This is a genomic window from Enterobacter sp. BNK-16, assembly GCF_048684955.1.
GTDB classification, from domain to species: domain Bacteria; phylum Pseudomonadota; class Gammaproteobacteria; order Enterobacterales; family Enterobacteriaceae; genus Enterobacter; species Enterobacter bugandensis.
On record NZ_JBLQTQ010000001.1, the window covers coordinates 115,344 to 230,686 of the forward strand.

The 115,343-nt window shown below is 57.4% G+C and carries 103 protein-coding genes and 3 tRNA genes (1 of these 106 only partly in view); 36 read left to right on the plus strand and 70 right to left on the minus strand.

The window, feature by feature from the left end:
* The 3 genes from hypF to ACMGGH_RS00575 form a co-directional block, all read right to left on the minus strand.
* Window positions 1-338: the 5' end (the start) of a carbamoyltransferase HypF gene (gene hypF, locus ACMGGH_RS00565; RefSeq protein ID WP_126326384.1), read on the minus strand. It extends 1,879 nt beyond the left edge of the window; only the first 338 of its 2,217 coding nucleotides appear in the window; the start codon lies at window positions 336-338; the stop codon falls past the left edge of the window.
* Window positions 339-344: 6 nt separating this feature from the next.
* A complete protein-coding gene (hydN, locus tag ACMGGH_RS00570; RefSeq protein ID WP_008499565.1) occupies window positions 345-890 on the minus strand; it encodes an electron transport protein HydN in 546 nt (181 codons plus the stop codon).
* A gap of 133 nt (window positions 891-1,023) precedes the next feature.
* Window positions 1,024-2,037 (minus strand): LacI family DNA-binding transcriptional regulator, encoded by a 1,014-nt coding sequence (locus tag ACMGGH_RS00575; protein ID WP_032644912.1) that lies wholly within the window; start codon window positions 2,035-2,037, stop codon window positions 1,024-1,026.
* A 213-nt stretch (window positions 2,038-2,250) separates the two neighbouring features.
* Between ACMGGH_RS00575 and ascF the strand changes: the two genes are divergently transcribed.
* Together ascF and ACMGGH_RS00585 are read left to right on the plus strand one after the other, a co-directional pair.
* The gene (ascF, locus tag ACMGGH_RS00580; RefSeq protein WP_045261256.1) at window positions 2,251-3,702 is read left to right on the plus strand and encodes a PTS cellobiose/arbutin/salicin transporter subunit IIBC; all 1,452 of its coding nucleotides are present in this window, start codon (window positions 2,251-2,253) and stop codon (window positions 3,700-3,702) included.
* Between the two features lie 18 nt (window positions 3,703-3,720).
* On the plus strand, window positions 3,721-5,145 hold the full coding sequence (locus tag ACMGGH_RS00585) for a 6-phospho-beta-glucosidase (RefSeq protein WP_069732779.1): 1,425 nt from the start codon (window positions 3,721-3,723) through the stop codon (window positions 5,143-5,145).
* A 79-nt stretch (window positions 5,146-5,224) separates the two neighbouring features.
* On the opposite strand, the gene hycI is transcribed toward ACMGGH_RS00585, so the two are convergent.
* The 9 genes from hycI to hycA all read right to left on the minus strand — a co-directional run bounded on the left by hycI (window position 5,225) and on the right by hycA (window position 13,006).
* On the minus strand, window positions 5,225-5,680 hold the full coding sequence (gene hycI, locus ACMGGH_RS00590) for a hydrogenase maturation peptidase HycI (RefSeq protein ID WP_232948861.1): 456 nt from the start codon (window positions 5,678-5,680) through the stop codon (window positions 5,225-5,227).
* Window positions 5,673-6,083 (minus strand): formate hydrogenlyase maturation HycH family protein, encoded by a 411-nt coding sequence (locus tag ACMGGH_RS00595; RefSeq protein ID WP_028014209.1) that lies wholly within the window; start codon window positions 6,081-6,083, stop codon window positions 5,673-5,675. The genes hycI and ACMGGH_RS00595 overlap by 8 nt, the downstream gene beginning before the upstream one ends.
* The gene (locus ACMGGH_RS00600; RefSeq protein WP_203463683.1) at window positions 6,080-6,847 is read right to left on the minus strand and encodes an NADH-quinone oxidoreductase subunit B family protein; all 768 of its coding nucleotides are present in this window, start codon (window positions 6,845-6,847) and stop codon (window positions 6,080-6,082) included. Before ACMGGH_RS00600 ends, ACMGGH_RS00595 begins: the two co-directional genes overlap by 4 nt.
* Complete coding sequence (locus ACMGGH_RS00605; RefSeq protein WP_232948860.1) at window positions 6,847-7,389, minus strand: formate hydrogenlyase complex iron-sulfur subunit; 543 nt, start codon at window positions 7,387-7,389, stop codon at window positions 6,847-6,849. The genes ACMGGH_RS00600 and ACMGGH_RS00605 overlap by 1 nt, the downstream gene beginning before the upstream one ends.
* Window positions 7,390-7,398: 9 nt before the next feature.
* Window positions 7,399-9,108, minus strand: a complete 1,710-nt coding sequence (locus ACMGGH_RS00610) for an NADH-quinone oxidoreductase subunit C (protein ID WP_232948859.1) — start codon at window positions 9,106-9,108, stop codon at window positions 7,399-7,401.
* Window positions 9,109-9,123: 15 nt separating this feature from the next.
* Complete coding sequence (locus tag ACMGGH_RS00615) at window positions 9,124-10,047, minus strand: respiratory chain complex I subunit 1 family protein (RefSeq protein WP_041908474.1); 924 nt, start codon at window positions 10,045-10,047, stop codon at window positions 9,124-9,126.
* A 1-nt stretch (window position 10,048) separates the two neighbouring features.
* The gene (hycC, locus tag ACMGGH_RS00620) at window positions 10,049-11,863 is read right to left on the minus strand and encodes a formate hydrogenlyase subunit 3 (RefSeq protein WP_420299054.1); all 1,815 of its coding nucleotides are present in this window, start codon (window positions 11,861-11,863) and stop codon (window positions 10,049-10,051) included.
* Complete coding sequence (locus ACMGGH_RS00625) at window positions 11,860-12,468, minus strand: 4Fe-4S dicluster domain-containing protein (RefSeq protein WP_028014215.1); 609 nt, start codon at window positions 12,466-12,468, stop codon at window positions 11,860-11,862. The genes hycC and ACMGGH_RS00625 overlap by 4 nt, the downstream gene beginning before the upstream one ends.
* A 73-nt stretch (window positions 12,469-12,541) precedes the next feature.
* Window positions 12,542-13,006, minus strand: a complete 465-nt coding sequence (hycA, locus tag ACMGGH_RS00630) for a formate hydrogenlyase regulator HycA (RefSeq protein ID WP_232948857.1) — start codon at window positions 13,004-13,006, stop codon at window positions 12,542-12,544.
* A gap of 211 nt (window positions 13,007-13,217) precedes the next feature.
* On the opposite strand from hycA, the gene hypA reads away from it, so the two are divergent.
* From hypA to ACMGGH_RS00680, 10 genes are all read left to right on the plus strand, one after another.
* Window positions 13,218-13,568, plus strand: coding sequence for a hydrogenase maturation nickel metallochaperone HypA (gene hypA / locus ACMGGH_RS00635; protein ID WP_041908466.1), 351 nt, complete (start codon window positions 13,218-13,220; stop codon window positions 13,566-13,568).
* Window positions 13,569-13,571: 3 nt separating this feature from the next.
* Window positions 13,572-14,435: a hydrogenase nickel incorporation protein HypB gene (gene hypB, locus ACMGGH_RS00640; RefSeq protein WP_192978740.1), complete on the plus strand. Its 864-nt coding sequence runs from the start codon at window positions 13,572-13,574 to the stop codon at window positions 14,433-14,435.
* A complete protein-coding gene (locus ACMGGH_RS00645; RefSeq protein WP_028014219.1) occupies window positions 14,426-14,698 on the plus strand; it encodes a HypC/HybG/HupF family hydrogenase formation chaperone in 273 nt (90 codons plus the stop codon). The genes hypB and ACMGGH_RS00645 overlap by 10 nt, the downstream gene beginning before the upstream one ends.
* 3 nt (window positions 14,699-14,701) lie before the next feature.
* The gene (hypD, locus tag ACMGGH_RS00650; protein WP_232948856.1) at window positions 14,702-15,823 is read left to right on the plus strand and encodes a hydrogenase formation protein HypD; all 1,122 of its coding nucleotides are present in this window, start codon (window positions 14,702-14,704) and stop codon (window positions 15,821-15,823) included.
* On the plus strand, window positions 15,820-16,830 hold the full coding sequence (gene hypE / locus ACMGGH_RS00655) for a hydrogenase expression/formation protein HypE (protein WP_232948855.1): 1,011 nt from the start codon (window positions 15,820-15,822) through the stop codon (window positions 16,828-16,830). The genes hypD and hypE overlap by 4 nt, the downstream gene beginning before the upstream one ends.
* Before the next feature lie 63 nt (window positions 16,831-16,893).
* Entirely contained in the window at window positions 16,894-18,966 is a 2,073-nt protein-coding gene (gene flhA / locus ACMGGH_RS00660; protein WP_232948854.1) for a formate hydrogenlyase transcriptional activator FlhA, read from the plus strand.
* 151 nt (window positions 18,967-19,117) lie between these two features.
* Entirely contained in the window at window positions 19,118-20,116 is a 999-nt protein-coding gene (locus ACMGGH_RS00665) for an ABC transporter substrate-binding protein (protein WP_028014223.1), read from the plus strand.
* Window positions 20,116-21,153, plus strand: coding sequence for a FecCD family ABC transporter permease (locus ACMGGH_RS00670; RefSeq protein ID WP_232948853.1), 1,038 nt, complete (start codon window positions 20,116-20,118; stop codon window positions 21,151-21,153). Before ACMGGH_RS00665 ends, ACMGGH_RS00670 begins: the two co-directional genes overlap by 1 nt.
* Window positions 21,153-21,914 (plus strand): ABC transporter ATP-binding protein, encoded by a 762-nt coding sequence (locus ACMGGH_RS00675; RefSeq protein WP_048960092.1) that lies wholly within the window; start codon window positions 21,153-21,155, stop codon window positions 21,912-21,914. The genes ACMGGH_RS00670 and ACMGGH_RS00675 overlap by 1 nt, the downstream gene beginning before the upstream one ends.
* A 16-nt stretch (window positions 21,915-21,930) precedes the next feature.
* Entirely contained in the window at window positions 21,931-23,151 is a 1,221-nt protein-coding gene (locus ACMGGH_RS00680) for an MDR family MFS transporter (protein WP_232948852.1), read from the plus strand.
* A gap of 5 nt (window positions 23,152-23,156) precedes the next feature.
* Here the strand turns inward: ACMGGH_RS00680 and ACMGGH_RS00685 are convergent, their stop codons facing one another.
* Complete coding sequence (locus ACMGGH_RS00685) at window positions 23,157-23,501, minus strand: nitrous oxide-stimulated promoter family protein (RefSeq protein ID WP_047364429.1); 345 nt, start codon at window positions 23,499-23,501, stop codon at window positions 23,157-23,159.
* A gap of 175 nt (window positions 23,502-23,676) precedes the next feature.
* On the opposite strand from ACMGGH_RS00685, the gene ACMGGH_RS00690 reads away from it, so the two are divergent.
* Together ACMGGH_RS00690 and mutS are read left to right on the plus strand one after the other, a co-directional pair.
* Entirely contained in the window at window positions 23,677-23,907 is a 231-nt protein-coding gene (locus ACMGGH_RS00690; protein WP_041908449.1) for a SymE family type I addiction module toxin, read from the plus strand.
* A gap of 113 nt (window positions 23,908-24,020) precedes the next feature.
* Entirely contained in the window at window positions 24,021-26,582 is a 2,562-nt protein-coding gene (gene mutS, locus ACMGGH_RS00695; protein WP_045261242.1) for a DNA mismatch repair protein MutS, read from the plus strand.
* A 93-nt stretch (window positions 26,583-26,675) separates the two neighbouring features.
* Here the strand turns inward: mutS and ACMGGH_RS00700 are convergent, their stop codons facing one another.
* The 3 genes from ACMGGH_RS00700 to ACMGGH_RS00710 are packed head-to-tail and all read right to left on the minus strand — an operon-like array spanning window position 26,676 to window position 28,927.
* Complete coding sequence (locus tag ACMGGH_RS00700; RefSeq protein WP_003862116.1) at window positions 26,676-26,897, minus strand: non-oxidative hydroxyarylic acid decarboxylases subunit D; 222 nt, start codon at window positions 26,895-26,897, stop codon at window positions 26,676-26,678.
* Between the two features lie 10 nt (window positions 26,898-26,907).
* A complete protein-coding gene (locus ACMGGH_RS00705; protein ID WP_193066132.1) occupies window positions 26,908-28,335 on the minus strand; it encodes a non-oxidative hydroxyarylic acid decarboxylases subunit C in 1,428 nt (475 codons plus the stop codon).
* Window positions 28,325-28,927, minus strand: coding sequence for a non-oxidative hydroxyarylic acid decarboxylases subunit B (locus ACMGGH_RS00710; protein WP_028014231.1), 603 nt, complete (start codon window positions 28,925-28,927; stop codon window positions 28,325-28,327). The genes ACMGGH_RS00705 and ACMGGH_RS00710 overlap by 11 nt, the downstream gene beginning before the upstream one ends.
* 173 nt (window positions 28,928-29,100) lie before the next feature.
* Between ACMGGH_RS00710 and ACMGGH_RS00715 the strand changes: the two genes are divergently transcribed.
* Entirely contained in the window at window positions 29,101-29,508 is a 408-nt protein-coding gene (locus ACMGGH_RS00715; RefSeq protein WP_028014232.1) for a MarR family winged helix-turn-helix transcriptional regulator, read from the plus strand.
* Here the strand turns inward: ACMGGH_RS00715 and ACMGGH_RS00720 are convergent.
* Window positions 29,505-30,392, minus strand: coding sequence for a LysR family transcriptional regulator (locus ACMGGH_RS00720; protein WP_193050618.1), 888 nt, complete (start codon window positions 30,390-30,392; stop codon window positions 29,505-29,507). The two genes, ACMGGH_RS00715 and ACMGGH_RS00720, sit on opposite strands and share 4 nt — an antisense overlap.
* A 108-nt stretch (window positions 30,393-30,500) precedes the next feature.
* Here ACMGGH_RS00720 and ACMGGH_RS00725 point away from each other — a divergent pair, with 108 nt between their 5' ends.
* Window positions 30,501-31,703, plus strand: a complete 1,203-nt coding sequence (locus ACMGGH_RS00725) for an MFS transporter (protein WP_193050570.1) — start codon at window positions 30,501-30,503, stop codon at window positions 31,701-31,703.
* Window positions 31,700-32,077 carry a DUF4440 domain-containing protein gene (locus tag ACMGGH_RS00730; protein WP_041908440.1) on the plus strand — a complete coding sequence of 126 codons (378 nt, stop codon included), beginning with the start codon at window positions 31,700-31,702 and terminating at the stop codon, window positions 32,075-32,077. Before ACMGGH_RS00725 ends, ACMGGH_RS00730 begins: the two co-directional genes overlap by 4 nt.
* A 52-nt stretch (window positions 32,078-32,129) precedes the next feature.
* Here ACMGGH_RS00730 and rpoS read toward each other — a convergent pair whose 3' ends face one another.
* The 13 genes from rpoS to cysG all read right to left on the minus strand — a co-directional run bounded on the left by rpoS (window position 32,130) and on the right by cysG (window position 43,122).
* Window positions 32,130-33,122, minus strand: a complete 993-nt coding sequence (rpoS, locus tag ACMGGH_RS00735) for an RNA polymerase sigma factor RpoS (protein ID WP_013098493.1) — start codon at window positions 33,120-33,122, stop codon at window positions 32,130-32,132.
* A 59-nt stretch (window positions 33,123-33,181) separates the two neighbouring features.
* The gene (gene nlpD, locus ACMGGH_RS00740; protein ID WP_041908436.1) at window positions 33,182-34,306 is read right to left on the minus strand and encodes a murein hydrolase activator NlpD; all 1,125 of its coding nucleotides are present in this window, start codon (window positions 34,304-34,306) and stop codon (window positions 33,182-33,184) included.
* 116 nt (window positions 34,307-34,422) lie between these two features.
* A complete protein-coding gene (locus tag ACMGGH_RS00745) occupies window positions 34,423-35,049 on the minus strand; it encodes a protein-L-isoaspartate(D-aspartate) O-methyltransferase (RefSeq protein WP_028014237.1) in 627 nt (208 codons plus the stop codon).
* Window positions 35,043-35,804: a 5'/3'-nucleotidase SurE gene (gene surE, locus ACMGGH_RS00750; RefSeq protein WP_028014238.1), complete on the minus strand. Its 762-nt coding sequence runs from the start codon at window positions 35,802-35,804 to the stop codon at window positions 35,043-35,045. Before surE ends, ACMGGH_RS00745 begins: the two co-directional genes overlap by 7 nt.
* Window positions 35,785-36,834, minus strand: coding sequence for a tRNA pseudouridine(13) synthase TruD (gene truD, locus ACMGGH_RS00755; RefSeq protein ID WP_045261236.1), 1,050 nt, complete (start codon window positions 36,832-36,834; stop codon window positions 35,785-35,787). Before truD ends, surE begins: the two co-directional genes overlap by 20 nt.
* On the minus strand, window positions 36,831-37,310 hold the full coding sequence (ispF, locus tag ACMGGH_RS00760; RefSeq protein WP_006811766.1) for a 2-C-methyl-D-erythritol 2,4-cyclodiphosphate synthase: 480 nt from the start codon (window positions 37,308-37,310) through the stop codon (window positions 36,831-36,833). The genes truD and ispF overlap by 4 nt, the downstream gene beginning before the upstream one ends.
* The gene (ispD, locus tag ACMGGH_RS00765; protein WP_028014240.1) at window positions 37,310-38,020 is read right to left on the minus strand and encodes a 2-C-methyl-D-erythritol 4-phosphate cytidylyltransferase; all 711 of its coding nucleotides are present in this window, start codon (window positions 38,018-38,020) and stop codon (window positions 37,310-37,312) included. Before ispD ends, ispF begins: the two co-directional genes overlap by 1 nt.
* Window positions 38,021-38,039: 19 nt before the next feature.
* The gene (gene ftsB, locus ACMGGH_RS00770) at window positions 38,040-38,351 is read right to left on the minus strand and encodes a cell division protein FtsB (RefSeq protein ID WP_003862095.1); all 312 of its coding nucleotides are present in this window, start codon (window positions 38,349-38,351) and stop codon (window positions 38,040-38,042) included.
* 79 nt (window positions 38,352-38,430) lie between these two features.
* The gene (locus ACMGGH_RS00775) at window positions 38,431-38,757 is read right to left on the minus strand and encodes a DUF3561 family protein (protein ID WP_028014241.1); all 327 of its coding nucleotides are present in this window, start codon (window positions 38,755-38,757) and stop codon (window positions 38,431-38,433) included.
* A gap of 58 nt (window positions 38,758-38,815) precedes the next feature.
* The gene (cysC, locus tag ACMGGH_RS00780; RefSeq protein ID WP_028014242.1) at window positions 38,816-39,421 is read right to left on the minus strand and encodes an adenylyl-sulfate kinase; all 606 of its coding nucleotides are present in this window, start codon (window positions 39,419-39,421) and stop codon (window positions 38,816-38,818) included.
* Window positions 39,421-40,845, minus strand: coding sequence for a sulfate adenylyltransferase subunit CysN (gene cysN / locus ACMGGH_RS00785; RefSeq protein ID WP_041908431.1), 1,425 nt, complete (start codon window positions 40,843-40,845; stop codon window positions 39,421-39,423). Before cysN ends, cysC begins: the two co-directional genes overlap by 1 nt.
* A gap of 9 nt (window positions 40,846-40,854) precedes the next feature.
* Complete coding sequence (gene cysD, locus ACMGGH_RS00790) at window positions 40,855-41,763, minus strand: sulfate adenylyltransferase subunit CysD (RefSeq protein WP_008499613.1); 909 nt, start codon at window positions 41,761-41,763, stop codon at window positions 40,855-40,857.
* A gap of 9 nt (window positions 41,764-41,772) precedes the next feature.
* Complete coding sequence (gene cysG / locus ACMGGH_RS00795) at window positions 41,773-43,122, minus strand: siroheme synthase CysG (protein WP_232948886.1); 1,350 nt, start codon at window positions 43,120-43,122, stop codon at window positions 41,773-41,775.
* 246 nt (window positions 43,123-43,368) lie between these two features.
* Here cysG and ACMGGH_RS00800 point away from each other — a divergent pair, with 246 nt between their 5' ends.
* On the plus strand, window positions 43,369-44,412 hold the full coding sequence (locus ACMGGH_RS00800) for an aminopeptidase (protein ID WP_232948851.1): 1,044 nt from the start codon (window positions 43,369-43,371) through the stop codon (window positions 44,410-44,412).
* Between the two features lie 43 nt (window positions 44,413-44,455).
* Here ACMGGH_RS00800 and cysH read toward each other — a convergent pair whose 3' ends face one another.
* The 3 genes from cysH to cysJ are packed head-to-tail and all read right to left on the minus strand — an operon-like array spanning window position 44,456 to window position 48,723.
* The gene (cysH, locus tag ACMGGH_RS00805; RefSeq protein WP_008499616.1) at window positions 44,456-45,190 is read right to left on the minus strand and encodes a phosphoadenosine phosphosulfate reductase; all 735 of its coding nucleotides are present in this window, start codon (window positions 45,188-45,190) and stop codon (window positions 44,456-44,458) included.
* Window positions 45,191-45,205: 15 nt separating this feature from the next.
* The gene (gene cysI, locus ACMGGH_RS00810; protein ID WP_045261277.1) at window positions 45,206-46,918 is read right to left on the minus strand and encodes an assimilatory sulfite reductase (NADPH) hemoprotein subunit; all 1,713 of its coding nucleotides are present in this window, start codon (window positions 46,916-46,918) and stop codon (window positions 45,206-45,208) included.
* Window positions 46,918-48,723, minus strand: coding sequence for an NADPH-dependent assimilatory sulfite reductase flavoprotein subunit (gene cysJ, locus ACMGGH_RS00815; RefSeq protein WP_041908421.1), 1,806 nt, complete (start codon window positions 48,721-48,723; stop codon window positions 46,918-46,920). The genes cysI and cysJ overlap by 1 nt, the downstream gene beginning before the upstream one ends.
* 306 nt (window positions 48,724-49,029) lie before the next feature.
* Here cysJ and queD point away from each other — a divergent pair, with 306 nt between their 5' ends.
* Entirely contained in the window at window positions 49,030-49,392 is a 363-nt protein-coding gene (queD, locus tag ACMGGH_RS00820; protein ID WP_003862700.1) for a 6-carboxytetrahydropterin synthase QueD, read from the plus strand.
* 28 nt (window positions 49,393-49,420) lie between these two features.
* On the opposite strand, the gene queE is transcribed toward queD, so the two are convergent.
* Genes queE through ACMGGH_RS00835 form a run of 3 tightly spaced genes read right to left on the minus strand, consistent with a single transcriptional unit; the run spans window position 49,421 to window position 52,413 of the window.
* A complete protein-coding gene (gene queE, locus ACMGGH_RS00825) occupies window positions 49,421-50,092 on the minus strand; it encodes a 7-carboxy-7-deazaguanine synthase QueE (RefSeq protein ID WP_028014249.1) in 672 nt (223 codons plus the stop codon).
* A 54-nt stretch (window positions 50,093-50,146) separates the two neighbouring features.
* Window positions 50,147-50,854 (minus strand): N-acetylmannosamine-6-phosphate 2-epimerase, encoded by a 708-nt coding sequence (locus tag ACMGGH_RS00830; protein WP_193066134.1) that lies wholly within the window; start codon window positions 50,852-50,854, stop codon window positions 50,147-50,149.
* A complete protein-coding gene (locus ACMGGH_RS00835) occupies window positions 50,854-52,413 on the minus strand; it encodes a PTS transporter subunit EIIC (RefSeq protein ID WP_232948850.1) in 1,560 nt (519 codons plus the stop codon). The genes ACMGGH_RS00830 and ACMGGH_RS00835 overlap by 1 nt, the downstream gene beginning before the upstream one ends.
* Window positions 52,414-52,578: 165 nt before the next feature.
* Here ACMGGH_RS00835 and ACMGGH_RS00840 point away from each other — a divergent pair, with 165 nt between their 5' ends.
* Window positions 52,579-53,403: a MurR/RpiR family transcriptional regulator gene (locus ACMGGH_RS00840; RefSeq protein ID WP_028014252.1), complete on the plus strand. Its 825-nt coding sequence runs from the start codon at window positions 52,579-52,581 to the stop codon at window positions 53,401-53,403.
* Between the two features lie 357 nt (window positions 53,404-53,760).
* A complete protein-coding gene (locus ACMGGH_RS00845; protein ID WP_193066136.1) occupies window positions 53,761-54,870 on the plus strand; it encodes an SDR family oxidoreductase in 1,110 nt (369 codons plus the stop codon).
* Window positions 54,871-54,923: 53 nt separating this feature from the next.
* On the opposite strand, the gene eno is transcribed toward ACMGGH_RS00845, so the two are convergent.
* From eno to rlmD, 5 genes are all read right to left on the minus strand, one after another.
* Window positions 54,924-56,222, minus strand: coding sequence for a phosphopyruvate hydratase (eno, locus tag ACMGGH_RS00850; protein WP_006811784.1), 1,299 nt, complete (start codon window positions 56,220-56,222; stop codon window positions 54,924-54,926).
* An 81-nt stretch (window positions 56,223-56,303) separates the two neighbouring features.
* Entirely contained in the window at window positions 56,304-57,941 is a 1,638-nt protein-coding gene (gene pyrG / locus ACMGGH_RS00855; RefSeq protein WP_028014254.1) for a glutamine hydrolyzing CTP synthase, read from the minus strand.
* 223 nt (window positions 57,942-58,164) lie between these two features.
* Window positions 58,165-58,956 (minus strand): nucleoside triphosphate pyrophosphohydrolase, encoded by a 792-nt coding sequence (gene mazG / locus ACMGGH_RS00860; RefSeq protein WP_045261274.1) that lies wholly within the window; start codon window positions 58,954-58,956, stop codon window positions 58,165-58,167.
* A gap of 66 nt (window positions 58,957-59,022) precedes the next feature.
* A complete protein-coding gene (gene relA, locus ACMGGH_RS00865) occupies window positions 59,023-61,254 on the minus strand; it encodes a GTP diphosphokinase (protein WP_028014256.1) in 2,232 nt (743 codons plus the stop codon).
* Between the two features lie 51 nt (window positions 61,255-61,305).
* Window positions 61,306-62,604, minus strand: coding sequence for a 23S rRNA (uracil(1939)-C(5))-methyltransferase RlmD (gene rlmD, locus ACMGGH_RS00870; protein ID WP_232948849.1), 1,299 nt, complete (start codon window positions 62,602-62,604; stop codon window positions 61,306-61,308).
* Between the two features lie 57 nt (window positions 62,605-62,661).
* Between rlmD and barA the strand changes: the two genes are divergently transcribed.
* Window positions 62,662-65,421, plus strand: a complete 2,760-nt coding sequence (gene barA / locus ACMGGH_RS00875) for a two-component sensor histidine kinase BarA (protein WP_048998526.1) — start codon at window positions 62,662-62,664, stop codon at window positions 65,419-65,421.
* Between the two features lie 89 nt (window positions 65,422-65,510).
* Here barA and ACMGGH_RS00880 read toward each other — a convergent pair whose 3' ends face one another.
* The 8 genes from ACMGGH_RS00880 to syd form a co-directional block, all read right to left on the minus strand.
* Entirely contained in the window at window positions 65,511-66,650 is a 1,140-nt protein-coding gene (locus tag ACMGGH_RS00880; RefSeq protein ID WP_207119355.1) for a glycerate kinase, read from the minus strand.
* A 77-nt stretch (window positions 66,651-66,727) separates the two neighbouring features.
* A complete protein-coding gene (gene gudD, locus ACMGGH_RS00885) occupies window positions 66,728-68,065 on the minus strand; it encodes a glucarate dehydratase (protein WP_045261271.1) in 1,338 nt (445 codons plus the stop codon).
* Window positions 68,066-68,080: 15 nt separating this feature from the next.
* Window positions 68,081-69,421: a glucarate dehydratase family protein gene (locus ACMGGH_RS00890; RefSeq protein ID WP_232948885.1), complete on the minus strand. Its 1,341-nt coding sequence runs from the start codon at window positions 69,419-69,421 to the stop codon at window positions 68,081-68,083.
* On the minus strand, window positions 69,421-70,776 hold the full coding sequence (gene gudP, locus ACMGGH_RS00895) for a galactarate/glucarate/glycerate transporter GudP (protein ID WP_041908405.1): 1,356 nt from the start codon (window positions 70,774-70,776) through the stop codon (window positions 69,421-69,423). Before gudP ends, ACMGGH_RS00890 begins: the two co-directional genes overlap by 1 nt.
* 292 nt (window positions 70,777-71,068) lie before the next feature.
* On the minus strand, window positions 71,069-71,518 hold the full coding sequence (locus ACMGGH_RS00900) for a flavodoxin (RefSeq protein ID WP_232948848.1): 450 nt from the start codon (window positions 71,516-71,518) through the stop codon (window positions 71,069-71,071).
* A gap of 15 nt (window positions 71,519-71,533) precedes the next feature.
* Window positions 71,534-72,319: a tRNA pseudouridine(65) synthase TruC gene (gene truC / locus ACMGGH_RS00905; RefSeq protein ID WP_232948847.1), complete on the minus strand. Its 786-nt coding sequence runs from the start codon at window positions 72,317-72,319 to the stop codon at window positions 71,534-71,536.
* A complete protein-coding gene (locus ACMGGH_RS00910) occupies window positions 72,316-72,645 on the minus strand; it encodes a YqcC family protein (RefSeq protein ID WP_028014265.1) in 330 nt (109 codons plus the stop codon). Before ACMGGH_RS00910 ends, truC begins: the two co-directional genes overlap by 4 nt.
* Window positions 72,646-73,275: 630 nt before the next feature.
* Window positions 73,276-73,821, minus strand: coding sequence for a SecY-interacting protein (gene syd, locus ACMGGH_RS00915; protein ID WP_232948846.1), 546 nt, complete (start codon window positions 73,819-73,821; stop codon window positions 73,276-73,278).
* Window positions 73,822-73,890: 69 nt separating this feature from the next.
* Between syd and queF the strand changes: the two genes are divergently transcribed.
* The 5 genes from queF (at window position 73,891) to xni (ending at window position 80,323) form a co-directional block, all read left to right on the plus strand.
* Entirely contained in the window at window positions 73,891-74,733 is an 843-nt protein-coding gene (gene queF / locus ACMGGH_RS00920) for an NADPH-dependent 7-cyano-7-deazaguanine reductase QueF (protein ID WP_232948845.1), read from the plus strand.
* A gap of 114 nt (window positions 74,734-74,847) precedes the next feature.
* Window positions 74,848-76,212, plus strand: a complete 1,365-nt coding sequence (gene ppnN / locus ACMGGH_RS00925; protein ID WP_023309027.1) for a nucleotide 5'-monophosphate nucleosidase PpnN — start codon at window positions 74,848-74,850, stop codon at window positions 76,210-76,212.
* A 514-nt stretch (window positions 76,213-76,726) separates the two neighbouring features.
* On the plus strand, window positions 76,727-78,022 hold the full coding sequence (locus tag ACMGGH_RS00930) for an HAAAP family serine/threonine permease (protein WP_028014268.1): 1,296 nt from the start codon (window positions 76,727-76,729) through the stop codon (window positions 78,020-78,022).
* Window positions 78,023-78,087: 65 nt separating this feature from the next.
* Window positions 78,088-79,455 (plus strand): L-serine ammonia-lyase II, encoded by a 1,368-nt coding sequence (sdaB, locus tag ACMGGH_RS00935; RefSeq protein ID WP_028014269.1) that lies wholly within the window; start codon window positions 78,088-78,090, stop codon window positions 79,453-79,455.
* 112 nt (window positions 79,456-79,567) lie between these two features.
* Window positions 79,568-80,323, plus strand: a complete 756-nt coding sequence (xni, locus tag ACMGGH_RS00940; protein ID WP_028014270.1) for a flap endonuclease Xni — start codon at window positions 79,568-79,570, stop codon at window positions 80,321-80,323.
* 62 nt (window positions 80,324-80,385) lie between these two features.
* Here xni and rlmM read toward each other — a convergent pair whose 3' ends face one another.
* From rlmM to ACMGGH_RS00960, 4 genes are all read right to left on the minus strand, one after another.
* On the minus strand, window positions 80,386-81,486 hold the full coding sequence (gene rlmM, locus ACMGGH_RS00945) for a 23S rRNA (cytidine(2498)-2'-O)-methyltransferase RlmM (protein ID WP_028014271.1): 1,101 nt from the start codon (window positions 81,484-81,486) through the stop codon (window positions 80,386-80,388).
* A complete protein-coding gene (locus ACMGGH_RS00950) occupies window positions 81,479-81,874 on the minus strand; it encodes a DUF423 domain-containing protein (protein WP_193050590.1) in 396 nt (131 codons plus the stop codon). Before ACMGGH_RS00950 ends, rlmM begins: the two co-directional genes overlap by 8 nt.
* A gap of 39 nt (window positions 81,875-81,913) precedes the next feature.
* Window positions 81,914-82,831 (minus strand): glycine cleavage system transcriptional regulator GcvA, encoded by a 918-nt coding sequence (gene gcvA, locus ACMGGH_RS00955; protein ID WP_014885066.1) that lies wholly within the window; start codon window positions 82,829-82,831, stop codon window positions 81,914-81,916.
* A 349-nt stretch (window positions 82,832-83,180) separates the two neighbouring features.
* Window positions 83,181-83,408 carry a YgdI/YgdR family lipoprotein gene (locus ACMGGH_RS00960; RefSeq protein ID WP_008499648.1) on the minus strand — a complete coding sequence of 76 codons (228 nt, stop codon included), beginning with the start codon at window positions 83,406-83,408 and terminating at the stop codon, window positions 83,181-83,183.
* A 192-nt stretch (window positions 83,409-83,600) separates the two neighbouring features.
* On the opposite strand from ACMGGH_RS00960, the gene csdA reads away from it, so the two are divergent.
* Together csdA and csdE are read left to right on the plus strand one after the other, a co-directional pair.
* Window positions 83,601-84,806, plus strand: coding sequence for a cysteine desulfurase CsdA (gene csdA, locus ACMGGH_RS00965; protein ID WP_045629957.1), 1,206 nt, complete (start codon window positions 83,601-83,603; stop codon window positions 84,804-84,806).
* Complete coding sequence (gene csdE / locus ACMGGH_RS00970) at window positions 84,806-85,252, plus strand: cysteine desulfurase sulfur acceptor subunit CsdE (RefSeq protein ID WP_047364461.1); 447 nt, start codon at window positions 84,806-84,808, stop codon at window positions 85,250-85,252. Before csdA ends, csdE begins: the two co-directional genes overlap by 1 nt.
* On the opposite strand, the gene tcdA is transcribed toward csdE, so the two are convergent.
* Both tcdA and mltA read right to left on the minus strand, forming a co-directional pair.
* On the minus strand, window positions 85,243-86,049 hold the full coding sequence (tcdA, locus tag ACMGGH_RS00975; protein WP_006811804.1) for a tRNA cyclic N6-threonylcarbamoyladenosine(37) synthase TcdA: 807 nt from the start codon (window positions 86,047-86,049) through the stop codon (window positions 85,243-85,245). The two genes, csdE and tcdA, sit on opposite strands and share 10 nt — an antisense overlap.
* A 75-nt stretch (window positions 86,050-86,124) precedes the next feature.
* Complete coding sequence (gene mltA / locus ACMGGH_RS00980; RefSeq protein WP_232948844.1) at window positions 86,125-87,222, minus strand: murein transglycosylase A; 1,098 nt, start codon at window positions 87,220-87,222, stop codon at window positions 86,125-86,127.
* A gap of 209 nt (window positions 87,223-87,431) precedes the next feature.
* Between mltA and ACMGGH_RS00985 the strand changes: the two genes are divergently transcribed.
* From ACMGGH_RS00985 to ACMGGH_RS00995, 3 genes are all read left to right on the plus strand, one after another.
* Window positions 87,432-87,508 (plus strand) — tRNA-Met (locus tag ACMGGH_RS00985).
* Window positions 87,509-87,542: 34 nt separating this feature from the next.
* A tRNA-Met gene (locus ACMGGH_RS00990) sits at window positions 87,543-87,619 on the plus strand.
* A gap of 33 nt (window positions 87,620-87,652) precedes the next feature.
* Window positions 87,653-87,729: transfer RNA gene (locus ACMGGH_RS00995), tRNA-Met, on the plus strand.
* Between the two features lie 88 nt (window positions 87,730-87,817).
* Here the strand turns inward: ACMGGH_RS00995 and amiC are convergent.
* Window positions 87,818-89,071, minus strand: coding sequence for an N-acetylmuramoyl-L-alanine amidase AmiC (gene amiC / locus ACMGGH_RS01000; protein ID WP_014885071.1), 1,254 nt, complete (start codon window positions 89,069-89,071; stop codon window positions 87,818-87,820).
* Between the two features lie 226 nt (window positions 89,072-89,297).
* Between amiC and argA the strand changes: the two genes are divergently transcribed.
* Window positions 89,298-90,629 carry an amino-acid N-acetyltransferase gene (gene argA / locus ACMGGH_RS01005; protein ID WP_014885072.1) on the plus strand — a complete coding sequence of 444 codons (1,332 nt, stop codon included), beginning with the start codon at window positions 89,298-89,300 and terminating at the stop codon, window positions 90,627-90,629.
* A 21-nt stretch (window positions 90,630-90,650) separates the two neighbouring features.
* Here the strand turns inward: argA and recD are convergent, their stop codons facing one another.
* From recD to rppH, 12 genes are all read right to left on the minus strand, one after another.
* Complete coding sequence (gene recD / locus ACMGGH_RS01010) at window positions 90,651-92,471, minus strand: exodeoxyribonuclease V subunit alpha (RefSeq protein WP_194386638.1); 1,821 nt, start codon at window positions 92,469-92,471, stop codon at window positions 90,651-90,653.
* Window positions 92,468-96,010, minus strand: coding sequence for an exodeoxyribonuclease V subunit beta (gene recB / locus ACMGGH_RS01015; protein WP_420299055.1), 3,543 nt, complete (start codon window positions 96,008-96,010; stop codon window positions 92,468-92,470). Before recB ends, recD begins: the two co-directional genes overlap by 4 nt.
* Window positions 96,007-98,889 (minus strand): pitrilysin, encoded by a 2,883-nt coding sequence (ptrA, locus tag ACMGGH_RS01020; RefSeq protein ID WP_232948842.1) that lies wholly within the window; start codon window positions 98,887-98,889, stop codon window positions 96,007-96,009. Before ptrA ends, recB begins: the two co-directional genes overlap by 4 nt.
* Window positions 98,890-99,028: 139 nt before the next feature.
* The gene (recC, locus tag ACMGGH_RS01025; RefSeq protein WP_045260902.1) at window positions 99,029-102,403 is read right to left on the minus strand and encodes an exodeoxyribonuclease V subunit gamma; all 3,375 of its coding nucleotides are present in this window, start codon (window positions 102,401-102,403) and stop codon (window positions 99,029-99,031) included.
* 12 nt (window positions 102,404-102,415) lie between these two features.
* A complete protein-coding gene (locus tag ACMGGH_RS01030) occupies window positions 102,416-102,739 on the minus strand; it encodes a prepilin-type N-terminal cleavage/methylation domain-containing protein (protein WP_048960720.1) in 324 nt (107 codons plus the stop codon).
* Window positions 102,724-103,125 carry a DUF2509 family protein gene (locus ACMGGH_RS01035; RefSeq protein WP_048999249.1) on the minus strand — a complete coding sequence of 134 codons (402 nt, stop codon included), beginning with the start codon at window positions 103,123-103,125 and terminating at the stop codon, window positions 102,724-102,726. Before ACMGGH_RS01035 ends, ACMGGH_RS01030 begins: the two co-directional genes overlap by 16 nt.
* On the minus strand, window positions 103,122-103,682 hold the full coding sequence (locus ACMGGH_RS01040) for a prepilin peptidase-dependent protein (RefSeq protein ID WP_088204222.1): 561 nt from the start codon (window positions 103,680-103,682) through the stop codon (window positions 103,122-103,124). Before ACMGGH_RS01040 ends, ACMGGH_RS01035 begins: the two co-directional genes overlap by 4 nt.
* Entirely contained in the window at window positions 103,673-104,137 is a 465-nt protein-coding gene (locus ACMGGH_RS01045; RefSeq protein ID WP_136343734.1) for a prepilin peptidase-dependent protein, read from the minus strand. The genes ACMGGH_RS01040 and ACMGGH_RS01045 overlap by 10 nt, the downstream gene beginning before the upstream one ends.
* Window positions 104,138-104,321: 184 nt before the next feature.
* Window positions 104,322-105,116, minus strand: a complete 795-nt coding sequence (gene thyA / locus ACMGGH_RS01050) for a thymidylate synthase (RefSeq protein ID WP_047367463.1) — start codon at window positions 105,114-105,116, stop codon at window positions 104,322-104,324.
* Between the two features lie 6 nt (window positions 105,117-105,122).
* Complete coding sequence (lgt, locus tag ACMGGH_RS01055) at window positions 105,123-105,998, minus strand: prolipoprotein diacylglyceryl transferase (RefSeq protein WP_028014284.1); 876 nt, start codon at window positions 105,996-105,998, stop codon at window positions 105,123-105,125.
* 192 nt (window positions 105,999-106,190) lie between these two features.
* Window positions 106,191-108,437 carry a phosphoenolpyruvate--protein phosphotransferase gene (gene ptsP, locus ACMGGH_RS01060; protein WP_028014285.1) on the minus strand — a complete coding sequence of 749 codons (2,247 nt, stop codon included), beginning with the start codon at window positions 108,435-108,437 and terminating at the stop codon, window positions 106,191-106,193.
* 12 nt (window positions 108,438-108,449) lie between these two features.
* Complete coding sequence (gene rppH, locus ACMGGH_RS01065; protein ID WP_013098553.1) at window positions 108,450-108,980, minus strand: RNA pyrophosphohydrolase; 531 nt, start codon at window positions 108,978-108,980, stop codon at window positions 108,450-108,452.
* A 683-nt stretch (window positions 108,981-109,663) separates the two neighbouring features.
* Between rppH and mutH the strand changes: the two genes are divergently transcribed.
* The 3 genes from mutH to ACMGGH_RS01080 all read left to right on the plus strand — a co-directional run bounded on the left by mutH (window position 109,664) and on the right by ACMGGH_RS01080 (window position 111,875).
* Entirely contained in the window at window positions 109,664-110,356 is a 693-nt protein-coding gene (gene mutH / locus ACMGGH_RS01070) for a DNA mismatch repair endonuclease MutH (RefSeq protein ID WP_028014286.1), read from the plus strand.
* 128 nt (window positions 110,357-110,484) lie between these two features.
* A complete protein-coding gene (locus ACMGGH_RS01075; protein ID WP_014885085.1) occupies window positions 110,485-110,703 on the plus strand; it encodes a YgdI/YgdR family lipoprotein in 219 nt (72 codons plus the stop codon).
* A gap of 131 nt (window positions 110,704-110,834) precedes the next feature.
* The gene (locus ACMGGH_RS01080) at window positions 110,835-111,875 is read left to right on the plus strand and encodes an NADP(H)-dependent aldo-keto reductase (protein ID WP_028014287.1); all 1,041 of its coding nucleotides are present in this window, start codon (window positions 110,835-110,837) and stop codon (window positions 111,873-111,875) included.
* Between the two features lie 46 nt (window positions 111,876-111,921).
* On the opposite strand, the gene lplT is transcribed toward ACMGGH_RS01080, so the two are convergent.
* Together lplT and aas are read right to left on the minus strand one after the other, a co-directional pair.
* Window positions 111,922-113,115, minus strand: coding sequence for a lysophospholipid transporter LplT (gene lplT, locus ACMGGH_RS01085; RefSeq protein WP_041908380.1), 1,194 nt, complete (start codon window positions 113,113-113,115; stop codon window positions 111,922-111,924).
* Window positions 113,108-115,267 carry a bifunctional acyl-ACP--phospholipid O-acyltransferase/long-chain-fatty-acid--ACP ligase gene (gene aas, locus ACMGGH_RS01090; protein ID WP_232948841.1) on the minus strand — a complete coding sequence of 720 codons (2,160 nt, stop codon included), beginning with the start codon at window positions 115,265-115,267 and terminating at the stop codon, window positions 113,108-113,110. Before aas ends, lplT begins: the two co-directional genes overlap by 8 nt.
* Window positions 115,268-115,343 lie beyond the last annotated feature (76 nt).

Genomic DNA, 115,343 nt, shown 5'->3' on the forward strand with positions numbered 1-115,343 from the left:
ATTTCAGCCAGACACGCCGGGCAGGTGGCGGCATCCGGCACGATTTGCGTATCCATCGCCCCGCGATCGCTGTGGCGGATGGTAAAGTCCTCAGGCATGTCCGCCCAGGTGAACGGCTGCGTTTCAACGCGATCGATGCGCGCCAGCGGTGGGCAGTCCTGATGCAGCCTCGCGGTAAAGTCCCCCCCATTACCCGCGAGACGCACCAGGACACCCTCTCCGTCGTTGCAGACATCGCCCACAAGCTTCAGCCGGTGCGCCAGCTGCCAGACGAAGGGCCGAAACCCCACGCCCTGCACTTTGCCGCGCACCCGAAGCAGTACGCCGTTAACGCTCATCGCAGCTTAAAACAGCAGCGATGACGAGGTGTCGAACGCCGCGCGACGGCGTTTTTCTGCGCTCATCTGCTCAAGCTTGTCACGATCCACGCAGACCAGCGCGTGCGTCGGGCAGGCCTCCATACAGGCCGGGCCGGCTTCGCGGTGATAGCAAAGATCGCATTTATTGGCTTCGGCTTTCTCCGCCCGCACGCTCAGCCCCATGCCGCTGTTGCGCACCACCGGGCGGACAACCACCTCCATCGCGCCATACGGACACGCCACCACGCAGGTTTTGCAGCCGATGCAGCGCTCCTGCATCACGTGCACAAAGCCCTTCTCGCGCTTAATCGCCCCGTTCGGACAGACGTTGGCACACGGCGCATCTTCACACTGGCGACAGATGGCGGCGGTGGAAATATTCACACCTTTAATGACGTGAATGCGCGGCAGGAAGGTATCGGGAGTGAGAGAGGCGCAATCCTGCTCCGCCTGGTGGGAAACCACGCACGCCACTTCACAGGTACGGCAACCAATGCACTTGCTGGCATCGGCCATTATAAAACGGTTCATCTGCTTCTCCGGCATAACTGTTATGCGCGAAGCTATTCATAAACCGTGCCAATATTTAACACACTGATTTTTAAGGATAATAAAAACGCAGCGTTTCTGTCATCGTCATTAGTGACGATGACAGATGTCGACGTCAGCGGTGCGGGCCATCGGTAACGGAGTCGCGCAGGACAAGCTCGCCAGAAAAGGTTTGCTGATATTTGAACTCTCCGCCGTCGAGCATGAAAATCAGGCGACTGACGATCTCCTGGATCATCGCCGTCACCGGAATACGGACGCTGGAGAGCGACGGCACGATGTAGGGCGCAATCGCCACGTCGTCAAAGCCGATGACGGACACCGCGTCCGGCGTGGCGACCCCGCTGTCGTGCAGCTGCTTGATGGCGCCGATCGCCATATCGTCGTTGCTCGCCACCAGCGCGGTAAACGGTTCGCCGCGGGAGAGGAGTTGAGTGACCGCCGCCGCGCCGCTGGCCGGGTTCCACTTCCCTTCGGCGATAAGCGCGTCACGCGCTGCAATACCGTGCTGCGCCAGCGCATCCCTGTAACCGGAAAGACGCTCAACCCCGGTGGGGGAATCCAGCGAACCGGTGATAAAGGCAATCTCCCGGTGCCCTTTCGCAATCAGCTGCGACACCGCGTCCTGACACGAGGCTTTATGATCGGACCAGACGCTGTGGCTGCTGTTTTTCCGCAGGCGGCGGTTAAGCACCATAATCGGCTGCTCGCATTTCTCGACGAGCTCGTCCAGCTCTTCCACGCTCAGAAAACGCGGGTAGATAATTACCGCATCGCAGCGCATATCCAGCAGATACTGGATCGCCTCGCGCTCTTCTTCGGCGCTGTGCTTGCCGTCGGCGAGGATCAGCTGCCGCCCTTTTTCTTCCGTCATCCGCGCGGCGTTAAACAGCAGCTCGCTAAAGTAGACGCCGTGATACAGGGTGTTGGTCACTACCAGCCCAAGCGTCTGGGTGCGTTTGGTCGCCAGGTTTCGCGCCAGCAAGTTCGGGCGATAGCCGCTCTCTTCAATGGCCTGAAAAACCCGGTCTTTGGTCTCCTGGCTAACGTAGCCGTTGCCCGACAACACCCGGGAGACCGTCGCTTTCGATACGCCTGCCCGCTTCGCCACTTCCAGCATCGTGGTCATATTGTTCTTCCATCCGAAACTCATGCGGGCAGTGTACTGCACCGCGAAAAAATTGTCGCAGCGACGACGTCACGCTTTCTACACCCCACTGCGATCTTCATCACGAAAAGAAAAAATGTCCAAAAAGCGGTCTTGTTTCAACAAAAGAAACTCATGATGATTATGTGGAACCGGTTTCCTACATTTCACACAACGATAACAGGAACAGATCCGATGGCCAAAAACTACGCTGCGCTGGCAAACGACGTTATCAGCGCGCTGGGCGGCAAAGAGAACATCGTCGCCGTCACCCACTGCATGACGCGCCTGCGTTTCGTTCTGAAAGACGAAAATCTTACCGACGTTGCGCGCCTGAAAAGCATCAGCGGCGTGCTTGGCGTGGTGCGTAACGACAACCAGTGCCAGGTGATTATTGGCAACACGGTTTCACAAGCGTACCGCGAAGTAGTGAGCCTGCTGCCCGTTGACCTGCAGCCCGTGGTACCGGAAGGCCCGCAGAAGCTGACGTTACGCCGCATTGGTGCCGGGATCCTCGACGCGCTGATCGGCACCATGTCGCCGCTGATCCCGGCGATCATCGGCGGTTCGATGGTCAAGCTGCTGGCGATGATCCTCGAAATGACTGGCGTGCTGGAAAAAGGCGCGCCGACGCTCACCATTTTGACCGTCATAGGCGACGGGGCGTTCTTCTTCCTGCCGCTGATGGTGGCGGCCTCGGCGGCGGTGAAGTTTAAAACCAATATGTCGCTGGCGATTGCCATCGCGGGCGTGCTGGTGCACCCGAGCTTTATCGAACTGATGGCGAAAGCCGCGCAGGGCGAGCACGTTGAGTTCGCCTTTATTCCGGTGACGGCGGTGAAATACACCTATACCGTCATCCCGGCGCTGGTCATGACCTGGTGCCTGTCGTATATCGAACGCTGGGTGGATCGCATCACCCCGGCGGTGACCAAAAACTTCCTCAAGCCGATGCTGATCGTGCTGATTGCCGCCCCGCTCGCCATCGTGCTGATTGGCCCGCTGGGGATCTGGATCGGTAGCGCCATCTCCGCGCTGGTTTACACCATTCACGGCTACCTGGGCTGGCTCTCCGTCGCCATCATGGGCGCACTGTGGCCACTACTGGTGATGACCGGGATGCATCGCGTGTTTACGCCGACCATCATTCAGACCATTGCCGAAACGGGCAAAGAAGGAATGGTGATGCCGTCAGAAATCGGCGCCAACCTGTCGCTCGGCGGCTCGTCGCTGGCGGTGGCATGGAAAACGAAAAACCCGGAACTGCGCCAGACGGCACTGGCCGCGGCGGCCTCCGCCATCATGGCGGGGATCTCTGAACCGGCCCTGTACGGCGTAGCGGTACGCCTGAAGCGTCCGCTGATTGCGAGCCTGATCAGCGGCTTTATCTGCGGCGCGGTGGCGGGTATGGCAGGCCTTGCCAGCCACTCGATGGCGGCGCCGGGGCTGTTTACCAGCGTGCAGTTCTTCGACCCGGCCAACCCGATGACCATCGTCTGGGTGTTTGGCGTAATGGGGCTGGCCGTGGTGCTGTCATTTGTTCTGACCCTGCTGTTAGGGTTTGAGGATATCCCGGTCGAAGACGAGGCTGAAAAAGCGCGCGCCCTTCAGACCGCACCGGTACAGAACAACGCAGCAAAAGCATAAATTGAAAGCGAGGTAAGAATGTCTGTTTTTCCACAAGGATTTTTATGGGGCGGCGCGCTTGCCGCCAACCAGAGTGAAGGTGCTTACCGTGAAGGCGGCAAAGGACTGACGACGGTCGATATGATCCCCCACGGCGCGCATCGCCTGGCGGTGAAGGTCGGTCAGGAAAAGCGTTTTTCGCTGCGTGACGATGAGTTTTACCCGAGCCATGAAGCGATTGATTTTTACCATCGCTATAAAGAGGACATCGCCCTGATGGCGGAGATGGGCTTTACGGTGTTCCGCACCTCGATTGCCTGGAGCCGCCTCTACCCGAACGGCGACGAGCCGCTGCCAAATAAAGAGGGCATCGCCTTCTACCGGGCGGTGTTTGAAGAGTGTAAAAAGTACAACATTGAGCCGCTGGTAACGCTTTGCCACTTCGACGTGCCGATGCACCTGGTGACGGAGTACGGCTCCTGGCGCAACCGTAAGATGGTCGATTTCTTCGCCCGCTACGCCCGCACCTGCTTCGAGGAATTTAACGGGCTGGTGAAATACTGGCTGACCTTCAACGAAATCAACATCATGCTGCACAGCCCGTTCTCCGGCGCGGGGCTGGTGTTTGAGGAAGGTGAAAACGAGGATCAGGTGAAATACCAGGCCGCGCATCACGAGCTGGTGGCGAGCGCGCTGGCGACCAAAATCGCTCACGAGGTGAACCCGGAAAACCAGGTCGGCTGCATGCTGGCTGGCGGTAACTTCTACCCGTACTCCTGCAAGCCGGAAGACGTGTGGATGGCGCTGGAAAAAGACCGCGAGAACCTGTTCTTTATCGACGTGCAGGCGCGCGGCAGCTATCCGGCCTACTCTGCCCGCGTTTTCCGCGAAAAAGGCGTGGTGATTGTGAAAGATCCCGGCGACGACGAACTGCTGAAAAACACCGTCGACTTTGTCTCGTTCAGCTATTACGCCTCGCGCTGCGCGTCGGCGGACATGAACGCGGGCAACACCAGCGCGGCGAACATCGTGAAGTCCCTGCGTAACCCGCATATTCAGGTAAGCGAGTGGGGCTGGGGCATCGATCCGCTCGGCCTGCGTATCACCATGAACATGATGTACGACCGCTACCAGAAGCCGCTGTTCCTGGTGGAAAACGGCCTGGGAGCGAAGGACGTCATTGATGAAAACGGCGAGATCAACGACGACTACCGCATCAGCTACCTGCGCGAGCATATCCGCGCGATGGGCGATGCGATTGAGGACGGCGTGCCGCTGATGGGCTACACCACCTGGGGCTGCATCGACCTGGTGTCGGCTTCAACGGGCGAGATGAGCAAGCGCTACGGGTTTGTGTACGTTGACCGCGACGACGCCGGGAACGGCACGCTGGACCGCAAGCGCAAGAAATCGTTCTGGTGGTATAAGAAGGTGATTGCGAGTAACGGGGCGGATCTGGCGTAGCCTGTTGCCCGGTGGCGCTGCGCTTACCGGGCCTACGGTTTTGTAGGCCGGGTAAGGCGTAGCCGCCACCCGGCACTGCTCAGAGCGGAGAAAACCCTCCATCCCCAACCCACCCCGCCAGCCGCGAATACACCTCCTCCACCGCCGCCTTCACCGGCGGCGTCATCGGGTAATAAAACCCGACAATGTCCGGCTGGATCCCCAAAAACAGCACCTCGCCCACGTCGTCTTTAATCTGATCGACCAGGTAGTTCAGCGGCATATTGTGGGTGGTCATCATAAACATCTCGGCGATGTCGTCCGGGTCAATCAGGCGGATCTCGCCCGGGTTGAGCCCCATATCGGTGGCATCGACGATTAGCAGCCTTTCCGGACGCAGCTCGCGAATGGCGACCACATCGTTTTCCGGCGCGCTGCCGCCGTCAATCACCACCCAGTCGCCCTGCGGTTTTGCGGCGCACATCTCCGCCAGCAGCGGGCCCGCGCCGTCGTCGCCCATCATGCTGTTGCCGACACACAGTAAAACGTCAGTCACGTAATCTCCTCACCATCAGGTAGATGGCGCTCTCCTGATGAATATCGTGCAGCATGCCGAGCAGCGTTTTGCTCCACGCCTGCTGCGCCGGGGTTTGCCTGCCGAGCGCCGCGTCAAAGGCGTTGGCGAGCATCGTGATATGGTTGGCGTCGATAACGATCTCGCCGTACTTCGGCACGCCCTCCATCTTGCGCCGCGCGGTGCTGCCCTCCTCCAGCGTGGCGATCCACGCCAGGTATTCCGTCCACGGGCAGGTTAGTGCCGCCTCCAGACAGTCGATCACCCCGAGGTGGTGCCCAATCGCCAGGCTGTAATAGACCACCTGCTGCGCCGCATCCGGCGTGGCATCGTTCTCATCAATAAACTTACGGCTCAGCTGGCTGAACACCACCGTTTCACTCATCGGATACGCGCCTCATCCACAATGCTGTTCAGGTTTGCCACGATCTCATTGAGACGCGGATCGTTTTCCGCCTCCAGCCAGCGCGCCACCTGATGGTCGCCCTGGCTCAGCAGGCGCAGGTAATCGTCGGCAATCTGACGCCCGTAGCGGTAGCCCGCCAGCCTGCGCGCCATGCGGTCCACCTTCACGCGCAGCGGCTGGACCATGTCCGGATGCAGAATGGCCGCGGGCTGGTTGTCGATCTCGCCAGGTGCGCGGGCGTGGATCTTCTGCTCCAGCAGGCCGAGCGCCATCGCAAAGCCGTACAGCGTGGCGGCAGGCGTCGGCGGGCAGCCCGGAATATAGACATCCACCGGCACGATTTTGTCGGTGCCGCCCCAGACGCAGTAAAGATCGTGGAAGATGCCGCCGCTGTTGCCGCAGGCGCCGTAGGAGATGCAGATTTTCGGATCCGGCGCGGACTGCCAGGCGCGCAGCGCGGGCGATCGCATGGCGCGGGTCACCGCCCCGGTAAACAGCAGAATGTCCGCATGACGCGGGGACGGTACCACTTTGATGCCAAAGCGCTCGGCGTCAAACAGCGGCGACAGGGTGGCGAAGATCTCGATCTCACAGCCGTTGCAGCCGCCGCAGTCCACGCGGTAGACGTAGGCCGAGCGTTTGATTTTTTTCAGCAGCGACGCCTTCATGCTGGCGATGGACTCCTCCACCGTCAGCGGCACCGGAATGCCGTTATCGTCGCGCGGGCCGAGTAAGTTTTCCATCAGCTGGCCTCTCTCATATGGCGGGTAATATCAATGCGGTCGGACGGCAGCAGGCACTTCTGACGTTTGCACTCCGGGCAGGTTTCGAAGCTTTCGCGGTGATGCTCCGCGCGGGCGTCGCCGTTGTGCTGCAGCAGCGCGATGGCGTAGTCGATCTCTTTTTGCACGGCGAACGGACGCTTGCAGACGCGGCAATTGCACAGCGCGAAGCGCGACTGCTGGAGAAAATCCTCTTTTTTCCACACCGCTAGTTCGTACTCCTGGGAAAGTCGAATGGCGATCGTCGGGCAGACCTCCTCGCAGCGGCCGCAGAAGATGCAGCGCCCGAGGTTAAACTGCCAGGCCAGCTCGCTGGTTTTGAGGTCCGTTTCCACCGTTAAGGCGTTCGACGGGCAGGCGTTGACGCAGGCCGCGCAGCCGATGCACTGCTGCGGGTTGTGCTCCGGCTTGCCGCGAAAGTTTTTATCCACCGGGATCGGCTCCAGCGGATAGCTGCTGGTCTGCGCGCCGGTTTTGATCACTTTTTTGATAAAGGTAAACATGGCGTGTCCTTATTTCAGCGGCGAGTTCTTGCGCTCGATGCTGTAGCGCTCAAGCTCTTTGTACGGCACTACCTGGCTTTTCTTCTTGCGCACGTCCACCACCGTCATGCGGTCGGTGCAGGAGTAGCACGGATCGAGGCTGCCGATGATCAGCGGGGCGTCAGAGACCGTGTTACCGCGCAGCATATAGCGCAGGGTAGGCCAGTTGGCGTAGGTCGCCGCGCGACAGCGCCAGCGGTAGAGCTTCTGATTGTCGCCGGTCATGCTCCAGTGGATATCATCCCCTCGCGGCGCTTCGGCAAAGCCGAGGGCAAAGCGGTTTGGAATGTAGGTGAAGCCCTCCACCATCAGCGGACCGCCCGGCAGGTTGTCCAGCCCGAAGTCAATCATGTTCAGGGCGGTGTAGACCTCGTTGATACGCACCTTGAGGCGAGAAATAACGTCGCAGCCCTGTTCGCTGTGGACGGTCATCGGCAGCAGGCCGTAGCCGACGAACGGGTGATCGGCGCGGGTGTCGCGGGCGTGGCCGCTGGCGCGCACCATCGGGCCGACATTGCTGAAGTCGCGGGCAATTTCCGGATCGAGGCGACCAATCCCGACGGTGCGCTGCTCGATGTTTGGCGTGCTGAGCAGCATGTCCACCAGATCCTGCACGTCCCGGCGCATCTGCTGCGCCAGCTGGCGGGTCTTGATCATGTCGTCTTTCAGCAGGTCGCGGCGGATCCCGCCGATCAGATTCAGGCCGTAAGTTTTACGCGCCCCGGTGAGGATCTCCGCCATCTTCATCGACGCTTCGCGCACGCGGAAGAACTGCATAAACCCGGAGTCAAAGCCGACAAAGTGGCAGGCCAGGCCGAGGTTCAGCAGGTGCGAGTGCAGGCGCTCCACCTCCAGCAGAATAGCGCGGATCATCTGCGCGCGCTCCGGCACCACGATCCCCATGCCGTTCTCCACCGAGGTGGTGTAGGCGGTGCTGTGGGCGAAGCCGCAGATGCCGCACACGCGGTCAGAGAGGAACGTGACCTCGTTGTAACCCATGCGGGTTTCCGCCAGCTTCTCCATGCCGCGGTGGACGTAGAACAGGCGGTAGTCGGCGTCGATGATGTTTTCGCCGTCGACGAACAGGCGGAAGTGGCCCGGTTCGTCGGAGGTGACGTGCAGCGGGCCGATCGGCACCACGTTGTTCTTCTTGCTGCCCAGCTCGTTGATGAACTCGTAGGTTTCGCTGTCGGTGGTCGGGGCCGGACGCTGGCGGTAATCCATGCTGTCCTTGCGCAGCGGATAGAGTTCATCCGGCCAGTCGTCCGGCAGCACCAGACGACGCTCGTCCGGCAGGCCGACCGGCACCAGGCCGTACATGTCGCGCACCTCGCGCTCACCCCAGACGGCGGCAGGAACGCGCGGCGTCACGGACGGGTATTCCGGCTTATTCGGGTCGACCTCGACGCGCACGGTGAGCCAGCACTTCTCGCCCTGCTCCATCGACATCACGTAGTACACCGCGTAGTTACCGCACAGCTGGCGCTCGTCGTTGCCGAACAGCACCGACAGCCAGCCGCCCTGCTGGTAATAGATAAACTCCACCACTTCCGGCAGGTAGTTCACCTTCACGGTAATGGTGATCTGATCTTTGGTTTGCCAGGACTCCTCCAGCACCACGCCGGGGAAAGCCTGATGCAACGCGGCGAGATACTGCTGACCTTTCTTTTCTTCAGACATAAACACTCTCTTTAATCACGCCACCAGCAAGGAGACGAACGCTAAAAATGCAAAACCAAAACCGGCCCAGGTGATGCGCGAGGTTGCCGCAAAACGCAGGCGCGCCATGCTGTTTTCAAACAGGGCGATGACCAGCACGCCGACCAGCAGCTTGAGGGCGGCAACCACCACGGCCAGCAGCAGGCCGCCTGCAGAGAAGTGCGTCATCTGCCCCCACGGGAAGAAAACGCCCACAAACATCTGCAACACCACCAATTGCTTAAGGCTGATGCCCCACTTCAGCACCGCGAAGCCGTAGCCGCTGTACTCGGTGAGCGGCCCCTCCTGCAGCTCCTGCTCCGCTTCCGCGAGATCGAACGGCAGCTTGCCCATCTCAATAAACGTGGCGAACGCGCAGGCGCAGAGTGCCAGCACGAGCGGGATGGAGCGGGCCACCGGCCAGTGGTAAACGGTGTCGGTGATAAAACTGATGTGGGTCGAACCTGCAACCTGCGCGGCCACCCACAGCCCCAGCAGCAGGATCGGCTCAACCAGCACGCCGAGCATCGCCTCGCGGCTGGCGCCGATGCCGGTAAACGGGCTCCCGGTATCCAGCCCGGCAATCGCAAAGAAGAAGCGCGCGATAGCGAAGAGGTAGATGAGCGTAATCAGATCGCCGAGCACCGGCAGCGGCGAGCCTACCGTGACCACCGGCAGCGCGGTGGCGATGGTGAGCATCACGCCGACCATCACGAACGGCGTCAGGCGGAACACCCAGCCTGCGGCATCCGGCGCGACGCTCTGGCGGGAGAGCAGCTTGAAGAGATCGCGGTACTCCTGGAGCACGCCAGGCCCGCGACGGTTGTGCATTCGGGCGCGCGCCACGCGCGTGATGCCCGACAGCAGCGGCGCGGCGGCGAACAGCACCAGCGCCTGAAGAATTGCCAGTAACAGACTCATGTCAGGCTCCTCGTGAAATCACAATCACCACCAGCACCGCCAGCTCGATCAGCGCCAGCCGGCGGAACAGCACGGGCACGGCAGCACTCTGCCAGCCCGGCACCCAGCCCTGCGGGTTAAGCCACTGGCGCAGCTTCAGCACGGCGGCGAAGTTCTCCTTCACCGGCATGGCAAAACCGTGGGCGGTGATAACCATTGACGGCTCGTGTTCATAACCGCAGGCCCACGCCGCGCCGCGAGAGCGGGAGGCGAGACGGTCGCGTCTGAAGAACAGCATCAGCACGAACGGCAGGAGCGGCCCGGCGATCAGCAGCAGCGCAATCATCGGCTGGGAGACAACGGTATGCGCCGTCGCCAGCGGCAGCGGAACGGCGTGGCCCAGCAGCGGCAGCAGCCACGGCGCGGCAACCCCACCCACAATGCAGCACAGCGCCAGCGCGACCACGCTGGTGGCCATCAGTACCGGGGCGCAGCAGGCGTTTTCCGCTTCACGGGTACGCGGCGCGCCGAGGAAGGTGACGCCGTAGACCTTCGCCATGCACATCACCGCCAGCGCCCCGGTAATCGCCAGGCCCACCGCCAGCAGCGGGCCGAGCAGCCGCGCGATAAACGCGTCGCTTTGGCCGAGCGCGAAGAAGGACTGATAGATCACCCACTCCCCGGCAAAGCCGTTCAGCGGCGGCAGCGCGGCCATCGCCATCAGCCCCACCAGCATGGCGAGTGAAATCATCGGCATCTTTTTGCCAATCCCACCGAGCTTTTCGATATCGCGATGGCCGGTGCGGAACCAGACGCTGCCCGCGCCGAGGAACAGAGTGGTTTTAAACAGGCTATGGTTGGCGAGGTGATACAGACCGCCGACAAACCCGGCGGCAATCAGCGCCGGCTGGCTGAGCGCCAGCCCGGTGACGCCCGCGCCCATGCCGAGCAGGATGATGCCGATGTTTTCCAGGGTGTGATAGGCCAGCAGACGCTGGATGTTGTGCTCCATCAGGGCGTACAGTCCGCCGACAAAGGCGGTGATCATTCCCGCAATCAGCAGCGCTACCCCCCACCACAGCGGCGGCTGACCGCCCGTCAGGGTAATCGTCAAAATGCCGAACAGACCGACCTTCATTACCACCGTCGAAAACAGCGCGGCGGCGGGCGCAGAGGCATTCGCGTGCGCCTGCGGGACCCAACCGTGCAGCGGGATAATCCCGGCCAGCAGGCCAAAGCCGAGTGCGCCCAGCAGCCAGACGTCGTTCCCCAGCGGCTGACCGTTAAGCGCGGCAAAGTCCAGGGTGCCGAAACGCTGCCACACCAGCCAGCAGGCCAGCGCCAGCAGCAGCGTGCCGAGGCGTCCGAGCGCAAACCACAGCTTGCCGGAGGCGCTGCAGCCGGTCAGGAACACGCCACACAGCGCCATGATCTCCGCCATCACCACCAGCGCGCCAAGGTTGCTGGCGATAACCGTGCAGACCGCGGCGGCCATCAGCAGATTGACCAGCAGGCCGTTGGCTTTGGTCTGCTGATGACGGTGCCAGTCGATATTGAACAGGCTGATAAACAGCCCGCACAGGCCAAAGGTCACCAGCCAGATGGCGTTCAGCGGCGTAATCGCCACGGTGTGGCGAATCAGCGGCATGAGTGTTTCCACGGATTGTCCGCCGAGCAGGACGACACCGCCCGCCGCCAGCGTCATCAGGCTCCCGACTGCCCCGCCGATACCGGCTATCCAGCCGCTCAGGGTTTTATGGAAAGAGAACACCAGCGCCAGCGCGGCGGCAGCGACAAAGTACGCCACGGCGCTGTTAATCATAAATATCGCGTTCATTTCGCCCCCTCGTTAAGCGCCTGCAGAAGCGAAAGATCGCCGACGTCGGTATTAATGGTCAGCTCGCGCTTGCGCCTGCTGGTGCGGGCGATATCGCGGATGTTAACCAGGATCAGCGCTTTGGTCGGGCAGGTCCGCACGCAGGCCGGGCCCTGTTCGTCAAAGCTGCACAGGTCGCACTTCACCGCAATAGCGCGGATGCCGGGCACCCAGTCCAGCAGCGTGCTCACGCGTGCCGGAGCCGGTGGCGCAGGCGGCGCTTTCGGGGTATTGGCGTTCGCTGGGATATGCAGCGGGCGGCTGCCGGAGAATTCAATGGCACCGAACGGGCAGGCGATGCCGCACAGCTTGCAGCTCACGCACAGGCTTTCGTTCAGTTGGACCGCGCCATCGACGCGGGTGATGGCATTGACGGGACAGACGCCCGCGCACGGGGCATCTTCACAGTGGTGGCAGAGCTGCGGGGCAGACTCTTTCTCATTACGCATGACGCGCAGGCGCGGCATGGACTGCAGCCCGTGCAGGCGGTGCGTTTCCGAACACGCCGCCTCACAGGTCCGACAGCCAATACAGACCGTCGAGTCAGCAATTACAAAACGGTTCACCGGGCAATCCTCTGGTGATGGTCATTTTTGACGACGAAAAACTGTCTCATCGACACTTTTCGACATTCGGTTATCAGGCAAGATTTGCGGGGGCCTTTCCCACGACGAGCTGTTTGAGGTCGACCGGCAAGTCGTGCTCAACCGCGGCGTAGAGACCGTTGTAAACCGGCGCGATTTTCTCCAGATAGTGCTTAAGCACCTGCTGGCGATCGCGGTTGCTGACGTAGCCGTCGACCATGCCGTCGGCCATCAGCTGCGCCTGCGCAATACGTTGTTTTTCACCCTCTTTATTCTCAACGTAGTACTCGATGGTGTGGCTGTTAAAGCTGTCTGCCAGGGTCACAAAGACCGTGAAATGCCCGAACAGGACAAAGCGCATATCCCCCTGCGCCGCGCAGCTCATCGCATGATGCAGTCGGGCTTTTGACAGGGTGATCCCCTGAACCAGAGAGTTACAGTAGAGGTGCCACTGATCCTGAAGCTGCTGGTGGCGCTGCGCGATGTAATCCGCTTTTTCGCTAATTTCCCAAATAGTCATAGAAGGTATCCGGTTAATGGAGATAGCGGCTGTTAAGCAGATTCCGTGCCAGTTTTTAATTTGTTGATTTGAATGATTTTTATCAAAAAAGACACTGTCAACGCCGCCGTGTCGACGTGTCATTTCGACAGCGCTGACATCGTCACGCCGTAACGCAAATCAAGCTGGCACCCTTATTGCATTTACTGGCGCAAATCATTGAGGAGGCGTCATGCACGAAATCACCCTCTGCCAGCGGGCTCTGGAACTTATCGAACAGCAGGCTGTGCAGAACCACGCGAAGCGCGTCACCGGCGTCTGGCTGAAGGTCGGCGCCTTTTCCTGCGTCGAGAGCAGCGCCCTCACCTTCTGTTTTGAACTGGTGTGCCGCGGCACGCTGGCGGAAGGCTGCGCGCTGCATATTGAAGAGCAGCAGGCAGAGTGCTGGTGCGAGCAGTGTCAGCAGTACGTCACCCTGCTCTCATCAAAGGTTCAGCGCTGCCCGCAGTGTCAGAGCACGGGTCTTCGCATCGTGGCGGATGACGGCATGCAGATCCTGCGCCTCGAAATCGAGAAGGAGTAAGTTATGTGTAGTACCTGCGGTTGCGCCGAAGGCAACCTGTATATAGAAGGGGATGAACACCGTCCTCACTCCGCGTTTCGCTCCGCGCCCTTTTCCCCTGCCCCGCGTCCTGCGGCGGCCCTGACCGGCATCACCTTTGCGCCGCAGCGTTCCGACGCGGGCGACCTGCATTACGGCCACGGCGAAGCGGGCACCCACGCGCCGGGCATGAGCCAGCGCCAGATGCTGGAGGTGGAGATCGACGTGCTGGACAAAAATAACCAGCTTGCCGCCCGCAACCGCGCCCGCTTTGCGGCCCGTCAACAGCTGGTGCTCAACCTGGTCTCCAGCCCCGGCTCCGGTAAAACCACGCTGCTGACCGAAACGCTCAAGCGCCTGAACGAACGCGTCTCCTGCGCGGTTATCGAAGGCGATCAGCAAACCGTTAACGACGCGGCGCGCATCCGCGAAACCGGGACGCCCGCCATCCAGGTTAACACCGGCAAGGGCTGCCACCTGGATGCGCAGATGATTGCCGACGCCGCCCCTCGCCTGCCGCTGGCGGATAACGGCATCCTGTTTATCGAAAACGTCGGTAACCTGGTATGCCCGGCAAGCTTCGACCTCGGCGAACGGCATAAAGTGGCGGTGCTCTCCGTGACCGAAGGGGAGGACAAGCCGCTGAAGTACCCGCACATGTTCGCCGCCGCCTCCCTCATGCTGCTGAACAAAGTCGATCTGCTGCCGTACCTGAACTTCGACGTGGATAAGTGCCTGGCCTATGCCCGCGAGGTGAACCCGGACATTCACATCCTGCTGGTTTCCGCCACGCGCGGCGACGGCATGGACGCCTGGCTGGACTGGCTGGAGAGCGAACGATGTGCATAGGCGTACCGGGACAAATCCATTCCCTCGACGGCAATCAGGCCAAAGTGGAGGTTTGCGGGATCCTGCGCGACGTCGACCTGACGCTGGTGGGCAGCACCGATGAGACGGGCGCGTCGCGCCTCGGCCAGTGGGTGCTGGTCCACGTGGGGTTTGCGATGAGCGTGATTAACGAAGCGGAAGCCCGCGACACGCTGGACGCGCTGCAAAACATGTTTGACGTGGAGCCGGACGTGGGCGCGCTCCTGTACGGCGAGGAGCGCTAGCCTATGCGTTACGTTGATGAATACCGCGCGCCAGAACAGGTGATGCAGCTTATCGGACATCTGAAAACGCGCGCGGCGCTGCTGGACTACACGAACGAAAGGCCGCTGCGGATCATGGAGGTGTGCGGCGGGCACACGCACGCCATCTTCAAGTTTGGCCTCGACCAGCTGCTGCCGGAGAACATCGAGTTTATTCACGGCCCCGGTTGCCCGGTGTGCGTTTTGCCGATGGGGCGTATCGACAGCTGCATCGAAATTGCCGGCCAGCCCCACGTCATTTTCTGCACCTTTGGCGACGCGATGCGCGTACCGGGGAAAAACGGCTCGCTGCTGCAGGCGAAGGCGCGCGGCGCGGACGTGCGGATCGTTTACTCGCCGATGGATGCCCTGACGCTGGCAGAGGCTAACCCTGAGCGCAAGGTCGTCTTTTTCGGGCTGGGTTTTGAAACCACCATGCCCGCTACGGCCATCACGCTGCAGCAGGCGAAAGCGCGCAACGTCACTAACTTTTTCTTTTTCTGCCAGCATATTACGCTCATTCCCACGCTGCGCAGCCTGCTCGAAGAGCCAGACAACGGCATCGATGCGTTTCTGGCGCCGGGCCACGTCAGCATGGTAATTGGCACAGACGCCTACGGTTTTATCGCTGAGCAGTACAATCGTCCGTTAGTGGTGGCTGGTTTCGAACCGCTTGATCTACTGCAAGGCGTAGCCATGCTGGTTGAGCAGAAAATAGCGTCCCTGAGCGCGGTCGAAAACCAGTACCGCCGCGTGGTGCCCGATGCGGGAAATGAACGGGCACAGCAGGCGATAGCCGACGTGTTTAGCGTTGAGGGCGACAGCGAGTGGCGCGGGCTGGGGCTGATTGCGGAATCCGGCGTGCGCCTGACGCCTGCCTATCGCGAATTTGATGCCGAAGCGCACTTCCGCCCTCAGCCGCAGCAGGTGTGCGACGATCCCCGGGCCCGCTGCGGCGAGGTGCTTACCGGCAAATGCAAACCTCATCACTGCCCGCTATTTGGCAACACCTGTAACCCGCAAACCGCGTTTGGCGCGCTGATGGTCTCCTCTGAAGGGGCTTGCGCCGCGTGGTATCAGTATCGCAACCAGGAGTGTGAAGCATGAACACGGTGGAAATGGCGCACGGAAGCGGTGGACAGGCGATGCAGCAGCTGATTAACCGGCTGTTTATGGAAGCCTTTAATAACCCCTGGCTCGCCGAGCAGGAGGATCAGGCGCGCATCGCGCTCTCAACCCTCACCGCACACGGCGACCGGCTGGCGTTCTCCACCGACAGCTACGTGATTGACCCGCTATTCTTCCCGGGCGGCGATATTGGCAAGCTCGCCGTCTGCGGTACGGCCAACGACGTGGCCGTCAGCGGCGCCATTCCGCGCTACCTCTCCTGCGGATTTATCCTCGAAGAAGGATTACCGATGGAGACGCTTGCGGCAGTGGTCAACAGCATGGCGCACACCGCCCGCGAGGCGGGGATCGCTATCGTCACCGGGGATACCAAAGTGGTCCAGCGCGGCGCGGCGGATAAGCTCTTCATCAACACCGCCGGCATGGGGGCGATCCCCGCCGACGTTCACTGGGGCGCGCAACGCCTTAGCGCGGGCGACGTGCTGCTGGTGACCGGAACGCTGGGCTGCCACGGGGCAACCATCCTGAACCTGCGCGAAGGTCTGGGGCTGGACGGCGAGCTTCGCAGCGACTGCGCGGTGCTCACCCCGCTTATCCAGACGCTGCGCGACATGCCGGGCGTCAAAGCCCTGCGCGACGCCACCCGGGGCGGGGTGAATGCCGTTGTCCACGAGTTCGCCGCAAGCAGCGGGTGCGGGATTGAACTGAGTGAGCGCGACCTGCCCGTTAAGCCTGCCGTGCGGGGGCTGTGTGAGCTTTTAGGGCTTGACCCGCTAAACTTTGCCAACGAGGGCAAGCTGGCGATCGGCGTGGAACGTTCGGCGGCGGAAGCCGTACTTGAACAGCTGAGAGCGCATCCCTTAGGGAAAGACGCGGCCATCATTGGCGACGTGGTTGAGCGCAAAGGGGTGCGCCTGACCGGACTTTATGGCGTGAAGCGCACGCTGGATCTGCCGCACGCTGAGCCGTTACCCCGAATTTGCTAGAACCGCGCCATAAGCGGTCAGCAGTGAAGTCTCTTTTTTGCCAGTTTCTATTGGAAAGCAATAATGCCGTATACACCGATGAGCGATCTTGGACAGCAGGGCCTGTTTGACATCACGCGCACACTTTTACAACAGCCCGATCTCGGCGCGCTGAGCGATGCCCTGACGCGGCTGGTCAGGCAATCAGCGCTGGCGGACAGCGCGGCGATTGTGCTCTGGCATAGCGGAACGCACCGCGCGAGCTACTATTCCACGCGCGAGAATGGCAAAACGTTTGAATACGAAGACGAAACGTACCTCGCGCACGGCCCGGTGCGCCGCATTCTCTCCCGGCCTGAAGTGCTGCACTGCAATTTTGAAGAGTTTCGGATGGCATGGCCGCGGCTGGCAGAGAGCAATCTCTATCAGCCTTTCGGTCATTACGGCATGCTGCCGCTGGCGGCGGAGGGCCATATTTTTGGCGGCTGCGAGTTTATCCGCAATACCGACCAGCCCTGGAGCGAGGCGGAGTACGAGCGGTTGCATACCTTCACGCAGATTGTGGCCGTCGTCGCGGAGCAGATCCAAAGCCGCGTCACCAATAACGTCGATTACGACCTGCTGAGCCGCGAGCGCGATAACTTCCGCATTCTGGTCGCCATCACCAACGCCGTACTCTCAAGGCTCGACATGGACGAGCTGGTCAGCGAAGTCGCCAAGGAGATCCACCACTATTTCAGGATCGACGCCATCAGCATCGCGCTACGCGGGAACCGCAAAGGCAAGCTGAACATCTACTCCACCCACTATCTTGATGAGGCCAACCCGGCGCACGAGCAGAGCGAGGTGGACGAAGCGGGCACCCTTTCTGAGCGGGTATTTAAAAGCAAAGAGATCCTGCTGCTGAATCTCAGCGAGCAGGACCCGGTGGCGCCGTACGAGCGGATGCTGTTTAACACCTGGGGCAATAAAATTCAGACCCTGTGCCTGCTGCCGCTGATGTCCGGCAGCACCATGCTTGGGGTGCTCAAACTGGCGCAGTGCGATGAAGCCGTGTTTACCACCGCCAACCTGAAGCTGCTGCGCCAGATCGCCGAGCGTATTTCCATCGCGCTGGATAACGCCCTCGCCTATCAGGAGATCCACCGCCTGAAAGAGCGGCTGGTGGACGAAAACCTGGCCCTGACCGAACAGCTCAACAACGTGGACAGCGAGTTTGGCGAAATCATCGGGCGCAGCGATGCCATGTACAGCGTGCTTAAGCAGGTGGAGATGGTGGCCCAGAGCGACAGCACGGTGCTGATCCTCGGTGAAACCGGCACCGGTAAAGAGCTGATAGCCCGCGCCATTCATAACCTGAGCAACCGCAACAGCCGGCGGATGGTGAAGATGAACTGCGCGGCGATGCCCGCGGGTCTGCTGGAAAGTGACCTCTTCGGCCACGAGCGCGGCGCGTTTACCGGGGCCAGCAGCCAGCGGCTGGGCCGTTTTGAACTGGCGGATAAAAGCTCGCTGTTCCTCGACGAAGTGGGCGATATGCCGCTGGAGCTGCAGCCCAAGCTGCTGCGCGTTTTGCAGGAGCAGGAGTTTGAGCGCCTCGGCAGCAACAAGCTGATCCAGACCGACGTGCGGCTGATTGCCGCCACCAACCGCGACCTGAAAAAAATGGTCGCCGACCGCGAGTTTCGCAGCGATCTCTACTATCGTCTGAACGTCTTTCCGATCTGCCTGCCGCCGCTGCGCGAGCGACCTGAGGATATCCCGCTGCTGGTTAAAGCCTTTACCGCGAAGATTGCCCGCCGGATGGGGAGGAATATCGACAGTATTCCTGCCGAAACGCTACGTACCCTCTCGTCGATGGAGTGGCCCGGCAACGTGCGCGAGCTGGAAAACGTCATTGAGCGCGCGGTGCTGCTGACGCGCGGGAACGTGCTGCAGCTCTCTTTGCCTGAAGTCTCCCTTCAGGAAGCCCCCACGCTTTCGGCAGAAGTCGCGCAGGAAGGCGAAGATGAATATCAGCTGATATTGCGCGTGCTAAAAGAGACCAACGGCGTGGTAGCCGGACCGAAGGGCGCAGCTCAGCGGCTGGGGCTGAAACGAACTACCCTGCTCTCTCGCATGAAGCGTCTGGGAATCGATAAAGAGAGCCTGCTTTAACCGGTCATTCCGGCGCCGCTTATGGCGCCGCTTTTCGTCACCCTGCGCAATTGTCCCTCATTGACACAATATATTTTCCTCTGTATAAAATTCCGCCTTAATAATGCGTTTCATTTGCATCAAAAATAATATTAATGAAGGGTAGCGTTTCATGAAGAAGGTCATCTGCGCGTTAGGCCTGGCGATTGCGTCGGTCAGTTCTGCTCTGGCAACCACATATCCTCTGACGATTGAAAACTGTGGCTATAAAGAGACATTCACTAAAGCGCCGGAACGCGTCGTGGCCCTCGGTCAGAACACCGTGGAAATTTTGCTCCTGCTGGGGCTGGAAGATAAGGTCAAAGCCAGCGCCTTCTGGCCGACCAAAGTGCTGCCGCAACTGGCTGAGCAGAATGCAAAAATCAAAACCCTGACCGTCGAAATTCCGACTCTTGAATCCATCCTTGCGCAAAACCCCGATTTTGTTCCTGCACAGCTGCCCCTGCTGCTTGGGCCGGAAAGTAAGGTCGCAAAACGTGAAGATCTGGCTACCGTCGGCGTGAACAGCTATTTATCTCCAGGCATGTGCGCCACCAAAAAAGCGGCAGGCGATATGTACGGCAGCCGCCAGACGCTGTGGGATATGACGTACCTTTATAAAGAGATTGAAGATTTCGCGAAGATTTTCAACGTTGAAGCGCGCGGCCAGGCCGTTATCGCTGATTTCAAAAAACGTGAGGCCGACCTGCGTCAGGAATTTGGTAAAAACAAAAAAGATCTCTCGTTTGTTTTCTGGTTCTCAAGCGCCTCGCCTTCGGCAGATGCCTATGTCGGCGGGAAAAACAGCGCCTCCGGTTTTATTGCTAACGTACTGGGTGGCCATAACGCCATTACCGCTGAGACCGAATGGCCGACCGTCGGCTGGGAAAGTATTATTGCCGCGAACCCTGATGTGATTGTCGTCTCCAGTCTGGACCGCAACCGCTGGGCGCTGGATAACGCGGATGAGAAAATCAAATTCCTGAAAAGCGATCCTGCCGTGAGCCAGCTTGATGCCGTCAAAAAAGGCCATATCGTGGTGATGGACGGTCAGGCGATGAACCCGACGATTCGTACGATTTACGGTGCTGAACAGGTGGGTGAACAGCTCAGAAAACTGGGGCTGAACTGATGACGGCAGCCGTACTTCAGGCCCGCCAGGGCCTGCTCCTGACCACTTCCGCTCTGCTTGCCGTTGTCCTGCTGTTTTTAGTGATTGCTCTTGGCGTCAGCGTCGGCGAGCTGTCGATTCCGCTGTCCAACGTCTTTTACGCTATTGGTAATAAGCTGGGGCTGACCGACGTTCCGCTCAACCGCATCTATGAGAGCGTGATCTGGGACTTTCGTCTGAGCCGCGCGCTGGTGGCGGCCTGCTGCGGGGCCGGTTTAGCCATCTGCGGTGCCGTGCTGCAAAGCCTGCTGAAGAACGCGCTGGCGGAACCTTACGTGCTCGGCGTGTCGGCGGGTGCCTCAACCGGGGCGGTGTCGGTCGTCGTCCTGGGCATCGGCACCGGCGCGGTGTCGCTCTCTGCGGGCGCGTTTGCCGGGGCGTTCGCCGCCTTTGCGTTTGTCGCCTTTTTGACGAACGGCGCGCGCGGCGGCAATGAACGCACCATTCTGGCAGGCGTTGCTGCATCTCAGCTTTTCAACGCCATTACCGCCTACACCATCAGCACCTCCGCCAGCGCGCAGCAGGCGCGCGACGTGATGTTCTGGCTGCTGGGCAGCTTTAGCGGCGTGCGTTGGCCGGAATTCCAGCTGGCGCTGGTTGTCGTGCTGGCGGGCCTTGCCGTCTGCCTCTACTATTCCCGGGCGCTGGACGCCTTTACCTTTGGTGATGACGCGGCTGCCTCCTTAGGCATTGCCGTGCCCTGGGTGCGTCTTGCCCTGTTTACCACCACGGCACTGATCACCGCGACCATCGTCAGCATGGCAGGCTCAATCGGCTTTGTAGGGCTGGTGGTGCCTCACGTCATGCGCTTCCTGTTCGGGCCGCTGCACCGCACGCTGCTGATTGCCAGCGCGCTGGCGGGGGCGATCCTGATGGTGCTGGCCGATATCGCCTCGCGGATGCTGATTGCGCCGCAAAGCCTGCCCGTCGGCGTGGTCACCGCGCTGGTGGGCGTACCTTTCTTTGCCGTGATTATCTACCGCTCAAGGAATAAGTGATGAGTATCTGCGCTGAAAATATTACCTGGAAGGTAGGCAAAAAAGTTATCGTCAATGGTGTCTCGCTGAAGGTTTCACGCGGCGAAACGGTGGGTTTGCTTGGTCCTAACGGCTGCGGCAAATCGTCCCTTTTGCGTATCCTGGCAGGCCTGCGTCGCCCGGATGCGGGCAGCGTGACCCTGGACGGGCAGGACATTTCCCGCATCGCCAAAAAGCAGCTTGCCCGCCGGGTGGCGTTCGTTGAGCAGCACGGGATGACCGACGCCAACATGCGCGTGCGCGACGTGGTCAAACTTGGACGTATTCCGCACCACTCCCCTTTTTCTAACTGGAGCGCGCAGGATGACGACACCGTCACCGCGGCTCTGCAGCGTGTCGATATGCTGGACCGCAGCGAGCAGGGCTGGCTGAGCCTGTCCGGCGGCGAGCGTCAGCGGGTGCATATTGCCCGCGCGCTGGCGCAAACGCCAACCGAAATCCTGCTGGATGAACCGACCAACCACCTGGATATCCATCATCAGATGCAGCTGATGCAGTTGATCAGCCAATTACCCGTTACCAGTATCGTCGCCATCCACGATCTCAACCACGCTTCAATGTTCTGCGACTCGCTGATTGTGATGCAGAAAGGGCAAATTGTGGCGACCGGAACGCCGCAGGACATCTTATCCGAGTCATTGCTTTGGGATGTGTTCAGGGTCAAAACCAAAATTGAGATCTCGCCGTTTCATGGCAAAAAGCACATTCACTTTATCGTTTAGGGACGAGTGATCGACAATGTCCCTTCGCCCCGCCACCACGCTCTGGCCGCCCGTTTTACTGGGTAGCCAGTTTGTTTTTAACATTGGGTTTTACGCCGTCGTTCCCTTCCTGGCGATATTTCTGCGTGACGACATGCTGCTCTCCGGCGGGCTCATCGGGCTGATCCTGGGCCTGCGCACGTTCTCGCAGCAGGGGATGTTTATCGTTGGCGGTGCGCTCTCGGACCGGTTTGGCGCGAAGGTCATCATCCTCAGCGGCTGTATAGTTCGTGTTTCAGGCTATCTGCTGCTGGCCTTCGGGGGATCGCTGTGGCCGATTATTCTGGGCGCGTGTCTGACGGGCGTCGGCGGCGCGCTATTTTCTCCATCAATTGAGGCTCTGCTGGCGAAAGCGGGTACCCACAGCGAGGCGAAAGGGAAACGAAGCCGGGCGGAGTGGTTTGCGCTCTTTGCCGTCTGCGGGGAGCTCGGCGCGGTACTGGGCCCGGTTGCTGGCGCTCTGCTAACGGGGCTTGGCTTCCGCCAGGTGGCGCTGGCGGGGGCAGGCGTCTTTATCATTGCGCTAGTGGTGCTTTACTTCTGTCTGCCTGCTGCCGGGCAACGTTCACAGAAGATAAAAATAGTGCCCTGGTGGACGACGTTCCGCCAGCCGCGCTTTGTCGCCTTTATCATTGCCTACAGCTCCTGGCTGTTAAGCTATAACCAGCTCTATCTGGCGCTGCCGGTAGAGATCCAGCGCTCCGGCGGTAACGAGAAAGATCTCGGCCCGCTTTTTATGCTGGCCTCCGTTCTGATCATTACCTTACAGCTGCCGCTGGCGCGTTTCGCCCGACGCGTGGGCGCGGTGAACATTCTTCCGGTGGGCTTTTTGCTGCTTTCCGCCGCCTTTGCGAGCGTGGCAATGTTTGCAGCAACAGAACCGCCTGAGGGCTGGCTGCGGCTTCTGCCCTCGGTCTCGTTTGTCACGCTGCTGACGCTGGGGCAGATGCTGCTGGTGCCGTCGGCAAAAGATCTCATTCCGCGTTTCGCCGATGAATCCACGCTGGGCGCGCACTATGGCGCACTTGCCACCGCCGGAGGCATTGCGGTACTGGCTGGGAACTTGTTATTTGGCAGCCTGCTGGATCGCGCGCTGGTGCCTTCAACGCAGGCGATTTACCCGTGGCTTCTGCTGGCGCTCTTTCCACTCTGCAGCGCGCTGGCCCTGAACGTGATTTGCCGCCCGCTACGAAGCTGATCGGTTCACTTTTTCGGGCGATACTTCTCCGGCAGTTCCGGCACCGGACGACGGTCATCCATCAGATGGCGGACGGTCAGAATGGGGTGACGCCATAACATACGCGGGCCTGCCCAGCGCATAATCTGCTTCATCTCTTCACGTCTGGCAGGCTGGTAGCAGTGCACCGGGCATTGTTTACAGGCGGGCTTTTCTTCACCAAAAACGCACTTATCCAGGCGCTTATCAGCATACGCGTTGAGCGCCTGATAATGCCCCGCTTCCTGAGAAGCCTGTGGACACTGCTTTGCGTACAACGCGATCATTTTCGCGATGGTCTCTTTTTCACGTGATATGCGTTTACCGGTCATAGCGACTTACCAAATAATAAGATGTATCAATAATACACTTTAAAACTGTGGATTTCAGGTGTTGCATTCCGTTTTCTGAAGCCTGATTCCACTATTAACCCTGCACCTCCTGAAAATCACTGGTATTTTATACAGGCATCAGGAATGACCGTTGTCCGTATAGTCTGGAGACCCTATGAAAGAGATCGCGATCGGCAAACCCTACCGCCATTTAAAAGTGGGATATTTCAGAAAACGTCACGAGGATCGAAAAACGAAGATACCAAAGCGATACAGCGTGCATGCGGCGCTGAGCTTAAAAGGAGACTGGCTTGAAAAGGCGGGCTTTACCACCAACTCTCAGGTCAGGGTGGGCGTTGAGCATGGAAAAATCGTCATTGAGTTAATGTCTGAAGGTGCCTCGTAAAGCCGCCACATTTTTCTGCGCCGTACCTTTTTTTCATGCGACAATAGAACGAACAAACGGCCAATGAGCCGCTCAAAACGGTTTATTTTCAAAGAAATGGACATCATAACTCCATGAGCACAATCGACAATTTCGACGCACATACGCCGATGATGCAGCAGTACCTGAAGCTGAAGGCACAGCATCCGGAAATCCTGCTGTTTTACCGCATGGGCGATTTTTACGAGCTGTTTTATGACGATGCTAAACGTGCCTCGCAGTTGCTCGACATCTCGCTAACCAAACGTGGCGCATCCGCAGGCGAGCCCATCCCGATGGCCGGTATCCCGCACCACGCGGTTGAAAACTATTTGGCCAAGCTGGTGAATCAGGGTGAGTCCGTTGCCATCTGCGAACAAATCGGCGATCCGGCAACCTCGAAAGGCCCGGTTGAGCGCAAAGTTGTGCGCATCGTCACGCCAGGCACCATCAGTGATGAAGCCCTGCTTCAGGAGCGCCAGGATAACCTGCTGGCGGCGCTGTGGCAGGACGGCAAAGGGTTTGGCTACGCCACGCTGGACATCAGCTCCGGGCGTTTTCGACTGAGTGAGCCGGCTGACCGCGAAACCATGGCTGCCGAACTGCAGCGCACCAACCCGGCTGAGCTGCTCTACGCCGAAGACTTCGCCGAAATGGCGCTGATTGAAGGCCGTCGCGGATTGCGCCGTCGCCCGCTGTGGGAATTTGAAATTGATACCGCGCGCCAGCAGCTGAACCTGCAGTTCGGTACCCGCGATCTGATTGGCTTTGGCGTGGAAAATGCTCCGCGCGGGCTGTGTGCCGCTGGTTGCCTGCTGCAGTACGTGAAAGACACCCAGCGCACCGCCCTGCCGCATATCCGTTCTATCACCATGGAGCGCCAGCAGGACAGCATCATCATGGATGCCGCCACGCGCCGTAACCTGGAGATCACCCAGAACCTGGCAGGTGGCGTTGAAAACACGCTCGCGTCGGTGCTCGACAGCACGGTGACGCCAATGGGCAGCCGCATGCTGAAGCGCTGGCTGCATATGCCGATTCGCGATACCGATACGCTTGTCTGCCGTCAGCAGACCATTGCCGCCCTGCAGGATCGCTATACCGAGCTGCAGCCGGTCCTGCGCCAGGTGGGCGATCTGGAACGTATTCTTGCCCGTCTGGCATTGCGCACCGCGCGACCACGCGACCTCGCGCGGATGCGACATGCTTTCCAGCAGCTGCCGGAGCTGCGTGCGCAGCTGAGCGACGTTGACAGCGCGCCGGTACAGAAACTCCGTGAAACGATGGGCGAATTCACCGAGCTTCGCGAGCTGCTGGAGCGCGCCATTATTGATGCCCCTCCGGTTCTGGTGCGCGACGGCGGCGTGATTGCCCCAGGCTACAACGAGGAGCTGGATGAATGGCGCGCGCTGGCTGATGGTGCGACGGACTACCTGGATAAGCTGGAAATCCGCGAGCGCGAGCGTCTTGGGCTCGACACGCTGAAAGTGGGGTATAACGCGGTACACGGTTACTACATTCAGATCAGCCGCGGGCAAAGCCATCTGGCGCCGATTCACTACGTACGTCGTCAGACCTTAAAAAACGCCGAGCGTTACATCATTCCCGAGCTGAAAGAGTACGAGGACAAAGTACTCACCTCGAAAGGTAAAGCCCTGGCGCTGGAAAAACAGCTGTATGACGAGCTGTTTGACATGCTGATGCCACACCTGGCTGACCTGCAGCTCAGCGCCAGCGCGCTGGCGGAGCTGGACGTGCTGGTGAACCTGGCAGAACGGGCTGAAACGCTGAACTATACCTGCCCGACCTTTACCGACAAGCCCGGCATTCGCATTACGGAAGGCCGTCACCCGGTCGTTGAGCAGGTGCTGAACGAACCGTTCATCGCCAACCCGCTGAGCCTGTCGCCGCAGAGAAGAATGCTGATCATTACCGGCCCGAACATGGGCGGTAAGAGTACCTACATGCGCCAGACGGCGCTGATTGCTTTGCTCGCGTATATCGGCAGCTACGTCCCGGCGCAAAAAGTGGAGATTGGCCCCATCGATCGTATCTTCACCCGCGTTGGGGCAGCGGACGATCTGGCGAGCGGTCGCTCAACCTTCATGGTCGAGATGACCGAAACGGCTAATATTCTGCATAACGCGACGGAGCACAGCCTGGTGCTGATGGACGAAGTGGGACGCGGAACCTCAACCTATGACGGCCTGTCGCTGGCCTGGGCCTGTGCTGAAAGCCTCGCGAATAAAATCAAGGCCATGACGCTGTTCGCCACCCACTACTTCGAGCTGACGCAGCTGCCGGAGAAAATGGAAGGCGTGGCTAACGTTCATCTTGATGCGCTGGAGCACGGCGATACCATTGCCTTTATGCACACGGTGCAGGATGGCGCGGCGAGCAAGAGCTATGGCCTGGCCGTTGCGGCGCTGGCAGGTGTACCAAAAGAGGTGATCAAGCGCGCTCGCCAGAAGCTGCGTGAGCTGGAAAGCCTCTCGCCGAATGCGGCGGCGACGCAGATTGATGGCACCCAGATGTCGCTGTTGGCACCAGCTGAAGAAACGTCGCCTGCGGTGGAAGCGCTGGAGAACCTCGACCCGGATTCACTGACGCCGCGTCAGGCGCTGGAGTGGATTTATCGTTTGAAGAGTCTGGTTTAGTTTTCTGCGGTCTGTTTTGTCGGGTGGCGGCTTCGCCTTACCCGACCTACAAAACCTTTAGGCCCGGTAAGCGCAGCGCCACCGGGCTTATTTTTACAACAGCGGCGGGATCGTCGGCACCTGCGGTGCTTCATCAATATCCTTCTGCGTCATGCGGAACGCTTCCGGGTAATGCTCGCGGCTGGTACGACGCAGCGGTTCGGTATCGCGCCAGGTATAAAGACAATGCTGGCACTGGTAAACGGTCCAGACCCCTTTCACCGGTGACGTCGCCATCACTTCAATATGCTCATCGGCACAACGTGGACAAATCATCTTTTCCTCCTTATTGGCGTGCTGCCAGCATCGCGGTCAGTTTTTCAGCCCAGGCTTTAGTTTCAGGCAGATCCTGTACCGGCTGGCTGTAGTGGCCACGGGTGTCCGGTGCAACAGGCGTGGTGGCATCAATAATCAGTTTGTCGGTAATGCCCGCCGGGCTGGAGCCAGGGTCAAGTTCAAGCACTGACATGTTCGGCAGCTGCACCAGATCCCCTGCCGGATTGACCTTCGATGAGAGCGCCCACATCACCTGCGGGAGGTTGAACGGATCGACATCCTCATCCACCATAATCACCATCTTCACGTAGCCCAGACCGTGCGGCGTGGTCATGGCGCGTAAACCGACCGCGCGGGCAAAACCACCGTAGCGTTTTTTGGTGGAGATAATTGCCAGCAGACCGTGGGTGTACATCGCGTTCACCGCCTGCACTTCCGGGAATTCCGCCTTCAGCTGCTGGTAAAGCGGCACGCAGGTGGCTGGTCCCATCAGATAGTCAATCTCGGTCCACGGCATGCCGAGGTAAAGGGATTCGAAGATCGGTTTGGTGCGGTAAGAAACTTTGTCGATACGGACCACCGTCATATTACGGCCACCGGAATAGTGTCCGGTAAACTCGCCGAACGGCCCTTCGATTTCACGTTTGCGGCCTTCAATCACCCCTTCCAGGATCACTTCAGACCCCCACGGCACGTCGAAGCCGGTCAGCGGCGCGGTGGCAATCGGGTACGGGCTTTCGCGCAGCGCGCCGGCCATTTCATACTCAGACTGATCGTATTTCAGCGGCGTGGCGCCCATCAGGGTGATGATCGGGTCGTTGCCGAGAGTAATCGCGATCGGCAGATCTTGTCCGCGCTCTTCCGCTTTGTGCAGATGGAGGGCGATATCGTGCATCGGTACCGGCTGCAGGCCGAGCTTGCGCTTGCCCTTGACCTCCATGCGGTAGATCCCGACGTTCTGCTTGCCGAAATGGTCCGGGTCGAGCGGATCGCGCGAGACAACGCACGCTTTATCGAGATAAAAACCGCCGTCACCGTCGTTCAGGCGAAACAGCGGCAGGATATCGAACAGGTTAATGTCTTCACCGTCGACCGTATTTTGCGCCCAGGCCGGGTTAGCGCGGCGCTCCGGCGTAACGGGGAATTTATCCCAGCGGCGAATAAACTCGTCGATCTGATTTTTTACCGGGGTATACGCTGGCAGCCCCATCGATATGGCGTGGTTTTGCCACGAGCCGATGGTGTTCATCACCACGCGGGCATCGGTAAAGCCACGAATATTGTCGAACCACAGCGCGGGCGCGCCGTCGCCAATACGGCCTGTGGCGTTGGCTGCCGCCGCCAGATCCGGCTCCGCATTCACCTCTTCCTCAATTTTCAGCAGTTGCCCTTGCTCATCGAGCGCCTGCAGGAAGCTTCTCAAATCATCAAATGCCATCTTTGTTCTCCTGTGAAAAATGTTTCGCCTCCCGCAACCCGTTCCATCGGCGCGCCTTTTTGTGCTCCAGACCAAACTGGTCGAGCACACGGGTGACGATATGCTGGGTGATGTCATCGGCGGTTTGCGGGTGGTTGTAATACGCAGGCATGGGCGGCACCATCGCCACGCCCATGCGGGAAAGCGCCAGCATGTTCTCCAGATGAATGGTGCTGAGCGGCGTTTCGCGGGGAACGAGCACCAGCTTGCGGCCCTCTTTCAGCACCACATCTGCCGCACGGCCCACCAGCCCTTCGGCGTAGCCCGCGCGGATCCCCGCCAGCGTTTTCATGCTGCAGGGAATGACGATCATGCCGTCGGTGCGAAACGAGCCGGAGGAGATGGTGGCGGCCTGGTCAGCCGGGCTGTGAACAACGTCAGCCAGCGCAGCAACGTCCTGCACGCTGTAAGGCGTTTCCAGCTCAATGGTTGTTTTTGCCCACTTCGACATGACCAGATGGGTCTCTACCTCCGGCATTTCCCTCAGCGCCAGCAGCAGCGCCACGCCCAGCGGAGCCCCCGTTGCTCCTGTCATTCCCACGATCAATCTCATTCATCACCTCAATCAATTTGTTCGTGCACGAACATTTAAAGATAAACTACTCCCGGATCGCTCTACTGACAAGATCGTTCGCACACGATCACATTAATTGCTAAAAAATCCCGCGTTATCATCCCGGGCTTTAGCGGCTATCATAGGGGGTGATTTTTTCTGTCGGAGTGTTCATGGAACTAAGACAAGAGGCGTTCCACCTGTTACGTCAGCTTTTTCAACAGCATACAGCTAAGTGGCAACATTCCCTGCCGGAACTGACCAAGCCGCAGTATGCGGTTATGCGCTCCATTGCCGAGCACCCGGGCATTGAGCAGGTGGCATTGACCGAAGTGGCGGTCAGCACGAAGGCGACGCTGGCGGAGATGCTCAGCCGAATGGAGGCGCGCGGGCTGGTCAAACGCGAGCACGATCCCGCAGACAAGCGCCGCCGGTTTGTCTTCCTGACGCCGGAAGGCGAAGCCCTGCTTGCAGACTGCCAGCCGGTCGGCAACGAGGTGGATGAGGCGTTTTTAGGGCGTCTTAATAAGGCCGAACGGGAGCAGTTCTCTGCGCTCATCAAAAAGATGATGCACGATTAATTCACGCTGGCGCGCATAAAATCAATAAAGGTGCGCACTTTCGCAGGCACGTGCCGGGCATCCGGATAAACCGCGTGGATGCCCTGCCGCGCGAAGGTATATTCCGGTAAAACCGGGACCAGTTTTCCCGCATCAAGCGTATCGCGCACCAGCCATTCCGGCAGTAACGCCACGCCACTTCCCGCAAGCGCAAAAGCCATAAGCGCCTGCGCGCTGTCGGCAAACAGGCGCGGCGCTTTTTTTATCTCAAGCATTTCAGACGCACCGCTGGCATCTTTTACCTGCCAGCGCAGCGGCGACGCTAAGCGCTCGTGAATAATCCAGTCGGCTTGCGCCAGCTGCGCAAGCGATTCAACCGGATGATTCATCCGCCATTCCGGCGTCGCGACGGGCAGGATGGAAAAATGTGAAATCAATGCGGCGTGGTAGCGCGAGTCGGTAAGCGTTCCCAACCGAATAGCCACGTCAAAGCGCTCTGAGATCAGGTCGGCATGGAGTGAAGACGAAACATGACGCACGCGAAGCTCCGGGTGCAGCAGGCTAAACCTTGCCAGCAACGGTACCACGACCCGCGAACCATACTCAGGCGTGGTGGTGATCCGCAATTCCCCCGTGAGTCCTGCATGATTCGCGCGAACATCATCCTGCAGCCGTTCTGCGTCCTTCAGAAGCGCCACGCTGCGCTGATGAAAAAGCGCTCCCGCCTCGGTTAACGTCAGGCGGCGGGTGGAGCGCAGCAGCAGCGTCACCCCCAGCTCGGCTTCGAGCTGGCGAATATTGAAGCTGACCACGGCTTTTGTCAGGCCCAGCGCATCGGCTGCGGCAGTAAAGCTGCCGGTATCGGCCACCGCAACAAACATCTGCGTCCGCTGTAGGTTAATCATCATTACGCCTTTTACCGTCAAAATTTTTTTGACAGTATATCGCGCTTTGTCAGGTTTATCCGTGCTTCCGGGGTCGATACGATACGCCACCTCACGGGAGGATCCACCATGACGTATCGCAGCAAAGTCGCCGCTGTCTATCTGCTGGGCTTTTTTCTTGATTTGATCAACATGTTTATTGCCAGCGTCGCTTTTCCGGCGATGGCGCAAGCTCTTAACGCCACGCCTTCAGCGCTTGCCTGGGTCAGTAACGGGTACATTGCCGGCCTGACGCTGGCGATCCCGTTTAGCAGCATGCTCACGCGCCGCTTCGGACCAAAGCGGGTCATCCTGATCTCGCTTTTTCTGTTCAGCGCGGCTTCTGCTGCGGCAGGCTTGTCTGCAACGCTGGAAAGTCTGATCGCCTGGCGCGTGCTGCAGGGCGTGGGCGGTGGCTTACTGATCCCCGTCGGACAGGCGCTGACCTGGCAACTGTTTCAGCCTCACGAGCGAGCCAGACTCTCCTCGGCGGTCATGCTGGTCGCGCTGCTTGCTCCCGCCTGCTCCCCCGCTATCGGGGGCCTGCTGGTCCAGATGCTAAGCTGGCGGTGGATATTTTTCGCGACGCTTCCGGTGGCCATCGTGACCTTTTTGTTGGCCTGCCTGTGGCTTAAACATGAAATACCCGCGATGAAAGCGGCCAGGCTGCTCAACCTGCGGTTGCTCGCGGACCCGCTTTTGCGTTTTGCCATGCTTGTCTATGTATGCGTTCCTGGCGTATTTATCGGGGTGAACGTTACGGGCATGTTTTATCTTCAGCACGAGGCGAACATGAGCCCAGCCGCAACGGGTATGCTCATGCTGCCGTGGTCCGTGGCATCGTTTATCGCCATCACGGCGACGGGACGCTATTTTAATCGTATCGGCCCACAGCCGCTGATTGTTATCGGCTGCCTGCTGCAGGCGACGGGCATTCTGCTTTTGCTTAACGTCAGTTCGGCTACGCTGCTTCCTGTCGTTGCGTTTACGCTGATGGGCGCGGGGGGAAGCCTGTGCAGCAGTACCGCTCAGAGCAGCGCTTTTCTGACAACGCGCCGGGAAGAGATGCCGGATGCCAGCGCGCTGTGGAATCTCAATCGTCAGTTGAGCTTTTTTGCCGGAGCCCTGCTGCTGGCAGAGGTGCTGAGTCTGGCGCAGAGTTATCTGGCGCCGCTTGCCGCATGGCACGGAATGTTTCTTTTTGCCGCAGGCATGACCCTATTGCCTGTACTGTACGTTTTCCGACTTAACAATACGCAGGTGCTCGCACAGCTGCGACAGGAGAATTCATGACGCCTTTTGAACACGACATTATCGACCTCCACATTGCGCTTGAAAACTGGTTAGGCAAAGGCGAAGGCGACTCCGACGCCCTGCTCGCCCGTTTCCGGCCAGATTTTCTGATGATCCCACCGGGTGGCGTTCATATCGACTATCACGGCCTTGTGGACTTTCTGCACAGTCAGCGAGGAAGCCGCCCCGGACTGAAGATCGTCATTGACGAATTATCCACGATCGAGCGCTGGGATCGTGGCGCGCTACTGCACTACCGGGAGACGCAAACCCGGCCGGACCTGCCCGTCAACGTGCGCTGGTCAACCGCGGTGCTTAATCAGGAAGGCGGCGGGATTACATGGCGTCTGCTGCACGAAACGGCCCAGCCGTAGCACAAAAGAAAAAGGCCCGTCTCACGACGGGCCTTTTTTGACGAAAGGATGCTTATTCGCGGAACAGCGCTTCGATATTCAGACCTTGCCCCTGCAGGATTTCACGCAGGCGGCGCAGACCTTCTACCTGAATCTGACGAACACGTTCACGGGTCAGGCCAATTTCGCGGCCGACGTCTTCCAGTGTCGCAGCTTCATACCCCAGTAAACCGAAACGACGTGCCAGCACTTCACGCTGTTTGGCGTTCAGTTCGAACAGCCATTTGACGATGCTCTGCTTCATGTCATCGTCCTGCGTGGTGTCTTCCGGGCCGTTGTCTTTTTCATCGGCCAGGATGTCCAGCAGCGCTTTTTCGGAATCGCCACCCAGCGGGGTGTCAACCGAGGTAATGCGCTCGTTGAGACGCAGCATACGGCTTACGTCATCAACCGGTTTGTCGAGTTGTTCGGCAATTTCTTCTGCGCTTGGCTCGTGGTCCAGTTTATGGGACAACTCGCGCGCGGTACGCAGATAGACGTTCAACTCTTTGACGATGTGAATCGGCAGTCGGATCGTACGGGTCTGGTTCATAATAGCCCGTTCGATGGTCTGACGAATCCACCAGGTCGCGTAGGTTGAGAAACGGAACCCGCGTTCCGGGTCAAACTTCTCAACTGCGCGGATGAGACCTAAGTTGCCCTCTTCAATCAGATCCAGCAGAGCCAGACCACGATTGCCGTAACGGCGGGCAATTTTCACGACCAGTCGCAGGTTACTTTCGATCATGCGACGACGCGAGGCAACATCACCACGCAAAGCACGACGTGCGAAATAGACTTCTTCTTCGGCCGTTAGCAGTGGAGAGTAACCAATCTCCCCAAGGTAAAGCTGAGTCGCGTCCAGTACACGCTGTGTGGCGCCCTGCGATAACAGCTCTTCTTCAGCCAAATCGTTATCACTGGGTTCCTCTTCTACTAAGGCTTTTTCGTCAAAAGCCTCTGCTCCGTTCTCATCAAATTCCGCGTCTTCATTTAAATCATGAACTTTCAGCGTATTCTGACTCATAAGGTGGCTCCTACCCGTGATCCCTGAACGAGACACCCTGGCTGGCATGCCCCGTCAATTTATCGCTGCGGCAAGTACTGCAGCGGGTTTACGGATTTCCCCTTGTAACGAATTTCAAAATGCAAGCGTGTAGAACTGGTTCCGGTGCTACCCATGGTAGCGATTTTTTGCCCCGCCTTAACTTCTTGTTGTTCCCGGACCAGCATTGTGTCGTTATGGGCGTAGGCACTCAGGTAATCATCGTTATGTTTGATGATAATCAGATTACCGTAACCGCGCAGCGCGTTACCGGCATACACAACGCGTCCGTCTGCGGTCGCGATGATAGCCTGTCCTTTACTGCCTGCGATATCGATCCCTTTGTTCCCACCCTCAGAGGTTGCGAAGTTCTCGATAATCTTGCCGTCGGTTGGCCAGCGCCATGCGGTGATGGACGAACTGGCATTCTGACTGCTTGCAGTCGGTTCAGTAGAGCTAACCACAGGTGCCGTGGTCGGTGCTGTGACAACAGTCGCAGTCCCTTTATTATTCGGCAACATTTTGTTAGCAGTCTGATCACCTGAATCCTCAGAATACGTAATTACAGGTTGTGAAGCAACCACCGTGGTGGATTTTTGTGCAGGCTTAACGCTGTTATTTTGAGCCGTCACATCGGCCGCTGAAACCGTATTGCCAGGCGTCAGTGGCGTACCCGTTGCGTTGCCCACCTGGAGCGTTTGGCCAACTTCCAGAGCATACGGGGCCTGGACGTTATTGCGCTGCGCGAGGTCACGGAAATCGTTCCCGGTGATCCAGGCAATGTAGAACAGCGTATCGCCGCGCTTCACGGTATAGGTGCTGCCGCCGGTATAGCTGCCTTTCGGAATGTTCCCATACTGACGGTTATAGACTATGCGGCCATTTTGGGTCTGAACAGGCTGTTCAACTGGCTGAATCTGCGTTGGCTGTGTAACAGGATGTTGCACAGGCTGAATTTGTGGTGTTTGCTGCGGCGCAGCAGTACCCATTTTAGGCGGAGGCGTGATTAACATTCCGCTGGACGTGTTACCGGAGCCGCTGTTTCCCCCGACGGAACTGACGGGCGCAGGCGCGTTATTGGAACTTGTACAGCCTGCCAGCCAGAGCGAAACCAGTGATAATGCCGCAACACGGCTGATGGTGAATTTAGGGCTTCCCGCGCTCATTTATCCCCCAGGAATGTGTTAACTACCAGTGACTTAAAATTTACCGTGATGACACGAATCTTTCGCGCCACACCATACGCTGAATTTGCCTTAATAACCCTGGATAAATCCGAGTCTCAGGCCAACTCCCCCTTTACCAGAGGCACAAAGCGCACGGCTTCCACGGTGTCGATAATATACTCGCCGCCGCGCCGACGAACGCGCTTTAATAGCTGCTGCTCGTCCCCGACGGGCAGAACAAGAATGCCCCCCTCATCCAGCTGCGACAAGAGCGCAGCGGGAATTTCAGGCGGAGCCGCCGTCACGATGATAGCGTCAAACGGGGCGCGAGCCTGCCAACCCTGCCATCCATCACCGTGTCGTGTCGAAACATTATGTAAATCAAGTTGTTTCAGGCGACGACGCGCCTGCCATTGCAAACCTTTGATCCGCTCTACGGAACAGACATGGTGTACCAGATGCGCCAGGATGGCGGTCTGATACCCCGACCCGGTGCCAATCTCCAGCACGCGTGAGTCGGGCGTGAGCTCCAGCAGCTCCGTCATCCGCGCCACCATATAAGGCTGCGAAATCGTCTGGCCTTGCCCGATGGGCAGCGCTACGTTTTCCCACGCTTTGTGTTCAAACGCCTCGTCTACAAATTTCTCACGCGGGACCTGAGCGAGCGCTTCAAGCACGTGCTCGTCGCGGATCCCCTGTGCGCGAAGTTGTTCCAGAAGAGTTTGTACACGTTTGCTTACCATTGCGCGTTCACTCCTGCGCGATCCAGCCAGCCCGACACCACATCATGCGCGCTATACGCGGTTAAATCTACGTGCAGCGGAGTGACCGAGACATAGCCTTCATCCACGGCAGCAAAGTCGGTGTCCGGACCCGCATCGCACTTATCGCCAGGTGGCCCGATCCAGTAAAGCGTGTTGCCGCGAGGATCCTGCTGCGGGATCACCTGATCGGCCGGATGCCGGCTTCCGCAGCGCGTAACGCGAATGCCCTTAATTTCATTGAGAGGAAGATCCGGCACGTTGATGTTCAGAATGCGCCCGGTACGCAGCGGCTCGCGGCCGAGCGCCCGCAGGATCGAGCAGGTCACCGCGGCGGCGGTATCGTAGTGCGTGTGGCCGTTTAACGAGACCGCCAGCGCCGGGAACCCCAGATGGCGCCCTTCCATTGCCGCCGCTACCGTTCCGGAGTAAATCACGTCATCGCCGAGGTTCGGCCCGGCGTTAATGCCGGAGACGACGATATCCGGACGCGGGCGCATCAGCGCGTTCACGCCCAGAAACACGCAGTCCGTCGGCGTGCCCATCTGCACGGCAATATCGCCATTTTCAAAGGTAAAGGTGCGAAGCGACGACTCCAGCGTCAGTGAGTTAGACGCTCCACTGCGGTTACGATCGGGGGCCACGACCTGCACATCCGCAAATTCACGGAGGTGCTTCGCCAGGGTCTGAATGCCCGGCGCGTGGATCCCGTCATCGTTACTCAGCAATATTCGCATAATCACCTGAGGTGTTGATTAGTTCCCTGACAACACTGGTGGCAAAGCTACCTGCCGGCAGCCAGAAGCGTAACTCGACGGTCACGTCATCCCACCAGTTCCAGCTTAACTGCTGCGGATAGAGCAGCATCGCGCGGCGCGCTGCTTCGACTTTTTCCCGCACCAGCAAGGATTGTAATTCCGGCGCATCCGCCACGGCGGACTGCTCAGCGCTCAACGCGTCGCCCTGGGTGCCCCAGTCGCCTGAGCCCGGCAAAGCTGCGGTAATCATCAGCGCTTTGGCATCCACGCGCGACTGCACATCGGCCATTTCTTCGGCCGTTGCCACAAACCAGCTTCCGCGTCCCGCTAATTGTAGCGCATCGCCAACAACAACTTGATTCGCGTCCGGTTTTTTCAGCCTTTCGCTCACAATCTGATTAAACAACGCGCTGCGGGCCGCCGACAACCAAAAACTGCGTTTATTCCTGTCGCGCACCGGCGCATCGCTTTGCGCCCAGCGCAGCGCGCCCTGCAGGTTGCTGCCGCCAATGCCAAAGCGCTGCGCGCCAAAGTAGTTCGGAACGCCGCGTTCATTAATGGCGTTGAGACGTTTTTCAACGTCTTCACGGTTAGTCACTTCGCGCAGCACCAGCGTAAATGCGTTGCCTTTCAACGCCCCCAGGCGCAGCTTGCGCTTGTGGCGGGCGTACTCCAGCACCTTACAGCCTTCAAGCTCAAATTTGCTTAAATCAGGCATCGCATTGCCGGGCACGCGGGCGCAGAGCCACTGCTCGGTGACAGCGTGTTTATCTTTCTGCCCGGCAAAGCTCACTTCCCGGGCGTGAATTTTGAGGAATTTTGCCAGCGCGTCGGCCACAAAGCGGGTGTTGCAGCCGTTTTTCAGAATACGCACCAGGATATGTTCGCCTTCGCCATCGGGCTCAAAGCCCAGATCCTCAACCACGAGGAAATCTTCCGGGCTGGCTTTCAGCACCCCGTTCCCCTGCGGCTTGCCGTGCAGGTATGTCAGGTTATCGAAGTCCGTCATTTTGCCGCCTTCACCAGCAGCGCCACGGCTTCACAGGCAATCCCTTCGCCACGACCGGTAAAGCCCAGCTTCTCCGTGGTGGTGGCTTTGACGTTGACGTCGTCCATATGGCAGCCCAGATCTTCAGCGATAAATACGCGCATCTGCGGAATGTGCGGCAGCATTTTCGGGGCCTGGGCAATAATCGTCACGTCGACGTTGCCGAGTGTGTAACCTTTCGCCTGAATACGGCGCCACGCTTCGCGCAGCAGTTCGCGGCTGTCCGCCCCTTTAAAGGCCGGGTCGGTGTCCGGGAACAGCTTGCCGATATCACCCAGCGCGGCAGCGCCGAGCAGCGCGTCGGTCAGCGCATGCAGCGCCACGTCGCCATCAGAATGCGCCAGCAGCCCTTTTTCGTAAGGAATACGTACGCCGCCAATGATAATTGGGCCTTCTCCGCCAAAGGCGTGTACATCAAAACCGTGTCCAATTCGCATTATGCCTTCTCCTGATGGGTCGAACGGGTAAGATAAAATTCCGCGAGCTGTAAATCTTCCGGGCGCGTCACTTTTATATTATCAGCGCGCCCTTCAACAAGCGTGGGGTGAAAACCGCAATACTCCAGCGCGGAGGCTTCGTCCGTGATGGTCGCGCCTTCATTAAGGGCACGCGTTAAGCAGTCGTGGAGCAGTTCGCGGGGGAAAAATTGCGGCGTCAGCGCGTGCCATAAGTCGACGCGCTCAACGGTGTGGGCGATGGCACGCTTGCCCGGCTCGGCACGCTTCATGGTATCGCGCACCGGCGCGGCCAGAATGCCGCCCACTTTACTGGTTTCGCTCAGCGCCAGCAGGCGTGCCAGGTCGTCCTGATGCAGGCACGGACGTGCCGCGTCATGGACCAGCACCCACTGGGCGCTTCCGGCAGCCTGAATGCCCGCCAGCACGGAATCGGCGCGCTCGGCGCCGCCATCAACGACGGTAATCTGTGGGTGGTTTGCCAGCGGCAGCTGCGCAAAGCGGGCATCGCCGGGACTGATGGCGATGACCACGTGCGTCACCCGCGGGTGCGCCAGCAGCGCCGCCACGGCGTGCTCAAGGATCGTTTTATCGCCAATTGAGAGGTACTGCTTGGGACATTCTGTCTGCATGCGCCGGCCAAAACCTGCGGCCGGCACCACGGCACATACGTCCGAAAAAGTTGCTGCCATGTCGTAATCCTGGGCCTGATTATCGATTGTTTTGTGCTGAGCCCTGATTGCGTTTAGACGCATCCGGAACCAGACGATAAAAGGTTTCGCCCGGCTTAGTCATACTGAGTTCATTGCGTGCGCGCTCCTCAATCGCCTCCTGGCCGCCATTGAGGTCATCAATTTCAGCAAAGAGTTGATCGTTACGCGCCTTAAGTTTGGCATTTGTTGCCTGCTGAGCCGCGACGTCATCGCTCACCCGGCTGTAGTCGTGCAGCCCGTTCTTACCGAACCACAACGAATATTGCAGCCAGACCAGCAAAGCCAGCAACAGCAGCGTTAGTTTACCCATCCTGCCCCCTGAAAAAACGGCATCATCATCCCATAACTTTCCGTTCGACTCTACTGCGGGGTTTTAATTATGTCGCAAGTTAGCCCATCAGCCATAAAAACAGCAGGCCAAAGATGACGACAACGGTGGCAATCGTGATAACCGTACTGTACAGGAGCTTGCCGTTGAAAAGGGAGTGCAGCGCAACCCCGACAACGACCGCAACGGGCATCAGCGCCAGAAAGAAGGGCCAGGTGTAGAGAAAGAAGAAAAGGGTGTTACCACCGTAGATCAAAAACGGGATACCCAGCGCCAGTAACCACGACGCAAAGCCGACTATCGCCCCAGGGAAGGACCAGGTCGTCTCATTGTCGGTGGTTAACGGTTCCGACCCGGTGGTGATAATGTAGTTTTCACTGTTGCGCATAGCTAATCCTGTGACCGTGACTCATCGTTCGGGAAGACAGCTCCCGAACGATACCGCCTCAGGATCTGATAATATCGTCCCGTCTGAGCAGGTCTAATAATTGGCTTACTAAATTTGTTACCAATTGTTGACCTTCCAGGTGAATCTCAGGCGATTCAGGCGCTTCGTAAACCGAGTCAATTCCGGTGAAGTTTCGCAGCTCGCCGGCACGCGCTTTTTTGTACAGCCCTTTCGGATCGCGCGCTTCGCAGATCTCCAGCGGCGTATCGACAAACACTTCGATAAAGCGATCCTGACCCACGCGCTCGCGCACCATCTGGCGCTCGGCGCGGTGCGGTGAGATAAACGCCGTCAGCACCACCAGCCCGGCGTCAGCCATCAGGCTGGCGACTTCACCTACCCGGCGAATGTTCTCTTTGCGGTCGTCGTCGCTGAACCCCAAATCGCTACACAGGCCGTGACGCACGTTGTCGCCATCCAGCAGGTAGGTACTTACTCCCTGCTGATGCAGCGCCTCTTCCAGCGCGCCCGCCACCGTGGATTTACCGGAGCCAGACAGCCCGGTAAACCACAGCACCACCCCACGGTGGCCGTGAAGCTGTTCGCGCTGGGCGACGGTGACCGGATGAGGATGCCAGACGACGTTCTCATCATGGGCGGCCATTACTTGCCTCCCAGCAGATCGCGGGCGCCCCAGTGCGGGAAGTGCTTACGCACCAGCGCGTTCAGCTCCAGCTCAAACGCGCTGAACTCAGAGGTCACGCTCGCCTGCGCGTTAGGCTCGCGCACCATGCCCGCGCCGACGGTAACGTTGGTCAGGCGGTCAATAAAGATCAGCCCGCCCGTCACCGGGTTCTGCTGATACGGATCCAGCACCAGCGGCTCGTCGAAGGTCAGATCCACCAGGCCAATACCATTCAGCGGCAGCTCGCTCACATCACGGTGGGTCAGGTTGTTGATGTCCACCTGGAACTGAATGCCGTCCACGCGGGCACGGGTTTTCTTCCCGGCAATTTTGATGTCGTAGCTCTGGCCTGCGGTCAGCGGCTGTTCGGCCATCCACACCACGTCCACGGAAGCGCCCTGCACCGCCGCCAGCGTCTCCTGCGCGTCGACCAGCAGGTCACCGCGACTGATATCAATTTCGTCTTTCAGCACCAGTGTGACCGCTTCCCCCGCACCGGCCTCAGGCAGATCGCCGTCGAAGGTCACGATACGCGCAATTGCTGACTCCACGCCGGATGGCAGTACCTTAACGCGCTGCCCCACCTTCACGGAACCGGAAGCAATAGTGCCGGAGAAGCCGCGGAAATCGAGGTTTGGACGGTTCACGTACTGCACCGGGAAGCGCATTGGCTGAGTGTCGACCACGCGCTGAATTTCAACGGTTTCGAGCACTTCCAGCAGCGTCGGGCCGCTGTACCACGGCATGTTCGCGCTCTGGGAGGCGACGTTATCCCCTTCCAGCGCCGAGAGCGGCACAAAGCGAATATCCAGGTTGCCCGGCAGCTGTTCGGCAAAGGTCAGGTAGCTCTGGCGGATCTCCTCGAATTTTTCTTCGCTGAAGTTCACCAGATCCATCTTGTTGACCGCCACCACCAGGTGCTTGATCCCCAGCAAAGTGGAGATAAAGCTGTGGCGACGGGTTTGATCCAGCACGCCTTTACGGGCGTCCATCAGCAGGATCGCCAGATCGCAGGTGGATGCGCCGGTCGCCATATTGCGGGTGTACTGCTCATGCCCCGGGGTATCGGCGATAATAAACTTGCGCTTCTCGGTGGAGAAATAGCGATAGGCCACGTCAATAGTGATGCCCTGCTCGCGCTCCGCCTGCAGGCCGTCCACCAGCAGCGCCAGGTCAAGTTTTTCGCCCTGGGTGCCGTGACGCTTGCTGTCGTTATGCAGGGAAGAGAGCTGATCTTCATAAATCTGGCGCGTGTCGTGCAGCAGGCGGCCAATCAGGGTACTTTTCCCGTCATCCACGCTGCCGCAGGTCAGAAAGCGCAGCAGGCTTTTATGTTGTTGGGCGTGCAGATACGCTTCCACGCCGCCTTCGTTGGCAATTTGTTGAGCAATAGTGGTGTTCATGGCGGCTCCTTAGAAATAACCCTGACGTTTCTTCAGCTCCATGGAGCCTGCCTGGTCGCGGTCAATCACGCGCCCCTGTCGCTCGCTGGTGGTGGACACCAGCATCTCTTCGATGATCTCCGGCAGCGTCTGCGCGTTCGATTCCACCGCGCCGGTCAGCGGCCAGCAGCCGAGGGTACGGAAACGGACCATCTGTTTTTTGATCACTTCACCCGGCTGCAGGTCGATACGATCGTCGTCAATCATCATCAGCATGCCGTCCCGCTCCAGCACCGGGCGCTCGGCGGCCAGGTACAGCGGAACAATCTCGATGTTTTCCAGATAGATGTACTGCCAGATATCCAGCTCGGTCCAGTTAGAGAGCGGGAAGACGCGAATGCTTTCGCCCTTGTTGATCTGGCCGTTGTAGTTGTGCCACAGCTCCGGGCGCTGGTTTTTCGGATCCCAGCGATGGAAGCGGTCGCGGAAGGAGTAGATACGCTCTTTGGCGCGGGATTTTTCTTCGTCACGCCGCGCGCCGCCGAAGGCCGCGTCAAAACCGTACTTGTTCAGCGCCTGCTTCAGCCCTTCGGTTTTCATGATGTCGGTATGCTTGGCGCTGCCGTGGACGAACGGGTTAATGCCCATCGCCACCCCTTCCGGATTTTTGTGCACCAGCAGCTCGCAGCCGTAGGCTTTGGCGGTACGATCGCGGAATTCGTACATTTCGCGGAATTTCCAGCCGGTATCCACGTGCAGCAGCGGGAACGGCAGCGTGCCCGGATAAAACGCTTTACGCGCCAGGTGCAGCATGACGCTGGAATCTTTACCGATGGAGTACATCATCACCGGGTTAGAGAACTCGGCGGCCACTTCGCGGATAATATGGATACTTTCCGCTTCGAGCTGCCGCAGGTGAGTAAGTCGTTTTTGGTCCATAACCGTTCCTTAAGCCAAATTTACAACAGAAGAACCAAAGCCTTCTGTATCGGTTGTGTGTTGGAACCAGGCGAGGGTGCTGTGCAGCTGCACCACCTCTCCCACCACGATCAGGGCAGGCATCGGGGCGTCTTTCGCCAGGGTTGCAAGGTCTTGTAATGTGCCGATAGCGACATGCTGATCGACGCGCGTACCGCGAGAAATGACGGCAACGGGCGTCGTCGCCTCGCGACCGTGCTGAATAAGCTGTTCGCTGATGTCCGCCGCCTTCATCGTGCCCATGTATATCGCCAGCGTTTGTCGGCTCTGGGCGAGGTGCGACCAGTCGAACGGCGTGCTGTCGGCCTTGTAGTGCCCGGTCACAAAGGTGACGCTCTGGGCGTAATCGCGATGGGTTAGCGGAATGCCGGCGTAGGCCGTCACGGCTGACGCCGCCGTGATGCCGGGCACCACCTGGAACGGCACGCCAGCTTCGGCTGCCGCCTGCAGTTCTTCACCGCCGCGACCGAAAATGAACGGGTCGCCCCCTTTCAGGCGCACCACGGTTTTGCCCGCTTTCGCGGCGTCAATCAGCATCTGGTTGGTATCGTGCTGCGGCACGGAGTGTTCCCCCGCCCGTTTGCCGACGCAGATTTGCTCCGCATCGCGACGGATCAGCTCGCGCACGCCATCGGTGACCAGGTGGTCGTAGAACACTACGTCCGCATCCTGCAGAACCTGCAGGCCGCGCAGCGTCAGCAAACCGGCATCGCCCGGCCCGGCTCCCACCAGAATAATTTCCCCGCCCGTACTGCCGGGGTTATCCAGTTCGTCTTCGAGAATTTTCTGCGCCGCCGTCTCATTGCCCGCCTGCATCAGGCTGGCAAAGCGGCCGCGAAATACGCGCTCCCAGAAGCGACGGCGTTCCGTCACGCTGGTCAGGCGGTTTTTTAAATGGTTGCGCCAGTAGCTGGCTTTCTCCGCCATGCGCCCGAGGCTGGTCGGCAGCAGCGCTTCGATCTTTTCCCGCAGCACGCGCGCCAGCACCGGCGCGGTGCCGCCGGAGGAGATCGCCACCAGCAGCGGCGAGCGGTCAACGATCGACGGGAAGATAAACGAGCATAAAGGCTGGTCGTCCACCACGTTCACCAGACGGTAACGAGCCTGGGCCGCGTCGGAGACCCGCCGGTTAAGTTCCCGATTTTCAGTCGCCGCAATCACCAGCACCACGCTGTCGATCTGTGACTCGTCGAAATCCACCTCTTCAACAACCCGCACCTGTGCCCCTGCGCGCTGCAAAAACGCGATTTTGCGATCGGCAATTTCTCCCGTGCCGACAACCAGTACCGGTCGGTCTTTTAAGGCGGCAAAAAGGGGCAGATAGTCCACAGGCAACAACTCACTAACAACGAGGAATAGAGGGACTATAGGGGGCGGCTTAGATCGAATGAAATTACGAATTGGAATGAGTAGTTACTCAATGGAATAACGCCGTGAAAAAGCAAATACCAAAAAATGCTTAACACGCGAAATTTCGGGCATTTAAGAGCAATTCAAATTGTGTATGGACGATCACAGTTTCATACTATGCACGTTATTATTTTGCTCTGTTTTTAAGGACTCACTATGTTTTCCGCAACGCGCCACCGTATTGCTGCCCTGGCGCTCGGCGTTTGCTTTATCCTTCCGGCTCAGGCAAAAAATCAACCTTATGGTGAAATCGCCACTATGCAGGCGCGACATATTGCGACGGTTTTCCCTGGCCGCATGACCGGTTCACCCGCGGAGATGCTCTCCGCCGACTATATTCGCCAGCAATTTGCACAGATGGGCTACCAGAGTGACATACGCTCGTTTCACAGCCGCTACATCTATACCTCACGCAATAAAACGCAAAACTGGCATAACGTGACCGGCAGCACGGTGATTGCGGCGCATGAGGGGAAAGCGGCTGAGCAGATTATTATCTTGGCGCACCTGGATACCTATGCGCCAATGAGCGACGCCGATATTGATAATAACCTCGGGGGACTGACGCTGCAGGGCATGGACGATAACGCAGCAGGTCTGGGCGTGATGCTTGAACTGGCTGAACGCCTTAAAAATATTCCGACGAAATACGGTATTCGCTTTGTGGCGACCAGCGGCGAAGAAGAAGGAAAACTCGGCGCTGAGAATCTCCTTAAACGGATGAGCGCTGAGGAGAAGAAAAATACGCTGCTGGTGATTAACCTCGATAACCTGATCGTGGGCGATAAGCTCTATTTTAATAGTGGACAGAGCACGCCGCGCAGCGTGCGTAAACTCACCCGCGACCGTGCGCTGGCGCTTGCCCGTACGCATGGCGTCTATGCCGCAACAAACCCAGGCGGTAACCCGGATTATCCAAAAGGCACTGGCTGTTGTAACGACGGGGAAGTGTTTGATAAGGCAGGCATTCCGGTGTTGTACGTCGAGGCGACGAACTGGGCGCTGGGCAAAAAGGATGGCTATCAGCAGCGCGCTAAATCGAAAGCGTTCCCGGACGGGACCAGCTGGCATGACGTGCGGCTGGATAATCAGCAGCACATTGATAAAACGCTGCCGCAGCGGATTGAGCACCGCAGCCGGGACGTGGTGAAAGTGATGCTGCCGCTGGTGAAGGAGCTGGCGAAAGCGGGCAAAGCCTGATGTCGTTAAGCCCGGTAAGCGCTGCGCCACCGGGCGAAAAACATTACCCTTCGTGCAGCCCGCACTCGCGCTTCAGCCCAAAGAATCGCGTCTCTTCTTCCGCCATTCCCGGCTCCCATTTGCGCGTGGTGTGGGTGTCGCCCACCGACAGGTAGCCCTGATCCCACAGCGGATGGTACTTGAGCCCGTGTTTTTGCAGATACTGATACACCGTGCGGTTATCCCAGTCGATAATCGGCAGCACTTTGAATACGCCGCGCTGTACCGCCAGTACCGGTAAGGTTGCGCGGCTCCCGGACTGCTCGCGGCGCAGGCCGGCAAACCACGTCTGGGCGTTCAGCTCTTTCAGCGCCCGGTTCATCGGCTCAACTTTGTTGATTTCATTGTATTTCTCAATGCCCTCAACGCCCTGCTCCCACAGCTTGCCGTAGCGCGCCTCCTGCCAGGCCGCGCTTTCCGTTGCGCGGTAGACTTTGAGGTTCAGCCTGAGCTTGTCCGTCAGCTCGTCGATAAACTGGTAGGTTTCCGGGAACAGGTAGCCGGTATCGGTGAGGATCACCGGTATGTCCGGACGGATCTGATTCACCAGATGCAAACTGACCGCCGCCTGAATACCAAAGCTTGATGAGAGCACATACTCTCCCGGCAGGTTTTCCAGCGCCCACGCCACGCGCCCTTCGGCGTCCAGCTTTTCAAGGTGAGCGTTAGTTTCTGCCAGGGCCAGAATGCGTTCGACTTTTGGCAGGTCATTAAGGGCGTTTAGATCGAGTACGGACATAATTACCTCTCGTGGTTACTCCCAGAAATCCCTGGCGGGATCGAGCACCGGGCGAATGATGCCCGCACGCACCGTAAAGTCGCCGAAGCCTTCACCCGCTTCGCGCTCTTTCGCCCAGCGCCCGACAAGCTCGTCGATGGAATCAAGAATTTCCGGCTCGGTGATGTTCTCGCGGAACATGCGTGGAATACGCGTGCCGATACGGTTACCGCCCAGGTGCAGGTTATAACGACCCGGCGCTTTCCCCACCAGCCCCAGCTCGGCCAGCATCGCACGACCGCAGCCGTTCGGGCAGCCCGTCACGCGCATAACAATATGCTCGTCCGGAATACCGTGTTTTTCCAGAATCGCTTCCACTTTGTCAGTAAATGACGGCAGGAAACGCTCGGCTTCGGCCATCGCCAATGGACAGGTCGGGAACGACACGCAGGCCATCGAGTTTTCACGCTGTGGCTTCACCGCGTTCATCAACCCGTGCTCGCGCGCCAGCTCCTCAATTTTCGCCTTTTCGCTTTCCGGCACGCTGGCGACGATCAGGTTCTGGTTAGCGGTGATACGGAACTCGCCTTTGTGGATCTTCGCGATTTCCAGCAGACCGGTTTTCAGCGGGCGGCCCGGATAATCCAGAATACGGCCATTTTCAATGAACAGCGTCAGGTGCCAGTTATTGTCGATGCCTTTCACCCAGCCGATGCGATCGCCGCGACCGGTGAATTCGTAAGGGCGGATCGGCTCAAATTTGATCCCCGCACGACGCTCCACTTCCTCTTTGAACGTTTCAACGCCCACGCGCTCCAGAGTGTACTTGGTTTTCGCGTTTTTACGGTCGGTACGGTTACCCCAGTCGCGCTGGGTGGTCACTACTGCTTCCGCCACGGCCAGCGTGTGCTCCAGCGGCAGGAAGCCGAACTCGCTCGCGGTGCGGGCGTAGGTTTTCTTGTTACCGTGCTCAATAGACAGGCCGCCGCCCACCAGCAGGTTAAAGCCAATCAGCTTGCCGTTTTCGGCAATCGCCACGAAGTTCATGTCGTTGGCGTGCAGATCGATGTCGTTCTGCGGCGGGATCACCACCGTGGTTTTGAACTTACGCGGCAGGTAGGTCTGACCGAGGATCGGTTCTTCGTCGGTGGTGGCGACTTTCTCCTGATCGAGCCAGATCTCCGCATAGGCGCGGGTACGCGGCAGCAGGTGCTCGGAAATTTTCTTCGCCCACTCATATGCTTCGGCGTGCAGCTCGGACTCGTACGGGTTCGAGGTGCAGAGCACGTTACGGTTCATGTCGTTGGCGGTCGCCAGCGCGTCCAGTCCCACGGAGTGCAGCATCTGGTGCACCGGCTTGACGTTCTTCTTCAGAATCCCGTGGAACTGGAAGGTCTGACGGTTGGTCAGGCGGATGCTGCCATAAATCGTGTTTTCACCCGCAAATTTGTCGATCGCCTGCCACTGTTTGGTGGTGATCACTCCACCCGGCAGGCGGCAGCGCAGCAGCATCGCGTGGCGCGGCTCCAGCTTCTGTTCTGCGCGCTCGGCGCGGATATCGCGGTCGTCCTGCTGATACATGCCGTGGAAACGGATCAGCAGGAAGTTGTCGCCTTTGAAACCGCCGGTCAGGCCGTCATTCAGATCTTCAGCAATGGTGCCGCGCAGATAGTTGCTTTCCAGCTTCATGCGCTCGGCGTCTGTCAGTTTACCTTCGACCACCAGTGGCCCTGGATGTTTTTCGCTCATTAGTAGACATCTCGCTGATAACGGCGCTCAACGCGCAGCTCACTTAAAAATTCATCCGCCGCTTCGGCATCCATACCGCCGAATTCGGCAATCACTTCCAGCAGTGCCTGCTCAACGTCTTTCGCCATGCGATTGGCGTCGCCGCAGACATAAATGTGGGCACCGTCATTGATCCAGCGCCACAGCTCTGCGCCCTGTTCGCGCAGTTTGTCTTGTACGTATACTTTTTCTTTCTGATCGCGGGACCAGGCCAGATCGATGCGGGTCAGTACGCCCTCTTTGACGTAGCGCTGCCACTCAACCTGGTAGAGGAAATCTTCGGTAAAGTGCGGGTTGCCGAAGAACAACCAGTTTTTACCCGGCGCGTCGTCCGCGGCACGCTGCTGCATAAAGGCGCGGAACGGCGCGATGCCGGTGCCCGGGCCAATCATGATCACCGGAGTTTCCGGGTTCGCCGGCAGGCGGAAGTTGTCGTTGTGCTCGATAAAGACGCGCACCTCGCCCTCTTCTTCCACGCGGTCCGCCAGAAAGCTTGATGCCCCACCCGCGCGGGCGCGGCCTTCGATGTCGTAGCGCACCACGCCGACGGTAACGTGAACTTCGCTTTCCACTTCCGCCTGGGAAGAGGCGATAGAGTACAGGCGTGGGGTCAGCGGACGCAGCAGACCGATCAGCGCATCGGCATCCAGCTGTGCCGGAGAGAAACGCACCATATCGACAATCGGCGTCGTCGCGGCGTAATGCTGCAGCTTCGCTTTGTCGCCCACCAGCGGCAGCAGGGATTCGCTGCGCGTTAGGGTGGCATAATTCTCGACGATATTCGGAGTGTTCACCGTCAGCTCGAAATGCCACTGCAGCGCCTCTGAAAGTGGCTGGGTTTTGCCGTCAACGGTGACGGGCTCGTCACCCTTCAGCCACAGCAGTTCGACGAGCTCTTTCACCAGCGCCGGATCGTTCTGATACCAGACGCCCAGCGCATCGCCAGGCTGATAGCGCAGGCCGGAGTCGCCAAGATCGATTTCAATATGGCGCACGTCTTTTTCCGAGTCGCGGCCCGTAATTTTCTGGTTCACCGACAGGCTCGCCGTCAGCGGCGACTCTTTGGTATACGGGCTGGTGTGGATCTCATTGACGGTGCCCGCAGCGGTCACCGCGGCCTGTGCTGGCGTCTCTTTCGGGACGCGGGCTTTCAATACCTCAACGATGCGCGCACGCCATTCAGCGGCGGCAGTCTGGTATTCCACATCCGCGTCCACGCGGTCCAGCAGGCGCTCCGCGCCCAGCTCCGCCAGCTTGCTGTCGAAGTCTTTACCGGACTGGCAGAAGAATTCATAGGAGGTATCGCCCAGGCCAAAGACGGCAAACGCCGTGCCGTTCAGCTTCGGCGCTTTTTTCGAGAACAGGAACTTGTGCAGCGCCACCGCTTCTTCAGCGGGTTCACCTTCCCCCTGGGTCGAGGCGACCATCACCAGCAGTTTTTCTGACGCGATTTGTTTGAATTTATAATCCCCGGCGTTGACCAGGTTTACGTTCAGTTTGGCGGCCAGCAGATCATCACGCAGCGCTTCGGCCACGCGGCGGGCGTTGCCCGTCTGCGAGGCGCTAATCAGCGTAATGGCAGGAATTTCCACGGCCGTTGCCGGTGCGCCAGCCACTGCGCCAGGCTGCTGGTTGAGCATTCCCCAGAAATAACCGGAGACCCAGGCAAGCTGAGTGGGAGAAAAATCAGAGGTGGCAGCCTGAAGGCGCGCCAGTTGCTCCGGGTTAAGGGGAAGCAAATTTGAAGGTGGGGCCTGTGTTGTCATGCGTCGTTATGTTCCAGTAGCCAAGCGGACTTTAAGCGAATAAATCCAAACTGAAGATAAGGTTAACGGCGTGGATAATAACAATTAAAGAAGGGATGGAAATAATAAATAACCAAATGGACTAACCTGTTTTAGTTATCGTTCTTAGCGATAAAAACGATTGAATAACCATCTGAAATAAAAGAATAAAAACCAATAATCACCCTGAATACCGGGCGTTCACCGTTCAGAGCCGTTTTAGTTAATGCTAAAAATTGTGCTTTCCGGTACTATGCGGCGGTTTTTTCCGCATTACTGAGAGCGATCATGTCCACCACACTGTTTAAAGATTTCACCTTCGAAGCCGCCCACCACCTTCCGCACGTTCCTGCAGGACATAAATGCGGCCGCCTGCACGGGCATTCGTTTATGGTGCGTCTTGAGATCACCGGTGAAGTTGATCCGCATACCGGTTGGATCATGGACTTTGCCGAGCTGAAGGCCGCGTTTAAGCCGACCTACGATCGTCTGGATCACTACTATCTCAACGATATTCCGGGTCTGGAAAACCCGACCAGCGAAGTGCTGGCAAAATGGATCTGGGATCAGATGAAGCCGCTGGTACCGCTGCTGAGCGCGGTGATGATCAAAGAAACCTGCACGGCAGGCTGCGTGTATCGCGGAGAGTAAAAAAAGCCCGGCAAAACCGGGCTTTTTTCTAGGCAATATTCAGATACTTGTGCGTCTGCATCGACAGGCGCCAGTTGCGCGCAATGCAGGTTTCAATGCACAGGCGCGTCGCATCCTCTTTCTGGCTGATCGGCTGCAGGGCGATTACCCGCTGCTTCTCATCCGTCAGCGTTGCCAGCAGTTCATCCAGCGCTTCGATATCACGTACGCGTCCTACCGGATGCTTAATTTCATCCGCGCGCTCCAGCGCCTGAGACAGCACGTCATACCCGCCACGCATATTCACTTTTGGCGATACCGTCACCCAGGTGGTGTGTGAACAGCGCACTTCATGGGTGCCGCTGGTCTCAATCTGGCAGCTGTAGCCGTTCTTTTCGAGCAGCTCGGTCAGCGGCGTCAGATCGTGAATGCAGGGTTCGCCGCCGGTGATGACGACGTGGCGAGCCGTCCAGCCCTGGCGACCAATTATGGCCAGCAGGTCTTCTGCACTGCCCGCGCCCCACTTATCGCTCTCTTTGGTTTTCGCCAGAATGCTAAACAGCGACACTTCCCGATCTGCGAGCTTATCCCACGTATGTTTGGTATCACACCAGGCACAGCCAACCGGGCAACCCTGTAAACGAATAAAGATAGCGGGAACGCCGGTAAAGTAACCCTCGCCTTGCAGGGTCTGGAACATCTCGTTAATCGGGTACTGCATAGTCATCTCAGTAAAGGGGATAAACGATAAGTATCGCAGATCCCCGTCGGATGGTCATGCTCCATCGGTGCTTTGCGCGCTAATCGCCGCCATAAAGCGCGCGGTAATTTGCTGTGGGCGGGTGATCGCCCCACCGACAACGACCGTATGCGCGCCCAGCGCCAGACACCGGGCCGCGCGCTCGGGCGTATCCACGTTGCCTTCGGCAACCACGGGGACCGTCACGACCGCCAGCACCGCTTTCAGGAACGCACAGTCATTCTCCGGAAGCGTATGGCCTGCCGTTTCCGCCGTATAGCCGTACAGCGTGGTACCGACGCAGTCAAAGCCAAGCGTCTGCGCCGTCACGGCTTCGTCTACGGTGGAAATATCTGCCATCAGCAGTACCGAGGGGTAACGTGAGCGGATGGCCGTGACCAGTGTTTCCAGGGATTCACCGCCAGGACGTTCCCGCGCCGTCGCATCAAGGGCAATGATTTCCGGAGAGACGGCCATGAGCTCATCCACCTCTCTCATCGTAGCGGTGATAAATACTTCGCTCCCTGGATAGTCCCGTTTGATGATGCCGATAACCGGTAAAGACACCTGCTGCTTAATGGCCCCGATATCCACCACGCTGTTGGCGCGAATGGCGAAGGCTCCGCCCTGTGCCGCCGCCAGCGCCATTCGCGACATGATAAACGGGCTGTGCAGCGGTTCGTTTTCCAGCGCCTGACAGGAGACGACCAGTTTTCCCTTCAGGTTATCCAGTACATTTTTCATTACGATAAGATCTCTTCCACTTCGTTTTTGATAATCGTGACGTGCGGGCCATAAATGACCTGTACACCGTTACCGCGCACGATAACGCCGCGCGCGCCGGTGGCTTTCAGCGCCGCGTCATTCACTTTGCTGCCGTCTTTGACCGTCACGCGAAGCCGCGTGGCGCAGCAGTCCACCTCTTCCAGATTGTCTTTTCCGCCTAACCCGGCGATCACCGCCGCAGCGCGCTCGCTTTGCGGCAGGCTGACGTCATCAACCATCGCCTCCTTTTCACGGCCCGGCGTGGCGAAATCAAAGCGGTTAATCAGGTAGCGGAAAGTGAAGTAGTAGAGGAAGAACCACGGCACGCCGACCAGCGGAACGAACATCCAGTTGGTTTTGGCCTCCCCCTGCAAAATGCCGAACAGCACGAAGTCAATAAAACCGCCGGAGAAGGTCTGCCCGATGGTGATGTGCAGCATGTGCGCGAGCATAAACGCCAGCCCGTCAAACAGCGCGTGAATGACGTAGAGCACCGGGGCAATGAACAGGAAGGAGAACTCGATGGGCTCGGTAATTCCCGTCAGGAATGAGGTTAACGCCGCGGAGAGCAGCAGCCCGGCAACGCGCTTTTTGTTCTCCGGTTTCGCCGTGTGATACATCGCCAGGCAGGCACCAAGCAGGCCAAATATCATCGTGATAAAGCGCCCGGACATGAAGCGTGACGTGCCCTCATAGAAATGCTGCGTGTTCGGGTCGGCGAGCTGAGCGAAGAAGATCCGCTGCGTGCCCTCAACCAGGTGGCCGTTGACGATCTCGCTGCCGCCGAGCGCGGTGGTCCAGAACGGCAGATAAAAGATGTGGTGCAGACCAAACGGGCCAAGCATGCGCAAAATAAAGCCGTACAGCAGCGTGCCAAGATAACCGGTGGCATCCACCAGCCCGCCCAGACCAAAAATAAGCTTCTGGAAATGCGGCCAGACCACGGTCACGATCGCGCCAACGAGTATCGCCGCCAGCGAGCTGATAATCGGGACAAAGCGCGAGCCGCCAAAAAAGCCCAGGAACTGCGGAAGCGCTATCTTATTAAACCGATGATGCAGCGCACATGTCACGAGACCAATCACCACGCCGCCAAACACCCCGGTTTCCAGCGTCTGAATACCCAGCGTCATGCCCTGCCCTACAGCGCCCGGGTTCTCGTGCGCCAGTTTGCCGGTGAGGATCAGCAGCGCGTTGATGGTGGCATTCATCACCAGAAACGCGAGTAGCGCTGCCAGCCCCGCCGTGCCCTTATCGTTTTTTGCCAGCCCGACGGCCACCCCAACCGCAAACAGCACCGAGAGGTTCGCAAACACAATCGAACCCGCACTGCTCATAATGGTGAAAATGGCCTGCAGCCAGCCCACATCTAAAAACGGATAGGCCGCCAGCGTATTAGGGTTCGATAACGCCCCGCCGATACCGAGCAGCAGACCCGCCGCGGGCAATACGGCGATAGGCAACATAAAGGATTTGCCAAAGCGCTGCGCTTTTTCAAACCATCCACCCGACGAAGCGCCACTGAATATTTGCATCATTTTTTCATCCCCCCATTAAAAGATGAAAATTTTTACCATATGAATATTTCATAGTGAAAATTATCATCACAAACCAGGAGGCCGATCATACTTTTTTAAAATGACTGGCATCTTTCCCCCGCTTTCCGCCACACTAGTCGCAGTGAAACACATTAAGGACGTGGCATGTCGGACCATGAAAACCTGCTGCTGAAGCTCCGCCAGGAGGCTTCCGGGTACAGCCCAACGCAACAAAAACTCGGTGAGTTTGTCCTCAGCGACCCTGCCCGGGTGCTCTACCTGACCATCACCGAACTGGCGCGAGAGAGCCACACCAGCGAGGCCAGCGTGACGCGTCTTTGCCGGACGCTGGGGTGCAAGGGGTATAACGAATTCAAAATGGCGCTGGCGCTGGATATTCAGCAGGGCCAGCCCGCTCGTCAGGCGGGGGATGAGATAGACAGCGTGGTGGATGAATCGGTGCAGGCTTTGCAGGATACCGCGAGACTCCTTGACCGCGCGCTGCTTGAAAAAGCCGCACTGGCGCTGCATCAGGCGCAGTCCGTGCAGATTTATGGCGTCGCGGCCAGCGCGATCCTCGGGGAGTATCTGCATTACAAGTTATTAAGGCTGGGTAAATCCGCACAGCTGTTTAGCGATATGCACCGCGCAGCCATGAATGCGACCACGCTTTCGGCAGAGACGCTGGTGGTGGCGATCTCCAGTTCCGGTTCAACGCGAGATTTACTTCACGTGGTGAAACTTGCCCGCAAGCGCGGGGTGAAGGTTCTGGCGCTCAGCAACACGCCCCGCAGCCCGCTGGCGTCTCTTAGCGATATGCTGCTGGTGGCCGCCAAGCCAGAAGGCCCTCTTAGCGCGGGCGCGCTCAATGCCAAAGTTGGGGTGATGCTGCTGGTCGAATTACTTACGACATCCATGATTGCGCTGGATGGTCATTACGCTGACGTCAGCCAGCAAACGGCCAGCGCCACGCTTCCTCTTCTGCTCTGAAAACCCTTCGCAGGCTAAATAAAATAGCCTGCGTTTTATTTTGCTCAATTTTACTTAAGCAGGGCTCAATTCATTTATATGATAAATGTTTGGTGTAACAAATTATTTTGTTTATTACAGTTTGAATTATTTCCATCGCGCTACCCAAGAGACAAAAACAGATTAAAATCATTAAGTTAAAATAAAAACATGAATAAATTGAATTTTTCCGCCTTCTGCAATGTCCAATATTTTCACCTGATTTCCTTTCCTTAAAATAAGCTTAAGACGCTGTCGGTCCCGGCGTTTTATTATTTAAACGCCGTTTACTTTTGCGCGCCTACAATCCGCCTCATCAATCATAATGAGACGGTAATAATGAAGATGTTATTAATTACAGGCGTGACCGGGTTTCTGGGCGGTGCAGTACTTGAAAAAATCCTGACCAGCGATCAATCTGTAAAACTCCTTTTGCTTGCCCGTGCCGGCGATCCGCAAAGCGGGCTGGCGCGCGTGCAGGAGAACATGCGTAAGTTCAAAATTTCAGAGGAGAAACTGGCCTCCCTGAGCGTGGATAATATCCTCATCGGCGACCTCAGCCAGCCGGAAGCCTTTCTGAACGATCCCCGTCTGGACCAGGTTACGCATGTCGTTAACTGCGCGGCAGTTGCGTCATTTGGCAATAACCCGCTGATCTGGAAGGTGAACGTAGAGGGTACGCTAGCGCTGGCGCGCCGCATGGAGCAGGTCGCAGGGCTGCAGCGTTTCCTGCATGTAGGCACCGCAATGTCATGCACGCCGGAGCAGGATTCGCTGGTCGCCGAAAGTGCGGAATTCAGAGAAAACGCTGAGCACCTGGTGGAATATACGTATTCGAAGTCAACCATCGAACAGCTGATGCGCCAGGAATGTCCTAACCTGCCGCTGCTCATCGCCCGTCCGTCCATCGTCGTCGGCCATACCCGCCACGGCTGCACGCCGTCGAGCAGTATCTTTTGGGTCTTCAGCATGGGCCTGATGCTGCAGAAGTTTATGTGCTCGATGGAAGACCGGATCGACGTTGTCCCGGTAGATTATTGTGCCGACGCAATGTTAATGCTGCTGAGCAGCAACGCGCGTCCGGGGGAAGTGGTACACATTTCTGCCGGGGAAGAGAACAGCGTTCGCTTTGCGGATATCGATCGGGCAATGGCGCAGGCGCTGGAGAAAGCGCCCGTTGGCGATAAGTACGCGCAGGTCAGCTACGAAACGCTGGTCAAAATGCGCCGTGAACTGAAAACCATTTTTGGTCCGTGCAACGAACGTCTGATGCTGAGAGCGATGCGCTTATACGGTGCCTTTGCCACGCTGAACGTGCGCTTCAGCAACGATAAGCTGCTCAGCATGGGGATGCCGAAGCCACCTCGTTTTACGGATTATATCGCCCGCTGCGTGCAAACCACCCGGGGACTAACCATTCCCGAGCAGATGGCGGTCGATTTTAAATAACCAAAAAAAATGCCAGTCATTCGACTGGCATTTTCATGTTAAGGCTTAAGCAATTATGCCTGGCCTTTGATCTCTTTACGACCGTTGTAAGGTGCTTTTTCACCCAGCGCTTCTTCGATACGAATCAGCTGGTTGTATTTAGCAACACGGTCAGAACGGCTCATAGAACCGGTTTTGATCTGGCCAGCAGCGGTACCAACAGCCAGGTCAGCAATGGTCGCGTCTTCAGTTTCGCCAGAACGGTGAGAGATAACAGCGGTGTAGCCAGCGTCTTTCGCCATTTTGATCGCAGCCAGCGTTTCGGTCAGAGAACCGATCTGGTTGAATTTGATCAGGATGGAGTTAACGATGCCTTTCTCGATGCCTTCTTTCAGGATCTTGGTGTTGGTTACGAACAGATCGTCACCAACCAGCTGGATTTTGTCGCCCAGTACTTTGGTCTGGTATGCGAAACCATCCCAGTCAGACTCGTCCAGACCGTCTTCGATAGAAACGATTGGGTACTGTTTGGTCAGGTCTTCCAGGAAGTGAGTGAACTCTTCGGAGGTGAACGCTTTGTTGCCTTCGCCAGCCAGAACGTATTTACCGTCTTTGTAGAATTCAGATGCTGCACAGTCCATCGCCAGGGTGATGTCTTTGCCCAGCTCGTAGCCTGCTGCTTTAACCGCTTCAGCAATAACAGCCAGTGCTTCTGCGTTAGAACCCAGGTTTGGCGCGTAGCCACCTTCGTCACCAACAGCAGTGTTCATACCTTTAGCTTTCAGAACTTTAGCCAGGTTGTGGAACACTTCAGAACCCATACGAACCGCTTCTTTCAGGGTTTTCGCGCCAACTGGCTGAATCATGAATTCCTGAATATCAACGTTGTTGTCTGCGTGCTCACCACCGTTGATGATGTTCATCATTGGTACAGGCATAGAGTATTTGCCTGGGGTGCCGTTCAGTTCAGCGATGTGCTCGAACAGTGGCATACCTTTAGCAGCGGCTGCTGCTTTGGCGTTCGCCAGGGAAACGGCCAGGATTGCGTTCGCACCGAAGTTAGATTTGTTTTCAGTACCGTCCAGATCGATCATGATCTTGTCGATGCCAGCCTGATCTTTGGCATCTTTGCCAACGATAGCCTGAGCAATAGGACCGTTAACAGCGCCAACCGCTTTCAGTACGCCTTTGCCCATGAAACGGGATTTGTCGCCATCACGCAGTTCCAGCGCTTCACGGGAACCCGTAGAAGCACCTGATGGAGCAGCTGCCATACCGACGAAACCACCTTCCAGATGAACTTCGGCTTCAACGGTCGGGTTACCACGGGAGTCGATGATTTCACGACCGATGACTTTAACGATTTTGGACATTAGATTTTCCTCAGTACAAGTTAAACTAAAACTCCAGACAAACAACGCGTACCGTTGGTACGCGTTGCCGTTCTAACTTTTTTACTTCGCCTGACGCTTCTGGTACTCGCTGGCGGCTTTCACGAAGCCTGCAAACAGCGGATGTCCATCACGCGGCGTTGAAGTAAATTCCGGGTGGAACTGGCAGGCAACAAACCACGGATGGTTTGGCACCTCGATGATCTCGACTAACTGATCGTCCCCGGAGCGACCCGCAACACGCAGGCCCGCGGCTTCAATTTGTTTCAACAACATATTGTTGACTTCATAGCGGTGACGATGGCGCTCGGTGATGACCGGCTCGCCGTACAGCTTGCGAACCACGCTATCGTCGGACAGCTGGCAGGCCTGCGCGCCAAGACGCATAGTGCCACCCAGATCGCTCTTCTCGGTACGGACTTCGACGTTACCGTCTTCGTCGCGCCATTCCGTAATCAGCGCCACGACAGGGTACTTACAGTCTGGCACAAATTCCGTAGAGTTCGCGTTTTCCATTCCCGCTACGTTGCGCGCAAATTCGATCAGCGCAACCTGCATACCCAGGCAGATGCCGAGGTATGGAATATTGTTTTCACGCGCATAGCGTGCAGTGGCGATCTTGCCTTCAACACCACGGTAGCCGAAGCCGCCAGGGATGAGGATAGCATCCAGATCTTTCAGAATTTCAACGCCACGTGTTTCAACATCCTGCGAATCAATCAGCTTGATGTTGACGGAGACGCGGTTCTTCAGACCACCGTGCTTCAGCGCTTCGATAACGGACTTATAGGCGTCCGGCAGTTCGATGTACTTGCCGACCATACCGATAGTCACTTCGCCTGCCGGGTTCGCTTCTTCATAAATAACCTGTTCCCATTCAGACAGGTTAGCTTCCGGACAGTTCAAGCTGAATCGTTTACAAATATAATCGTCCAGACCCTGTGATTTCAACAGGCCCGGGATTTTATAAATGGAATCGACATCTTTCATTGAAATAACGGCTTTTTCAGGCACGTTACAGAACAATGCAATTTTCGCACGTTCGTTCGCTGGAATGGCACGATCGGAACGGCAAACCAGGATGTCAGGCTGAATCCCGATAGAGAGCAGTTCTTTAACGGAGTGCTGAGTCGGTTTGGTTTTCACTTCACCTGCAGCCGCCATGTAAGGCACCAGCGTCAGGTGCATGAACAGCGCGTGTTCACGACCAATGTCTACCGCCAGCTGACGAATCGCTTCGAGGAACGGCAAGGATTCGATATCACCCACGGTACCGCCGATTTCAACCAGCACAACGTCATGCCCTTCGCCACCGGCAAGAACACGCTCTTTGATGGCGTTAGTGATGTGTGGGATAACCTGCACGGTCGCGCCCAGGTAGTCACCGCGGCGCTCTTTACGCAGAACGTCAGAGTAGATGCGGCCAGTCGTAAAGTTGTTACGACGGGTCATTTTGGTACGAATGAAACGCTCGTAGTGGCCAAGATCCAGATCGGTTTCAGCGCCGTCTTCAGTAACGAACACTTCCCCGTGTTGGGTTGGGCTCATGGTGCCAGGATCGACGTTGATATACGGATCCAGTTTCATCATGGTCACATTGAGGCCACGGGCTTCAAGAATGGCTGCGAGGGAGGCTGCGGCAATGCCTTTACCCAGAGAGGATACGACCCCGCCGGTCACAAAAATATAGTTCGTTGTCATGCTGAACCTGAGAAGTTAGGGTGAAACGATGGAATAACCAGGACGGGAAAGTAGTATACCCGAACACGGCGAGCGCCACAAACTTTCATTCTCCGTCTCCATTCCAGGCCATGACAAACATAAGGAGTGAGAAAATAGCCCCTTTTGGGTAAATGTTTTTGACGCAAATCAAGCGCTTGTCATTTAAAAAATCACACAAATTGCGCTTGATCGCAAAATTCCGTTAGAGATCAGATTCCTGGCGTTTTACTTCCTGCCAGACTTCTTCCATCGCGTCGAGGTCAATTCCGGTCATTTCCAGGCCGCGCGAGGCCACAATCCGCTCGACTTCACGAAAGCGTCGTTCGAATTTCAGGTTGGCTTTTTGCAGCGCGGTTTCCGCTTTTACCCCTAGATGGCGAGAAAGATTGACGGTGGCGAACAGCAGGTCGCCCATCTCTTCCTCCAGCTTTGCTTCATCGACCACCGCCTGCTGCGCTTCGTGCATCACTTCGTCGATCTCTTCATGCACTTTATCCAGCACGGGTCCCAGGGAATCCCAGTCAAATCCTACCGCCGAGCAGCGCTTTTGAATTTTGTGGGCGCGCATCAGCGCGGGCAGGCTCAGCGGGATGTCGTCCAGCGCAGAGTGTTGGGACTTTTCAGCGCGCTCGGCGCTTTTAATCTGCTCCCAGCGGGCCAGCACCTCTGCGCTGTTTCCTGCGGTGGCATCGCCAAAGATATGCGGATGGCGGCGCTCCAGCTTGTCGCTGATAGCGGCACAGATATCGTCAAAGTTAAAGCGCCCTTCCTCCTGCGCCATCTGGGCGTAGAACACTACCTGGAACAGCAGGTCGCCGAGTTCACCGCGCAGGTCATCGAAATCCTCGCGTGAAATGGCGTCCAGCACCTCATAGGTCTCTTCGAGGGTATAAGGTGCGATGGTCGCGAAAGTCTGCTCCTTGTCCCACGGGCAGCCGTTTTCCGGGTCGCGCAGGCGTTTCATGATGCCGAGCAGGCGGTCGATTTGAGTCATAGTTCTGTCCTGATGAAAAAATGCCGGGTGGCGTCGTTGCCTTACCCGGCCTACGGAAGAGGATGTTTAGCCGCCGTGCAGACGACGCGCGTCAATCACATCCGGCACCTGGTTCAGTTTGCCCAGCACGCGGCCGAGCACCTGCAGGTTGTAGATTTCGATGGTCATATCGATGGTGGCAAGCTGCTCGCGGGTATCGCTGCGGCTGGCGACGCCCAGCACGTTGACCTTCTCGTTGGCGAGAATGGTGGTGATGTCGCGCAGCAGCCCGCTGCGATCGTTGGCGGTGACGCGCACCACCAGCGAGTAACCGGCGGAGTAGCTCTCACCCCAGACCGCTTCCACGATACGCTCCGGCGCATGGGACTGCAGCTCCGCAAGCTGGTCGCAGTCGGAGCGGTGGATCGAGATCCCGCGCCCCTGGGTGATAAAGCCGACGATATCGTCCCCCGGAATCGGCTGGCAGCAGCGGGCAATGTGGTGCATCAGGTTGCCCACGCCCTCGACCACCACGCGGCCGTTGTCTTTGCTGCGCTGCTGCGGGGCATAGGTTTTCTGCTGCAGCTGCTTCAGCGCCGCCGCGTCCTGCTCTTCCGCGCTAGGCTTGTTGAACTGGGCCTGCAGGAAGTTGACCATCTGATTCAGACGGATATCACCGCCGCCAATCGCCGCCAGCAGCTCGTCCAGCTCGTTGAAGTTGTAGCGCGGCAGCAGGAATTTCTCTGCTTCTTTCAGGCTGATCCCGATATGCTCCAGCTCGTCGTCAAGGATCTGGCGACCGGCAAGAATGTTTTTGTCACGATCCTGCTTGCGGAACCAGGCGTGAATTTTGGAGCGCCCGCGGCTGGTGGTGACGTAACCGAGGTTCGGGTTAAGCCAGTCGCGGCTCGGGTTTGGCTGCTTCTGGGTAATGATTTCAATCTGGTCGCCCATCTGCAGCTGATAGGTAAACGGCACGATACGTCCGCCGATCTTCGCCCCGATGCAGCGGTGCCCCACGTCGCTGTGGATGTGGTAGGCAAAATCGAGCGGCGTGGAGCCAGCCGGCAGGTCGACAACGTCCCCTTTCGGGGTAAAGACGTAGACGCGGTCATCAAAGACCTGGCTGCGCACTTCGTCCAGCATCTCGCCGGAGTCGGCCATCTCCTCCTGCCACGCAATCAGCTTGCGCAGCCAGGCGATGCGGTCTTCGTGGCCGGAGCGTGCCCCGCCAGAAGTGCCCTCTTTGTACTTCCAGTGCGCGGCTACGCCCAGCTCGGCGTCTTCGTGCATCTGTTTGGTGCGGATTTGAATCTCGACCGTTTTGCCGCCGGGGCCAAGCACCACGGTATGGATAGACTGGTAGCCGTTCGGTTTTGGGTTCGCGACATAGTCGTCAAATTCATCCGGCAGGTGGCGGAAGTGAGTATGTACTATCCCCAGCGCGGCGTAGCAATCCTGCAGACGCTCCGCCACGATACGCACGGCGCGCACGTCAAACAGCTCGTCAAAGGCGAGGTGTTTCTTCTGCATTTTGCGCCAGATGCTGTAGATGTGCTTAGGCCGACCGTAAACTTCGGCACGCACATTCTCTTCTTTCATGGCCTGGCGCAGCCCGCTGACAAACTCGTCGATGTAGTGCTCACGATCGATACGGCGCTCATGCAGGAGTTTGGCAATGCGCTTGTATTCTGCCGGATGCAGATAGCGGAAGCAGTAATCTTCCAGCTCCCATTTCAGCTGACCAATACCTAAGCGGTTCGCCAGCGGCGCATAGATGTTCGTACACTCTTTGGCGGCCAGCACGCGCTCGTCTTCCGGCGCATCTTTCACTTCACGCAGGTGGGCAATACGCTCGGCCAGCTTGATGACCACGCAGCGAAAATCATCCACCATGGCCAGCAGCATCCGGCGGACGTTATCAACCTGCTCAGAGGAGACAGAATCGGTATGCGCGGCTTTTAGCTGGCGAATGGCCGCCATATCGCGCACGCCGTGGATCAGCGCAACGACGGATTTGCCGACGCTGTCGCGCAGCACGTCTTCGCTGACCACATCCGCATCCGCGAGGGGGAAGAGCAGCGCGGCCTGCAGCGTTTCGATGTCCATGTTCAGCATGGACAAGATTTCAACCATCTCCACGCCGCGCCATAAGAGAAGATCGGCATCCGGGTGTCCCTGCGTGGTGCGCAGACAGTAGGCCCAGGTTTCGGTTAAGCGTTCACACGACTGCTGGCTGGAAATTCCCAGACTTGCGATCCATTTTTGTGGGTCAAACTCCCCAGCTTTATTGAGATGTGCACTTCTTACCGCAACCATTGTCCTCTCCTTTAGGGACCAGGGCCTGTCGAAGTCGACAAGCCAAACAAATTAGATGTGCTCGAACAACGCCATCGATTCCAGATGTCCAGTGTGCGGGAACATGTCCAGCATTGCCAGACGCCGAATCTGGTAACCCGTGCTGATTAACGCCTCACTGTCACGGGCAAGCGTTGCCGGGTTACAGGAAACATAGACCACACGCCTGGGCGCGAGTTTAATAATATGCGCCATGACGCCTGGGGCACCTGCACGCGCCGGGTCGAGCAGGATTTTGTCGAAACCCTGCTTTGCCCACGGCTGTTGAGTGACATCTTCCTCAAGATTTTGATGAAAGAATGTCACATTTTGCAAGCCGTTCTGCTCTGCGTTTTCCTGGCCTTTGACCACCAGCGCCTCAACGCCTTCCACCCCGACCACGCTTGCCGCTCTGCGCGCCAGCGGCAGGGTAAAGTTACCCATGCCGCAGAACAGATCGAGCACACGGTCAGTGGGCTGTACGTCAAGCCATTCCAGGGCCTTCGCCACCATTTGCTGGTTTATGCCGTCGTTGACCTGGATAAAATCACGCGGACTGAACGTTAAGCGTAGCCCGTCTGACGCATACCAGGGAGCTTCGCCCGATACCTGTTCAAGTATCTCGCTTTGCGGCGCGAGGAAAAGCGCAAGCTCATGAGAATGCGAAAAGCGTTCCAGTTTTTCGCGATCTTTTTTCGACAGCGGCACGGTATGGCGCAGCACCATCAGCGGGCCGTTGTTCGCCAGCACCAGTTCAACGTGGCCCAATGAACGCACCCCGTCGAGCGATGCAAGACAGCGGTGCACGTCCGGAAGTAACGCCTCAAGATGGGGCACCAAAATGGGGCACCGCTTCACGTCAACAATATCGCTGGAGGCCGCTTTGCGAAAACCCATCTCCAGCCGCTCCGTTTTGGGCTGATAGCTCAGGCTCAGGCGCGCGCGGCGGCGATAGCCCCAGGGCTCATCGGCGATAATCTCGTCAACTTCGTGTTTAAGGAGGCGCGCCAGCGCGCGGCTTTTACTTTTTTGCTGTAATTCTGTGCTCGCATGCTGTTGCTGGCAGCCTCCGCACACGCCAAAATGTGGACAGCGGGGCTCCACGCGCTCCGGGCTCGCGTTGAGGCGACGCTTCACGTGTCCGCGCGCGTACTGACGCTTGTCTTCCGTCAGCGTAATTTCTGCTCGTTCTCCTGGCAGCAAACCTGTTATAAACAGAGTCTTACCGTTGTGACGAGCCACTCCCTGACCAAACGGATCAAGGTCCGTGGCTTCAACAGTAATGATTTGACGCGTCGTCACGCGTCGCTTTGCAGAGTAGAATTGCGCCATCGCCGAGATTTTTCTCACATAAACATAATTATCTTAATTGTCCCATAACGGAACGCCATGACCAACTACAGCCTGCGCGCGCGCATGATGATTTTGATCCTCGCCCCCACCGTTCTCATCGGTTTGCTGCTGAGTATCTTCTTTGTGGTGCACCGCTATAACGATTTGCAGCGACAGCTGGAGGACGCAGGCGCCAGCATTATCGAACCGCTTGCCGTCTCCAGCGAGTACGGCATGAACCTGCAAAACCGCGAATCCATTGGGCAGTTAATCAGCGTGCTCCACCGTCGCCACTCGGATATCGTCCGTGCCATTTCCGTCTACGACGAACATAACCGCCTGTTTGTCACCTCAAACTTTCATCTCGATCCGGCGGCCCTGAAAATCCCGGACGGAACGCCCTTCCCGCGACACCTCACCGTCTTGCGGCGCGGCGATATCATGATCCTGCGCACGCCGATCGTGTCGGAAAGCTATTCACCCGATGAGTCTGCGCAATCCGATGCCAAATCCAGCAATAACATGCTGGGATATGTAGCGCTTGAGCTGGATCTCAAGTCGGTACGGCTGCAGCAGTACAAAGAAATTTTTATCTCCGGCGTGATGATGCTGTTCTGCATTGGTATTGCGCTGATCTTCGGCTGGCGTCTGATGCGCGACGTCACGGGCCCCATCCGCAACATGGTTAATACCGTTGACCGCATCCGCCGGGGACAGCTCGACAGCCGCGTGGAAGGGTTTATGCTGGGCGAGCTGGATATGCTGAAAAATGGCATTAACTCGATGGCGATGTCGCTGGCGGCCTATCACGAAGAGATGCAGCATAACGTTGACCAGGCCACCTCTGACCTGCGCGAAACGCTGGAGCAGATGGAGATCCAGAACGTTGAGCTGGATCTGGCGAAAAAGCGCGCTCAGGAAGCGGCGCGTATTAAGTCTGAGTTTCTGGCCAATATGTCGCACGAGCTGCGTACGCCGCTGAATGGCGTGATCGGCTTTACCCGCCTGACCCTGAAAAGCGAGCTGAATCCTACTCAGCGGGATCACCTGCACACCATTGAACGTTCGGCCAATAACCTGCTGGCGATCATTAACGACGTGCTGGACTTCTCCAAGCTGGAGGCGGGCAAACTGATTCTGGAAAGTATTCCCTTCCCGCTGCGCAGTACGCTCGATGAAGTGGTGACGCTACTCGCGCACTCGTCGCACGACAAGGGCCTTGAGCTAACGCTTAATATTAAAAACGACGTGCCGGACAACGTTATTGGCGATCCGCTGCGCCTGCAGCAGGTCATTACCAATCTTGTCGGGAATGCGATTAAATTCACCGAAAGCGGCAACATCGACATCCTGGTAGAAAAACGCGCCATCAGTAATAACAAGGTGCAGATTGAGGTTCAAATCCGCGATACCGGTATCGGCATTCCGGAGCGGGATCAGTCGCGTCTGTTCCAGGCCTTCCGTCAGGCAGACGCCAGCATCTCCCGCCGCCATGGCGGTACTGGATTGGGGCTGGTGATCACGCAGAGGCTGGTAAACGAGATGGGCGGCGATATCTCTTTCCACAGCCAGCCAAACCGCGGCTCAACCTTCTGGTTCCATATTAACCTCGACCTCAATCCGAACGTGCTGACCGACGGCCCGGTGACGGACTGTCTGAAAGGTAAGCGCCTGGCCTACGTCGAGCCTAACGCGGCAGCGGCGCAGTGCGCGCTGGATATTTTAAGCACCACGCCGCTGGAGGTGGTTTACAGTCCAACCTTCTCAGCCCTGGCCGTTGATCATTACGACATTTTGCTGATGGGGATCCCGGTGACCTTCACCGGCGAGCTGACCATGCAGCAGGAGCGGCTGGCGAAAGCCGCGTCGATGACCGACTATCTGCTGCTGGCGCTGCCCTGCCATGCCCAGCTTAATGCGGAAGAGTTGAAAAACGACGGTGCGGCCGCGTGCCTGCTTAAACCACTCACCGCGACCCGCCTGCTGCCCGCCCTTACGGAGTATTGCCGTCTTAGCCAGCACGCACTGCCGTTGATTAACGACGAGCAAAAACTGCCCATGAGCGTGATGGCGGTGGATGATAATCCGGCAAACCTGAAGCTAATCGGCGTATTGCTGGAAGACCAGGTTCAGCATGTTGAGCTGTGTACCAGCGGCGCCCAGGCGGTTGAACTGGCTAAACAGATGCAGTTCGACTTAATTCTGATGGATATTCAGATGCCGGGCATGGATGGCATTCGTGCCTGCGAGCTGATCCACCAGCTCCCGCATCAGCAGCAAACCCCGGTGATTGCGGTCACCGCGCATGCGATGGCCGGTCAGAAAGAGAAGCTACTGAGCGCCGGGATGAATGATTACCTGGCGAAACCTATCGACGAAGAGAAGCTTCATAACCTGCTGTTACGCTATAAGCCGGGGCACATTGGCGGAACATATACGGTTTTCAGCGAGCCGGTTGAGGTAAGCGTTAATCAAAATGCGACCTTTGACTGGCAGCTGGCGCTGCGCCAGGCGGCAGGTAAACCCGATTTAGCGCGAGAGATGCTGCAAATGCTGGTCGCGTTTCTGCCGGAGATCCGAAATAAGGTTGAAGAACAGCTGGTGGGCGAGAACCCGGAAGAGCTGCTGGAAGCGATCCACAAGCTGCACGGCAGCTGCGGCTACAGCGGCGTACCGCGGCTGAAAAACCTCTGCCAGCTGCTGGAGCAGCAGCTGCGCGCGGGTACGCCGGAATCGGAGCTTGAACCGGAGTTCCTGGAACTGCTTGATGAGATGGATAACGTGACGCGGGAAGCGATGAAGGTGTTGGGGAGCTGAGGGAAAAGCCCGGTGGCGCTACGCTTACCGGGCCTACAGGTGCGCTAACGTAGGCCGGGTAAGGCGAAGCCACCACCCGGCAATCACAGTTAAAATGCCTGCCCTACTTTCAGCACCGCCGCGATATTCCTTGCGGCCATCTGTACATTCGCGCTGGCATTTTCCAGCGCGTCCTCCAGCGAGCAGATGGTGTAGATTACGCTAAACACCGCGTCTAAGCCGTGATCGTGTACCACGCCAACATCCGCCGTCAGGCTGCCTGCAATGCCGATAACGGGCTTATTAAAGCGTTTCGCCACTTTCGCCACTCCTACCGGCACTTTGCCATGGATCGTCTGGCTGTCGATGCGGCCTTCCCCGGTGATCACCAGATCCGCATCGGCCACCTGGTCGGCCAGGTTTAGCGCATCGGTCACAATCTCAATGCCCTGGCGCAACTGCGCGCCACAAAAAGCGTACAGCGCTGCGCCCATGCCACCCGCCGCACCGCCGCCAGCAAGGTTGAGCACATCAATGTCCAGATCCCGGGCAATGACTCTCGCATAGTGCGCAAGCGCGTTGTCCAGGGTGACGATCATCTCGGGTGTGGCGCCCTTTTGCGGGCCAAATACCGCTGACGCGCCATCCTTACCGGTGAGCGGATTCGTCACATCGCAGGCGACTTCTATCCGGCACTCCGCCAGACGCTGGTCGAGGCCGCTCAGGTCGATCCGCGCAAGCTTATCCAGCTCGCCCCCGCCCTGCCCCAGCGGCTGTTCATTGTCGTCCAGCAGCTTCGCCCCCAGCGCCTGCACCATCCCGGCGCCGCCGTCATTGGTGGCGCTGCCACCGATACCGATGATGATATGCTTAACGCCCGCATCCAGCGCATGGCGGATAAGTTCCCCCGTGCCCCAGGAGGTCGTTTTCAGAGGGTCACGCAGTGAAGGGGCTACCAGTTCCAGACCGCTTGCCGCCGCCATTTCAATAAAGGCGCTCTGCTCGTCACCGGATATCCCATAAAACCCTTCCACACGCTCGCCCAGCGGACCGGTCACCGGAACGTGCACAATGCGTCCCCGGGTTGCCGCGATCATCGCCTCAACCGTGCCTTCACCTCCATCAGCGACCGGCAGTTTGACGTACTCCGCCTCAGGGAAAATCTCGCGAAAACCGCGCTCGATCGCTGTCGCAACCTCAAGCGCACTCAAACTTTCCTTATACGAGTCCGGTGCGATAACAATTTTCATAAGCCATCCTTACGCATAGTCGTTACGTTAAGCATACACCACGTAGGAAACCGCTCATGGGAGCGGTCCCAATGCGTTTATCGTACCATGCACGGACGTTTATTGTCGAATGTCCAGTCAGGGATCAGGTACTGCATCGCCATCGCGTCGTCGCGCGCGCCCAGACCGTGTTTCTGATACAGCTCGTGTGCTTTCATTACCTGATCCATATCCAGCTCAACGCCCAACCCCGGCGTGGACGGCACCTGCACCATGCCACCTTTGATCTCAAACGGCTCTTTGGTGAGGCGCTGATTACCCTCCTGCCAGATCCAGTGCGTGTCGATAGCGGTAATGGTGCCCGGCGCGGCGGCGGCAACGTGGGTAAACATCGCCAGCGACACGTCAAAATGGTTGTTGGAGTGCGAACCCCAGGTCAGGCCAAACTCGTGGCACATCTGCGCCACGCGCACCGAGCCCTGCATTGTCCAGAAGTGCGGGTCCGCCAGTGGGATATCCACCGATTGCAGAGACAGCGTGTGCCCCATCTGACGCCAGTCGGTGGCGATCATATTGGTCGCGGTCGGTAGCCCCGTAGCGCGACGGAATTCCGCCATGACTTCGCGGCCCGAAAAGCCTTGCTCAGCCCCGCACGGATCTTCCGCGTACGCCAGCACGCCTTTCAGCTGCTTGCCAATATCGATCGCTTCATCAAGCGACCACGCGCCGTTCGGATCCAGCGTCACGCGCGCCTGCGGGAAACGTTTTGCCAGCGCGGTAATGGCTTCCGCCTCCTCTTCCCCCGCCAGCACGCCGCCTTTCAGTTTGAAATCATTGAAGCCATATTTTTCATACGCGGCTTCTGCCAGCCGCACCACCGCATCCGGGGTCATCGCTTCTTCGTGACGTACGCGGTACCAGTCACATTGCTCATCCGGCTGGCTCTGATACGGCAGCGGCGTCAGCTTGCGGTCGCCGACAAAGAACAGATAGCCGAGCATCTCCACTTCACTGCGCTGCTGGCCCTCGCCCAGCAGCGACGCGACGTTAACGCCCAGGTGCTGGCCCAGCAGATCCAGCATCGCGGCTTCAATGCCGGTCACCACGTGGATAGTGGTGCGCAAATCGAAGGTTTGCAGGCCGCGGCCGCCGGCATCGCGATCGGCAAAGGTATTGCGCACGGTGTTGAGGACATTTTTGTACTCACCCAGCGTTTTGCCCACCACCAGCGGAATGGCATCCTCCAGCGTTTTGCGGATCTTCTCCCCGCCCGGAATTTCCCCCACGCCGGTATGGCCGGCATTGTCTTTGATAATGACAATATTGCGCGTGAAGAACGGCGCATGCGCCCCGCTCAGGTTCATCAGCATGCTGTCATGACCTGCGACCGGAATGATTTGCATGGAGGTGACGACAGGGGTCGTAAAAGTACTCATCGTGTAATCCTTTTATCAGTGACGTCCAAAAACAGGGCGCTTACGGTCAAATATCCAGCCGGGGATAAGGTACTGCATCGGGCCCGCGTCGTTACGCGCGCCGCCCGGTAGCTTTTTATACGCCTCATTGGCTTGATGAACCTGATCCCAGTCAAGCTCCACGCCCAGCCCCGGCGCATCGGGTACGGCAATTTTACCGTTTTTGATCTCCAGCGAATTTTTCGTCAGGCGAGCTTCGCCTTCCTGCCAAATCCAGTGGGTGTCGATGGCGGTCGGGTTACCCGGCGCCGCCGCGCCAACGTGGGTAAACATTGCCAGCGAGATATCGAAATGGTTGTTGGAGTGGCAGCCCCAGGTCAGGCCCCAGTCATCGCACAGCTGCGCCACGCGAACCGCGCCGGAGAGCGTCCAGAAGTGCGGGTCTGCCAGCGGAATGTCGACGGCGTTCAGCATCACCGCGTGGCCCATTTCGCGCCAGTTGGTGGCGATCATGTTGGTTGCGACCGGCAGTCCAGTGGCGCGGCGGAATTCCGCCATCACCTCGCGGCCAGAGAAGCCCTGCTCCGCGCCGCACGGGTCTTCCGCGTAGGTCAGCACGTCACCGAGACCTTTACACAGGCTAATCGCCTCATCCAGCAGCCAGGCGCCGTTCGGGTCAACGGTGATGCGCGCCTCCGGGAAGCGTTTTTTCAGCGCCCGGGCCGTTTCAATCTCCTGCTCGCCGGGCAGCACGCCGCCTTTCAGCTTGAAATCCTTAAAGCCGTAGCGATCCTGCGCAGCTTCAGCCAGGCGCACAACCGTCTCGCTGGACAGCGCTTCCTGATGGCGTAGCTGATACCAGTCGTGGTCACCCGGTGAACGAGCCAGATAGGGGAGATCGGTTTTATTGCGATCGCCAACGTAGAACAGATAGCCCAGCACGGTGACCGCATCGCGCTGTTTGCCTGGCCCCAGCAGTTCACAGACCGGAACGTTAAGGGCTTTACCGAGTAAATCCAGCAGCGCCGCTTCCAGGGCGGCGACCGCATTGACGCGCAGTTCAAACGTCCACGCGCCCTTGCCGAAGGTATCAAAGTCCGCCGACTGATTGCCCTTATGCACCCGCTGAACCACCTTGTTCAGACGAGCCACTTCCTGACCCACGACCTGTGGAATAGCCTCTACCAGGGTCTGGTAGATCACTTCCCCGCCGGGGGCTTCACCCACCCCGGTATTGCCTGCGCTATCGGTCAGCACCACGATATTGCGGGTAAACCATGCGTTATGCGCGCCGCCAATATTGAGCAGCATGCTGTCCTGACCGGCCACCGGGATAACTTTCATTTCCGTGACGATAGGGCTTGATTGTGTTGTCATCATCCGCGCTCCACAACAGGTTTAAGTTCGACGCGTTTAATATCGCCCACCAGCACCAGGTAACTCAGCACCGCCACCAGGGCATGCACACCAACGTAGATTAGCGCGCCGTTGAAAGACCCCGTGGTGCCGACGATGTAGCCGATAGCGATAGGCGTGACAATCCCGGAAACGTTGCCGAACATATTGAACAGACCGCCGCTCAGGCCGCTGATCTCTTTCGGTGCCGTATCCGCCATCACCGCCCAGCCCAGCGCGCCAATCCCTTTGCCGAAGAAGGCCATCGCCATAAAGCCGATAATCATCCACTCGGCACTGACGTAGTTACAGAACACCATGGTCATGGAGAGCAGCATGCCGAGCACAATCGGCGTTTTACGCGCGATGTTCAGCGAACCCGTGCGGCGCATCAGCCAGTCGGAAATGACCCCGCCAAGCACGCCGCCGATGAAGCCGCAGATTGCCGGGACCGAGGCAACAAACCCCGCTTTGAGGATCGACATGCCGCGCGCCTGCACCAGATAAACCGGGAACCAGGTGATAAAGAAGTAGGTTAAAGCGTTGATACAGTACTGACCGAGATAGATACCGATCATCATGCGCGAGCCGACGAGCTGCTTGATCTGCGCCCATTTCTGGCTGAAGGGGACTTTTGCTTTGTCAGATTTCTGATCCATATTGATCAGCGCCCCGCCCTCAGCAATGTATTCCAGCTCCTTCTTGTTCACGCCAGGGTGCTGATTCGGTTCGTGGATCACTTTCAGCCAGATAAAGCTGATGACGATCCCAAGCCCGCCCATAAAGAAGAAGACGTGCGACCAGCCCACCTCATGCGTCAGCCAGCCCATAATGGGCGCAAAGATCACCGTCGCGAAATACTGGGCGGAGTTAAAAATTGCCACCGCTGTTCCCCTCTCCTGCGCAGGAAACCAGGCCGCGACAATGCGGCTGTTGCCCGGGAAGGAAGGGGCTTCCGCCAGGCCTACCAGAAAGCGCAGCGTAAAGAGCGCCACGATAATGCCAAAGCCGCTGAAGATATCGACGAAACCTTGCAAAAGGGTAAAAGCAGACCAGATAAAGATGGACCAGAAATAGACGCGTTTAGAGCCAAAACGGTCCAGCAGCCAGCCGCCAGGAATTTGGCCGATGACGTAGGCCCACGAGAATGCAGAGAAAACGTAACCCATGCCCACCGGATCAAGGCCGATGTCTTTTGCCATTTCCGAGCCGGCAATCGACAGCGTGGCGCGGTCACCATAGTTAAAGGACGTGACGATAAACAGCATCACCACTATCCAGTAGCGGGCGTTAGTGCGCTTTTCAGCGCTGCTCGCTGCGTGGCTTAATGTACTCATTGTTGCACTCCTGAAACATAGCTTTCGCCTGTTCATTCTGTACAGCACCGGTAGGGTAATCAGAATGAGATAAGTTTTGTCGTTTTAGTACGGCCTGAAGCCGTTTTATTGTGACCGGAAAAGTATATGAAGGAGTGACAGGTTCGCTCACCGTGCAGAAACACAACATTGAGGAGTGTGGGGAACGTGGTTTGAGGCATAAGCCCAAAGCAGTGGAAGATACTTCACGGAATTGAGGATTTGATGCGGCTTTGTTGCCGGGTGGCGGCTACGCCTTACCCGGCCTACGAAACTATTTAAGTAGCGTTACCCAGTGTTCAACCCACGGGTTCGACTCGCTTTCGGGTTCAGGATGCTCACCGGCATCAATCAACAGCATCTCGCCGACGCGCTGGGCGCTCTGTTCCTGAAGAAGCGCATCGAACTGCTTGCCGCCGCCGCAGAAGTTGGCGTAAGAGCTATCGCCCAGGGCAATGATGCCGTAGTGAACGTCCGGCTGGTAGCCAAGCCGATCTTTAATGCCCTGGAAAAGCGGCACGATACTGTCCGGAAGATCGCCCTGACCGGTGGTGGAGGTCACTACCAGAATGTATTTATCTTTATACTTTTCCCAGTCCGCCAGTTCCGGGTCTTCATAGACCGTGGCTTTATGGCCCTGGCTTGTCAAAATCGCCTCAGCCTCTTCCGCTACCAGCAGCGAGTTGCCATACATCGTGCCGACAAAAATGCCTACTTCAGCCATGCTTTGCTCCCGTAATTATTGCGCTTGCCGTTCATCCTGAACGTTGCCTGATACAAACTCAACCCTTTCATTTTCGGGGAGTTGTCCCCGCCAGCCAAACTGTGACAGCGCCTGCATCCAGACGTCGTCCAGCCCGGCACGAATAATCAGTGGTTCACCGGTAAACGGGTGAATCAGGCTAAGCTCGCTGGCGTGCAGCATCAGTCTGTTACAGCCAAAATGCTCTGCCGCGCTGCGGTTCTGGCGCAGATCGCCGTGCTTGCTGTCGCCAATAATCGGGTGGCGCAGGTGCGCAAGATGACGGCGAAGCTGGTGCTTGCGTCCGGTTTTGGGCAAAAGCTCAACCAGGCTGTAGCGTGTGGTGGGGAATTTGCTGGTTGCTACCGGCATTTCCGTTGTCGCCATGCCGCGATAATCCGTCACCGCGGGCTGCGGGCCTTTGTCATCGCGGGCAAATTTATCGGCGATTTTGTCCAGCTCCTCCACCAGCGGATAGTCCAGCGTGGCGGATTCGGTCAGCCAGCCACGAACGATCGCGTGGTAGCGCTTCTGGATCTGGTGCTGTTCGAACTGCTGCGCCAGCAGGCGGCCCGCCTCGCTGGAAAGCCCCATCAGCAGCACGCCGGAAGTCGGTCTGTCGAGGCGGTGCGCGGTAAACACATGCTGACCAATCTGGTCGCGCACGGTTTGCATCACCACCACTTTCTCATCGCGATCCAGCCAGCTGCGGTGCACCAGCCAGCCAGACGGTTTATTCACCGCCACCAGCCACTCGTCCTGATAGAGGATTTCCAGCGTCATGCCTCTTCACCGGCAAACAGGGCGTCCAGTTTTTCCAGCTCAACCAGCATCACATCGCGAGCAGGGTGCGTCGCCTCAAGCGCCATTTCATAGTAGGGAGAAACGGCGAACGCCTGCGGCAAAGGGTGGCCGCCTTCCAGCAGCGCGTGCATGCGCGGAATTAATACCCACTGGAGCCACTCGAACGGTGCCAGCGTATCCAGGCAGAATGGCTGGGTACTGGCAAACGCTTCCGGATTCGGCGCGGTCTCCTGCCACAGCTGATGCTGGCGCAAAAGGGCTTCGATGGCGTGCAACTGAGCACGAACGCTATCGTGTTGCGTCATAGTAACCTCAACTGAAAAAGTGAACGGCGCGCAGCATAGCATTGCGGAAGACAGAAATAAAAAAGGGAGCACTGTAAAAACAGTGCTCCCGGTTCGTTTCGCAGCATTCCAGCTACAATTCGTGCTCCCTGCTCTTCCGTGACAACTTTTCCTGATGCCCGAAGGCCTGGTCATCCTTATACCTTTTGCATCCTGCACACATCTTCCTGACGTGTTTGTTTCATCCTGAAACGTCCTGGCCTTCCTGACCCACCGACCATCCTGTTCGGTTCTCGTTCTCCTTCCTGGAGGTGTCCCTTACGCGTCCTGCGTTATCCTTTTGCTTCATCCTGAAGCCTTCCTGCAGCGCCATCCTGACGTGTCCTGAGTAAGAAACGCCATCATCCTGATGTTCGTTTCTCGTGTCGGCGTCCTGTCGACGGAGATAGAATCCGCTATTCCGCTTCGTCTTACAACCCACCCTTGCAGCACTGTAAGCCGTAAGAAATCCCTATAAAAGATGCGATGAACAACTAATTCTTTGAAAAACAGAGTGATATTAATCTGAATTAAATAAGGCAATACTGAATGATCCAGCGATCTCTCACAAACCTTGTAAGAGATCTCTCACACGCGTCGTAGCATCATGGATTACAGAAGTGGCTCAAGCCGGGTAAGGAAATCCGCAAGAGAGGGGGCGAGCGTTTCGCGATTGCGGGTACCGATGGTCTCTTTAATCACTTCCCCGGACAGGTTGCAGACGGATATCACATCCAGTTCGCTGTCCAGCGTGGCAATAAAGAGCGTCGGAGAAAGCTTAAGGCGTTTTTGCGTGACCAGATGACCAATCAGGTTTTCCTGAACACGCTGCAGATCGTCTTCGCTCCAGGTCTGCAACAGCGTCAGCGTCAAATCACCCAAGCGCGCGGGCATATCCCCTGCGAACTGCGTGGCATAAAACGCGTGAACCGCTTGTTGTACCACAAGGTCCATAGCCCGTTCAACCGCATTTACATTTTGCTCAGCGGTATTGGGCTTCGGCTGCCAGATAACATAGTCATCCTGCGAAGAGATAATGCACGGCGACGGCACGCCATATAAATCAGCGCTTTGCGGCCATGTTCCGTGCTTTTCATGCCACGCGTCGCAATAGCGGGTTGTGAAGGTAGTAAGGGCATTTGCAGTTTCGATGTCCACCGATTTCTCTCTTCTTGTAAGACAGGATAAACTCTGCCCATAAGTGTACCTGTAAAGTGGCTATGAAACATGTCTTACGAAAATCATCAGGCGTTAACCGGCCTAACGCTGGGTAAATCGACCGATTACCGCGATACCTACGATGCAAGCCTGCTGCAGGGCGTGCCGCGCAGCCTGAACCGCGATCCTCTTGGACTGCATGCGGACGCATTGCCGTTTGTCGGCGGCGATATCTGGACGCTGTACGAACTCTCCTGGCTTAACGCGCGCGGTCTGCCGCAGGTGGCCGTGGGCCACGTTGAGCTGGACTATGCCAGCGTGAACCTGGTCGAGTCCAAAAGCTTTAAACTCTATCTCAACAGCTTCAACCAGACCCGATTCAACAGCTGGGACGAGGTTCAGCAAACGCTGGAGCGGGATTTAGCCGCCTGCGCGCAGGGGAACGTGTCCGTCTCGTTATACCGCCTGCAAGAGCTGGAAGGACAGCCCATTGCCCATTTCCACGGAACCTGCATCGACGAGCAGGACATCGAGGTGGAGAATTATGAATTCAGCGCCGATTACCTCGAAAACGCGGCGAGCGGAAAAGTGGTTGAAGAGACGCTGGTCAGCCATTTGCTGAAGTCCAACTGCCTGATTACCCACCAGCCGGACTGGGGTTCGGTGCAGATCGAGTACCGCGGCCCGAAAATTGACCGGGAAAAACTGCTGCGCTATCTGGTGTCGTTCCGCCATCACAACGAATTTCACGAGCAGTGCGTGGAGCGTATTTTTAACGATATTCAGCGTTTCTGCCAGCCGGAGAAACTGAGCGTTTATGCACGCTATACCCGCCGTGGCGGGCTGGACATTAACCCGTGGCGCACCAACACCGATTTTGTGCCAGCAACGGGCCGGCTGGTGCGTCAATAATATAAATATTTTCACAATATGCGTGCGGTATTCCGCCGAAGTGTTGTGAAACGTCACGTGCCAGGGCTATTGTAATCAAAGGGAATGACGATAATCGTCCCATAAGGAGCTCACTTGATTACACATATTAGCCCGCTTGGCTCAATGGATATGTTGTCGCAGCTGGAAGTGGACATGCTTAAACGCACGGCCAGCAGCGATCTTTATCAACTGTTTCGTAACTGTTCACTTGCCGTACTGAACTCCGGAAGCCTGACAGATAACAGCAAAGAACTGCTGTCCCGCTTCGAAAGCTTTGATATTAACGTGCTGCGCCGCGAGCGTGGCGTGAAACTGGAAGTGATCAACCCGCCGGAAGAGGCCTTTGTCGACGGACGTATCATTCGTTCCCTCCAGGCCAACCTGTTTGCCGTCCTGCGCGACATCCTGTTTGTTAACGGGCAGATTCACAACGCGGGCCGCTTCCAGCATCTCGACCTGGAAAGCTCCGTTCATATCACCAACCTGGTGTTCTCTATTCTGCGCAACGCCCGCGCCCTGCACGTTGGCGAAGCACCAAACATGGTCGTCTGCTGGGGCGGCCACTCGATTAACGAAACCGAATATCTCTATGCCCGTCGGGTCGGAACGCAGCTTGGCCTGCGCGAGCTGAATATCTGTACCGGCTGTGGTCCGGGTGCAATGGAAGCACCAATGAAAGGTGCAGCCGTGGGTCATGCGCAGCAGCGTTACAAAGAGGGGCGGTTTATCGGCATGACCGAGCCGTCAATCATCGCCGCTGAGCCGCCTAACCCGCTGGTCAATGAGCTGATTATCATGCCGGATATCGAGAAGCGTCTTGAGGCGTTTGTTCGTATCGCTCACGGGATTATCATCTTCCCGGGCGGCGTGGGAACGGCGGAAGAGCTGCTCTATCTGCTGGGGATTCTGATGAACCCGGCCAACAAAGATCAGGTTCTACCGCTGATCCTGACCGGCCCGAAAGAGAGCGCCGACTACTTCCGCGTGCTGGACGAGTTTATCGTGCATACGCTGGGAGAAGCCGCGCGTCGTCACTATCGCATCATCATTGATGACGCGGCGGAAGTGGCGCGCCAGATGAAAAAAGCGATGCCGCTGGTGAAAGAGAATCGTCGTGATACCGGTGATGCGTACAGCTTTAACTGGTCAATCCGTATTGCGCCTGACCTGCAGATCCCGTTCGAGCCGACCCATGAAAATATGGCGAACCTGAAACTCTACCCGGACCAGCCGGTGGAAGTGCTGGCCGCCGACCTGCGTCGCGCCTTCTCCGGGATTGTGGCGGGCAACGTGAAGGAGATGGGCATCCGCGCGATTGAGCAGTATGGTCCGTACAAGATCCACGGCGACCCGGAGATGATGCGCCGTATGGACGACATGCTTCAGGGCTTTGTGGCTCAACACCGCATGAAGTTGCCGGGTTCAGCCTACATTCCGTGCTACGAAATCTGCACGTAACGCTCAGTTTCTTCTTCTCAAAGCCGGGGCACCCTGTAGCGGGTCCCGGCTTTTTTATTAGCGAATCAATTCATAGGCCTCACTTATAACTTAAACAAACTTACGGCGAACGCAATCGATTACCTCCATTTAACAACCGTAATTTATCAGCCTTAAACTAAATTACTCGCAAGAAAATCCTAAAAACCCATATCTTTACAGCGGAAGACACCTATATTACGGGCCGCTCTTTTAGCCCACATGTCGTTGGTGGTAGCCTTCGCGCCCGTAAATTCTATTTGATGTTTTTTTAACAGATAAATGGTCTAAAGATGCCCACATCATAAGTGGATTATTGCATTTGGGATCGCGATCACTGATAGATTCATAACGAGAATGTATCTTTCCGCCCGCCAATAGTTACGGGCGAAAATTATTAAAAAACCGTCACTGAACGAATTTCATATTACCGTCAGGCACTTTTTCATCGGATTTGACTAAAAACCTGACAATTTGCTTCCTCCAGGAGATACAGATGGAAACCACTCAAACCAGCACCGTTGCTTCGATTGAATCCCGAAGTGGTTGGCGCAAAACGGATACCATGTGGATGCTGGGCCTTTACGGCACGGCAATCGGCGCTGGTGTACTGTTCCTTCCTATCAACGCAGGCGTCGGCGGTCTGATTCCGCTGATCATCATGGCCATCATCGCCTTCCCGATGACCTACTTCGCACACCGCGGTCTGACCCGCTTCGTGCTGTCCGGTAAAAACCCGGGCGAAGACATCACCGAAGTGGTTGAAGAACATTTCGGCGTTGGCGCAGGTAAACTGATTACCCTGCTCTACTTCTTCGCGATTTACCCAATCCTGCTCGTCTACAGCGTGGCGATCACCAACACCGTTGAAAGCTTCATGACGCACCAGCTGCACATGACGCCGCCACCGCGTGCCATTCTGTCTCTGATCCTGATCGTCGGCATGATGACCATCGTGCGCTTCGGCGAGCAGATGATTGTTAAGGCCATGAGCGTGCTGGTCTTCCCGTTTGTGGCTGCGCTGATGCTGCTGGCCTGCTACCTGATCCCACAGTGGAACGGTGCAGCGCTGGAAACCCTGTCCCTGAGCAGCGCGTCTGCGACCGGTAACGGCCTGCTGATGACCCTGTGGCTGGCGATCCCGGTAATGGTCTTCTCCTTCAACCACTCCCCAATCATCTCCTCTTTCGCCGTGGCGAAACGCGAAGAGTACGGTAATGGTGCAGAGAAGAAGTGCTCCAGCATCCTGGCCCGCGCTCACGTGATGATGGTGCTGACCGTGATGTTCTTCGTCTTCAGCTGCGTACTGAGCCTCTCCCCGGCGGATCTGGCGGCAGCGAAAGAACAGAACATCTCTATTCTGTCTTACCTGGCGAACCACTTTAACGCACCGCTGATTGCGTGGATGGCACCGATCATCGCGATGATCGCCATCACCAAATCCTTCCTGGGCCACTATCTGGGCGCGCGTGAAGGCTTCAACGGTATGGTGATTAAATCTCTGCGCGGTAAAGGCAAGAGCATTGAAATCAACAAGCTGAACAAAATCACTGCACTGTTCATGCTGCTCACCACCTGGGCGGTAGCGACCCTGAACCCAAGCATCCTGGGCATGATTGAAACCCTGGGTGGCCCGGTTATCGCGATGATTCTGTTCCTGATGCCGATGTACGCAATTCAGAAAGTGCCTGCCATGCGCAAGTACAGCGGCCAGGTCAGCAACGTGTTTGTGGTTATCATGGGCCTTATCGCTATCTCTGCGATCTTCTACTCCCTGTACACCATGTTCTGATGAACGCCCGCGCCGCCTTCGGGCGGCGCACTCCTCCCCCTCTGACTGAAAGCAATGGACGCATCATGATTAGCGTATTCGATATTTTCAAAATCGGTATTGGTCCTTCCAGCTCTCACACCGTCGGACCAATGAAAGCCGGTAAGCAGTTCACGGATGACTTGATTGCACGCGGCATTCTGCACGACATCACCCGCGTGGTTGTCGATGTGTACGGCTCGCTTTCCCTGACCGGGAAAGGCCACCATACCGATATCGCCATTATCATGGGCCTGGCGGGAAATCTGCCGGATACCGTTGATATTGACGCGATCCCTGGCTTCATCCAGGACGTGAACACCCACGGTCGTTTGCTGCTGGCAAACGGTGAGCATGAGGTTGAATTCCCGGTTGACCACTGCATGAATTTCCATGCGGACAACCTGTCGCTGCACGAAAACGGCATGCGCATTACCGCGCTGGCCGGCGACAAAGCGGTTTACAGCCAGACGTATTACTCCATCGGCGGCGGCTTTATCGTCGACGAAGATCACTTTGGTCAAACCACCACCTCTTCTGTTGAGGTGCCGTATCCGTACAAAACCGCGGCAGATCTCCAGCGCCACTGTCAGGAGACGGGGCTTTCCCTCTCTGGCCTGATGATGAAAAACGAGCTGGCCCTTCACAGCAAAGAGGAGCTGGAACAGCACTTCGCTAGCGTCTGGGAAGTGATGCGCGGCGGCATTGAGCGCGGGATCACCACCGAAGGCGTTCTGCCGGGCAAGCTTCGCGTACCGCGTCGTGCGGCGGCGCTGCGTCGTATGCTGGTGAGCACCGACAAAACGACAACGGACCCGATGGCCGTCGTCGACTGGATCAACATGTTCGCCCTGGCGGTGAACGAAGAGAACGCCGCAGGGGGCCGCGTCGTCACGGCGCCAACCAATGGTGCCTGCGGTATCGTTCCGGCCGTGCTGGCGTACTACGATAAGTTTATCCGTGAAGTGAACGCTAACTCCCTGGCGCGCTACCTGCTGGTCGCCAGCGCGATTGGTTCTCTGTACAAGATGAACGCCTCCATTTCCGGTGCGGAAGTAGGCTGTCAGGGCGAAGTCGGCGTGGCATGCTCCATGGCGGCGGCGGGCCTGGCGGAACTGTTGGGCGCAAGCCCGGCGCAGGTCTGCATCGCTGCGGAAATCGGCATGGAACATAACCTGGGGCTAACCTGCGATCCGGTTGCCGGACAGGTACAGGTGCCGTGCATCGAGCGTAACGCCATCGCCTCCGTCAAGGCGGTAAACGCGGCGCGTATGGCGCTGCGCCGCACCAGTGAGCCGCGCGTCTGTCTCGATAAAGTTATCGAAACCATGTACGAAACCGGTAAAGATATGAACGCCAAATACCGCGAAACCTCTCGCGGCGGCCTGGCGATGAAGATCGTAACCTGCGATTAAGCCTCTCAGGAAGCCTCGTTTTGCGAGGCTTCTTCCTGTTTTCCATCACGCTATTCGTTTCATCCTGCCGACAGTGATACCCTTTACCCATTAGATTTAATGGAGAATATCTGTGGCTGTTCATTTGCTTATCGTCGACGCGCTCAATCTGATTCGCCGAATCCATGCGGTACAAGGCACGCCCTGCAAGGACACCTGCCTGCACGCGCTGGAGCAGCTTATTCGCCACAGCGAGCCGACGCACGTCGTGGCCGTGTTTGATGACGAAGCGCGCAACAGCGGCTGGCGACATCAGCGCCTGCCCGACTACAAGGCTGGACGCGCGCCGATGCCGGACGATCTCCATGCCGAAATGCCCGCTCTGCGTGCCGCCTTTGAGCAGCGTGGCGTCCCCTGCTGGGGTGCACAGGGCAATGAAGCCGACGATCTCGCGGCCACCCTGGCCGTAAAAGTGGCAAGTGCCGGGCATCAGGCCACTATCGTTTCAACTGACAAAGGCTACTGCCAGCTGCTCTCCCCAACTATCCGCATTCGCGACTATTTTCAAAAACGCTGGCTGGACGCGCCGTTTATTGCCAGCGAGTTCGGCGTCTTGCCTGAGCAACTGCCGGATTATTGGGGTCTGGCAGGCATCAGCAGCTCTAAGGTTCCGGGTGTCGCCGGTATTGGACCAAAGAGCGCCGCCCAGTTGCTGACCGATTTTCAGAGTCTGGAAGGGATTTACGCCCGTCTGGATGAGGTGCCAGAAAAGTGGCGCAAGAAGCTGGAGGCGCATAAAGAGATGGCGTTTATCTGCCGCGAGGTGGCGACGCTACAGACGGATTTACAGCTGGACGGGAATTTACAGCAGTTGCGGTTAGAACGTTAAAACGTCAACATGGTTTTGTAGGCCCGGTAAGCGCAGCGCCACCGGGCAAAACAAAGCACGCACTATCGCTCGTCGCGACGTCCGCCTACAGCCGCCCACCAGCGACGGATGTGTACCGTCACCTCTTCGCGGTCGTGGTACAACTGACGCGCCTGGATCTCCACGTTAATACCGTGCTCATCCAGCTGTGCCTGAATATAGGCCAGGTTCTGGGATACCTCCTCGTAGCGCTTTTTCATCGGCAGCTTGAGGTTGAAAATGGTCTCACGGCACCAGCCGTTCACCAGCCAGGAGGCCATCAGCGCGGCCACTTTTGCCGGCTTCTCAACCATGTCGCACACCATCCACGAGATGTTGTTGCGGGTTGGGCGATAGCGGAAACCGTCTTCTCGCAGCCAGGTGACCTGTCCTGTGTCCATCAGGCTTTGCGCCATTGGGCCGTTATCCACAGACGACACCCACATGTTGCGTTTCACCAGCTGATAGGTCCAGCCGCCCGGGCACGCGCCAAGGTCGACGGCATACATGCCGTTAGCCAGACGCTCGTCCCACTCATCTGCCGGGATAAAGACGTGAAACGCCTCTTCCAGCTTCAGGGTTGAACGGCTCGGCGCATCTGCCGGGAACTTCAGGCGCGGGATGCCCATAAAGAATGGCGAATTGTTATTGGTGTACGAATAGCCCGCATAGCAGCAGCCCGGTGCGATAAAGAAGATATGCACCACCGGACGCTTCGGCGTTTCGTAGTTTGTCAGTATGCCCGCGTCACGCAGCGCTGCGCGCAGCGGCACGGTGAACTTACGGCAAAACTTCATCAGCTCTTTGCTTTCGTTGGTATCGGCAACCTCAACGCGCAGGTCGCCGCCCTTCTCCACCACGCCCTGCAGCATGCCCACAATCGGCGTGATGCGATCTTCCGGCGGAAGATCTTTCAGCAACTCACCCGCGACGAACATCTGGCGGGCGAAGATCAGCGAGCTGAACGGCAGCTCGCGCGCCAGCTTGTCGGCGTCTTCAGGCTGATAACATTCGAATACCACATAGCCCGCATTTTCTTTTACGCGAGCAAAGCCGAAGACTTCGCGCTTCGCCGCTTTATCGGTAATTTCCGCGGCGCACTCTTTCTCAAACCCCGGGCGACAATATAAAACAACCTTATTCATGAACAACGCCCTTGCGTTTCAGACGGATAGCTCCGATAAACATTAATACCCAACCCGCCAGGAAGCTCACGCCGCCGACAGGTGTAACAAACGCCCACAGGCGCAAATGCGAGAGGGCCAGACAGTAAAGGCTGCCGCTAAACAGCACGGTACCCAGCGCCATAAATACGCTACTCCAGTAAAACCAGATGCTTATCCGGCGCTGCATCGCTACCGCCAGCCCAAAAATAGCCAGCGTATGAAACGCCTGGTATTCAAGGCCGGTCTGGATCCAGCCCATCTCGACGGTGCCCAAAGACTTGCTCAATACGTGCGCGCCAAAGGCGCCCAGTGCAACAAAAATAAAGCCACTCACCGCGGCAAAAATCAGCATGAATCGGCTGGTCATGTTTAAGTCCTGAATTAATGCGTGCCCGGCACACAAACGTTATTGTTCATACCTGAAGCGGAATTTTTCTTGCTCGCTTGCCGCTTTCGCCAGTATCCACTGCCGGAAGGCGGCTATTTTACCCAGTTCTGCCTGACTGTCATGACAAACCAGATAAAATGCATTCTTGCTGACCAGTACATCATTAAAAGGGCAAACCAGACGGCCTGCCTCAATTTCGGACTGCGCCATCACGTTGTTCGCCAACGCCACGCCCTGTCCGTGAATGGCAGCCTGTAGCACCATCGCACTATGGCTAAAAATGGGGCCCTGCTGCACGTTTATATGACTAAGACCTAATTGACGGGTATAAGTTTGCCAGTCGCGGCGAGAGGCATCATGTAAAAGCGTATGCTGCGCCAGGTCAGCGGGTGTTTTCAGCGCCTTGTCGCCTGTTAAAAGCAGAGGCGAACAGACCGGCAGCAGATATTCTGCGTATAATTTCTCGACACGCAAGCCCGGCCAGTTGCCGCGACCATAAAAAATGGCGACATCCACATCATCGGCCAGCTTGTCTTCCTGACGATCCACCGCCTGGATTCGAACGTCGATCCCCGGATAAGCTGAGTTAAAGCTTGAGAGTCTGGGCACCAGCCACTGAATGGCAAAACTGGGCAATAAACTAACAGTCAGGGCACCTTTTGCACTGCGGGCCTGCAGCTTACGCGTGGCTTCCGTGAGCTGGGAAAAAATCTCTTTAATATCCTGAAAATAGCTCTGCCCCTCTTCGGTCAGCAGCAAGGAACGATTGCGTCGGCGGAACAGCTTAAGGCCCAGGAAATCCTCCAGGGACTTGATTTGGTGACTTACTGCGGCCTGTGTCACAAAAAGCTCATCTGCCGCACGGGTGAAGCTCAGGTGACGTGCTGCTGCATCAAAAACGCGTAATGCATTAAGGGGTGGCAATCGCTTTGACATGGTTATCTGGCTTAGATGTTAACGGAATTTAACAAACAGGAAACAACGTTTAACCTATTAGTTTTTTTTATCTGAGCCATTATAATTTGTCCGTTGAGGAACTACCAGCAAATACCTATAGTGGCGGCACTTCCTGAGCCGGAACGAAGAGCTTTTTTCGGAATGCGTGTTCTGAAGGGCTTTTGGCTTACGGTTGTGATGTTGTGTTGTTGTGTTTGCAATTGGTCTGCGATTCAGACCACGGTAGCAACGCTACCAATTTTTCACTTCCTGTACATTTACCCTGTCTGTCCATAGTGATTAATGTAGCACCGCCAATTTGCGGTGCTTTTTTTTCGCCTGCGATCGGTTAATGCTCGATCTCTTTCATCTCTTTCACGTCCGTGCGGTTGATCTGCTGCTTGTTCCCGTTAGCATCTTTGTACGAAATCATCCCGGTATCGTTATCGGTAGTCGGTTTCCCTTCCGAAACGATAGAACGACCATCGTTTGTGTGCATCACGTAGTTGTTACCAGAACAGGCGCTCAGGGCAAAAGTAAACGCACAGGCAGAAATGATTGCAGCTGTCTTATTCATGATTATTCTCCTTTAGCAATTAATGCTATTCAAACCTCGATTTATAACAGGCTAAAACATCCGCCTAACACTATTTAGCATAACCTGCTTTTTCGAGGTCGCCAGGATAAGCAGACAAATCTGATAGATATCAACCTCCTTGCCCTGCCGCTGAAATTGCGCGACGATCTCTCTATCGACACGAGGAATTCCATGAACGCTTTCAGTCCTGCGCAGTTTCGCGCACAGTTTCCGGCGCTGGCCGATGCCGGTATTTATCTTGATAGCGCCGCCACGGCCCTGAAGCCCCAGGCGGTGATCGAGGCCACGCAGCAGTTCTACAGCCTGAGCGCCGGCAACGTACATCGCAGCCAGTTTGCCGAAGCGCAGCGCCTGACCGCGCGCTATGAAGCCGCACGCGATCAGGTTGCACGCCTGATCAATGCCGAAAGCGGGAAAAATATCGTCTGGACGCGCGGCACGACCGAAGCCATCAATATGGTGGCCCAGAGCTATGCCCGCCCGCTGCTGCAGCCAGGGGACGAGATCATTGTCAGCGAAGCAGAGCACCACGCTAACCTGGTGCCGTGGCTGATGGTGGCTGAGCAAACGGGCGCGCGCGTTATTAAGCTCCCGTTGAGTGCAGACTTTCTGCCCGACGTGGCCCGTCTCCCTGAGCTGATTACCCCCCGCAGCCGCATTCTGGCGCTGGGGCAGATGTCCAACGTCACCGGCGGCTGTCCGGATCTGGCTCGCGCCATTGAGATTGCCCATGCCAGCGGCGTGGTGGTGATGGTCGACGGTGCTCAGGGCGTGGTTCATTTCCCCGCTGATGTGCAGGCGCTGGATATCGACTTCTATGCCTTCTCCGGGCACAAACTCTACGGGCCAACCGGGATTGGCGCGCTGTACGGTAAGCCAGAACTGCTGGCAAAAATGACGCCGTGGCTCGGCGGCGGCAAAATGATTACCGAAGTGACCTTCGACGGTTTTAAAACGCAGGAGGTGCCTTACCGTCTGGAAGCGGGCACGCCGAACGTGGCCGGGGTCATCGGCCTCAGCGCCGCACTTGAATGGCTGGCGGAAACGGACGCGGTTCAGGCGGAAAGCTGGAGCCGAGGGCTGGCGACGCTGGCAGAGGAAGAACTGAAAAAACGCCCGGGTTTCCGCTCGTTCCGCGTTCAGGATTCCAGCCTGCTCGCCTTTGATTTTGCTGGCGTGCATCATAGCGATATGGTGACGCTGCTGGCCGGGTACGGCATTGCCCTGCGCGCCGGACAGCACTGCGCCCAGCCGCTGCTGGCGGCGCTCGGCGTAAGCGGTACGCTGCGCGCCTCGTTTGCGCCGTATAATACCCAAAGCGATGTCGACGCGCTGGTTAGCGCCGTTGACCGCGCCCTTGAAATACTGGTGGATTAATGACTAGCGCTGCTTTAGCCGGACATCCGTTTGGCACGGTCATCACTGAAGAGACCTTAAAACAGACCTTCGCCCCGCTCCAGCAGTGGGAAGATAAATATCGTCAGCTGATCCTGCTGGGTAAACAGCTGCCAGCTCTTTCCGACGATCTTAAAGCGCAGGCGAAAGAGATTGCGGGCTGTGAAAACCGCGTCTGGCTGGGCGTGAGCGTCTCCGGCGAGAAGCTGCATTTCTTCGGCGACAGCGAAGGGCGCATCGTCCGGGGCCTGCTGGCGGTCCTGTTAACCGCCATTGAGGGGAAAAGCGCGGCGGAATTGTTAACGCACTCGCCGCTGGCGCTGTTCGACGAGCTGGGGCTGCGCGCGCAGCTTAGCGCCTCGCGCGGTCAGGGCCTGATCGCGCTCAGCGACGCGGTGCTGGACGCCGCACGTCAGGCTCAGGCCTGACGTTCCGCCTTCGCCATCATCTTCTTCAGGGCGTGAGAGACCGCCACAAAGCCAAAAGAGGCGGTTACCATGGTGGCCGCCCCAAAGCCTGACGCGCAGTCCATGCGTTTTGGCCCTTCCGCCGTGCTTTTCATCGCACAAACTGAACCATCCGCCTGCGGGTAGACCAGCGCTTCGGTGGAGAACACGCAGTCGACGCCCAGCTTGCCCTTGCTGTTCTTCACCACATTGAAGTCGCTCTTCAGGCGTTCACGCAGCTTGGCAGCCAGCGGATCCTGAATGGTTTTCGCCAGATCGGCAACCTGGATCTGCGTAGGATCGATTTGCCCGCCCGCGCCGCCGGTCGTGACCAGCGGCACCTTGTAACGACGGCAGTATGCGATCAGCGCCGCTTTAGGCCGCACGCTGTCGATGGCGTCAATCACATAGCTGTAGCCTTTGCTCATGTACTCCGCGACGTTATCTGCCGTCACAAAGTCGTCGATCACCGTCACCCGACACTCCGGATTGATGAGGCGAATGCGCTCCGCCATCACCTCGGACTTCGCCAGACCGACGTTATCACGCAGGGCGTGGATCTGACGGTTAGTGTTGGTCACACAAACGTCATCCATATCAATCAGCGTGATTGCGCCAATCCCGGTTCTCGCCAGCGCTTCCGCCGCCCAGGAGCCGACACCACCAATGCCCACGACGCAGACGTGCGCATCCGCAAACAGCTGCAGGGCTTTTTCACCATAGAGACGTGCCGTGCCGCCAAAACGCTGGCGCCAGGCATCGCTGATTACCACAGACATAAAACCTCAGATGTAAAAAGGGTGAGGTTTTCCTCACCCTGAACAGTAATCCGTATTGCGCTCAGAATACCACAATCAGCCGCTGAATACGTTTCCGGTGCCCGGAGCGGCCTTAAGCACCCATACGCGTCCGTAGTGGTTATACCAGCCTGCACGGTGACCAGCATCCGGGCCAATGCCCTGATAGATATCAAAGTGCTGTCCCTTAATCGCTCCGCCCACATCCAGGGCTACCATCAGACGCAGCTCATATTTGCCGTTGAACTTGCCGTTGTTGTCGAGCAGAGGGACTTCCGCCAGCAGCGTGGTACCCGCAGGAATGATAGAACGATCCGATGCCACCGACGCGCGGCCAATCAGCGGCACGGCGCTGGCCCCTTTCACCGGCGCGAAGTTTTGCGGCTTGAAGAAGACGAACGATGGGTTCTGCTCCAGCAGCTCGCGCACCTCGGCTTCACTGTGCTTTTCGCCCCACTCGCGGATCGCCTGCATCGACATATCTTCTTTTTTCACTTCGCCGCGGTCAATCAGCACCTTACCGATGCTGCGGTAGGCATGGCCGTTTTTCCCGGCATAGCTGAAAAAGTTAAGCGGTGAACCGTCGCCAAAATCAATGTAGCCGCTGCCCTGCACGTCCATGATGAAATTATCCATCAGGGAGTTGCTGTAGGCCAGGACGTAGTTTTCGCTCAGCGCACCGGCGTAGATTTCGGCGCGGGACGGCAGACGGCCGCGTTTTGGCGGCATACGGTAGATAGGGTACTGGAACTCGCCCTGGCGCGTGTGTCGCGCCTGAACCACGGGCGTGTAATAGCCGGTGAACTGGACGTTGCCGTAGTTATCCGCCCCTTCCATTTGCCAGGCATCAATACCAAACTGGCGCATGTTGCGCGTATCGCCGCCCGCCTTCAGCCAGTCCTGTACCGCGTTATAAACATTGTTCTGTGAGCTATACAGACGCGGCGACGCATTGCGGATCTGGTAGACCTGCTCGGAGAAATCACCGGCGTTGATCGGCGCGCCAACGGCGTCAGGCTGATTAACTAAAGAGAAAGGCTGGGATAACTTCCCGTCTTTATACTGCTGACCGCGATCGGTCGGTTTGGAAGAACAGGCCGCAAGAATCGCTACCATTGCGCCCGCCATCAGATACTTCGCCCAACGTCCTTTCATTATATCTCGTCTTTAAGTTGCCCATTTCCGCGTGATGAAGATAACAAACCGACAAAGCGAATGAAATGCGATCGCATGCCCTTTGGCAAATTCAGAGCAAAAAATAGTCTAAATGTCGCAATGCCGTTCACTTTACATACAAAGTTAATGATTTATGTGAAAAAGGGGTTGCATCACAAACCTATCCGAGTATAGTGCGCTTCCACGGACGCGGGGTGGAGCAGCCTGGTAGCTCGTCGGGCTCATAACCCGAAGGTCGTCGGTTCAAATCCGGCCCCCGCAACCAATTAAAATTTGATGAAGTATAAGCAGTACGGTGACGCGGGGTGGAGCAGCCTGGTAGCTCGTCGGGCTCATAACCCGAAGGTCGTCGGTTCAAATCCGGCCCCCGCAACCAATCAAATTTTAGAAAAGATAAGAAGTACGGTGCCGCGGGGTGGAGCAGCCTGGTAGCTCGTCGGGCTCATAACCCGAAGGTCGTCGGTTCAAATCCGGCCCCCGCAACCAACACTTCTAAAAACAATAAACACCCTTAAGGGTGTTTTTTTGTATCTGCCGTTTGTGAATTTGCCGGGCATTTCACCCGGCTAAAAACCTACCCGCGCCGCGCCAGCGTCGCCCCGTCAGAGAAATACGCCCGTATCCCCGCCAGAATCGACTCCGCCACCTCCTGCTGGAACTTTGCCGTCTTGAGCTTACGCTCTTCTTCAACGTTACTGATAAACGCGGTTTCTACCAGAATGGACGGGATATCCGGTGCCTTCAGCACCGCAAACCCGGCCTGCTCAACGCTGTTTTTGTGCAGCTTATTGATGTTCCCCAGCTTGCCCAGCACCGCTTTACCAAACTTCAGGCTGTCGTTAATAGTCAGGGACTGCACCATGTCGAACATGGTGTGGTCGACGTAGCGGTCGCCACTTTTGCTCACGCCACCGATCAGGTCCGAGGCGTTCTGGGTGTCCGCAAGGTATCGCGCCGCGGTACTGGTCGCGCCCTTGGTTGAGAGCGCAAACACCGACGAGCCGCTCGGCTGGCGGCTGGTAAAGGCATCCGCATGAATCGAGACGAACAGATCGGCACGCTGCTTCTGCGCTTTCGCCACCCTCACCTTCAGCGGAATAAAGACATCCTCATTGCGCGTCATGTAGGCGCGCATATTGCCCTCTTTATCAATTAACGCCTTCAGACGACGGGCAATTTGCAGCACCACGTCTTTTTCACGCGTATGATATTTCCCCACCGCACCGGAGTCTTCGCCGCCGTGGCCGGGATCGAGCATGATCACAATCGGACGATCGCGCCCTGCTTTCCCCGGCTGCGGGCCGCTTTGCGCAGGCGGCACCTGACGCTGAAGATCGCCTTTGTTGTAATCCTCCAGCAGGGCGAGAAGCGGATCCTGAATATCCGTCGCATTCGCCGGGTAAAGATCCATCACCAGACGCTCTTTAAACGTCGCGACGGGCGCCAGGGCGAACAGCTGCGGCTTAACGTTCTGCTTAAGCTCAAACACCATGCGCACGGTTTGCGGATCAAACTGACCGACGCGCGCCGATTTAATAAACGGATCGTCACCGCGGATCTGCGCCGCCATGCCTTTCAGCACGGAGTTGAGGTTCACCCCTTCGAGATCCACCACCACGCGTTCAGGGTTGCTGAGGGCAAATTGCTTATATTTCAGCACGCGATTGGATTCAACCGTCACGCGCGTATAGGTCGACGACGGCCAGACGCGCACCGCCACCACCTGACTCGTGGCGGCAAGACCGACCTGGCTGACGCTAAGCAACCACATTGCCCCGGCCCCTTTTAACAAACGGCGGCGGCTTATTGCTGAATTGGATCCCGACATGCTTCTCCCGAGCAAGAAAACAAACTGATATACAAAAGTGCAGATTGACCGAAAACTTTAACGAATGACGCATAAACTGTCATCTATAAAAGGGTAAACAATCATACGTTAACGCACGGATTACTTATTAATTTCTGTAGGTCGCAGAAAATTTGCACTTGCACACGCGCCCACAATCGAATAAAAATACATAAATTACGAATAAACATTCATTAAGGGTTGTGCCATGGTGAAGGAACGTAGAACCGAACTGGTCCAGGGATTCCGCCATTCTGTTCCCTATATCAACGCCCACCGGGGAAAAACGTTTGTCATCATGCTGGGCGGCGAAGCCATTGAGCATGAAAATTTTTCCAGCATCGTCAATGACATTGGCCTGCTGCACAGCCTCGGGATCCGCCTGGTGGTGGTCTATGGCGCGCGCCCGCAGATCGACGCCAACCTTGCCGCTCACCACCACGAGCCGATTTACCACAAACATACCCGCGTCACGGATGCCAAAACCCTGGAGCTGGTGAAGCAGGCGGCGGGTCTGCTGCAGCTGGATATCACCGCTCGCCTGTCGATGAGCCTGAACAACACGCCGCTACAGGGCGCGCATATCAACGTCGTGAGCGGCAACTTTATCATTGCCCAGCCGCTCGGCGTGGACGATGGCGTGGATTACTGCCACAGCGGCCGCATTCGTCGTATTGATGAAGAGGCCATTCACCGTCAGCTCGACAGCGGTGCCATTGTGCTGATGGGGCCGGTGGCGGTTTCCGTAACCGGTGAAAGCTTTAACCTGACGTCCGAAGAGATTGCCACCCAGCTGGCGATCAAGCTGAAGGCGGAAAAAATGATTGGGTTTTGCTCCTCCCAGGGCGTCGTAAACGATGAAGGGGTGATTGTGCCGGAACTCTTCCCGAATGAAGCGCAGGCCCGCGTTGAAGCGCTGGAAGCCGAAGGGGATTACCACTCCGGCACCGTCCGCTTCCTGCGTGGCGCCGTGAAGGCCTGCCGCAGCGGCGTGCGCCGTAGTCACCTGATCAGCTATCAGGAAGACGGAGCTCTGCTGCAGGAGCTGTTCTCCCGCGACGGTATTGGCACCCAGATTGTGATGGAAAGTGCGGAGCAGATTCGCCGCGCGACCATCAACGATATCGGCGGCATTCTGGAGCTGATCCGTCCGCTGGAACAGCAGGGTATTCTGGTTCGTCGCTCCCGCGAGCAGCTGGAGATGGAGATCGACAAATTCACCATTATCCAGCGCGATAACCTGACCATTGCCTGCGCCGCCCTCTATCCGTTCCCGGAAGAGAAAATCGGAGAAATGGCCTGCGTGGCGGTGCACCCGGATTACCGCAGCTCTTCACGCGGCGAAATGCTGCTTGAGCGCGTGGCGGCACAGGCGCGTCAGATGGGGCTGAGCAAGCTGTTCGTCCTGACGACGCGCAGCATTCACTGGTTCCAGGAGCGCGGGTTCACGCCGGTGGATATTGATTCTCTGCCGGAAACGAAGAAAGAGATGTACAACTATCAGCGCCGTTCGAAAGTGCTGATGGCCGACCTGGGGTAATCCTTTCATTGCCGGGGTCGTTCAGAGGGAGTCAAATATCGCGCTCAGCCCGCTTCGGCGTTCCGTGCGGGTGGCAATCGCCTGTACCAGCACCCGTTCATCGGTATACAGCGACAGGCGCTGACGCGCGCGCGTAATAGCGGTATAGATCAGCTCGCGAGTAACGACAGGGGAAAGCTGTGTGGGCAGGATAAGTGCCGCATGGTTAAACTCAGAACCCTGGGATTTATGCACCGTCATCGCCCAGGCAGTTTCATGCTCGGGCAAACGGCTCGGCTGGAAGGACTTCACGCTACCGTCCGGCATCTGGAACCAGACGCGGAGCCCCTGCCCGCGATCGAGCGCAATCCCGATATCCCCGTTAAACAACCCCAGCGCGCTGTCGTTGCGGGAGATCATCACCGGCCGGCCTTCATACCAGCGCGAGTGCGGAGTACGGTTGATTTTACGCTTTTGCGCCAGCAGCTGTTCCAGCCTGTCGTTCAGGCCGCTGACGCCAAAGGGCCCTTCCCTCAACGCGCAGAGCAGCTGGTATTCGCCAAACGCGGCAATGACCTGCTCCGGCGTGCTTTGCTGCTGTACGCCCGTCAGAAAATGTTGGTACCCCAGCAGGGCGTCATCCAGCATCGCCTGATACTCTTCCCCGGTTTGCAGCGATTTTTTCTCAATATCGGTAAAGGTACCGTCAAATACCGCACAGGTAGCGTGCCGGTCGCCCCGGTTCACCGCCGCCGCAAGCTGACCAATGCCGGAGTCGCTGCCAAAACGGTAGCTTTTTTGCAGCAGACACAGGCTGTCGCGCAGCGCCCCCGCAAGTAAATGGTTTTCAGCCGCGAGCGAACATCCGGTCAGGCGCGCCAGCTCCTCAGCGCGTTCAGCGGTATACCCCAGGCTGGCATAGGTGCAGATATCGCCCAGCACGGCCCCGGCCTCAACGGAGGCAAGCTGATCGCGGTCGCCGAGGAAAATGACGCGCGCGTGCGGCGGCAACGCATCAATCAAACGCGACATCATCGTCAGGTCAATCATCGATGCTTCATCCACCACCAGCACGTCCAGATGCAGTGGGTTACCGGCATGGTAGCGCAGACGCTGGCTACCCGGCTGCGCGCCGAGCAAGCGGTGCAGCGTGCTGGCTTCGTTAGGGAAAAGCGCAAGCCGCTCCCCGGTAAGCGGCAGTTTTTGCAGTGCGCCGCCTAACGACTCCGTCAGACGTGCAGCCGCTTTACCGGTGGGTGCCGCCAGGCGGATACGACACTTTTGCTCACCCGATAACTGAATCAGCGCGGCAAGCAGCTTAGCCACGGTGGTCGTTTTACCGGTGCCCGGCCCGCCCGAAATCACCGATATTCGCCGCGTTAACGCCACTGCTGCCGCCACTTTCTGCCAGTCTGTCTCGTCGTCAGAGGTAAACAGCGTATCCAGCGTTTGCCGGAGCAGTGCTTCATCGCACGGGAGCGGAGCATTGGTCTCGCTGAAAAAGCGCGCCACCGTCAGTTCGTTACGCCACAGCCGGTTCAGATACAAACGTTCACCCGTCAAAATCATTGGCGTACCGGTATCGGCGCTGCTGACGGCGGGCGAGCGGAGTAATATTTCTTGCCAGTCCACTGCCTCACCCAGAAGCGCGAAACACGCCTGTAAAGCCGGCGGCATTTTCTCATCCACCACCAGACGTGAAAGCGGCAGACAGACATGCCCTTCTCCCGCATCTTTACTCAGCATCGCCGCGGCAAGCATGACGGCAGGCTCTTCGCCCGCCACCATCATGGCAAATTGTACGTCCAGGTGGCGAAGTGCACGTTGTTCAATTGCGTCCAGCAGTAGCGCCTGCATCGTCATGCTACTTCCTCCGTGCTTGCAGCAAACAGGTTATCCATCTTTTCAATCAACTCCGCAGCCGGACGGGTGCTGAAGATACCCGAACGCGGGTCGTTAGCATCCACGCCGCGCAGAAACAGGTAAATGACGCCGCCAAAATGATCTTCATAGCGATAATCGGCCATGCGATGGCGCAGGTAACGGTGCAGCGCCAGGGTGTAAAGCTGATACTGCAGATCGTAGCGATGCATTTGCATCGCTGAGGCCATCGCCTGCTGGGTATAAGCTTCGCTGTTTGCTCCCAGCCAGTTCGATTTGTAATCCAGCAGGTAGTAGCGCCCTTCATGGCGGAAAACCAGGTCGATAAAGCCTTTCAGCATCCCCTGCACCTGGCGAAAATTCAGCGGCGGACACCCGGCGGATAACGGATCGTACTCGCGGATCAGCGCATCAAGCGCCTCGGCCCTGAGCGGGCTGGCGATGGGGAGGTAAAACTCCATCTCCACCTGCTTATCTTTGGCGGTCAGCTGGCTCAGCGAGATCCCCTGCGCCGTGAGCGGCGCGTGCAGAACAGCGCGGATCCATTCAGTGAGAACCGGCTGCCACTGTGCGTCGTAGCCGCCGCTCTGTAACATCTTCAGCACCCACTCTTCTGATACCGGCTGGGTAAAATCCAGCTCTTCAAACAGGCTGTGCAAAAACGTGCCCGGCGAGGCGCCGCGCGGAAACTGATGCGGCGTGAGCGCCGGCTCGACGGGCACGCTCCCGGCCCCAGCGGCATCCACGTCCAGTTTTGGCATCAGATCCTGCGCAATACTCTGTCCGTGCTGCTGTAAACCGGAGTAACTGGTAACGCGCCAGTCGTCAGCGATTGTGCGAGCCACCTCGCGGGCATGCAGCGCTGACTCTCCCTGCTCCGGCGTCTGCCAGCGGCTGCTGTCGGGCTGGGAGGGAATATGCAAGGCAACATGCTCTGAGCAAAGTGATTCGATGCACTGGCGCAGCCCTGCGGCATCTTTAGGCTCGCCGCGCTGAATAAGCCGCCCCAGCGCGCTCAGATGAAAATCACTCTCGCCGCTCTTTTCGCCACGGCGACGGAACAGCGGCGCGACGCCCAGGGAACAGTGCCAGACCGAACGGGTCAGCGCCACGTATAGCAGGCGCAGGTCTTCCGCGAGACGCTCGGCTTCGGCCAGCTCGACGCTGGACTCCGCGTTGCTGAGGTCGAGTACCGCTTCGAACGACTCGCGATCGTGGTAAAAAGCCTGGTCCTGCACGCGATAATTGGCGATAAACGGCAGCCAGACCAGCGGATACTCCAGGCCTTTCGACTTGTGAATGGTGACGATCTGCACCAGATGTTTATCGCTCTCGAGGCGCATCTGTTGGCTGGAAGAATTGCTGTTAGGGTCGGCAATCTGCTGGGCCAGCCAGCGCACCAGAGCATGCTCGCTCTCCAGCTGCGTACCCGCTTCCTGGAGCAGCTCGCTGATGTGCAAAATATCGGTCAGACGGCGCTCGCCGCCCGCTGTCGCCAGCATGTTTTCCGCAATGTGACGATGTGCCATGAGCTCGCGCACCATCGCCATCACGCCGCGCTTCTGCCATTTTTCACGGTAGCGCACAAACTCTTCTACCACGGCATCCCACGCGGATTCGTCAGTATTAAGCGCATCAATGTCACGCGCGTTCAGCCCGAGCATCGCGCTCGCTAAGGCGCTGCGGAGCGTGCTTTCACGCTCCGGGGCCAGCACAGCCTGCAGCAGCCATAGCATCTCGAGGGCTTCCAGCGTTTCAAAAACGCTGTCGCGGTTGGAGAGGTAGACGGACGGTATATTCAATAGCGTCAGGGCATCGCGGATAAGCGCGGCCTCCTGACGGCTGCGCACCAGCACCGTGATATCGGATGCCTTTACCGGGGCTGGTTTATCCTCCTTCCACAGCAGCGCATCGCCGCACGCGCCTGCGCTGAGCCAGTCCCTAATTTGCGCCGCACAGTGCTGGGCCATAGCATTTTGATAGTCCGCGACGCCCCAGCCTTCCCCATCAAGCAGCCAGAAGTTCATGGCTGGCTGAGTTTCGCCATTAACCTCGAAGCGCAACGCGGTATTTTTAGGGGCGAACTTGACCGGCTGGAAAGGGATCTCCCGGAACATAAACGCCGTATCCATGCGGCTGAAGAGCGCATTGACGCTTTCCACCATGCCGGGAGAAGAGCGCCAGTTGGTGTCGAGCGTGTAGTGCGCGTCAACCTCGCTGCGGGCTTTCATGTAGGTAAAAATATCCGCACCGCGGAAGGCGTAAATAGCCTGCTTAGGATCGCCGATTAACAACAGCGCGGTGCCGGGCTGCTGGCGCCAGATACGGCGGAAAATGCGGTACTGCTGTGGGTCGGTGTCCTGAAATTCGTCAATCATCGCGACCGGAAAGCGGGTGCGAATCGCGGCGGCAAGCGCTTCGCCATTCTCACTGCACAGCGCCGCATCAAGTCGGCTCAGCATATCGTCGAACCCCAGCTCGCCCCGGCGACGCTTTTCACGCGCGACGGCGTCGCGGATCTCCGTCATGGCGCGGACGATCATCAGATCGTTGAGCGTCAGGGGCTCCGCCAGCAGGGTTTCAATCGCCAGAAACAGGGGATGTTCAGGCACGATACCGTCGGCTTTGGTCCGCTCAACCAGGAAACGCCGGGAGAATTTCTCCAGCGCATCCGGGAGCTGGTAACCGCGCGTCTCTTCCTGCGCCCACGCGCTGATTTTCTCGATCCATTTGCCCTGGTTGCCGCGATTGAACTTACGTCGATCGATCCCGGAATTCTCGATGATCGCGTCAATCTCACCGACTGACTCAATCCATTTTTGTTTGATGTCGGCAATTTTAGCGATGATTTTTTCATGGCGTGAGGCCAGGGTTTCATCCGCCGGGGGCGGAGATTTGATGACCGGCGCTTCCCCCTGAAGATAACGATCGATGGCGCGCAGCAGTGCTTCGGGCCCCTTCCACAACGCATGTACCGCTTCCGCAATATCCCGCTGTAACGGATAGCAGTGGCGACGCCAGAAATCCGCGCAGGCCTGATAGCGAAGCACGGATTCATCTTCAATAAGCTGCTGCTCAAACAGCATGCCGGATTCAAACGCATTCAGGCTCAGCATGCGCTGGCAAAAACCGTGAATGGTGAAGACGGACGCTTCGTCCATCTGCCTTTCTGCGAGGAGCAGCCACTGGGCTGCCTGTTGCTTATCGGCAATCTCTTTCAGAAGGCTCGCGTAAAGAGGGTTATCCGTGCTCTGGCGCAGACAGGCGATGCGCAGTTCGTGGATATTGGTCCGAATACGGCCGCGCAGCTCAGCGGTGGCGGCCTCGGTAAAGGTAACGACCAGCAGCTCTTCAACGCTCAAAGGACGAGGAAAAGCGGCATTACCGCCAAGGCCTAACAGCAGGCGCAGATAGAGCGCGGCGATGGTGAAGGTTTTTCCCGTTCCCGCTGAGGCTTCAATCAATCGTTCACCCTGCAGAGGTAAACGTAAGGGATCAAGGGACTCAGCGGTATCGGTCATTCTTTCTTACTCCAGGGCATAGATTGCTGCAACGCGCTGACGCTCTTCCAGACTTTCCAGCCTTTCGGGTTCACGTAGTCCGTTTTCCCGTTCTGGCTACCGGAAACCTGAGACAGGATAGTGATGCCCTGCGGCTTAATCACGGCCTGATGGAAGAAATCGGCAGCCTTCTGCGGCGTCAGCTGTTTTATCTCGGCCACTACTTTATCACGCGAATCAAATTTCAGATTACCGCGATCGAAATCTTTGCTCAGCTGCGACGCCTCTTCGCCCAGCGTCTGCGGCGGCTGCATCACCTGCGCGATGACGGCCTGCTGGATCTGAGCAAACTCTTCCGGCTTCATGGCCCGCAGTTTTGCTTCCACCTGCGGGAAGAACGCCTGATAGCGGTGCCAGAGATAGGCCGGCTGTTTGTCGCTGCTTTGCAGCAGGAAGCCCAGCCCCCATTGACGCCCCACGTTCATTGAGAAAGCAAATACCGCATAGCCAAGCTGCTCTTCTGTGCGCAGCTGGTTATAGAACCACGGCTGAATAATCTGACCCAGAACGGCGCTCTGCGCAGAGCTTGCGAATTCATCATAGCCCGTTGGCACAAACACCGCGGCCAGCGCGGAATCGGTGCTGCTGCCCGCTTTTTCAAAGATCACATTCTGTTTTTTCTCAACCAGCACGTCCTGGTTACGGCACCACTCGTCCCCTTTCGAACCGAGCTGCGTGCGAACATTTTCTGCCAGCGTTTTGGCCTGATCTTCGCTCATGTTGCCGACGATAAGAAACTCCGGGCGCGTGTTGGTTTTTAGCGAGTCACGGTAAGCCAGCACCTCTTTTAATGAGATTGATGGCAGCAAGGCACGGCGTTCTTCACGCTGGAAATAAGGTATTTGCGACAGCATTTGTGCCGGCATAAGCGCCTGATCGTAAGCTTTGCCCTTTTCTGCAGAATCCATCATCTGCGCATACCAGGATTTAGCCTGCTCAAGCTGCTCTTCCGTTGGCGTGTAGCTGAAGTACCCCTCGAGCAGTGCCTTGAAAAGCTGAGGCAGACGCTGAGTATAGCCATTTGCATTAAGCATCAAACCGTTGTTGGCGTTGGTGGAGAAACTGATCCCGCCCACGGCCGCCTGGTTGCTGAGCTGATCGAGCGCGATACCGGCCAGATAGTCATTGAGCGCGAACATCACCTGATTTTTGGCGCTGTTCATCGCTTTCGGGTTACGCAGGACCACGCTGACATCGGCCTTTGGCTCGCTCGCAAAATAACGGCTTGGGGTATACACCACGCGCAGCGTCGGTTCATCAATAATGAGCTCCGGGTGCGGATAATCCTTAGTCGTTTTGATCAGCGAGAAATCATCCGGGATATAGGGATTCAGCTCCGGCAGCTTCAACGCAATCTCACCGGCCTTCTTCTGCCAGTCGGCGAAGGTCTGGTCGCTGATTTTGTCGACCTGATAAGGGGCATCAACAAAGTATGCCGTCTTGTTATGCGGTTCGTTCGGGCTGATGTACCAGATGCGGGCATTTTGCGGCGTCATCATCGCCAGGCGCGCTTTAACCGCCTCGGCATCATAACGATCGGCAATATTGACCGCGTCGAGCGTGTGCGCCACCGGCACGCGGATCATGGTATCCGCCAGCCACTCCACGTAATCCATATCGCGGGTAATGGACGGGTAACGGAAATCGAGATCCAGCACGTGCGCCAGTTCATCAAAATAGCGCTTATCGACGCCTTTCTCGCGCAGTAAAGAGAGGTAGCTAAAGATAGCCGCCACCACTTCATCACGGTTGGCCTGACCTTTGTCGGTCAGGGTGGCGGAGATCGCCAGCACGCCGCTGTTGCCGTTTACCACGGGATCGGAATCGGCGCGGATCCCTTCCACCAGCCCCTGTTTTTGCAGCCAGTCAGATAAGGTTCCCGGGCTGCGGTTACCAATCAGGTAGGTCACCAGCTCGTCGGTTTTACTGCGAAACTGGGCTGTGTTGTTATCAATGCGGAACTCAACGCGCAGCACTTTGCGCGGCATGGCAGGAACGTAGTGGATGACGATCCCTTTTTGCGCGTCCGTGACAACCGGTACGTCTATCTTCGGCAGGTCAATATTTTTATTCGGCACCCGGCCAAACGTTTGTGCCGCCAGTCCGGCAAGCTCCGGCAACGGTTTGTTGCTGTAAATAACCGCCTTCATCAGGTTGGCGGAGTAGTATTTGTCACGAAACGCATGCAGGGCGTCAATGACCGGGCTTCCCGGTTTATCGCTCAGCGTCTCCAGGTTACCGCCCGAGAAACGTGAGCCCGGATGCGCCGGGTTGATGGTCTCGGCGCTGACCTGCGCCATACGCATACCGTCCCGAGTACGGGCCATGGTCAGCTCCGCATTGACGGCATTGCGCTCGCGGTCGGCGTATTTTTTATCCAGCAGCGGCGCGGCGATAGCATCGGCAAGACGATCAACCGCCCCTTCCAGCGCGTCATTTTCGACTTCGAGATAAAAGGCCGTGCGGTACGGTGCCGTGCTGGCGTTGTGGCTGCCGCCGTGCATTTTCAGGAATTCTGAAAGGCTATCCGGCTGCGGATATTTTTTAGAGCCCATCAGCGTCATGTGTTCGAGGTAATGCGCCAGCCCCGGATGCGCCTCAGGATCTTCCAGCGATCCAACCGGCACCACTAACGCCGAGAGGGATTTCACCGCCTGCGGATCGGAAACCAGCAGCACGGTCATACCGTTATCAAGGCGGATAGCCTGATACTGACGGGTATCTTTTTCGCTCTTACGGATAGTTTCCTGAACGGGTTGCCAACCGGAGTCTGCGTGAGTGACGGGTGCCCAGAGGGCGAAAAACAAAACAAACGCTTTAAACAAGGTGCTGCCTGGCATTACGACCTCTTTATCACGGCTACATCATTAACAAACTGCGTGCTGGACACGCCAACATCTCATTCTTTGGGTACATCAGTCCGTGATAAGAAGTGCATCATAAATGAACACCCCATACTGCGCAATTTTTATACAGCGCTCAGGACTGATTAAACTTAAACAACGGTAACAGGTAGCGCTGTGCCTCTTCCGTAATAGCCTCGAAGTATTCTGGCTCAAGCGTTCGCCATAGACGTTGATACCAGACATCCTCACCTTCACCGCGTACCATCATGTTTCCTTCATAGGCCTGCATAAATTTACTGCGCGCTTTCTGCAGCGAAGCCTCATCCGTTAACATCGCATCATTCTGCGCGTCATAACAGGCTTTTATCCACGCACCGCCACTTTCGGGCAGTAACAGGAGGGGTTTGTTCATTCCCTGAAGATAGCCCTCAATATACAAGGACAGATAGCGTAACGCCTGTTCTGCCTCCATGGGTGGGAAGCGCCATTCGCCCTCTTTGCGCACGAAGATCCGGCTTTCACCTTTATTCCCACCCGCACTGTAGACAAGATGTTCCAGCCAGAGTTGCAATCCTTGTGAAACGCTGAGCAGAGAAGGCCGCCAGCGCAGTAGCCCATCTGGCTGAACCTGGGTTAGCCAGCCCGTGAGCTGTATGCCCTTGCAGCTGAGATCGATTTCGATGCTGTGTCCGGGCTGGCGGTGCTCCCTGACGCGCTCCGCCAGAGCGGTCATCTCCTGGCACTGCGCCTCCCAGACGATTTCCCCAAACGCACCGTAAGGTAGTTGCCCTGCGGCACGGTAGCGGCGGTAAAGTTTGTCTGCATCTTCCTCTTCAACCAGCGCATTAAGCAGCTGGAGGTTTAGCTGATAGCGCTCCAGCCCTTCCAGAGTAAAGGGTTCTGCATCAGGAATTTCGCTCTCTTCAGAGCGGAAGTTGACCTGTAATCGCTGCTGGAAGAAGGCGCGCACCGGATGCGCCCAAAACCGCTGAAGCTGTTCGAAAGTCAGAGTGTTAATGGGCAGCGGATCAAGCGGCTGAATAAAATCCGTATGGGCTCTCCCCTCTTTTTTCGCTGCTGGCAGCCATTCGCGGGCATAGCTCTGCTGTTCGCTGACAATATAGTTTACCGGGTCAAACGGCATGCGGCTGTGGATACAGGTAATGTGCGCCTTCACCCGCTGCTCGCTTTCATCGCAGTTAAGCGCCTCATCCCCAGCCAGATAGTGGCTCTGGCCGATATAGTCCACCAGTTCCTGCACCAGAACGGAGGGGAAGCGCTCGCTGTTGTCCTGAATGGAACGACCGATATAGCTGATATAGAGCTTACTTTGAGCGGAGATGAGCGCTTCAAGGAAGAGATAGCGGTCATCATCACGACGGCTACGGTCACCCCGCTTTGGATCTGCGTTCATCAAATCGAACCCCAGCGGTGCCAGGGCCCGAGGATAAATACCGTCGTTCATGCCGAGCAGGCAGACCACCTTAAAGGGAATTGAGCGCATTGGCATCAGGGTACAGATATTGATGGGGCCTGCCAGGAAACGCTGGCTGATTCGCTCCTGGTCAAGGCGCTGCGTCAACTCATCTCTCAGCAGCGACAAAGGAATCGCTTCGCGATAGTGGGAATTCACGCCCTCGTCAACGATAGCCTGCCACTGCGTTTCAATGAGCGCCATCGCCGCTTCGGTGTCGTTGTCTGGCAGGAAGAAATCATTAAGTAACGCCCTGCACACCGGGAGCCACTCTTCAAGCGGACGCGGCTGCATTAGCTCACGGCGCCAGCGGTTAAGCTGCATCAGCAGAGAAGCTAAATGCCCTACCAGGTCAGCAATCAAACCGCTGGACTCATCGTAAGGCAGCACTTCGTTCCACTCGCCCTGGCTGCTCTCCATGGCGTAGCCCAGCAGCATACGCGTCAGGCCAAACCGCCAGGTATGCTGGCCGGTTGGGGGAAGCTCGAACTCCTGAACGTTATCGTCATCGATGCCCCAGCGAACGCCTGATTCGTTTACCCACTGGCGAAGGTAGCGCAGCCCTTCTTCATTGATGTTGAAGCGGGCTGCCAGCACGGGAACATCCAGTAACGCCAGAACATCTTCGGAGATAAACCGGCTATCCGGCAGTGAAAGCAGGGTGATAAATGCCTGCAATGCCGGGTGCGACTGACGGGCACGACGGTCAGAGATGGCGTAAGGCAGATATCGCTCACCCGTCGCACTGCCGAAGACGGCCTGAATAAAGGGACTGTAGCTGTCGATGTCCGCCACCATCACCACGATATCGCGCGGCGTCAGTTCAGGGTCGTCCTGCAGCATCGCCAGCAGCCGATCGTGAAGCACTTCGACCTCACGCTGCGGGCTATGACAAACATGGATCGTGATACTGCGATCCTCGGCGTCCAGCTTCCGCTTGCTGTCGCTGCGCTCAAACTCTTTCGCCGTCACGCCCATGACGGCGCGGTTCTCCAGATCCAAAATATCTAACTGAATATTATGCAGCAGACTATCCGGGGCGATCTCGACAAAGGCGTCAACGTCACCTTCGCCTGATGACGTAATATCGGAGAGCATGTGAATGTAATCACGCCCCAGCTTCCCCCATGAGGCAAGCAGTGGATTGGGCAGGTTCTGGATGCCGTCTTCATCAAAAAGCTGCCCGGCAGTCGAGCCGTCTTTAAACAGCGGGACGGATCGTTCTTCAAAAAGGCGCTTTCGCTGGCGAGTCACCAGCCGCGCAAGCCAACGTTCGTCGAGGATATCCCCCCAATACTGTCGGCAAGGGTTGGTGAACAAAATATGAATATCGATATGTTTACCCAGCGCATTCAACGCTTTCAGATAAACAGGCGGTAATGCGGATATCCCACAGATAAAAACGCGTGACGGCAGTCGGGCTGGACGCGCCGACGCATTCTCGAGTATTGAGATAAACCGATCGTACAGGTTGGCACGGTGCCACTTAGGCTGCCCAAGTTTCTCCGTATGCTCGACCAGCGCTTTCCAAAGCGGTGCCTGCCATATTTGCGCCTCCGGTAACCCTTCAACCAGTTCGCCCGCTTCCCAGCGAATTAACCAGTCAGAACGGTAAACAAGGTATTGGTCGTAGAGATCGGCGGTGCGCGACGCCAGCTGGAACAGCTTGCGCTTATCGGTATCGTCATTGAGGTAGTGGCGCAGCATGGCGAATTCATCGTGCTGGAGCATTTCCGGCAGCAGCGCCATCAGCTTCCAGCTCATGCCCTGCTTGTTGAAGGCGCTCTGCTCAGGGATGTCCGGTAACACGCGAACAAACATCTCCCAGATAAAGCTCGCGGGCAGCGGGAAATCAATATTCGCGGCAATGCCAAACTTACGAGAAAGCGACATTTGCAGCCACTGTGCCATACCGGTGCTCTGCACCAGCACCATTTCAGGCTCAAAAGGATCGTCGAGCCGCTCGCGCTCAACGATAAATTCCATCAGTGCTTCCAGCACATCCAGACGATTTGAGTGGTAGACCCTTAACATAGACGCTCCCGACTACTGGCTAACCGGGCAATGCAGACGCGTTATTTCACCGCGTCGCCCCAGAGGAGAAATAAGTGTAACCGTGATGCTGACACATCCTGCGTGCGTTGTCTGCACCCGACTGGCCTGCCAGCCTGCGGGCAGAACATTTGTTGAGAGCTGAGCCTGATTCCAGGCATGGTGCCAGAGCTGACGATACTGGTTAAACAGCGTAAACCGCGCCGCCAGCGCCCGATGATAGCCGGCCAGTGCCGTGACGATGATGACCAGCAGCATCATCGCCAGCAGAACCTCAACCATGCTAAATCCTTTTTCTTTGCTTACGGCAGCTGGCATAGCGAACGTTCCTTTAGTGGGCAAAAATCACTCCAGCCGTGAGGCGAAAAGCGAATATTACCGTCAATAATCTCTCCTGAACGCCAGAGCAGCAGGTCGTTGACTCCGGCAATCAGTAAAACAGTGGTCTCACTCAGCCGCCGCAAACACACTTGCCAGGCGGGTGCCTTTTTGCACTGGACTTCAGGAGCGGGTGACCAGCTCTGAACGCGCCCCCACTCAAGCGCTGACTGTACAGAAGCCTGCTGCTGCAGCGAACGGCTCTCACCGCCAACGAGCGCGCTGAACGTTGTCAGCTGCTGGTTAAGGCCGGTGAGGATCAGCGTACCAAGCACCAGTAAAAGTAGAACCAGCGCCAGCGAAGACATACCGCGTTGACGGTTCACAGGTTGTACCCCGTGACCGTATACAAAGCCTGATAAGGCTCTCCTTGATCGCCGTTGCGCAGGGCGGACAGTTCGATATTCAGCTCCGGCGCAAACCCGGCGTGTGTTACTTTCCTCACCACAAAATGCGCGATGGCGAGCCTGTCCGGGTCCGTGAGCTTTTCCCATCCCTGACCTTCACACGAGGTTGCCCCACGAAGCGTTTCCAGCGCGCCCGATTCCAGACGAAAACCGGTGCTGTCGTTTTCTGATGCACTGCGGTCCCAGCGACCGTTACTGTTGGCATCCCACCGAACAATGACGCAGCTGCCCTGCCTTGCGATCGCCAGCCCTTGCCCCTGGCAGTTTCCCGCACAGTAACCCGCACGCTGAAGCTGTTTGCCGAGAGCAAACAGGCGCTGCCAGACCTCTTCTTCCAGCTCTCTCTGGCCGGATTGCAGTAATACCGCCTGATGCAATCCGGGTAGAAAGCGCGATGCGCCAATCAACAACAGGCTACTGATGGCCGTAGCAATCAGAACTTCTGTCAGCGAGAAACCGCGTTGTCTCATCGACATGAACCTCCTTGTGAGACCTTACACATTCTGATGCGCCCTCCGTCTGAGACCTGGATAAGCCATTCTCCGGCACGGCTTTGCAGGCGTATCCGCCCTGCCCATGCCGTATCCCTTAACCCATAGAACCCTAATGAAGGTGTGACCTCGCTCACCGCGACCTCTGGCCAGAGTGGAATCAGAGCAAAGGGGCTGCCCTTCTCACATCCTTGTACGGCAGCGCTCACCAGACACTCCTGTCCCCCAACCCGCAGCTGGGTTATGTGATGGTCGCGGTTGTACCGGTTGGCATCATTTCGCAGAAACACCAGATAGTCGCGCACCTGGCCGGCGGTTTGCCACAGCCGCTGCTGCCGCTGCCAGCTGTCCCAGCCGTACAGACCTGAGGCGCTGAGTATGACAACCAGCGAGACTGCCACCAGCGTTTCGATAAGCGTAAAGCCGTTCTCTTTTTTCATGCGGGAAGTGTGGCGATTCGCCGTGGGCGTGGCGAGCGGTGAATAATGGTTTTACGAGGCGTTATCCGAAGTATCAGGAGAGTTGCAGCGCGTTGCACGTTTTCTGGATAACGCCTCGGAAAACGGAATAAAGACGAAAAAAAACCGGCGCTAAACAGCACCGGTTATGTCACGCTTTACCGCATCAGATAGCGACAGGCGCTTTGATGCCAGGGTACGGGTCGTAGCCCTCAATCTCAAAATCATCAAAGCGGTAATCGAAGATCGATTCCGGTTTGCGTTTGATAATCAGCTTCGGCAACGCGCGCGGTTCACGAGTGAGCTGAAGATGCGTCTGTTCCATATGATTGCTGTAAAGATGGGTGTCCCCACCTGTCCAGACGAAATCACCCACTTCCAGGTCGCACTGCTGCGCCATCATGTGGACTAACAGCGCATAGCTGGCAATGTTAAACGGCAGGCCGAGGAACACGTCACAGGAGCGCTGGTAGAGCTGGCAGGAGAGCTTGCCGTCTGCGACATAGAACTGGAAGAACGCGTGGCACGGAGCCAGCGCCATTTTGTCCAGCTCGCCCACGTTCCAGGCGGAAACGATGATTCGGCGCGAGTCCGGATCGTTTTTCAGCTGGTTCATCACGGTGGTGATCTGGTCAATATGGCGGCCATCAGGCGTTGGCCATGCGCGCCACTGCTTGCCGTAAACCGGGCCCAGGTTGCCGTTTTCATCTGCCCATTCGTCCCAGATGGAGACGTTATTTTCGTGCAGATACGCAACGTTAGTGTCGCCTTGCAGGAACCAGAGCAGTTCATGAATGATCGAGCGCAGGTGGCAGCGCTTCGTCGTCACCAGAGGGAAGCCTTCTTGCAGATTGAAGCGCATCTGGTGGCCAAAAATGGAGAGCGTACCGGTACCGGTACGGTCGTTTTTCGGCGTGCCCTCATCGAGCACTTTTTTCATCAATTCAAGATACTGTTTCATGGTTCCTCAGGAAAGTTGTTGCTGTGGACGACGACGATACGCCCAAATCATCATAATGGCACCCGCGACAATCATCGGAATGGAGAGGATCTGCCCCATGCTGATGTACTGTACCCATTCGCCGGTAAACTGCGCATCCGGCTGGCGGAAGAATTCAACGATGATGCGGAACGCGCCATAGCCAATCAGGAACAGTCCGGAAACAGCTCCCATCGGGCGCGGCTTGCGAATAAACAGATTGAGGATGATAAACAGCACCACGCCTTCCAGCGCCAGCTCATACAGCTGGGACATATGACGCGGCAGCACGCCGTAGGTATCGAAAATGGACTGCCACTCCGGGTGCGACGGCAGCAGGGCGATATCTTCCGCGCGGGAGCCCGGGAAGAGCATCGTGTACGGTACGCTTGGGTCAACGCGGCCCCACAGCTCACCGTTAATAAAGTTGCCCAGACGACCCGCCCCCAGACCAAACGGGATCAGCGGTGCGATAAAATCTGACACCTGGAAGAAGTTGCGTTTGGTGCGTTTGGCAAAAATCACCATCACCAGGATCACCCCAATCAGGCCGCCGTGGAAGGACATGCCGCCGTCCCAGACGCGGAACAGGTAGAGGGGATCGTTCAGGAACACCGGGAAGTTATAGAACAGTACATACCCAATACGGCCACCGAGGAACACGCCGAGGAAGCCCGCGTACAGCAGGTTTTCAACTTCGTTTTTGGTCCAGCCGCTGCCAGGACGGCTGGCGCGACGGCCCGCGAGCCACATGGCAAAAATAAAGCCCACCAGGTACATCAGACCGTACCAGTGAAGCGAAACAGGTCCTACTGAGAAAATGACCGGATCAAACTCCGGAAAATGCAGATAACCACTGTTCATCTGTCACCACAAGATGTTGTTATTCCGCTGAAAGTGGACAGCGGTAGACATGCGATTCTGCCTTAAGCAGAGGCTCCAAAGTTGCGAATCATAGCATAAGGCGGGCGCGGAGGATGCGCCAGAGATGTAAAAGATGTGTATAGGTTTTTGTGCGCGCTGGCGCCCTCTCCACAAGGAGAGGACGAAAGACGATTAGCGACCACCGCGGATCAGGCCGCCCATACCGCGCCGTTCCATAAATGCCGCCACCTGGTGACGAACCTCTGCGGCCAGCTGCGCCTCAAGGCTGCGCTCAGCCAGCTCGCGGGCATCATTGATGTCGATATGCCGCAACAAATACTTCACGCGCGCTACTGCGCGGCCGTTCATTGACAAATGACGATACCCCAGACCAATCAGGATCGCGACACACATCGAGTCTCCGGCCATTTCACCGCACAGGCGGAGATCAATACCGTACTGTTCAGCCTCACGGGCAATCATCGCCAGCGCGCGAATGATCGCCGGGTGCAGGCTATCGTAGATACTGGCGACGCGGGTGTTGTTCCGGTCGACGGCCAGAATATATTGCGTCAGGTCGTTGGTACCGACAGAGATAAAATCAACGCGATTTGCCAGCTGCGGCAGCATAAAGACCATAGATGGCACTTCGAGCATAACGCCGATCCGTGGTTTCGGGATCGCATAGCCAATCATCTCTTCCACTTCACGACCAGCACGTTCGATCAGGCGCCGCGCTTCGTCGATTTCATCTATGCTGGTGACCATCGGCAGCAGGATACTGAGATTGCCCGTCGCGGCGTTGGCGCGCAGCATCGCGCGCACCTGGATCAGGAAGATCTCCGGCTGATCGAGCGTAATACGGATCCCGCGCCAGCCCAGACACGGGTTCTCTTCGCTGATGGGCATATACGGCAGCTGTTTATCCGCCCCGACATCCAGGGTTCGCAGGGTGACAGGCTTGTCGTTGAACATCTGTAACATCCCCTGATACTGCGCCACCTGCTCCTCTTCGGAGGGGAAACCGCTCTGCAGCATGAAGGGGATTTCAGTGCGGTATAAACCGATCCCGTCGATTCGGCTGCCAAGCTTCTCTTCGTGCTCGGGGCTTAAGCCGGCGTTGAGCATGACTTTGATCCGCTCTCCGCTTTTCAGCTGCGCGGGCAGGTTAACGTCATCTTCCGCCAGCTTGCTTAATTCATTCTCTTCGCTGATAAGACGCTGATATTCCTGGAGCAGAACCGGCTCAGGATCGACCAGCAGTTCACCGCGGTAACCATCAACCACCAGCGTGCGGCGGTGCAGCACCGAGGGCTGAATATCCGCCCCCATAACGGTAGGGATACCGAGCGCGCGCACCATAATGGCGGCATGGGAGTTCGCTGCACCATCACGTACGACAACCCCGGCGAGTCTGTCCTGCGGCAGCTCGGCCAGTGTTGTTGCCGAAAGTTCATCGGCCACCAGCACAAACCGTTTTGGCCAGGCATTCGGCCCCTGAATGGTATCATCGAGGTGGAACAGCAGGCGCTGTCCCAGCGCGCGGAGATCTCCCGCCCGCTCTTTCAGATAACCGTCGGTCAGGGCAGCGAACTGCTCGGCAAATTTTTCGATGACCTTTTTAACCGCCCACTCCGCGACTGCGCCTTTATCAACCTCAGCAAAAAGCTCACGGCGCAGACGCGCGTCGGAAAGCAGGTGCGAGTAGAGGTCGAAGATGGCCGCCGTCTCTTTTTGCGCACCAGCGGCAAAGCGCTTGCTGTAGCGACGGAACTCATTGGCCGCCTCTTCCAGCGCGGCAGTAAGACGCTCGCGCTCCAGCGCTTCATCAAGCGTAGAGGCTTCGTAGACCTGCTCCATCAATGGCAGCGTGGCGTCCATCCAGCCTTCCGCAATCGCCACCCCTGGTGATGCCGGAAGGGCGCGAATGCGCGTATGGCGGTACTGACCAAAGAGCGCAGCAAGCTGAGACTGAGAGAGGATCGCCGCCATCTGTGTCGCCAGCGTGACGAGGAAGGACTCTTCGCTTTCATCATACTGACGCAGCTCGCGCTGCTGGACGACCAGCACACCGAGTAGCTGACGACGCTGAATAATCGGCACACCCAGAAACGCGCGGAAGCGTTCTTCTTTTACGGAAGGGATGTATTTAAAGCTGGGGTGTTTTTGCGCGTCGGCAAGGTTGATAGGTTCAGCCAGCCGCCCAACCAGACCGACGATACCTTCATCAAATGCGAGCGTTACGGTGCGCCCCCGCGGCTTTTTCAAACCGCGGGTCGCCATCAGGTAATAGCAGCGCCGATCGTGGTCGGCCAGATACACCGAACAGACCTCGGTCTCCATCGCAAGACAGATGTCAGTGACCAGAATATTCAGCGCCTCGTTGAGGCGCGGAGCGCTGGCCACCTTCTCGACTATTTCTCGCAAGCGGGTGAGCATGATTTGCGTAGCTTAACCTCTTTTACGTCGCCAGGCAGGTGCGCTCTGCGGCTTAGGCGGGATCTCCTGAAGCTGCATCACCACACTTGCAAACTCTTTCATCACCCTACGGTAAACATCGCGCTTAAATGACACGACCTGACGAACAGGATACCAATAGCTCACCCAGCGCCAGCCATCGAACTCCGGCGTACTGCTGGTTTGCATATTGATGTCCGAATCGTTGCCCACCAACTGCAGAAGAAACCACTTCTGTTTCTGGCCGATACAAACCGGCTTTGTGTCCCAACGCACCAAACGTTTCGGTAACTTGTAACGCAACCAGTTGCGGGTCGAGGCAAGGATGCGAACATCTTTTCGGCTTAAACCGACCTCTTCAAAAAGCTCCCGGTACATCGCTTGTTCTGGGGACTCTCCCGGATTGATCCCGCCTTGCGGGAACTGCCAGGAGTGCTGACCATATCGACGGGCCCACATGACCTGGCCCTGACGATTACAAATTACTATTCCTACGTTCGGGCGGTAGCCATCGTCATCAATCACCGGACTACCCCAAACTAAACCTTATATATGAATGATTGTTTCACACTACAGTGAGGCGGTAAACCACTCTCTTACAGGCCTGCAACCTAATAACATTTGAATAACTCACAAATAAGCGCAGAGTTATAAACAGATGTGCGGTCTCAAGGGCAATTTTATTCACCTTTTCTGTGGATATAGTTGTGAAGAAGTGTCTGATTACCGATGAACAACCTGAAATGGCCTCTGCCCTCCCATTTCTCGCCTTCAACATAAAGTCATATTTTTCATTATTTTATATTCATATCGACAAACAAAATGCAGAATAGCGTGACGATCGTCACAGCAGGGATCGTCGTGCTGATGAAAGATCGAACAGCGTCGGTTTTATCCACAGATTGTGCCAATAAGTTAGGCACAATTTGTCTGAAATTTGGATTTTCGTCGCACGTCAAGGCTGTAAATTGAAACAGTAGTCAGGGTTATGCCCAGTTATCCCATTTTTCTGTGGATAACATGGTGTAAGATCCTGTTTATTGTCAGTGACCAGATTTGAACAACCCGTTTTGCGTCCCTGATGAAACCGTGAAAACTTCATAAAAAAACCTATAAATCATGCACATGGAATATTGGTACAGAAAAAGTTAAACTCTATCCACAGGGGACTGTTTCTTCGTTTATTTTTTAATCAAAAGGTTATCGTCATGCATCCGCTTTCACCCTTGCTCTCACCGCCTTCGAGCGAAAGCCAGTTGCTACAGCAGGCTCAGCGCCTTGCAGGCTTCTCGCTGGGCGAACTGGCGGCGATGGCAGGGCTACAGATCCCGAAGGATCTGAAACGAGATAAGGGCTGGATCGGCATGCTTCTGGAGCTGTGGCTGGGGGCAAGCGCCGGGAGCAAGCCAGAGCAAGATTTCGCGGCCCTTGGCGTAGAGTTAAAAACTATTCCTATCGACCGCCAGGGTCGGCCCCTGGAGACTACCTTTGTCTGCGTTGCGCCCTTAACCGGCAATACCGGCGTAACATGGGAAACCAGCCACGTGCGCCATAAGCTGAATCGCGTGCTTTGGGTTCCGGTTGAAGGTGAACGGCAGATCCCGTTGGCTGAACGCCGCGTTGGCGCGCCGCTGCTCTGGAGCCCGGATGAAGAAGAGGAGCATCAGTTGCGCCTGGACTGGGAAGAACTGATGGACATGATTGTGCTCGGTCAGGTCGAGCGAATTACCGCCCGGCACGGAGAAGTTTTACAGCTGCGCCCGAAAGCGGCAAACAGCAAAGCGCTTACCGAGGCGATCGGCGCGATGGGCGAACCCATACTGACGCTGCCGCGCGGTTTTTATCTCAAAAAAAATTTCACCGGCGCGCTGCTTGCTCGTCATTTCTTACTTAAAACATAGTTTTTTACTTATTTTGCGAGCTCACAAACATAATCGCCTGGTTTTTAAGATTTTACCGCTTCACCCTGTTGCTATAACGGGTTAATACTACACTATGATTTGATACGAGCCAGATGAGGACGATAACGATGAAAAAATGGGCGGTGTTAATTTCAGCAGTCGGGTTGGCGTTTGCCGTTTCGGGCTGCAGCAGTGATTACGTCATGGCGACGAAAGACGGCCGGATGATCCTGACTGACGGTAAACCTGAAGTCGACGATGATACCGGTCTGGTCAGCTACCATGACCAGGCAGGCAATAAAATGCAGATCAATCGCGACGAAGTCTCGCAAATTATTGAGCGATAACAGTCGGAGGTCAGTAGCCTACTGGCCTTTTTGATTTTTTTCTTCCCCTTTTGCTTCCCCTCTGCCATGTTTATATTCCTTTGTCGGGAGGTTCCTGACGCGGTCTACATGTCTATTGAAGGAAGCCGGCTATGCATTATCACCGTATCCCCCACAGCGCTCTGGAGATAAGTCAACTGGGGTTGGGCACGATGACATTTGGTGAACAAAACAGCGAAGCCGATGCCCATGCACAACTCGATTATGCCGTCAGCCAGGGGATTAACCTGATTGATGTCGCAGAGATGTACCCTGTGCCTCCACGCCCTGAAACGCAGGGACTTACCGAAACCTACGTCGGTAACTGGCTGGCAAAACGCGGTAACCGAGAAAAGCTGGTTATCGCCTCGAAAGTGAGTGGCCCCGCGCGAAACAACGATGCCGGGATCCGCCCAAACCAGATCCTCGATCGCAAAAATATCCGCGCCGCGCTGGACGCGAGCCTGAAGCGCCTGCAAACCGACTATCTCGACCTTTACCAGGTCCACTGGCCGCAGCGTCCAACCAACTGTTTTGGCAAGCTCGGCTACAGCTGGAATGAGAGCGCCCCCGCCGTTACGCTGCTGGAAACGCTGGAGGCGCTGACCGAATGCCAGCGCGCGGGAAAAATCCGCTACATTGGCGTGTCCAACGAAACGGCCTTTGGCGTAATGCGCTATCTGCACCTGGCGGATAAACACGATCTGCCGCGCATCGTCACCATCCAGAACCCGTACAGCCTGCTTAACCGCAGCTACGAGGTGGGGCTGGCCGAAGTGACGCAATATGAGGAAGTGGAACTGCTCGCCTATTCATGCCTCGGTTTCGGCACCCTGACGGGGAAATACCTGAACGGTGCGAAACCGGCCGGGGCGCGTAATACCCTCTTTAGCCGCTTTACCCGCTACAGCGGCGAGCAGACGCAAAAAGCCGTTGCTGCCTATGTGGATATCGCGAAGCGCCACGGCCTGGATCCGGCGCAGATGGCGCTGGCCTTCGTGCGCCGTCAGCCGTTTGTTGCCAGTACCCTGCTTGGCGCGACGACCATGGAACAGCTGAAAACTAACATTGAGAGTTTCCATCTGAACCTGAGTGAAGAGGTGTTAGCGGAGATTGAAGCGGTACATCAGGTTTATACCTATCCTGCGCCGTAGCCTGATGCTTTTGCCGGGTAAGGCGAAGCCGCCACCCGGCTACTAATCAACGGCGACGCTGCCAGATCCACAATCCCGCAATCGCCGCCGCGAACAGCCCACCAAATCCAACGCCAATCGCCACCACCGGGACACCCACTTTTACCGCCAGCGAGTAGAGCCCCAGCATTAACAGCATGGCCAGGTTTTCACCGAGATTTTGAACCGCAATGGCATTCCCCGCCCCGACGGTCTGCTTGCCACGCTCCTGGAGTAACGCATTCAGCGGTACCACAAAGAAGCCCCCCAGAATACCAATCAGGATCAGCAGAGCATAAGCGGGCAATAATGCATGTTGCAGCGAGAAGATAAGCACCACGAGGCCAATCAGGATCCCCGCTGGCATGCAGCGTGCAACCGTTTCAAGCGTTACCAGCTTCGCCGCCGCGCCCGCCCCAGCCACAATCCCGATAGCCACCATCGCATTCAGATAGGTCGGCGTCGCGTTGTCGGTGATCCCCAGCGCCACCGGTACCCACAGAACCAGCAGGAAGCGCAGCGTGACGCCCGCCCCCCAGAACATACTGGTTCCCATCAGGGAGAAACGCGTTTCCCCGTTACGCCACAGCACGCGGCACGCGTTAAAGAAACTGCCGGTCATCGGTTTAAAGCGCCAGGACTGGCCCGGGCGAGCCACCGGCAGCTTCGGAATAAACAGGTTAGCCACGACCGCCCCACCATACACCACTGCACACACGCCCAGGGCCGCCAGAACATGCCAGTCGGCCAGCACGCCACCCGCGACGGAGCCGAGAAGGATAGCGGCAATCGTTGACGACTCCATCAGACCGTTGGCCTTCACCAGCTTATCGCCCGTGGTCAGTTCTCCGAGAATGCCGTACTTCGCCGGGGAGTAGGCGGCAGCACCGATGCCCACCAGCGTATAGCCAACAAACGGATTAAAACCAAAACATATACTGGCAGCGCCCAGCAGCTTGAGACCGTTGGCAAACATCATCACCCGGCCTTTGGGGAAACTGTCCGCCACCTGCCCCACAAACGGGGCAAAGATAATGTAAGCGCCCACAAACACCATCTGCAGGATCGGCTGACTCCAGTCAGGGTAAAACTCGGCTTTCAGCAGCGCCAGCGTGGCAAACAGCAGCGCGTTATCACCGAACGCAGAGAGAAACTGCGCGGCGATGACGGCCATCATGCCTTTCGACCTGAGGGAGGTGTTAGTGTGTACTGACTCACGCATTTTGCTGTTCCGCCTCTTCAACCATACCTTTCAGGGTCACGAAATCGGGCTTGCCGCTACCCAGCACCGGAAGCTGCTTCAGGTAGCGAATATCACGCGGCACGGCCAGTTCAGGAATACCGTGTTCACGCGCATAGCTCAGTAACCTGTCGCGCTTAAGCTCAGCATCAGTGGTAAACAGCACCAGCGCCTCGCCTTTGCTGGCATCGCTCTTCACGACCGTGGCGTGCATCTTCTCGGCGGACACGGCCGTCGCCAGTTGTTCAACCATTTCCAGAGAGACCATCTCACCGGCGATTTTGGCGAAGCGTTTTGCGCGCCCCTGAATCTGTACAAAGCCTTGCTCATCGAAACGAACGATGTCACCGGTGTCGTACCAGCCGGTTTCAATCTCGCCGTTGACGTTTTCCGCCGTTGGCGCTTCCAGCACGCCTGGGTTTTCCACGCGCAGGTAACCGTTCATCACGTTTGGCCCTTTCAGCTGCAGGCGGCCACCGTCCTCAATGCCCGGCACCGCCAGCAGACGCGCGTCCATCCCCGGCAGAATTCGGCCCACCGTTCCCGGTTTCGCCGCCATCGGCACGTTAATCGAGACCACGGGCGCACACTCGGTAACGCCATAACCTTCAAGAATGCGCAGGCCAAACTTATCCTGCCAGATCTGACGCGTGCTCTCCTGCAGCTTTTCCGCACCGGCCACCACGTACCGAACGCGGAAGAAATCATACGGATTGGCGAAACGGGCATAGTTACCCAGGAAGGTTGAGGTCCCGAACAGGACGGTGCAGTTACGGTCATACACCAGCTCCGGCACAATGCGGTAGTGCAGCGGGCTGGGATAGAGGAACACCTCGGCACCGGTCAGCAGCGGCGTGAACAGCCCCACCGTCAGGCCAAAGGAGTGGAACAGCGGCAGCGCCGACATAAAACGGTCATTCGCGGTAAAGTCGGCAATGCTTTTGATCTGCTCAACGTTCGCCAAAATACTCTTGTGGCTGTGGACGACGCCTTTCGGGTTACCCTCCGAACCCGACGTGAAAAGGATAATCGCGTCATCTTCCGGCTGCTGTTTGACCTGCGCCAGATGCGGCATCAGCAGATGCGCAAAAATCCACAGCTTGTCGCCGGTGGTCACGTCCGCTTTTAGATCTTCCAGGAAGACCCAGCGTACCTGGGTCAGCTGTTCCGGCAGATGCCACAGCTTGCCTTTGTCCAAGAACTGTCGGGAGGTAAAAATGGTATTAATTTGGGCGGCGGTAATGGCGCTGGTCAGCCCTTTCACGCCCGCCGTGTAGTTCATCATCGCCGGTATACGGCCACGGGAAACCGCACCAAAAATCACCGCCGCGCTGATGCCCGCGTTTGGCAACATCAGGCCGATCTTTTCGCCCTTTTTGCTGTACTTCTCAAGAATGCGGCCCACGAACAGCGTCTTGGTCAGCAGTTTACGATAGGTATCAGGGGTAAAGTTGATGTCTTCAATGCAGTTTTTCTTCGCGCCGTAGCGGTACTGCGCCGAAAGCAGGGATTCATACAGCGTTTCGCGCGGACGAACGGCCATGCGCGCTTCCATCATAATCTGGTGCAGCATTTCCCCGGCGATTTTACGGCGATCGCGGGCACGCGGCGCTTCCGGCATCGGTAACGACGTTGGCGGCAGGATATGCAGCGTGATTTTGGGGAACAGACGCTGCTTTACCAGCCCCTTAAGGCGGCTGAAATGGGTCAACTCTGCGCCTTCAATGCGCAGCGGCACTACGGTCGCGTTTGATTTCGCCGCGACAAACCCCGCGCCGTCGTAGATTTTCATCAGCGAACCGGTCACTGAAATGCGCCCTTCCGGGAAAATGACCACCGGACGCCCCTGCTCTACCAGACGTACCAGGTGTTTAATCATCATCGGCTTTGTCGGGTCAAGCGGTACGAAATCGATCAGTGGGGTGAGCCAGCGCATATACCACTGCTGGCTGATGGAGGTATAGACCGCAAACACCGGACGCACGGGCAGAAACAGCGCAAGCAGGATGCCGTCTATAAAGGAAACATGATTGGGTGTGATGAGAACGCGCTCGCCACGAAGCGCCTGGGCATCGCCAGTGACGCGGATGCGAAAAAGAATACGGAACAGTGTACGGAAAAACCCAAATAGCATCTCAACTCCCTTTGCCAGACAGTGTGGTGGGTTGACAGTAAATGGTGGCAGATTACACGAGAAGTGATACGGGAGC

Coding starts and splice junctions, on each gene's coding strand:
- hydN (WP_008499565.1), bottom strand. CDS start 890: ATGAACCGTTTTATAATGGCCGATGCCAGCAAGTGCATTGGTTGCCGT.
- ACMGGH_RS00575 (WP_032644912.1), bottom strand. CDS start 2,037: ATGACCACGATGCTGGAAGTGGCGAAGCGGGCAGGCGTATCGAAAGCG.
- ascF (WP_045261256.1), top strand. CDS start 2,251: ATGGCCAAAAACTACGCTGCGCTGGCAAACGACGTTATCAGCGCGCTG.
- ACMGGH_RS00585 (WP_069732779.1), top strand. CDS start 3,721: ATGTCTGTTTTTCCACAAGGATTTTTATGGGGCGGCGCGCTTGCCGCC.
- ACMGGH_RS00595 (WP_028014209.1), bottom strand. CDS start 6,083: ATGAGTGAAACGGTGGTGTTCAGCCAGCTGAGCCGTAAGTTTATTGAT.
- ACMGGH_RS00600 (WP_203463683.1), bottom strand. CDS start 6,847: ATGGAAAACTTACTCGGCCCGCGCGACGATAACGGCATTCCGGTGCCG.
- ACMGGH_RS00605 (WP_232948860.1), bottom strand. CDS start 7,389: ATGTTTACCTTTATCAAAAAAGTGATCAAAACCGGCGCGCAGACCAGC.
- ACMGGH_RS00610 (WP_232948859.1), bottom strand. CDS start 9,108: ATGTCTGAAGAAAAGAAAGGTCAGCAGTATCTCGCCGCGTTGCATCAG.
- ACMGGH_RS00615 (WP_041908474.1), bottom strand. CDS start 10,047: ATGAGTCTGTTACTGGCAATTCTTCAGGCGCTGGTGCTGTTCGCCGCC.
- hycC (WP_420299054.1), bottom strand. CDS start 11,863: ATGAACGCGATATTTATGATTAACAGCGCCGTGGCGTACTTTGTCGCT.
- hycA (WP_232948857.1), bottom strand. CDS start 13,006: ATGACTATTTGGGAAATTAGCGAAAAAGCGGATTACATCGCGCAGCGC.
- hypA (WP_041908466.1), top strand. CDS start 13,218: ATGCACGAAATCACCCTCTGCCAGCGGGCTCTGGAACTTATCGAACAG.
- hypB (WP_192978740.1), top strand. CDS start 13,572: ATGTGTAGTACCTGCGGTTGCGCCGAAGGCAACCTGTATATAGAAGGG.
- ACMGGH_RS00645 (WP_028014219.1), top strand. CDS start 14,426: ATGTGCATAGGCGTACCGGGACAAATCCATTCCCTCGACGGCAATCAG.
- hypD (WP_232948856.1), top strand. CDS start 14,702: ATGCGTTACGTTGATGAATACCGCGCGCCAGAACAGGTGATGCAGCTT.
- hypE (WP_232948855.1), top strand. CDS start 15,820: ATGAACACGGTGGAAATGGCGCACGGAAGCGGTGGACAGGCGATGCAG.
- flhA (WP_232948854.1), top strand. CDS start 16,894: ATGCCGTATACACCGATGAGCGATCTTGGACAGCAGGGCCTGTTTGAC.
- ACMGGH_RS00665 (WP_028014223.1), top strand. CDS start 19,118: ATGAAGAAGGTCATCTGCGCGTTAGGCCTGGCGATTGCGTCGGTCAGT.
- ACMGGH_RS00670 (WP_232948853.1), top strand. CDS start 20,116: ATGACGGCAGCCGTACTTCAGGCCCGCCAGGGCCTGCTCCTGACCACT.
- ACMGGH_RS00675 (WP_048960092.1), top strand. CDS start 21,153: ATGAGTATCTGCGCTGAAAATATTACCTGGAAGGTAGGCAAAAAAGTT.
- ACMGGH_RS00680 (WP_232948852.1), top strand. CDS start 21,931: ATGTCCCTTCGCCCCGCCACCACGCTCTGGCCGCCCGTTTTACTGGGT.
- ACMGGH_RS00685 (WP_047364429.1), bottom strand. CDS start 23,501: ATGACCGGTAAACGCATATCACGTGAAAAAGAGACCATCGCGAAAATG.
- ACMGGH_RS00690 (WP_041908449.1), top strand. CDS start 23,677: ATGAAAGAGATCGCGATCGGCAAACCCTACCGCCATTTAAAAGTGGGA.
- mutS (WP_045261242.1), top strand. CDS start 24,021: ATGAGCACAATCGACAATTTCGACGCACATACGCCGATGATGCAGCAG.
- ACMGGH_RS00700 (WP_003862116.1), bottom strand. CDS start 26,897: ATGATTTGTCCACGTTGTGCCGATGAGCATATTGAAGTGATGGCGACG.
- ACMGGH_RS00705 (WP_193066132.1), bottom strand. CDS start 28,335: ATGGCATTTGATGATTTGAGAAGCTTCCTGCAGGCGCTCGATGAGCAA.
- ACMGGH_RS00710 (WP_028014231.1), bottom strand. CDS start 28,927: ATGAGATTGATCGTGGGAATGACAGGAGCAACGGGGGCTCCGCTGGGC.
- ACMGGH_RS00715 (WP_028014232.1), top strand. CDS start 29,101: ATGGAACTAAGACAAGAGGCGTTCCACCTGTTACGTCAGCTTTTTCAA.
- ACMGGH_RS00720 (WP_193050618.1), bottom strand. CDS start 30,392: ATGATTAACCTACAGCGGACGCAGATGTTTGTTGCGGTGGCCGATACC.
- ACMGGH_RS00725 (WP_193050570.1), top strand. CDS start 30,501: ATGACGTATCGCAGCAAAGTCGCCGCTGTCTATCTGCTGGGCTTTTTT.
- ACMGGH_RS00730 (WP_041908440.1), top strand. CDS start 31,700: ATGACGCCTTTTGAACACGACATTATCGACCTCCACATTGCGCTTGAA.
- rpoS (WP_013098493.1), bottom strand. CDS start 33,122: ATGAGTCAGAATACGCTGAAAGTTCATGATTTAAATGAAGACGCGGAA.
- nlpD (WP_041908436.1), bottom strand. CDS start 34,306: ATGAGCGCGGGAAGCCCTAAATTCACCATCAGCCGTGTTGCGGCATTA.
- ACMGGH_RS00745 (WP_028014237.1), bottom strand. CDS start 35,049: ATGGTAAGCAAACGTGTACAAACTCTTCTGGAACAACTTCGCGCACAG.
- surE (WP_028014238.1), bottom strand. CDS start 35,804: ATGCGAATATTGCTGAGTAACGATGACGGGATCCACGCGCCGGGCATT.
- truD (WP_045261236.1), bottom strand. CDS start 36,834: ATGACGGACTTCGATAACCTGACATACCTGCACGGCAAGCCGCAGGGG.
- ispF (WP_006811766.1), bottom strand. CDS start 37,310: ATGCGAATTGGACACGGTTTTGATGTACACGCCTTTGGCGGAGAAGGC.
- ispD (WP_028014240.1), bottom strand. CDS start 38,020: ATGGCAGCAACTTTTTCGGACGTATGTGCCGTGGTGCCGGCCGCAGGT.
- ftsB (WP_003862095.1), bottom strand. CDS start 38,351: ATGGGTAAACTAACGCTGCTGTTGCTGGCTTTGCTGGTCTGGCTGCAA.
- ACMGGH_RS00775 (WP_028014241.1), bottom strand. CDS start 38,757: ATGCGCAACAGTGAAAACTACATTATCACCACCGGGTCGGAACCGTTA.
- cysC (WP_028014242.1), bottom strand. CDS start 39,421: ATGGCCGCCCATGATGAGAACGTCGTCTGGCATCCTCATCCGGTCACC.
- cysN (WP_041908431.1), bottom strand. CDS start 40,845: ATGAACACCACTATTGCTCAACAAATTGCCAACGAAGGCGGCGTGGAA.
- cysD (WP_008499613.1), bottom strand. CDS start 41,763: ATGGACCAAAAACGACTTACTCACCTGCGGCAGCTCGAAGCGGAAAGT.
- ACMGGH_RS00800 (WP_232948851.1), top strand. CDS start 43,369: ATGTTTTCCGCAACGCGCCACCGTATTGCTGCCCTGGCGCTCGGCGTT.
- cysH (WP_008499616.1), bottom strand. CDS start 45,190: ATGTCCGTACTCGATCTAAACGCCCTTAATGACCTGCCAAAAGTCGAA.
- cysI (WP_045261277.1), bottom strand. CDS start 46,918: ATGAGCGAAAAACATCCAGGGCCACTGGTGGTCGAAGGTAAACTGACA.
- cysJ (WP_041908421.1), bottom strand. CDS start 48,723: ATGACAACACAGGCCCCACCTTCAAATTTGCTTCCCCTTAACCCGGAG.
- queD (WP_003862700.1), top strand. CDS start 49,030: ATGTCCACCACACTGTTTAAAGATTTCACCTTCGAAGCCGCCCACCAC.
- queE (WP_028014249.1), bottom strand. CDS start 50,092: ATGCAGTACCCGATTAACGAGATGTTCCAGACCCTGCAAGGCGAGGGT.
- ACMGGH_RS00830 (WP_193066134.1), bottom strand. CDS start 50,854: ATGAAAAATGTACTGGATAACCTGAAGGGAAAACTGGTCGTCTCCTGT.
- ACMGGH_RS00835 (WP_232948850.1), bottom strand. CDS start 52,413: ATGATGCAAATATTCAGTGGCGCTTCGTCGGGTGGATGGTTTGAAAAA.
- ACMGGH_RS00840 (WP_028014252.1), top strand. CDS start 52,579: ATGTCGGACCATGAAAACCTGCTGCTGAAGCTCCGCCAGGAGGCTTCC.
- ACMGGH_RS00845 (WP_193066136.1), top strand. CDS start 53,761: ATGAAGATGTTATTAATTACAGGCGTGACCGGGTTTCTGGGCGGTGCA.
- eno (WP_006811784.1), bottom strand. CDS start 56,222: ATGTCCAAAATCGTTAAAGTCATCGGTCGTGAAATCATCGACTCCCGT.
- pyrG (WP_028014254.1), bottom strand. CDS start 57,941: ATGACAACGAACTATATTTTTGTGACCGGCGGGGTCGTATCCTCTCTG.
- mazG (WP_045261274.1), bottom strand. CDS start 58,956: ATGACTCAAATCGACCGCCTGCTCGGCATCATGAAACGCCTGCGCGAC.
- relA (WP_028014256.1), bottom strand. CDS start 61,254: ATGGTTGCGGTAAGAAGTGCACATCTCAATAAAGCTGGGGAGTTTGAC.
- rlmD (WP_232948849.1), bottom strand. CDS start 62,604: ATGGCGCAATTCTACTCTGCAAAGCGACGCGTGACGACGCGTCAAATC.
- barA (WP_048998526.1), top strand. CDS start 62,662: ATGACCAACTACAGCCTGCGCGCGCGCATGATGATTTTGATCCTCGCC.
- ACMGGH_RS00880 (WP_207119355.1), bottom strand. CDS start 66,650: ATGAAAATTGTTATCGCACCGGACTCGTATAAGGAAAGTTTGAGTGCG.
- gudD (WP_045261271.1), bottom strand. CDS start 68,065: ATGAGTACTTTTACGACCCCTGTCGTCACCTCCATGCAAATCATTCCG.
- ACMGGH_RS00890 (WP_232948885.1), bottom strand. CDS start 69,421: ATGACAACACAATCAAGCCCTATCGTCACGGAAATGAAAGTTATCCCG.
- gudP (WP_041908405.1), bottom strand. CDS start 70,776: ATGAGTACATTAAGCCACGCAGCGAGCAGCGCTGAAAAGCGCACTAAC.
- ACMGGH_RS00900 (WP_232948848.1), bottom strand. CDS start 71,518: ATGGCTGAAGTAGGCATTTTTGTCGGCACGATGTATGGCAACTCGCTG.
- truC (WP_232948847.1), bottom strand. CDS start 72,319: ATGACGCTGGAAATCCTCTATCAGGACGAGTGGCTGGTGGCGGTGAAT.
- ACMGGH_RS00910 (WP_028014265.1), bottom strand. CDS start 72,645: ATGACGCAACACGATAGCGTTCGTGCTCAGTTGCACGCCATCGAAGCC.
- queF (WP_232948845.1), top strand. CDS start 73,891: ATGTCTTACGAAAATCATCAGGCGTTAACCGGCCTAACGCTGGGTAAA.
- ACMGGH_RS00930 (WP_028014268.1), top strand. CDS start 76,727: ATGGAAACCACTCAAACCAGCACCGTTGCTTCGATTGAATCCCGAAGT.
- sdaB (WP_028014269.1), top strand. CDS start 78,088: ATGATTAGCGTATTCGATATTTTCAAAATCGGTATTGGTCCTTCCAGC.
- rlmM (WP_028014271.1), bottom strand. CDS start 81,486: ATGAATAAGGTTGTTTTATATTGTCGCCCGGGGTTTGAGAAAGAGTGC.
- ACMGGH_RS00950 (WP_193050590.1), bottom strand. CDS start 81,874: ATGACCAGCCGATTCATGCTGATTTTTGCCGCGGTGAGTGGCTTTATT.
- gcvA (WP_014885066.1), bottom strand. CDS start 82,831: ATGTCAAAGCGATTGCCACCCCTTAATGCATTACGCGTTTTTGATGCA.
- ACMGGH_RS00960 (WP_008499648.1), bottom strand. CDS start 83,408: ATGAATAAGACAGCTGCAATCATTTCTGCCTGTGCGTTTACTTTTGCC.
- csdA (WP_045629957.1), top strand. CDS start 83,601: ATGAACGCTTTCAGTCCTGCGCAGTTTCGCGCACAGTTTCCGGCGCTG.
- csdE (WP_047364461.1), top strand. CDS start 84,806: ATGACTAGCGCTGCTTTAGCCGGACATCCGTTTGGCACGGTCATCACT.
- tcdA (WP_006811804.1), bottom strand. CDS start 86,049: ATGTCTGTGGTAATCAGCGATGCCTGGCGCCAGCGTTTTGGCGGCACG.
- mltA (WP_232948844.1), bottom strand. CDS start 87,222: ATGAAAGGACGTTGGGCGAAGTATCTGATGGCGGGCGCAATGGTAGCG.
- amiC (WP_014885071.1), bottom strand. CDS start 89,071: ATGTCGGGATCCAATTCAGCAATAAGCCGCCGCCGTTTGTTAAAAGGG.
- argA (WP_014885072.1), top strand. CDS start 89,298: ATGGTGAAGGAACGTAGAACCGAACTGGTCCAGGGATTCCGCCATTCT.
- recD (WP_194386638.1), bottom strand. CDS start 92,471: ATGACGATGCAGGCGCTACTGCTGGACGCAATTGAACAACGTGCACTT.
- recB (WP_420299055.1), bottom strand. CDS start 96,010: ATGACCGATACCGCTGAGTCCCTTGATCCCTTACGTTTACCTCTGCAG.
- ptrA (WP_232948842.1), bottom strand. CDS start 98,889: ATGCCAGGCAGCACCTTGTTTAAAGCGTTTGTTTTGTTTTTCGCCCTC.
- recC (WP_045260902.1), bottom strand. CDS start 102,403: ATGTTAAGGGTCTACCACTCAAATCGTCTGGATGTGCTGGAAGCACTG.
- ACMGGH_RS01030 (WP_048960720.1), bottom strand. CDS start 102,739: ATGCCAGCTGCCGTAAGCAAAGAAAAAGGATTTAGCATGGTTGAGGTT.
- ACMGGH_RS01040 (WP_088204222.1), bottom strand. CDS start 103,682: ATGTCGATGAGACAACGCGGTTTCTCGCTGACAGAAGTTCTGATTGCT.
- ACMGGH_RS01045 (WP_136343734.1), bottom strand. CDS start 104,137: ATGAAAAAAGAGAACGGCTTTACGCTTATCGAAACGCTGGTGGCAGTC.
- thyA (WP_047367463.1), bottom strand. CDS start 105,116: ATGAAACAGTATCTTGAATTGATGAAAAAAGTGCTCGATGAGGGCACG.
- lgt (WP_028014284.1), bottom strand. CDS start 105,998: ATGAACAGTGGTTATCTGCATTTTCCGGAGTTTGATCCGGTCATTTTC.
- ptsP (WP_028014285.1), bottom strand. CDS start 108,437: ATGCTCACCCGCTTGCGAGAAATAGTCGAGAAGGTGGCCAGCGCTCCG.
- mutH (WP_028014286.1), top strand. CDS start 109,664: ATGCATCCGCTTTCACCCTTGCTCTCACCGCCTTCGAGCGAAAGCCAG.
- ACMGGH_RS01075 (WP_014885085.1), top strand. CDS start 110,485: ATGAAAAAATGGGCGGTGTTAATTTCAGCAGTCGGGTTGGCGTTTGCC.
- ACMGGH_RS01080 (WP_028014287.1), top strand. CDS start 110,835: ATGCATTATCACCGTATCCCCCACAGCGCTCTGGAGATAAGTCAACTG.
- lplT (WP_041908380.1), bottom strand. CDS start 113,115: ATGCGTGAGTCAGTACACACTAACACCTCCCTCAGGTCGAAAGGCATG.
- aas (WP_232948841.1), bottom strand. CDS start 115,267: ATGCTATTTGGGTTTTTCCGTACACTGTTCCGTATTCTTTTTCGCATC.